Annotated in this window: 103 protein-coding genes, 3 tRNA genes and 2 pseudogenes; 56 read left to right on the top strand and 52 right to left on the bottom strand. The window is 72.0% G+C overall.

Translation table 11 applies throughout. From position 1 onward, the window contains the following. The first annotated feature begins 228 nt into the window (after positions 1-228). Positions 229-1,071 carry an amidohydrolase family protein gene (locus AB0G15_RS23150; RefSeq protein WP_362843163.1) on the top strand — a complete coding sequence of 281 codons (843 nt, stop codon included), beginning with the start codon at positions 229-231 and terminating at the stop codon, positions 1,069-1,071. A 74-nt stretch (positions 1,072-1,145) separates the two neighbouring features. Here the strand turns inward: AB0G15_RS23150 and AB0G15_RS23145 are convergent, their stop codons facing one another. Beyond that, entirely contained in the window at positions 1,146-1,754 is a 609-nt protein-coding gene (locus AB0G15_RS23145; protein WP_362843160.1) for a Clp protease N-terminal domain-containing protein, read from the bottom strand. A gap of 2 nt (positions 1,755-1,756) precedes the next feature. Then, positions 1,757-1,984, bottom strand: a complete 228-nt coding sequence (locus AB0G15_RS23140) for a helix-turn-helix domain-containing protein (RefSeq protein ID WP_362686394.1) — start codon at positions 1,982-1,984, stop codon at positions 1,757-1,759. A gap of 181 nt (positions 1,985-2,165) precedes the next feature. Between AB0G15_RS23140 and AB0G15_RS23135 the strand changes: the two genes are divergently transcribed. Continuing rightward, positions 2,166-2,528 carry a DUF2203 domain-containing protein gene (locus AB0G15_RS23135; protein ID WP_362843157.1) on the top strand — a complete coding sequence of 121 codons (363 nt, stop codon included), beginning with the start codon at positions 2,166-2,168 and terminating at the stop codon, positions 2,526-2,528. A gap of 32 nt (positions 2,529-2,560) precedes the next feature. On the opposite strand, the gene AB0G15_RS23130 is transcribed toward AB0G15_RS23135, so the two are convergent. Next, positions 2,561-2,977 (bottom strand): organic hydroperoxide resistance protein, encoded by a 417-nt coding sequence (locus AB0G15_RS23130; protein WP_362843154.1) that lies wholly within the window; start codon positions 2,975-2,977, stop codon positions 2,561-2,563. Positions 2,978-3,056: 79 nt separating this feature from the next. Between AB0G15_RS23130 and AB0G15_RS23125 the strand changes: the two genes are divergently transcribed. Further along, on the top strand, positions 3,057-3,488 hold the full coding sequence (locus AB0G15_RS23125) for a MarR family transcriptional regulator (RefSeq protein WP_362686403.1): 432 nt from the start codon (positions 3,057-3,059) through the stop codon (positions 3,486-3,488). Here the strand turns inward: AB0G15_RS23125 and AB0G15_RS23120 are convergent, their stop codons facing one another. Next, a complete protein-coding gene (locus AB0G15_RS23120; protein ID WP_362843152.1) occupies positions 3,489-4,484 on the bottom strand; it encodes a hypothetical protein in 996 nt (331 codons plus the stop codon). Positions 4,485-4,637: 153 nt separating this feature from the next. On the opposite strand from AB0G15_RS23120, the gene AB0G15_RS23115 reads away from it, so the two are divergent. From AB0G15_RS23115 to AB0G15_RS23090, 6 genes are all read left to right on the top strand, one after another. Continuing rightward, positions 4,638-5,846 (top strand): LLM class flavin-dependent oxidoreductase, encoded by a 1,209-nt coding sequence (locus tag AB0G15_RS23115; protein WP_362843150.1) that lies wholly within the window; start codon positions 4,638-4,640, stop codon positions 5,844-5,846. After that, complete coding sequence (locus AB0G15_RS23110; protein WP_362843147.1) at positions 5,843-7,168, top strand: NtaA/DmoA family FMN-dependent monooxygenase; 1,326 nt, start codon at positions 5,843-5,845, stop codon at positions 7,166-7,168. The genes AB0G15_RS23115 and AB0G15_RS23110 overlap by 4 nt, the downstream gene beginning before the upstream one ends. After that, the gene (locus AB0G15_RS23105; RefSeq protein WP_362843144.1) at positions 7,165-8,349 is read left to right on the top strand and encodes an LLM class flavin-dependent oxidoreductase; all 1,185 of its coding nucleotides are present in this window, start codon (positions 7,165-7,167) and stop codon (positions 8,347-8,349) included. The genes AB0G15_RS23110 and AB0G15_RS23105 overlap by 4 nt, the downstream gene beginning before the upstream one ends. Continuing rightward, on the top strand, positions 8,346-9,479 hold the full coding sequence (locus tag AB0G15_RS23100) for an MsnO8 family LLM class oxidoreductase (protein WP_362843141.1): 1,134 nt from the start codon (positions 8,346-8,348) through the stop codon (positions 9,477-9,479). Before AB0G15_RS23105 ends, AB0G15_RS23100 begins: the two co-directional genes overlap by 4 nt. Positions 9,480-9,747: 268 nt before the next feature. After that, complete coding sequence (locus AB0G15_RS23095) at positions 9,748-10,119, top strand: VOC family protein (RefSeq protein ID WP_362843138.1); 372 nt, start codon at positions 9,748-9,750, stop codon at positions 10,117-10,119. 88 nt (positions 10,120-10,207) lie between these two features. Continuing rightward, positions 10,208-10,579, top strand: a complete 372-nt coding sequence (locus AB0G15_RS23090) for a VOC family protein (RefSeq protein WP_362843135.1) — start codon at positions 10,208-10,210, stop codon at positions 10,577-10,579. Between the two features lie 54 nt (positions 10,580-10,633). Here the strand turns inward: AB0G15_RS23090 and AB0G15_RS23085 are convergent, their stop codons facing one another. Both AB0G15_RS23085 and AB0G15_RS23080 read right to left on the bottom strand, forming a co-directional pair. Beyond that, positions 10,634-11,713, bottom strand: coding sequence for a cation:proton antiporter (locus tag AB0G15_RS23085; protein WP_362686427.1), 1,080 nt, complete (start codon positions 11,711-11,713; stop codon positions 10,634-10,636). Between the two features lie 86 nt (positions 11,714-11,799). Beyond that, positions 11,800-12,282, bottom strand: a complete 483-nt coding sequence (locus AB0G15_RS23080) for a cation:proton antiporter regulatory subunit (RefSeq protein ID WP_362843132.1) — start codon at positions 12,280-12,282, stop codon at positions 11,800-11,802. Positions 12,283-12,449: 167 nt separating this feature from the next. Between AB0G15_RS23080 and AB0G15_RS23075 the strand changes: the two genes are divergently transcribed. The 4 genes from AB0G15_RS23075 to AB0G15_RS23060 are packed head-to-tail and all read left to right on the top strand — an operon-like array spanning position 12,450 to position 16,207. Beyond that, positions 12,450-13,280: an ABC transporter permease gene (locus tag AB0G15_RS23075; protein ID WP_362843129.1), complete on the top strand. Its 831-nt coding sequence runs from the start codon at positions 12,450-12,452 to the stop codon at positions 13,278-13,280. Then, complete coding sequence (locus tag AB0G15_RS23070; protein WP_362843126.1) at positions 13,253-14,074, top strand: ABC transporter ATP-binding protein; 822 nt, start codon at positions 13,253-13,255, stop codon at positions 14,072-14,074. The genes AB0G15_RS23075 and AB0G15_RS23070 overlap by 28 nt, the downstream gene beginning before the upstream one ends. Then, the gene (locus AB0G15_RS23065) at positions 14,071-15,069 is read left to right on the top strand and encodes an ABC transporter substrate-binding protein (protein WP_362843123.1); all 999 of its coding nucleotides are present in this window, start codon (positions 14,071-14,073) and stop codon (positions 15,067-15,069) included. Before AB0G15_RS23070 ends, AB0G15_RS23065 begins: the two co-directional genes overlap by 4 nt. A 28-nt stretch (positions 15,070-15,097) precedes the next feature. Further along, complete coding sequence (locus AB0G15_RS23060; protein WP_362843120.1) at positions 15,098-16,207, top strand: LLM class flavin-dependent oxidoreductase; 1,110 nt, start codon at positions 15,098-15,100, stop codon at positions 16,205-16,207. 33 nt (positions 16,208-16,240) lie between these two features. Here AB0G15_RS23060 and AB0G15_RS23055 read toward each other — a convergent pair whose 3' ends face one another. Beyond that, positions 16,241-18,676: a cation-transporting P-type ATPase gene (locus AB0G15_RS23055; RefSeq protein ID WP_362843117.1), complete on the bottom strand. Its 2,436-nt coding sequence runs from the start codon at positions 18,674-18,676 to the stop codon at positions 16,241-16,243. A 244-nt stretch (positions 18,677-18,920) separates the two neighbouring features. Here AB0G15_RS23055 and AB0G15_RS23050 point away from each other — a divergent pair, with 244 nt between their 5' ends. Next, on the top strand, positions 18,921-20,258 hold the full coding sequence (locus AB0G15_RS23050; protein ID WP_362843115.1) for a saccharopine dehydrogenase NADP-binding domain-containing protein: 1,338 nt from the start codon (positions 18,921-18,923) through the stop codon (positions 20,256-20,258). A gap of 18 nt (positions 20,259-20,276) precedes the next feature. On the opposite strand, the pseudogene AB0G15_RS23045 reads toward AB0G15_RS23050, so the two are convergent. Further along, a pseudogene (locus AB0G15_RS23045) lies at positions 20,277-20,414 on the bottom strand (aldo/keto reductase); the annotation flags it as partial. A gap of 148 nt (positions 20,415-20,562) precedes the next feature. Beyond that, positions 20,563-21,024, bottom strand: coding sequence for a VOC family protein (locus AB0G15_RS23040; protein WP_362843112.1), 462 nt, complete (start codon positions 21,022-21,024; stop codon positions 20,563-20,565). A 177-nt stretch (positions 21,025-21,201) separates the two neighbouring features. Here AB0G15_RS23040 and AB0G15_RS23035 point away from each other — a divergent pair, with 177 nt between their 5' ends. From AB0G15_RS23035 to AB0G15_RS23025, 3 genes are all read left to right on the top strand, one after another. After that, positions 21,202-22,197 (top strand): WYL domain-containing protein, encoded by a 996-nt coding sequence (locus tag AB0G15_RS23035; RefSeq protein WP_362843110.1) that lies wholly within the window; start codon positions 21,202-21,204, stop codon positions 22,195-22,197. A 168-nt stretch (positions 22,198-22,365) separates the two neighbouring features. Further along, a complete protein-coding gene (locus AB0G15_RS23030) occupies positions 22,366-22,920 on the top strand; it encodes a hypothetical protein (protein WP_362843107.1) in 555 nt (184 codons plus the stop codon). A 7-nt stretch (positions 22,921-22,927) separates the two neighbouring features. Beyond that, entirely contained in the window at positions 22,928-23,521 is a 594-nt protein-coding gene (locus AB0G15_RS23025) for a TetR/AcrR family transcriptional regulator (RefSeq protein ID WP_362843104.1), read from the top strand. 166 nt (positions 23,522-23,687) lie between these two features. Here AB0G15_RS23025 and AB0G15_RS23020 read toward each other — a convergent pair whose 3' ends face one another. Then, positions 23,688-24,638, bottom strand: a complete 951-nt coding sequence (locus AB0G15_RS23020) for a TetR/AcrR family transcriptional regulator (protein WP_362843102.1) — start codon at positions 24,636-24,638, stop codon at positions 23,688-23,690. 82 nt (positions 24,639-24,720) lie between these two features. On the opposite strand from AB0G15_RS23020, the gene AB0G15_RS23015 reads away from it, so the two are divergent. Further along, the gene (locus AB0G15_RS23015) at positions 24,721-26,436 is read left to right on the top strand and encodes a right-handed parallel beta-helix repeat-containing protein (RefSeq protein WP_362843100.1); all 1,716 of its coding nucleotides are present in this window, start codon (positions 24,721-24,723) and stop codon (positions 26,434-26,436) included. A 333-nt stretch (positions 26,437-26,769) separates the two neighbouring features. After that, positions 26,770-27,054, top strand: coding sequence for a DUF1540 domain-containing protein (locus AB0G15_RS23010; protein WP_362686516.1), 285 nt, complete (start codon positions 26,770-26,772; stop codon positions 27,052-27,054). Positions 27,055-27,205: 151 nt separating this feature from the next. Here AB0G15_RS23010 and AB0G15_RS23005 read toward each other — a convergent pair whose 3' ends face one another. The 4 genes from AB0G15_RS23005 to AB0G15_RS22990 form a co-directional block, all read right to left on the bottom strand. Next, positions 27,206-27,712, bottom strand: a complete 507-nt coding sequence (locus AB0G15_RS23005) for an FtsX-like permease family protein (protein ID WP_362843097.1) — start codon at positions 27,710-27,712, stop codon at positions 27,206-27,208. A 150-nt stretch (positions 27,713-27,862) separates the two neighbouring features. Next, on the bottom strand, positions 27,863-29,314 hold the full coding sequence (locus AB0G15_RS23000; protein WP_362843095.1) for an MFS transporter: 1,452 nt from the start codon (positions 29,312-29,314) through the stop codon (positions 27,863-27,865). Between the two features lie 302 nt (positions 29,315-29,616). Next, on the bottom strand, positions 29,617-31,224 hold the full coding sequence (locus AB0G15_RS22995) for a M4 family metallopeptidase (protein ID WP_362843092.1): 1,608 nt from the start codon (positions 31,222-31,224) through the stop codon (positions 29,617-29,619). Positions 31,225-31,464: 240 nt separating this feature from the next. Then, a complete protein-coding gene (locus AB0G15_RS22990) occupies positions 31,465-32,436 on the bottom strand; it encodes a DJ-1/PfpI family protein (RefSeq protein WP_362843090.1) in 972 nt (323 codons plus the stop codon). Positions 32,437-32,534: 98 nt separating this feature from the next. Here AB0G15_RS22990 and AB0G15_RS22985 point away from each other — a divergent pair, with 98 nt between their 5' ends. After that, positions 32,535-32,942: a hypothetical protein gene (locus AB0G15_RS22985; protein WP_362843088.1), complete on the top strand. Its 408-nt coding sequence runs from the start codon at positions 32,535-32,537 to the stop codon at positions 32,940-32,942. A gap of 232 nt (positions 32,943-33,174) precedes the next feature. Then, the gene (locus AB0G15_RS22980; RefSeq protein WP_362843085.1) at positions 33,175-33,660 is read left to right on the top strand and encodes a hypothetical protein; all 486 of its coding nucleotides are present in this window, start codon (positions 33,175-33,177) and stop codon (positions 33,658-33,660) included. A gap of 97 nt (positions 33,661-33,757) precedes the next feature. Here AB0G15_RS22980 and AB0G15_RS22975 read toward each other — a convergent pair whose 3' ends face one another. From AB0G15_RS22975 to AB0G15_RS22965, 3 genes are read right to left on the bottom strand one after another with little or no spacing between them, the layout of a single operon-like run. Beyond that, on the bottom strand, positions 33,758-34,306 hold the full coding sequence (locus AB0G15_RS22975) for a hypothetical protein (protein ID WP_362843083.1): 549 nt from the start codon (positions 34,304-34,306) through the stop codon (positions 33,758-33,760). A gap of 40 nt (positions 34,307-34,346) precedes the next feature. Beyond that, positions 34,347-35,312, bottom strand: a complete 966-nt coding sequence (locus AB0G15_RS22970) for an ankyrin repeat domain-containing protein (RefSeq protein WP_362843080.1) — start codon at positions 35,310-35,312, stop codon at positions 34,347-34,349. A gap of 2 nt (positions 35,313-35,314) precedes the next feature. Next, positions 35,315-36,019, bottom strand: a complete 705-nt coding sequence (locus AB0G15_RS22965; RefSeq protein WP_362843077.1) for an endonuclease V — start codon at positions 36,017-36,019, stop codon at positions 35,315-35,317. A 26-nt stretch (positions 36,020-36,045) separates the two neighbouring features. Between AB0G15_RS22965 and AB0G15_RS22960 the strand changes: the two genes are divergently transcribed. The 3 genes from AB0G15_RS22960 to AB0G15_RS22950 all read left to right on the top strand — a co-directional run bounded on the left by AB0G15_RS22960 (position 36,046) and on the right by AB0G15_RS22950 (position 38,624). Beyond that, a complete protein-coding gene (locus AB0G15_RS22960) occupies positions 36,046-36,813 on the top strand; it encodes an MOSC N-terminal beta barrel domain-containing protein (protein WP_362843075.1) in 768 nt (255 codons plus the stop codon). Between the two features lie 187 nt (positions 36,814-37,000). Then, the gene (locus AB0G15_RS22955; RefSeq protein WP_362843181.1) at positions 37,001-37,297 is read left to right on the top strand and encodes a thiamine-binding protein; all 297 of its coding nucleotides are present in this window, start codon (positions 37,001-37,003) and stop codon (positions 37,295-37,297) included. Between the two features lie 133 nt (positions 37,298-37,430). Then, complete coding sequence (locus AB0G15_RS22950) at positions 37,431-38,624, top strand: MBL fold metallo-hydrolase (protein ID WP_362843178.1); 1,194 nt, start codon at positions 37,431-37,433, stop codon at positions 38,622-38,624. Between the two features lie 73 nt (positions 38,625-38,697). Here the strand turns inward: AB0G15_RS22950 and AB0G15_RS22945 are convergent, their stop codons facing one another. The 3 genes from AB0G15_RS22945 to AB0G15_RS22935 form a co-directional block, all read right to left on the bottom strand. After that, entirely contained in the window at positions 38,698-39,462 is a 765-nt protein-coding gene (locus AB0G15_RS22945; RefSeq protein ID WP_362843072.1) for a nucleotidyltransferase domain-containing protein, read from the bottom strand. Then, positions 39,459-40,109 carry a nucleotidyltransferase domain-containing protein gene (locus AB0G15_RS22940; protein ID WP_362843069.1) on the bottom strand — a complete coding sequence of 217 codons (651 nt, stop codon included), beginning with the start codon at positions 40,107-40,109 and terminating at the stop codon, positions 39,459-39,461. The genes AB0G15_RS22945 and AB0G15_RS22940 overlap by 4 nt, the downstream gene beginning before the upstream one ends. A 70-nt stretch (positions 40,110-40,179) precedes the next feature. Next, positions 40,180-40,926, bottom strand: coding sequence for a pirin family protein (locus AB0G15_RS22935; RefSeq protein ID WP_362843067.1), 747 nt, complete (start codon positions 40,924-40,926; stop codon positions 40,180-40,182). A gap of 231 nt (positions 40,927-41,157) precedes the next feature. Between AB0G15_RS22935 and AB0G15_RS22930 the strand changes: the two genes are divergently transcribed. The 4 genes from AB0G15_RS22930 (at position 41,158) to AB0G15_RS22915 (ending at position 48,154) form a co-directional block, all read left to right on the top strand. Continuing rightward, on the top strand, positions 41,158-42,900 hold the full coding sequence (locus AB0G15_RS22930) for a cellulose synthase catalytic subunit (protein WP_362843064.1): 1,743 nt from the start codon (positions 41,158-41,160) through the stop codon (positions 42,898-42,900). Next, the gene (locus tag AB0G15_RS22925; RefSeq protein ID WP_362843062.1) at positions 42,897-45,035 is read left to right on the top strand and encodes a galactose oxidase-like domain-containing protein; all 2,139 of its coding nucleotides are present in this window, start codon (positions 42,897-42,899) and stop codon (positions 45,033-45,035) included. Before AB0G15_RS22930 ends, AB0G15_RS22925 begins: the two co-directional genes overlap by 4 nt. Further along, complete coding sequence (locus AB0G15_RS22920; RefSeq protein WP_362843059.1) at positions 45,032-46,051, top strand: glycoside hydrolase family 6 protein; 1,020 nt, start codon at positions 45,032-45,034, stop codon at positions 46,049-46,051. Before AB0G15_RS22925 ends, AB0G15_RS22920 begins: the two co-directional genes overlap by 4 nt. Before the next feature lie 102 nt (positions 46,052-46,153). Beyond that, positions 46,154-48,154: a Xaa-Pro dipeptidyl-peptidase gene (locus AB0G15_RS22915; RefSeq protein WP_362843057.1), complete on the top strand. Its 2,001-nt coding sequence runs from the start codon at positions 46,154-46,156 to the stop codon at positions 48,152-48,154. Between the two features lie 157 nt (positions 48,155-48,311). Here AB0G15_RS22915 and AB0G15_RS22910 read toward each other — a convergent pair whose 3' ends face one another. Together AB0G15_RS22910 and AB0G15_RS22905 are read right to left on the bottom strand one after the other, a co-directional pair. After that, positions 48,312-48,821, bottom strand: a complete 510-nt coding sequence (locus tag AB0G15_RS22910) for a DUF6461 domain-containing protein (protein ID WP_362843055.1) — start codon at positions 48,819-48,821, stop codon at positions 48,312-48,314. A 412-nt stretch (positions 48,822-49,233) separates the two neighbouring features. Further along, positions 49,234-49,821, bottom strand: coding sequence for a tyrosine-type recombinase/integrase (locus tag AB0G15_RS22905; protein WP_362843052.1), 588 nt, complete (start codon positions 49,819-49,821; stop codon positions 49,234-49,236). 37 nt (positions 49,822-49,858) lie between these two features. Between AB0G15_RS22905 and AB0G15_RS22900 the strand changes: the two genes are divergently transcribed. Continuing rightward, positions 49,859-50,014 carry a hypothetical protein gene (locus AB0G15_RS22900; RefSeq protein ID WP_362843049.1) on the top strand — a complete coding sequence of 52 codons (156 nt, stop codon included), beginning with the start codon at positions 49,859-49,861 and terminating at the stop codon, positions 50,012-50,014. 195 nt (positions 50,015-50,209) lie between these two features. Here AB0G15_RS22900 and AB0G15_RS22895 read toward each other — a convergent pair whose 3' ends face one another. Continuing rightward, a complete protein-coding gene (locus tag AB0G15_RS22895) occupies positions 50,210-50,788 on the bottom strand; it encodes a TetR/AcrR family transcriptional regulator (RefSeq protein ID WP_362843046.1) in 579 nt (192 codons plus the stop codon). Positions 50,789-50,903: 115 nt separating this feature from the next. On the opposite strand from AB0G15_RS22895, the gene AB0G15_RS22890 reads away from it, so the two are divergent. The 4 genes from AB0G15_RS22890 (at position 50,904) to AB0G15_RS22875 (ending at position 55,626) form a co-directional block, all read left to right on the top strand. Next, the gene (locus tag AB0G15_RS22890) at positions 50,904-51,983 is read left to right on the top strand and encodes a Gfo/Idh/MocA family oxidoreductase (protein ID WP_362843044.1); all 1,080 of its coding nucleotides are present in this window, start codon (positions 50,904-50,906) and stop codon (positions 51,981-51,983) included. A gap of 472 nt (positions 51,984-52,455) precedes the next feature. Further along, positions 52,456-54,513 carry a glycoside hydrolase family 44 protein gene (locus tag AB0G15_RS22885; protein ID WP_362843041.1) on the top strand — a complete coding sequence of 686 codons (2,058 nt, stop codon included), beginning with the start codon at positions 52,456-52,458 and terminating at the stop codon, positions 54,511-54,513. Positions 54,514-54,966: 453 nt separating this feature from the next. Next, entirely contained in the window at positions 54,967-55,206 is a 240-nt protein-coding gene (locus AB0G15_RS22880; RefSeq protein WP_344748988.1) for a hypothetical protein, read from the top strand. A gap of 180 nt (positions 55,207-55,386) precedes the next feature. Next, positions 55,387-55,626, top strand: coding sequence for a hypothetical protein (locus AB0G15_RS22875; protein ID WP_362843037.1), 240 nt, complete (start codon positions 55,387-55,389; stop codon positions 55,624-55,626). Positions 55,627-56,094: 468 nt separating this feature from the next. Here the strand turns inward: AB0G15_RS22875 and AB0G15_RS22870 are convergent, their stop codons facing one another. Together AB0G15_RS22870 and AB0G15_RS22865 are read right to left on the bottom strand one after the other, a co-directional pair. Further along, positions 56,095-56,502, bottom strand: coding sequence for a pentapeptide repeat-containing protein (locus AB0G15_RS22870; protein WP_362843175.1), 408 nt, complete (start codon positions 56,500-56,502; stop codon positions 56,095-56,097). A gap of 60 nt (positions 56,503-56,562) precedes the next feature. Then, the gene (locus AB0G15_RS22865; protein ID WP_362843034.1) at positions 56,563-57,033 is read right to left on the bottom strand and encodes a MarR family winged helix-turn-helix transcriptional regulator; all 471 of its coding nucleotides are present in this window, start codon (positions 57,031-57,033) and stop codon (positions 56,563-56,565) included. A gap of 150 nt (positions 57,034-57,183) precedes the next feature. Here AB0G15_RS22865 and AB0G15_RS22860 point away from each other — a divergent pair, with 150 nt between their 5' ends. From AB0G15_RS22860 to AB0G15_RS22850, 3 genes are read left to right on the top strand one after another with little or no spacing between them, the layout of a single operon-like run. Further along, positions 57,184-57,495, top strand: coding sequence for an NAD(P)-binding domain-containing protein (locus tag AB0G15_RS22860; RefSeq protein WP_362843031.1), 312 nt, complete (start codon positions 57,184-57,186; stop codon positions 57,493-57,495). 55 nt (positions 57,496-57,550) lie between these two features. Further along, on the top strand, positions 57,551-57,805 hold the full coding sequence (locus AB0G15_RS22855) for a hypothetical protein (RefSeq protein ID WP_362843028.1): 255 nt from the start codon (positions 57,551-57,553) through the stop codon (positions 57,803-57,805). Between the two features lie 52 nt (positions 57,806-57,857). Next, complete coding sequence (locus tag AB0G15_RS22850; protein WP_362843025.1) at positions 57,858-58,799, top strand: SDR family oxidoreductase; 942 nt, start codon at positions 57,858-57,860, stop codon at positions 58,797-58,799. A 212-nt stretch (positions 58,800-59,011) separates the two neighbouring features. Here the strand turns inward: AB0G15_RS22850 and AB0G15_RS22845 are convergent, their stop codons facing one another. Continuing rightward, complete coding sequence (locus AB0G15_RS22845; RefSeq protein ID WP_362843022.1) at positions 59,012-59,566, bottom strand: hypothetical protein; 555 nt, start codon at positions 59,564-59,566, stop codon at positions 59,012-59,014. A gap of 765 nt (positions 59,567-60,331) precedes the next feature. Here AB0G15_RS22845 and AB0G15_RS22840 point away from each other — a divergent pair. Further along, positions 60,332-60,589 carry an alpha/beta fold hydrolase gene (locus AB0G15_RS22840; RefSeq protein WP_362843172.1) on the top strand — a complete coding sequence of 86 codons (258 nt, stop codon included), beginning with the start codon at positions 60,332-60,334 and terminating at the stop codon, positions 60,587-60,589. Positions 60,590-60,687: 98 nt separating this feature from the next. Here AB0G15_RS22840 and AB0G15_RS22835 read toward each other — a convergent pair whose 3' ends face one another. Then, complete coding sequence (locus AB0G15_RS22835; RefSeq protein ID WP_362843019.1) at positions 60,688-61,506, bottom strand: hypothetical protein; 819 nt, start codon at positions 61,504-61,506, stop codon at positions 60,688-60,690. Between the two features lie 147 nt (positions 61,507-61,653). Beyond that, on the bottom strand, positions 61,654-61,812 hold the full coding sequence (locus AB0G15_RS22830) for a hypothetical protein (RefSeq protein WP_362843016.1): 159 nt from the start codon (positions 61,810-61,812) through the stop codon (positions 61,654-61,656). A gap of 3 nt (positions 61,813-61,815) precedes the next feature. Between AB0G15_RS22830 and AB0G15_RS22825 the strand changes: the two genes are divergently transcribed. Further along, on the top strand, positions 61,816-62,274 hold the full coding sequence (locus AB0G15_RS22825) for a putative dsRNA-binding protein (protein ID WP_362843014.1): 459 nt from the start codon (positions 61,816-61,818) through the stop codon (positions 62,272-62,274). A gap of 32 nt (positions 62,275-62,306) precedes the next feature. Here the strand turns inward: AB0G15_RS22825 and AB0G15_RS22820 are convergent, their stop codons facing one another. The 3 genes from AB0G15_RS22820 to AB0G15_RS22810 form a co-directional block, all read right to left on the bottom strand. Next, on the bottom strand, positions 62,307-62,492 hold the full coding sequence (locus AB0G15_RS22820; protein WP_362843011.1) for a hypothetical protein: 186 nt from the start codon (positions 62,490-62,492) through the stop codon (positions 62,307-62,309). Next, a complete protein-coding gene (locus AB0G15_RS22815; protein WP_362843008.1) occupies positions 62,455-62,853 on the bottom strand; it encodes a hypothetical protein in 399 nt (132 codons plus the stop codon). Before AB0G15_RS22815 ends, AB0G15_RS22820 begins: the two co-directional genes overlap by 38 nt. A gap of 319 nt (positions 62,854-63,172) precedes the next feature. Continuing rightward, complete coding sequence (locus AB0G15_RS22810; protein WP_362843005.1) at positions 63,173-64,633, bottom strand: arabinofuranosidase catalytic domain-containing protein; 1,461 nt, start codon at positions 64,631-64,633, stop codon at positions 63,173-63,175. A gap of 1,331 nt (positions 64,634-65,964) precedes the next feature. Here AB0G15_RS22810 and AB0G15_RS22805 point away from each other — a divergent pair. Beyond that, complete coding sequence (locus tag AB0G15_RS22805) at positions 65,965-66,987, top strand: cellulose binding domain-containing protein (protein WP_362843002.1); 1,023 nt, start codon at positions 65,965-65,967, stop codon at positions 66,985-66,987. 249 nt (positions 66,988-67,236) lie between these two features. Here AB0G15_RS22805 and AB0G15_RS22800 read toward each other — a convergent pair whose 3' ends face one another. Both AB0G15_RS22800 and AB0G15_RS22795 read right to left on the bottom strand, forming a co-directional pair. After that, entirely contained in the window at positions 67,237-68,742 is a 1,506-nt protein-coding gene (locus tag AB0G15_RS22800; protein WP_362843169.1) for an ISL3 family transposase, read from the bottom strand. A 241-nt stretch (positions 68,743-68,983) separates the two neighbouring features. Further along, on the bottom strand, positions 68,984-69,190 hold the full coding sequence (locus AB0G15_RS22795) for a hypothetical protein (protein WP_362842999.1): 207 nt from the start codon (positions 69,188-69,190) through the stop codon (positions 68,984-68,986). Positions 69,191-69,405: 215 nt separating this feature from the next. On the opposite strand from AB0G15_RS22795, the gene AB0G15_RS22790 reads away from it, so the two are divergent. Continuing rightward, positions 69,406-69,897, top strand: a complete 492-nt coding sequence (locus tag AB0G15_RS22790) for a GNAT family N-acetyltransferase (protein ID WP_362842996.1) — start codon at positions 69,406-69,408, stop codon at positions 69,895-69,897. 398 nt (positions 69,898-70,295) lie between these two features. Here the strand turns inward: AB0G15_RS22790 and AB0G15_RS22785 are convergent, their stop codons facing one another. Beyond that, the gene (locus AB0G15_RS22785; protein WP_362842993.1) at positions 70,296-71,804 is read right to left on the bottom strand and encodes a glycosyltransferase family 4 protein; all 1,509 of its coding nucleotides are present in this window, start codon (positions 71,802-71,804) and stop codon (positions 70,296-70,298) included. Between the two features lie 272 nt (positions 71,805-72,076). On the opposite strand from AB0G15_RS22785, the gene AB0G15_RS22780 reads away from it, so the two are divergent. Further along, positions 72,077-73,393 (top strand): FAD-binding oxidoreductase, encoded by a 1,317-nt coding sequence (locus AB0G15_RS22780; RefSeq protein ID WP_362842990.1) that lies wholly within the window; start codon positions 72,077-72,079, stop codon positions 73,391-73,393. Between the two features lie 114 nt (positions 73,394-73,507). Beyond that, positions 73,508-74,653, top strand: coding sequence for a helix-turn-helix domain-containing protein (locus AB0G15_RS22775; protein ID WP_362842987.1), 1,146 nt, complete (start codon positions 73,508-73,510; stop codon positions 74,651-74,653). 374 nt (positions 74,654-75,027) lie between these two features. Here the strand turns inward: AB0G15_RS22775 and AB0G15_RS22770 are convergent, their stop codons facing one another. The 7 genes from AB0G15_RS22770 to AB0G15_RS22740 form a co-directional block, all read right to left on the bottom strand. Beyond that, positions 75,028-77,001 (bottom strand): BTAD domain-containing putative transcriptional regulator, encoded by a 1,974-nt coding sequence (locus AB0G15_RS22770; protein ID WP_362842984.1) that lies wholly within the window; start codon positions 76,999-77,001, stop codon positions 75,028-75,030. 128 nt (positions 77,002-77,129) lie between these two features. Then, entirely contained in the window at positions 77,130-77,783 is a 654-nt protein-coding gene (locus tag AB0G15_RS22765) for a GAF domain-containing protein (RefSeq protein WP_362842982.1), read from the bottom strand. Further along, the gene (locus AB0G15_RS22760) at positions 77,767-78,594 is read right to left on the bottom strand and encodes a S8 family serine peptidase (protein ID WP_362842979.1); all 828 of its coding nucleotides are present in this window, start codon (positions 78,592-78,594) and stop codon (positions 77,767-77,769) included. The genes AB0G15_RS22765 and AB0G15_RS22760 overlap by 17 nt, the downstream gene beginning before the upstream one ends. Next, a complete protein-coding gene (locus AB0G15_RS22755; protein WP_362842976.1) occupies positions 78,591-81,599 on the bottom strand; it encodes an adenylate/guanylate cyclase domain-containing protein in 3,009 nt (1,002 codons plus the stop codon). The genes AB0G15_RS22760 and AB0G15_RS22755 overlap by 4 nt, the downstream gene beginning before the upstream one ends. A 12-nt stretch (positions 81,600-81,611) precedes the next feature. Further along, positions 81,612-81,800, bottom strand: a complete 189-nt coding sequence (locus AB0G15_RS22750) for an aroma-sacti cluster domain-containing protein (RefSeq protein ID WP_362691133.1) — start codon at positions 81,798-81,800, stop codon at positions 81,612-81,614. Then, complete coding sequence (locus AB0G15_RS22745) at positions 81,790-83,046, bottom strand: radical SAM protein (RefSeq protein WP_362843166.1); 1,257 nt, start codon at positions 83,044-83,046, stop codon at positions 81,790-81,792. The genes AB0G15_RS22750 and AB0G15_RS22745 overlap by 11 nt, the downstream gene beginning before the upstream one ends. Further along, positions 83,046-83,717 (bottom strand): iron-containing redox enzyme family protein, encoded by a 672-nt coding sequence (locus AB0G15_RS22740; RefSeq protein ID WP_362842973.1) that lies wholly within the window; start codon positions 83,715-83,717, stop codon positions 83,046-83,048. Before AB0G15_RS22740 ends, AB0G15_RS22745 begins: the two co-directional genes overlap by 1 nt. 192 nt (positions 83,718-83,909) lie before the next feature. Between AB0G15_RS22740 and AB0G15_RS22735 the strand changes: the two genes are divergently transcribed. The 3 genes from AB0G15_RS22735 (at position 83,910) to AB0G15_RS22725 (ending at position 88,697) form a co-directional block, all read left to right on the top strand. Beyond that, positions 83,910-84,863, top strand: a complete 954-nt coding sequence (locus AB0G15_RS22735; protein WP_362842970.1) for an ATP-binding cassette domain-containing protein — start codon at positions 83,910-83,912, stop codon at positions 84,861-84,863. Between the two features lie 97 nt (positions 84,864-84,960). Further along, positions 84,961-85,806, top strand: a complete 846-nt coding sequence (locus AB0G15_RS22730; RefSeq protein WP_362842967.1) for an ABC transporter permease — start codon at positions 84,961-84,963, stop codon at positions 85,804-85,806. Positions 85,807-85,808: 2 nt separating this feature from the next. After that, positions 85,809-88,697, top strand: a complete 2,889-nt coding sequence (locus AB0G15_RS22725; RefSeq protein WP_362842964.1) for a LuxR C-terminal-related transcriptional regulator — start codon at positions 85,809-85,811, stop codon at positions 88,695-88,697. Here AB0G15_RS22725 and AB0G15_RS22720 read toward each other — a convergent pair. Genes AB0G15_RS22720 through AB0G15_RS22690 form a run of 7 tightly spaced genes read right to left on the bottom strand, consistent with a single transcriptional unit; the run spans position 88,608 to position 96,184 of the window. Then, positions 88,608-90,437: a radical SAM protein gene (locus AB0G15_RS22720; RefSeq protein ID WP_362842962.1), complete on the bottom strand. Its 1,830-nt coding sequence runs from the start codon at positions 90,435-90,437 to the stop codon at positions 88,608-88,610. The genes AB0G15_RS22725 and AB0G15_RS22720 overlap by 90 nt on opposite strands. Further along, positions 90,434-91,747, bottom strand: a complete 1,314-nt coding sequence (locus tag AB0G15_RS22715) for a polysaccharide pyruvyl transferase family protein (protein ID WP_362842959.1) — start codon at positions 91,745-91,747, stop codon at positions 90,434-90,436. The genes AB0G15_RS22720 and AB0G15_RS22715 overlap by 4 nt, the downstream gene beginning before the upstream one ends. Positions 91,748-91,752: 5 nt before the next feature. Beyond that, the gene (locus tag AB0G15_RS22710; protein WP_362842956.1) at positions 91,753-92,664 is read right to left on the bottom strand and encodes a radical SAM protein; all 912 of its coding nucleotides are present in this window, start codon (positions 92,662-92,664) and stop codon (positions 91,753-91,755) included. Positions 92,665-92,671: 7 nt separating this feature from the next. Then, positions 92,672-93,922, bottom strand: a complete 1,251-nt coding sequence (locus AB0G15_RS22705; RefSeq protein ID WP_362842954.1) for a DUF6365 family protein — start codon at positions 93,920-93,922, stop codon at positions 92,672-92,674. Further along, a complete protein-coding gene (locus tag AB0G15_RS22700) occupies positions 93,919-94,806 on the bottom strand; it encodes a sugar phosphate nucleotidyltransferase (RefSeq protein ID WP_362842951.1) in 888 nt (295 codons plus the stop codon). Before AB0G15_RS22700 ends, AB0G15_RS22705 begins: the two co-directional genes overlap by 4 nt. Next, positions 94,803-95,924 carry a radical SAM protein gene (locus tag AB0G15_RS22695; protein ID WP_362842948.1) on the bottom strand — a complete coding sequence of 374 codons (1,122 nt, stop codon included), beginning with the start codon at positions 95,922-95,924 and terminating at the stop codon, positions 94,803-94,805. The genes AB0G15_RS22700 and AB0G15_RS22695 overlap by 4 nt, the downstream gene beginning before the upstream one ends. Positions 95,925-95,959: 35 nt before the next feature. Next, a complete protein-coding gene (locus AB0G15_RS22690; protein WP_362691166.1) occupies positions 95,960-96,184 on the bottom strand; it encodes a hypothetical protein in 225 nt (74 codons plus the stop codon). A gap of 301 nt (positions 96,185-96,485) precedes the next feature. Between AB0G15_RS22690 and AB0G15_RS22685 the strand changes: the two genes are divergently transcribed. Then, on the top strand, positions 96,486-97,592 hold the full coding sequence (locus AB0G15_RS22685; RefSeq protein ID WP_362842945.1) for a radical SAM protein: 1,107 nt from the start codon (positions 96,486-96,488) through the stop codon (positions 97,590-97,592). Here the strand turns inward: AB0G15_RS22685 and AB0G15_RS22680 are convergent. After that, entirely contained in the window at positions 97,569-98,540 is a 972-nt protein-coding gene (locus tag AB0G15_RS22680) for an alpha/beta hydrolase (RefSeq protein WP_362842942.1), read from the bottom strand. The two genes, AB0G15_RS22685 and AB0G15_RS22680, sit on opposite strands and share 24 nt — an antisense overlap. A 591-nt stretch (positions 98,541-99,131) precedes the next feature. Here AB0G15_RS22680 and AB0G15_RS22675 point away from each other — a divergent pair. From AB0G15_RS22675 to AB0G15_RS22665, 3 genes are all read left to right on the top strand, one after another. Then, positions 99,132-99,203: transfer RNA gene (locus tag AB0G15_RS22675), tRNA-Gly, on the top strand. Between the two features lie 120 nt (positions 99,204-99,323). Beyond that, positions 99,324-99,396: transfer RNA gene (locus tag AB0G15_RS22670), tRNA-Pro, on the top strand. Positions 99,397-99,529: 133 nt separating this feature from the next. Continuing rightward, positions 99,530-99,602 (top strand) — tRNA-Leu (locus AB0G15_RS22665). Between the two features lie 64 nt (positions 99,603-99,666). On the opposite strand, the gene AB0G15_RS22660 is transcribed toward AB0G15_RS22665, so the two are convergent. Next, positions 99,667-100,170, bottom strand: coding sequence for an NUDIX domain-containing protein (locus AB0G15_RS22660; RefSeq protein WP_362842939.1), 504 nt, complete (start codon positions 100,168-100,170; stop codon positions 99,667-99,669). 184 nt (positions 100,171-100,354) lie between these two features. Beyond that, entirely contained in the window at positions 100,355-100,645 is a 291-nt protein-coding gene (locus AB0G15_RS22655) for a hypothetical protein (RefSeq protein ID WP_362842937.1), read from the bottom strand. Positions 100,646-100,778: 133 nt separating this feature from the next. Here AB0G15_RS22655 and AB0G15_RS22650 point away from each other — a divergent pair, with 133 nt between their 5' ends. The 5 genes and pseudogenes from AB0G15_RS22650 to AB0G15_RS22630 all read left to right on the top strand — a co-directional run bounded on the left by AB0G15_RS22650 (position 100,779) and on the right by AB0G15_RS22630 (position 103,610). Continuing rightward, positions 100,779-101,549, top strand: a complete 771-nt coding sequence (locus tag AB0G15_RS22650; RefSeq protein ID WP_362842935.1) for an alpha/beta hydrolase — start codon at positions 100,779-100,781, stop codon at positions 101,547-101,549. Further along, positions 101,549-102,799 (top strand): SpoIIE family protein phosphatase, encoded by a 1,251-nt coding sequence (locus tag AB0G15_RS22645; protein ID WP_362842932.1) that lies wholly within the window; start codon positions 101,549-101,551, stop codon positions 102,797-102,799. The genes AB0G15_RS22650 and AB0G15_RS22645 overlap by 1 nt, the downstream gene beginning before the upstream one ends. Next, on the top strand, positions 102,796-103,260 hold the full coding sequence (locus AB0G15_RS22640; protein ID WP_362842929.1) for an STAS domain-containing protein: 465 nt from the start codon (positions 102,796-102,798) through the stop codon (positions 103,258-103,260). Before AB0G15_RS22645 ends, AB0G15_RS22640 begins: the two co-directional genes overlap by 4 nt. Beyond that, positions 103,253-103,417: pseudogene (locus AB0G15_RS22635) on the top strand (2-oxoglutarate and iron-dependent oxygenase domain-containing protein); the annotation flags it as partial. The gene AB0G15_RS22640 and the pseudogene AB0G15_RS22635, both read left to right, overlap by 8 nt. Positions 103,418-103,451: 34 nt before the next feature. Beyond that, positions 103,452-103,610: a hypothetical protein gene (locus AB0G15_RS22630; RefSeq protein ID WP_362843184.1), complete on the top strand. Its 159-nt coding sequence runs from the start codon at positions 103,452-103,454 to the stop codon at positions 103,608-103,610. A gap of 120 nt (positions 103,611-103,730) precedes the next feature. On the opposite strand, the gene AB0G15_RS22625 is transcribed toward AB0G15_RS22630, so the two are convergent. Further along, positions 103,731-105,014, bottom strand: coding sequence for an ROK family transcriptional regulator (locus tag AB0G15_RS22625; RefSeq protein ID WP_362842926.1), 1,284 nt, complete (start codon positions 105,012-105,014; stop codon positions 103,731-103,733). Positions 105,015-105,256: 242 nt separating this feature from the next. On the opposite strand from AB0G15_RS22625, the gene AB0G15_RS22620 reads away from it, so the two are divergent. Together AB0G15_RS22620 and AB0G15_RS22615 are read left to right on the top strand one after the other, a co-directional pair. Further along, positions 105,257-106,570, top strand: coding sequence for an ROK family transcriptional regulator (locus AB0G15_RS22620; protein ID WP_362842923.1), 1,314 nt, complete (start codon positions 105,257-105,259; stop codon positions 106,568-106,570). Between the two features lie 232 nt (positions 106,571-106,802). Continuing rightward, a partial coding sequence (locus AB0G15_RS22615; RefSeq protein ID WP_362842921.1) for an ATP-binding cassette domain-containing protein occupies positions 106,803-107,003 on the top strand: 201 nt, incomplete at its 3' end.

Below are 107,003 nucleotides of genomic sequence, written 5' to 3'. Positions count from 1 at the left end.
GGGGCCGGCGTGGCGCGGGCGGCCCCCGGGGGCGCTTCCGGGCCGGTGGCGGACACTCCCCGGGGAGCGTCCGCCACCGGCCCGTACGCGTGAGGGCGGGCGCACCGCCCGTACGGCCTCCGGCTCACCGGCCGGTCCCGGCAGGCCGGTGGCGTTGACACCCCTGCCGCCGCGCCCTAGTTTGTGCAGGCTCAGACGATCTATCGAGGAATCGAAGGGGAGCGGTGGATGGCCGTCATCGATGCCCACCAGCACTTCTGGAACCTGGAGACGGGCTCCTACTCCTGGCTGACGCCGGAGGCGGGACCGCTCTACCGCACCTTCACCCCCGAGGAGCTCATCCCGCAGCTCGCCGCCACCGGTGTGGAGCGGACCGTGCTGGTCCAGGCCGCCGACACCTACGCCGACACCGACGCGATGCTGGCGCAGGCGGACGCCCACGACTTCGTCGCCGCCGTGGTGGGATGGGTGCCGCTGAACCGGCCCGACGAGGCGGCCGGGGCGCTGGAGCGCTACCGCAGGCATCCGAGGTTCGCCGGGGTCAGGCATCTCATCCACGACGACCCCGACCCCGACTGGGTCGTCCAGGACACGGTGGTCGAGAGCCTGGGCCTGCTCGCCGCGGCGGGGCTCCCGTTCGACGTGGTCGCGGTGCTGCCCAGGCACCTGGAGCACGTGCCGTTCCTCGCCGAGCGCGTCCCCGGGCTGCGGCTGGTCATCGACCACCTGGCCAAGCCGCCGATCAGGGAGAAGGGCTGGGAGCCGTGGGCGTCGCTCATCGCCCGCGCCGCCGAGCATCCCAACGTGTACGGCAAGGTGTCCGGTCTCAACACCGCCGCCGACCCCGAGACCTGGACGGCCGAGGACCTCCGCCCCTACGTCGACCACGCGCTCGAGGTGTTCGGCCCCGAGCGGCTGATGTTCGGCAGCGACTGGCCGGTGGCAGTCCTCGCCGGTGACTACGCCAAGGTCTGGGAGGAGACCGGCGTGCTGCTGTCAGGTCTCGACGGGGCCGGCCGGGACGCCGTCCTCGGCGGCACCGCCGCGCGCTTCTACGGCATCGAGGTCTGACCTCGCCCGTCCTGGCCCCAGGCCGGTTCGCTCCGTCCTCGGGCCGGGCTCCGTCCTCGGGCCAGGCTCCTTCCTCAGGCCGGTTCGCGCAGGAATCCGATGCTCGCCGCGAGGCCGCGGAGGTCGACACCAAGGCCGCGCAGGATGGAGACCGAGGCGTTCGAGGAGTCGGCCAGCAGTCCCTTCAGCAGATCCTCGCCTGTCACCTCGGAGCCGGTACCGGCTCCGGTGCCGGAGGTGTGCAGGGCGACCTCGACGACCTTCCTCGCCCTGGCGGTGAGGAGCAGGTCACCGGCCGGCCCGCTGAGCGTCACGTTCAGCGGGCGCAGCCGTGAGCGCGTCAGCCGCCACGCCAGGGGATCCGTCCGCCGGGCCGGGAGGCGCCGCCTGATCTCGTCCAGGTCGACGCCGATGGCGGCCAGCAGCTCGCGGTCGCCCGCCCGGCCCCTCGCGGCCTCGCGGTTCCGGATCTCCGCGCCGACCGCCTCGGGGGTGACGGCCTCCGCACCGGCCACTCCCGGTGTGACGGCCTGCGGAGTGGCCGTGAAACCCGCCACCGGCCACGACTCGGCCAGGGCGAGCAGGAGCATGTCCTCGTCGAGCGTGGTGCGGCCGTGGTCGAGCGACAGCAGTCCGGCGCGGACCGTGGTCCGCCGGGCCTCGGGGGTGAATCTCGCGAACATCGTCAGCTCCCGCCCTCGGTGATTCGGTGTGCGTGCTTGCGGTGTGCCGTCTGCCGCCTGACTCCGAGCGCCGCGGCGATGACCTCCCAGGACGAACCCCGGTTCCTGGCCTCGATGACGTGCGCGGCCTCGAGCTCCTCCAGGAGCCTGCGCAGTGCCGCCACGGCCGCCAGCGCCACCACCGGATCCTCGCCGTCGACGGCCTCGGCGAACTCGCTCAGCGATCCCATGGTGTCAGCATAAGCTGACAGATCCAGTTCTGTCAGCATTTGCTGACAAGATTTCGGCGCCTCGCCGGCTAATGGGAGCTAACGGGGTATCTCGCCGAGCGCCCCGCCGGTAACCCTCGACGCTTCCTGGCGCTCCCGGTGCTTCGCAGCGTTCCGGGCGGGGACGCGCTAGCGTGCAGGGGTGGACAGGATCTTCACCGTCGAGGAGGCGCGGGCGCTCATGCCCGTGCTGCTGGAGCGGGCCGCCGCGTTCGTGGCGATGCGGGGTGACCTGGCCGAGCTCGCGTACGAGCTCCGCAGCACCGGCACCTCCGAGTCCGGCGGGCTGGCGGAGGCGAAGGCCTACGAGGCCAGGCTGGAGGAGATCCTCGGCTGGTTCGAGGAGCGGGGCATCGAGGTCAAGGGTGTCGCGCCTCTGCTGGTCGACTTCCCCTCGGTGCTCGACGGGGTGCGGGTGCGGCTGTGCTGGCTCGAAGGGGACCGCGAGCTGATGTGGTACCACCGGGACGAGCTCGGCTTCGCCGGCCGCAGGCCCCTTCCCTGACCGTTCCCTGACCGCGATCCCCGGGAGCCCGACTACTCGATCACGAGGTTGACCGGGATGTTGCCCCGGGTGGCGTTGGAGTAGGGGCAGACCTGGTGGGCGGCCTCCACGAGGGCGGTGCCGGCCTCGCCGTGCAACTCGTCGGGGAGCTCGACGCGCAGCGTCACGGAGAGCGCCAGGCCCTTGCCCTCCTGGACGAGGCCCACCTCGGCGGTCACCGAGGCCTCGGAGACGTCGGCCTTCTGCCTGCGGCCGATCAGCTGGAGCGCGCTGGCGAAGCAGGCGGCGTATCCGGCCGCGAACAGCTGCTCGGGATTGGTGCCCTCGCCGGAGCCGCCCATCTCCTTCGGCGGCGTGAGGGCCACGTCGAGGCGCTTGTCGGACGAGACCGCCCGTCCTTCCCTGCCGCCGGCGTTGGCGGTGGCGATGGCCGTGTAAAGCGTACTCATCTGGATCTCCTTCTCGATTGTGGGCAACTCAATTGTGTGCAATTTAGTTGGTAGCAGTCAAGGTCGGTACAATCGAGGCGTGAAGATCTCCGTCGACGACCTGGTCTGCTTCGACGTGCACGCGGCGTCTCGCGCGATGGACGCCGCCTATCGCAGGGTGCTGGCCGAGCTCGGCCTGACCTACCCGCAGTATCTGGTCATGATGGTGCTCTGGGAGCGCGAGCCGGTGACGGTCAAGGAACTCGGGGTCAGGCTGCGGCTCGACTCGGGCACCCTGTCGCCGCTGCTGAAGCGGCTGGAGGCGGCGAGCCTGGTGCGCCGCGAGCGCAGCGCCGACGACGAGCGTTCCGTGCTGGTGCGGCTCACGTCCAAGGGGTCCCAGCTGGAGGAGCGGGCGTGCGACGTCCCCGCCCAGATCTTCGGGGCGGCCGGTCTCGCCCCCGCCGAGGTCCTCGACCTGCAGCGCACCCTGCGCCGCGTCATCGCCTTCCTCGACGAGTCCGCGCGGTGATCAGGAGGTTCCGCTGAGGTGGACCTCCCGGGCCAGCTTCGTCGTCTGGGCGGTGGAGCGCTGCCAGGTGGTCCCCGCCGGGTGGGCGGTCAGCAGGACCACGATCCAGCGTTCCTTGGGCCCGACGAGCCCGGTGGTGTGCAGGACCGGACGCCCCAGGTCAGGCACCGGCCCGGCCTGGGCGGGCGCGACCTGCGCGGCGGTCGAGACCCGCGCGGTGAGCGGGACGTCGCCGCCGGACACGAGCCGGGACACGGACACGGACACGGGCGCGGTGGAGGTCGTGGGGCGGGTCGAGGGCGCGGAGGGGGTCGCGGTGGAGGTCGAGGGCGCGGTGGAGGACGCGGAGGGGGTCGCGGGGCGGCAGCGGGCCGGGGGCGTGGAGCCGTACCCCGACCAGCCCTGCTTGACCGCCCACGGCCCGCGCACCGCGCGGGGGATGCCGAAGTACTGGTCGAAGCCGTCGGAGCCGCACTGCCCCGACCTGCGCAGATGGCCCAGGATCAGGTCGCGGACCCTGGGGTCGGCCCGGTCGAGCAGATAGCGGTAGGTCTTGACGACGTCCATCGCGCTGAGCGAGGTGTAACCCCAGAAGCCCGGCTTGTCGGCCGGCGGGGGAACGGTGTCGGTGAGTCGCAGCCTGCGGGCCATCCGCTGGACGATCCCGCCCTGGCCGCCCCGGGTCCAAAAGGACGTCGCCGCGTCGTCGTCGCTGACCCGCAGCATGACCTTGAGCAGTGCCAGGTCCCGCGAGGGAACGCTCCTGCGCGACTCCAGATAGTCGATCGCGATGAGGATCTTCACCACCGACGCCGACCGGAACCTCCGATGCGCGTTGCGGTACTCGGTCACCTTCGCCGCCTGCCGGTCGAAGACCACGTACCCGGCTGTCACCCCCGCCGGGACGTGCGGCTTGCCGGGGGCCGCGGCCGAAGCCGGAGCCGTGGCCGCCATCAAGGGGAGAACCGTCGCGAGGACCACCAGAAAACGCGTCACGGGACGAATGCCTATCAGATGTCGGCGCCGACGTCAGGTGGACGTCCCCGCAGGGGGCTCCCCGTTCCGGAGGCGGCGGCTCGGCAGGCTGGCTCCCGCGATATAACCGACTAAACATGTAGAGATTAAGGGTTTTGGTGTTATCGTCGTCATGTGTCGGCAGTTCCCTTGCATCTCGCCGTCGCTCTCGACGGCGCCGGATGGCATCCCGCGGCCTGGCGTGACCCCGCCGCCTCCCCGAAAGCCCTGTTCACCGCCGCCTACTGGGCCGCCCTGGTGGCCGAGGCCGAGCACGGCCTCCTCGACTTCGTCACCATCGAGGACTCCCTCGCCCTGCAGACCACGCGCCTGGACGGCCACGACGGCCGCACCGACCAGGTGCGCGGACGTCTCGACGCCGCCCTCGTGGCCTCCAGGATCGCCCCGCTGACCAGCAGGGTCGGGCTGGTGCCCACGGTCACCACCACGCACACCGAGCCCTTCCACGTCGCGAGCTCCGTCGCCACCCTCGACCACGTCAGTTCCGGGCGGGCCGGATGGCGCGCCCAAATCTCCGGGCGCCACACCGAGGCCGCCCACTTCGGCCGCAGGGAGGTCCCCGAGTTGACGCCGGAGAGCCTCGGCGACATCGACAGGTCACCCCTGGTGCGGGAGCTGTTCGGCGACGCCGCCGACGCCGTGGAGGCGGTGCGGCGTCTGTGGGACAGCTGGGAGGACGACGCGGTCATCCGCGACGTGGCCACCGGCCGGTTCGTCGACCGCGACAGGCTCCACTACGTCGACTTCGAGGGTGAGCGCTTCACCGTCAAGGGGCCGTCCATCGTGCCGCGACCTCCCCAGGGGCAGCCGCTGGTCACCGCGCTGGCGCACGCCCGGCTGCCGTACGAGTTCGCCGCGCGCGGAGCCGACGTCGTCCACGTCACGCCGCACGACACCGAGCGGGCGCGGACCATCGTGGCGGAGGTGCGCGAGATCGAGGGCGAGGTGCGCGACCCGGACGCCGGAGAGCTGAAGATCTTCGCGGACCTCGTCGTGTTCCTGGGAGAGGACGGGGACGAGGCCCGCGAGCGCAGGGCCCGGCTCGACGAGCTCGACGGTGCCGCCCACACCTCCGACGCGGCCATCTTCACGGGCACGCCCGGCGAGCTCGCCGGCCTGCTCCTGGAGTGGCGCGCGGCCGGCCTGGAGGGCTTCAGGCTGCGGCCCGCGGTGCTGCCGACCGACCTGAACGCGATCACCCGCGGCCTGGTGCCCGAGCTGCAGGCTCGCGACGCCTTCCGCCGCGCGTACGAGGCGGACACGCTGCGCGGCCACCTCCGCCTGCCCCGACCCGCCGGCCGCTACGCAGGGAGCCGACGATGAAGCAGGTCATCCTCGCCGCCCACTTCCCGGGCGTGAACAACCACACGGTCTGGAGCGATCCCGCCTCGGGCAGTCAGATCGACTTCGCCTCGTTCACCCACCTGGCGCGGACCGCCGAGCGCGGGAGGTTCGACTTCTTCTTCCTCGCGGACGGGCAGCGGCTGCGCGAGCAGCGCGGGAAGATCCACGACCTCGACGTGGTCGGCCGCCCCGACTCGCTCACCGTGCTCTCCGGCCTCGCCGCGGTCACCGACCACCTGGGCCTGGCCGGGACGATCAACGCCACCTTCAACGAGCCGTACGAGCTCGCCCGCAAGCTCGCCACCCTCGACCACCTGTCCGGCGGCCGGGCCGGGTGGAACGTCGTCACCTCCTCCGACGCGTTCACCGGGGAGAACTTCCGGCGGGGCGGTTTCCTGGAGTACTCGCAGCGCTACGAGCGGGCCGAGGAGTTCGTGCGTACCGTCAACGAGCTCTGGGACTCGTGGGCCGCCGGCGATCTCGTCGCGGACCCGGCGGCGGGCACGTTCGCCAGGCCGGGCGCGGGGGAGTTCGCCCACCGGGGCACCCACTTCGACATCGGCGGCCACTTCACCGTGCCGCGCAGCCCGCAGGGCCGCCCGCTCACCATCCAGGCCGGGGACTCCGAGGGCGGCAGGGCCTTCGCCGCGGCCACCGCCGACGCCGTCTTCTCCCGGCACAGCAGGCTCCAGGAGGGGCAGGCCTTCTACCGCGACATCAAGTCGAGGCTGGCCGCGCACGGCCGGTCGCCCGACTCCCTGAAGATCCTGCCCGGTGTCACGTTCGCGCTCGGCGACACCGACGCCGAGGCCCAGGAGAACGCCGACCACATCCGCCGCCAGCAGGTGAGCCCGCAGACCGCGATCCTGCTGCTGGAGCAGCTGTGGAACCGGGACCTGTCGGCCTACGACCCCGAGGGGCCGCTGCCCGAGATCGACCCGGACGTCTCGGACGACTCGATCATCAAGGGCCGGACCCGGATGTCCCGCGACCCGCTCAGGACGGCGGCGGAGTGGCGGGCCCTGGCCGAGGCCAAGAAGCTCGGCATCCGCGACCTGATCATCGAGGTGACCGGCAGGCAGTCCTTCATCGGCTCGCCCGCACGCGTCGCCGAGGAGATCAACGAGTTCGTGCAGAGCGACGCCTCCGACGGCTTCATCCTGGTGCCGCACCTCACCCCCGGCGGCCTGGACGCCTTCGTCGACACGGTCGTACCGCTGCTGCAGGAGCGCGGCGTCTTGCGCGCCGAGTACGAGACCACCACGCTGCGGGGCCATCTGGGGCTGGAGAACGAACGATGAGATTTCTGGCCATCACCCTGATCGTCCACGGTCCCGATCCCATCACCGGCGAGCTCAAGTCGACCAACGCGCGCCTGCGCGAGGTCGTCGAGAACGCCGTGCTGGCCGAGGAGCTCGGCTTCGACGGCTTCGGCGTGGGGGAGCGGCACGAGCGCCCGTTCATCTCCTCGTCCCCGCCGGTCGTGCTCAGCCACATCGCGGCCAGGACGTCGGCGATCAGGCTGTTCACCGCGGTCACCACGCTGAGCCTGCTGGACCCCGTGCGGGCCTACGAGGACTACGCCACCCTCGACCACCTCTCCGGCGGACGCCTGGAACTCATCATCGGCAAGGGCAACGGCGCCGCGCAGGCCCAGCTGTTCCACGTGACCGGCGAGGACCAGTGGGAACGCAACCGGGAGGGCTACGAGCTGTTCCGCCGCCTGTGGCGGGAGGACAAGGTGACCTGGTCGGGGAGGTTCCGGCCGTCCCTGACCGACGCGGAGACCTGGCCGCGCCCGCTGCAGCGGCCCATCCGCGTCTGGCACGGCAGCGCCACCAGCAAGGAGTCGGTGGAGCTCGCCGCCCTGTACGGCGATCCGCTCTTCTCCGCCAACGTCAGCAACCCGGTCGAGCCGTACGAGGAACTGGTCCGCCACTACCGGGAACGCTGGGAGTTCCACGGCCACGACCCCGCCGACGCCCTGGTGGGCGCGGGCACCGCGGGCTACTACGCGACGAAGAACTCCCAGGACGCGATCGAGACCTACCGGCCGATCTTCAACGCCCGGCTGGAGCTGTTCAGGAAGGTCGGCGTGACCCCGGTCTTCCACACCCTGGAGGACGCCATCGAGCGCAGCTCGATCCTGGTCGGCAGCCCGCAGCAGATCATCGACAAGGTCCACCGCTACCACGAGCGGCTCGGGCACGAGGTCATGCACCTGCACGCCGACGCGGACGGCCTCACCGACAAGCAGCACCGGGCGGCCCTGGAACTCTTCCAGAGCGACATCGCCCCCGTGCTGCGCGCGGAGATCCCCAGCAGGCCGTTCCCCCGTCACGGGGACTCCGAGCACGGGAGGCCGGGCCCGGGACCGGACAGTACCCGGCACGAGGACACTCCGCACGAGGACTCGCGGCACGGTGACGCGCGGGACGGAGGCCCACCACATGAGGGTTCGCGGGACGGGGGGCGGCCGTGACCTCCCTGTCGATCCTCGACCTCGCCCCCATCCCCTCCGGCGGCACCCCGGGCGACGCGCTGCGCAACACGCTGGACCTGGCCCGGCGGGCCGAGGAGTTCGGCTATCGCCGCTACTGGGTGGCCGAGCACCACCTCGCGCACGGCGTCGCCAGTGCCGCCCCCGCCGTGCTCATCGCCCTGCTGGCCGCCGCGACCAGCACGATCAGGGTCGGCTCGGGAGCCGTCCAGGTCGGCCACCAGACCGCGCTGTCCGTGGTCGAGCAGTTCGGCCTCGTCGACGCGCTCTACCCGGGCCGCGTCGATCTCGGCCTGGGCCGCTCGGGCCGGCGCAAGGCGGAGTTCGCGGAGCTCGCCAAGAAGACCCCGCCCCCGCCGAAACCCGCCAGGATCGTCGACGGGCTGCTCATCCCGGAGGCCTTCTCCTTCGCCGCGCTCGCGAAGTCTCCGCTGTTCTCCCTGTACGGCGCGCTGCTGCAGCAGCCGGGCGCGGAGAGTCCCGACTTCGCCGACCAGGTCGACGAGATCGCGGCACTGCTGGCCGGGACCTACCGTTCCCCCGACGGGGTGGCCGCGCACGCCACACCGGGCGAGGGCGCGGATCTGCGGCTGTGGATCCTGGGCAGCAGCGGCGGGCAGAGCGCGCAGGTGGCGGGGGAGCGGGGACTGCCGTTCGCGGCGAACTACCACGTCAGCCCGTCCGGGGTGCTGGACGCCGCGGAGGCGTACCGGGCGGCGTTCAAGCCCTCGGAGGTCCTCGCCGAGCCCTACCTGATCGTCTCGGCCGACGTCGTCGTGGCGGAGGACGACGAGACGGCCAGGGAACTCGCCTCCCCGTACGGGCTCTGGGTCCGCAGCATCCGCACCGGCGCCGGGGCGATGCCGTTCCCGACACCGGCCGAGGCGGCGGCCCACGAGTGGACGCAGGAGGACCGCGCGCTGGTCGCCGACCGGCTGGCCACCCAGTTCGTCGGCTCCCCGCGGACCGTCACGGAGAGGTTGCGCGTGCTGCGCGACGTCACCGGCGCCGACGAGCTGCTCGTCACCACCATCACCCACGACCACGCCGACCGGGTCCGCTCCTACGAGCTGCTCGCCGCGGAATGGGAAGGAGACGCCGTCACAGGTTGAGCCCGCACCACCCACGCCCCCTCCGGCACCCGGCGGTCACCGCCGGGTGCCGGAGGTTTTTCCGTGAATCCGGTCGAGGGACGTCGAGAAAGCGTCGCGAGCTCCGACGTCCCCGGTGAGGCGCCCCGCGACGGGGTGTCCGAGATCCGTCAGCCGAAGAGAGTCCGTCACGGGACGACGATCCGTCAGCGGGGACAACCCGCCGGCGGGCGGGGATCCGTCACGGGAGGAGAACCGCGCCCCGCGGGGTGTGGGAAGGGACAATACTGTGAGAACCTCTGCCCTCGGCAGCATCCTGTTCGGCAGCGCCGACCCGGCCGGGCTGCACGCCTGGTACGTCGCCGCGCTGGAACCCGAGCACTCCGGAGACGGCTTCATCGACTTCGGCGGTGTCCGGGTGCTCTTCGAAGGCCGCGCCGACGTCGCCCCGGCGACCGCCGAACCAGGACGGGTGATCTTCAACTTCCACGTGGAGGATGCTCGCGCCACGGCCGCGCATCTCGACGGCCTGGGGGTGACCTGGCTGGTCGAGGTCGAGCGGCGCGACGCCGGGCTGTTCGGCACGCTGGTCGACCCGGACGGCAACTACATCCAGATCATCGAGCTCAGCCCGGAGTATCTCGCCGCCGCACGGCGATGACCCGCCGGGGAACGGCGAGAAGACGGCCCGTCCGGGGAACGACGGGGAAGAGGACCTGTCCGGGGAACGACGGGAAAGGGAGAAGCACATGTTCCGGCAGACCAAGGCGTTCAGCGGGTTCGCGGTGGACGACGTCGAGACGGCGAGGAAGTTCTACACCGAGACCCTGGGGCTGGAGGTGTCGGAGGAGAACGGCATGCTGACCCTGCACCTCGCCGGGGGCGGGAAGGTACTGGTCTACCCCAAGCACGGCCACGTCCCGGCCTCGTACACCATCCTCAACTTCCCGGTGGACGACATCGACGCCGCCGTCGACGGGCTGGTCGGGCGCGGGGTGGTCTTCGAGCGGTACGACGGCTTCCCGCAGGACGACAGGGGCGTCATGCGGGAGGAGGGACCTCCCATCGCGTGGTTCAAGGACCCCGCGGGCAACATCCTGTCCGTGCTCCAGGACGGATGACCGGCTGAGCGGCGGGATCCGCCCGCCCCGCAGGGACGGCGGGGCGGGCGGATCTCAGGCGCGCTTGGCGATGGCGGTGATGAAGGGCTGGACGAGCCGCGCGGCCAGCGGGCCGAACGCGGCGAGGATGAGGACGTACGCGGCGGCCAGCGGGCCCAGGTCGGGATGGACCCCGGCGGCCACCGCGAGGCCGGCGATCACGATGTTGAACTCGCCCCGGGGGATGAGCGCGATGCCGGCCCGCGCCTGCCCGGCCTTGGCGATGCCCGCCCGGCGGGCGGCGTAGGCGCCGGTGAGCAGCTTCGTGATCATGCTGATCAGGGCGAGCAGCGCGGCCAGCCCGGCGACCGGCAGGATCTTGGTCGGGTCGGTCTGCAGGCCGAAGAAGACGAAGAACACCGCGGCGAACAGGTCGCGGATCGGGGTGAGCAGCGCCTGGGCGTCCTCGGCCAGCTCGCCCGAGAGGGCGATGCCCACCAGGAAGGCGCCGACCGCGGCTGAGACCTGCAGCTGCTGGGCCACCCCGGCGACCAGCAGCGCGAGCCCGATGACCTTCAGCAGCAGCACCTCGGAGTTGGGGCTGGAGACGAACGCCTCGATGGCCTTGCCGTAGCGGAGCGCGACCAGCAGCACGACGCTGACCGCGGCCAGCGCGATCGCCACGGTGACCGCGCCGCCGGCGAAGCTCAGCCCGGCCAGCACCGCGGTGAGGACCGGCAGGTAGATCGCCATCGTGAGGTCCTCGAAGACCAGCAGCGACAGCACCACCGGTGTCTCGCGGTTACCGATCCACCCGAGGTCGGACAGGACCTTCGCGGTGATGCCGGAGGAGGTCGCGTACGTGACGCCGGCCATGGCGATGGCGGCCACCGGGCCCCAGCCCAGCAGCAGCGCGGCGATCGCGCCCGGCGCGGCGTTGAGCACCAGGTCGACGACGCCCGCGCGCGCGTTGCTCTTGAGGCTCGTCACGAGCTCGTCGGCGTTGTACTCCAGGCCGAGGGTGAGCAACAGCAGGATGACGCCCAGCTCGGCGCCGACCGCGATGAACTCCTCGCTGGTGGCGAGGGGCAGGATGCCGCCGGTGCCGAAGGCCAGGCCCGCGATGAGGTAGAGGGGGATGGGGGATATGCCCACTTTTAGGGCGAGTGCTCCTAGTATGCCGAGCCCGAGAAGGACAGCACCGAGCTCAAGGAAGAGAATCGCAGTGTGCACCCGGTGCCCTACCCGCCGGAAAGGATGTCGGAGACGGCGGATGTGCTCTCGGGGCTGCCCACCACGACCACCACGTCGCTCTCGGCCAGCCCGAAGTCGGGGGCGGGGCTGGCGAACACCTGGCCCTCGCGCACCACGGCCACGATGGAGGCGCCGGTGCGGGTGCGGACGCGCGCGTCACCCATCGGCCGGCCGGCGTACGGAGAGCCGGGCAGGATCGGCAGCTGCAGGCTGACCAGGCCCTCGACCTCGCGGTGCAGGGCGTTGAGGCGCTGAACGATGCGCGGGGCGCCGAGCAGCTCGGCGAGCGCGTCGGCCTCCTCGTCGTTCATCTTGACGGTCTCGCACGCGCGGTCGGGATCGTCGGGGTCGTATATCACCAGGTCGCGGCGACCGGTGCGGTGAGAGACGATCCCGATGCGCCTGCCCGACCGCGTCGTGAACTCGTGCCGCAGTCCTATACCGGGCAGTGCCGTCTGCTCGACCTCCACCGTGCCAGCTCCTCCGCGTGCGCGTTCACTTGTCCTTTGCCGAAAACCTACCAACCGGGGCCCTGCCGTGCGTAAGCCGGTAATACCCTGTATTTCCGATTGACTTTGTGGGTTATATGCCGGACGATGAGCGGGAACCCAGCCTCCCGCCGTGAATGAGGTCTTCCGTGTCCGCTCCCGCCGTCGACGCGGGGATGCGACAGCGGGCCGTGCCACCACGGTCACGCGTCCCGCTGTCCTCCTCCGCAGCCTGGCAGCGTTTCGTCAGCCCCCTGGTCATCGTCGTCGTATGGCAGATCGCCAGCGCCACCGGGCTCCTCCCGGAACGGCTCCTCGCCTCACCCCTGAAGATCCTCACCACCGCCGCCGGGCTCGTCCAGGAGGGCGTCCTGCCCGAGGCGATCGCCGTCTCGCTGCAGCGGGCCGCGATCGGCTTCGCCCTGGGCGCGGTCGCCGGAATCGGCCTCGCCCTGGTCGCCGGGCTCAGCCGGGTGGGCGAGAACGCCGTCGACCCGCCGCTGCAGATGCTGCGGGCGCTTCCGCTGTTCGGCCTGATCCCGCTGTTCATCCTCTGGTTCGGCATCGGGGAGATCCCCAAGGTGGCCCTGGTCGCCCTCGGCGTGCTCTTCCCGCTCTACCTCAACACCTTCTCCGGAATCCGCGGCGTCGACGGCAGGCTCGCCGAGGTGGCGCGGGTGCTGCGGCTGAGCCGCACGGAGACGGTCACCCAGATCGTCCTGCCGGGCGCGCTGGCCCAGACCCTCGTCGGCCTGCGGCAGAGCCTGGGCGTGGCCTGGCTGGCGCTGATCGTGGCCGAGCAGATCAACGCGGACGCCGGACTGGGATACATGATCAACAACGCCCGGGAGTTCCTGCGCACCGACGTGGTCGTCGTCGGCCTGATCGTCTACGCGATCCTCGGCCTGCTGACGGACGCGGTGGTGCGCCTGCTGGAGAGGAGGGCCCTGTCATGGCGGCAGAATTTCCTGTCACGCTGACCACGTCCCGTACCGAGGCCCCGGTCCGCACCGAGCCCCGATCCGCCACGAGAACCCGGCCCTCCGCGGAGGCCCCGTCCCGTACGGCGGCTCCGGTGGCGGCGGTCAGGGGGCTCACCCGGGCCTTCGGAGAGCGGCGGGTCCTCGACGGGATCGACCTGGAGATCGGCCGGGGCGAGTTCGTCGCCCTGCTCGGCCGGAGCGGCTCGGGCAAGTCCACCCTCCTGCGGGTGCTCGCGGGGCTCGACCCCGGCGCCGAGGGTGGGGTCGAGGTCGGCGGCACGGTCGCCGTGGCCTTCCAGGAACCCCGGCTCGTGCCGTGGAGGCGGGTCCTGGCCAACGTCGCCCTCGGCCTGCGCGCCCCCGACCCGCGCGCCGCCGCGCTGGCCGCGCTGGAGGAGGTCGGCCTCGGCGGGCTGCGCGACGCCTGGCCGCTCACCCTGTCGGGCGGCGAGGCCCAGCGGGTCTCCCTGGCCAGGGCACTGGTCCGCGAGCCCGGCCTGCTCCTGCTCGACGAGCCGTTCAGCGCCCTGGACGCGCTGACCCGCATCACCATCCACCGGCTCGTGCTCGACCTGTGGGCGAGGCACCGCCCCGGCATCCTGCTCGTCACCCACGACGTGGACGAGGCCATGCTGCTGGCCGACCGCGTCCTGGTGCTCGACGGGGGCGCCATCGCCCACGAGTCCGGGGTCGAGCTGCCCCGGCCCCGCCACCGCGACCACCCCGACCTCATCGCGCTGCGCTCCACCCTGCTCGACCGGCTGGGCGTCACCCCGGAGGGAACCGCATGAAACGTCGCATCACCACCCTGATCGCCGCGGCACTGCTCCTCACCGTCACCGCCGCCTGCGGGGCGAGGGAGGAACCACGCGTCCGCGCCGACGGCTCGGTCGACCTGTCCCAGGTGACGCTGCGCGTCGGCGACCAGAAGGGCACGGGCCTGCAGGCGCTGCTGACCGCGGCCGGCCAGCTCGACGACGTCGAGTACAAGGTGACCTGGTCCCAGTTCACCTCGGGGCCGCCGCTCCTGGAGGCCATCAACGCGGGCTCCCTGGACTTCGGCGCGGTGGGCAACTCCCCGCCGGTCTTCGCCGCCTCCGCCGGGGCGAAGATCGCCATCGTCGCGGTCTCGGAGAAGGGCCGCGGCGGCCAGGCCGTCGTCGTCCCGGCCGGCTCGTCCATCAAGACCCCGGCCGACCTGCGCGGCAGGCGCGTCGCCGTGGCCAAGGGCAGCTCCTCGAACTTCCACCTGCTGGCCGTGCTGAAGAAGGAGGGCCTGAGCTTCGGCGACATCCAGCCGCAGTATCTCCAGCCGCCGGACGCCCTGGCCGCGCTCTCCTCCGGCAAGATCGACGCCTGGGCCATCTGGGACCCCTACACCGCCCAGGCCCAGGCCCAGACCAAGGCGCGCATCCTGATCGACGGCGAGGACTACACCAACGGGTTCGAGTTCCAGATCACCGGCAGGGAGACCCTCGCCGACCCGGCCCGCACGGCGGCGCTGGGCGACTGGGTGACGCGGATCCGCAAGGCGCACCGGTGGGCCAACGACAACCAGGACGAGTGGACCAAGGTCTACTCCGAGCTCACCGGGCTCGACCCGGGCATCGTCGGCACGGCGATCAAGCGCAGCTCGTTCAAGGACCTCAAGCTCGCCGGTGACGTCGTCGAGCGCGAGCAGCTGGTGGCCGACGCCTTCAGCGAGGCCAGGCTCATCCCGGCACCCATCAAGATCGCCGACGTCGTCGACACCCGGTTCGACGCCATTCTGGAGAACCCCTCGTGACGCTCCCCCCGAGGTTCGGAGGCACCCGATGAAGTTCCACTGGTTCCTGCCCACCGCCGGTGACAGCCGGGTCCTCACCGGGGGCGGCCACGGCCTCGCCAGAGGGCACGGCCGCTCCGGGGCGGCGGCGTTCCGCGCGCCGGACATCGAATATCTCGCGCAGGTCGCCCGCTCCGCCGAGCAGCTCGGCTTCGAGGCGGTCCTCACCCCGACCGGCACCTGGTGCGAGGACGCCTGGCTGGTCACCGCCGCGCTGACCCGCGAGACCGAACGGCTGAAGTTTCTCGTCGCGTTCCGGCCGGGCTTCATGTCCCCGACACTGGCCGCGCAGATGGCCGCCACCTACCAGCGGCTCTCGCGCGGCAGGCTCCTGCTCAACGTGGTGACCGGCGGGGAGACCGCCGAGCAGGCCAGGTTCGGCGACCACCTGTCCAAGGACGAACGCTACGAACGCACCGACGAGTTCCTGTCGATCGTGCGCGGCGCCTGGAGCGGCACCCCGTACGACTTCGACGGCACGCACTACCGCGTCGACGGCGCGATGGTGTCCGAGACGCCCGATCCCGTGCCGGAGATCTACTTCGGCGGTTCCTCGCAGGCGGCGGGACCGGTCGCGGCCAGGCACGTGGACGTCTACCTCACCTGGGGCGAGCCCCCGGAGCAGGTGGCGAGGAAGATCGAGTGGGTTCGTGAGCTGGCCGAGGAGCAGGGGCGCAAGCTCCGCTTCGGCATCCGGCTGCACGTGATCACCCGCGACACCGAGCGCGACGCCTGGGCGGAGGCGGAGCGGTTGCTGGCCGCCATCGACCCGGCCGACATCGTCTCGGCCAGGAAGCTGCTGGGCCGCAGCGAGTCGGTCGGACAGAAGCGCATGCTGGAGCTGCACGAGGGCTTCGCCGGTGGCACCGCCCGCGACCTGGAGATCCACCCGAACCTCTGGGCCGGGGTCGGCCTCGTCAGGGGCGGCGCCGGGACCGCGCTGGTCGGCAGCCACTCCCAGGTCGCCGAGCGGATCGAGGAGTACGCCTCGCTCGGCATCGAGGAGTTCGTCCTGTCCGGCTACCCCCACCTGGAGGAGTCGTACTGGTTCGGCGAGAACGTGCTTCCCAGCCTCGCCGCCGCGCCCGCCCCGAGGTGAGGGTGGTCGTGGCGGCGAGCCGTCCGCCGGGCGTCAGCGGTGGAGCCTGAGCAGGTCGCACAGGAGCGGGGTGAGCAGGCCCGCGGCGAGGGCCATCGCCCAGCCGATCGGCGGCAGGGGAACCAGGACGAGCAGGGCGCCCAACGCGGGCACCAGGGTGACGAGCGCCTGTAGCGCGGCGGCGGCGATCACCGCGACGAGGACCGCGCGACCGCGCCACCAGCCCTTCTCGAAGGTCCGGCGGCGGGCCCTGGCGACGTAGGCCAGGGTCAGGCGGGCGAAGACCAGGGCGAGCACGGCCTGGGTGCGTACCTGCTCCTCGCTCCAGCCGAGCCGTCTGGCGACCTCCACGGTGGCGAAGACCAGCGCGCCGACGACCAGCGCCCTGGCGGCGATGCGGATGAGGACCGGCCGGGCGAGCAGGCCGTCGCGGCGGGGCCGCAGGGTCAGGGGGTCGCCCGAGGGGCGGTCGACACCGAGGGCGATGGCGGGGATGCCGTCGAGGACCAGGTTGATCCACAGGAGGTGGACCGGAAGCAGGGGAATGATCAGATCCGGCCAGACGAGCAGGCCGACGATGACGAGGAAGATCTCGGCCAGGTTTCCGGCGAGCAGGTAGCCGATCATGGAATGGACGTTGTGACGGAGCCGGCGGCCCTCGCGGATGCCGGTGACGATGGTGCCGAGCTCACCGTTGGTGACGACCACCGCGGCGGCCTCGCGGGCGACGTCGGTGCCCTCGTCCCCGGCCATGGCCACGCCCACGTCGGCGTGGCGCAGGGCGGGGGCGTCGTTGACACCGTCGCCGGTCATGGTGACGACCTCGCCGTGCTCGCGCAGGGCGTGGACCAGATCGAGCTTGGTGGCCGGGTCCACGCGGGCGATCACCCCGGCTTCGCGCAGCCGCAGCGCCCGGTCGGGGCCGCCCAGGGCAGCGCCGGTGATGACGGGATCGGGGTGGATGCCGACCTCCTCGGCGACGGCGCGGGCGGTGTCCGCGTGGTCGCCGGTGACCATGACCACCCGGATGCCCGCGCTCCGGCAGTCGGCCACGGCCTGACCGGCCGAGGGGCGGATCTCGTCGCGCAGCCCAAGCAGCCCGACCGGCCGCAGGCCGTCCGCGTCCAGGTCGGCGGTGTCCTTCTCGGCGACCGCCAGGACTCGCAGCCCTCGCCCGGTGAGCTCCGGCACGGCCCGCTCCAGCCGTTCGGTGTGCCCGCCGGGCAGGCAGCGGGCGAGCACCACTTCGGGTGCGCCCTTGACGGTCAGAAGCGGTCCGTCGGTGACGACGGCCATGGAGCGGGTCTCGGCGTCGAAGGGGTGGGCCGCCAGACGGGTCTCGGCCGGCGCGAGCCGTACCCCGTGGTGTTCCGCCGCGGTCGCGAGCGCCACGTCGACGCCGTCGCCCAGCCCGTCACGGGCGTCGTTGCAGCGCAGCACGGCCCGCCACAGGTCGGCTTCGGGAACCGTCACCTGGTCGACGACGGTGAGCTTTCCCGTGGTCAGCGTGCCGGTCTTGTCAGTGGCGATCACGGTGGTGGCGCCGAGCGCCTCGATCGCCGACAGGCGGCGGACGATGAGGCCGAGCCCGGCCATGCGCTGGGAGCCCAGCGCGCGTGCGGTGGTCACGGCGGCGGCCAGGCTCTCGGGCACGGCCGCGATGGCCAGCGCGACTCCGGCCAGGATGATGTCGAGCAGGGCCGCCTCGCCGCGGACCACCCGGGCGAGGCCCAGGGCGATCATCACCACCCCGGCGAGGATCGCGACGACGCCGATCTTGCGGGACACCTGGGCCAGCTCCACCTCCAGCGGGCCCTTGGTCCGGCCTTCGAGAGCGGCGGCGATACGGCCCATCTCGGTACGGGCACCGGTCCGTTCGACGAGTGCCAGGCCGGAGCCGCGCACCACGAGCGTGCCGGAGAACAGCTCGCCGTCACGGTCGCCCAGCATGACGTCCGGGCCGCAGGCCCCGGTGGCGCTCTTGCCGGCCGAGCGTGACTCGCCGGTGAGCGTCGCCTCGTCCAGGCCGAGCGAGCTGGCCTCGACCACCTTGGCGTCGGCCGGGACCCGATCTCCCGCGGCCACCTCGATGAGGTCACCGGGGACGACCTTCGCGGCCGGGATGCGGCTGGTGACCCCGTCGCGCCGGACCTTGGCCATCGGAGCGGTGAGCGTGCGCAGGGCGCGGACGGCCTGGTCGGCCCTGGCCTCCTGGCTGACGCCGATGACCACGTTCACCAGCAGGATGGCCAGGATCGCCGCCCCCTCGGGAATCTCCCGGAGGACCAGCAGGGTGACCAGACCGGCGATCGCCAGCAGGATCGAGAACGGGTCCGCCAGCTGCCGCACGGCGCGGCCGAGCAGGGTCGGCGAGGGAGGTTGCGGCAGTTCGTTCGCGCCGTGCGCGGCCAGCAGCTGTACGGCCTGCTTCTCGGTGAGCCCGGACGGGGCCTCCATGGCGGTGGTCATGTCTACAGCAGAACAGCCAAGGACCCGAAGGTCTCCGGGCGAAGGACACCTCGGGCGGGGACCTTGGTCCCCGCGCCGTGGGAGTGGGCCGGGGAGGAGCCCGGTTCGCCGCCCTCGTGCGTCGGGCCCGGAACCTGCGGCGCGACGTCTCATGCCTTCCTCGTGCGCGGGCGGCGACGCGATTGTCGCGCCACACCCGGTGGTCCGCCTTGCGCGCGGGCCCGGCGAGGAGGAGTCTCGGCCCATGCCTGACGACCGCCCGTACGACATCGTGCTGTTCGGCGCCACCGGGTTCACCGGAGCGCTCACCGCCGACTATCTCGCGCGCCACGCCGGTCCCTCCGTGCGCTGGGCCCTGGCCGGGCGCAACCGGGCCAGGCTCGAAGCGGTCAGGGAACGGATCGGCCTGCCCGAGCTGCCGCTGCTCCACGCCGACGCGACCGATCCCGCCTCCCTGGCGGAGATCGCGCGGCAGGCCAGGGTCGTCGCGACCACCGTGGGCCCCTTCCTCTCCTACGGCGAGCCGCTCGTGGCCGCCTGCGCCGACGCGGGCACCCACTACGCGGACATCACCGGCGAGTCCGAGTTCGTCGACCGCATGTTCATCCGCCACCACGAGCGGGCCAGGCGGACCGGGGCCAAGCTCGTGCACGCGTGCGGTTTCGACTCGATCCCGCACGACCTCGGCGCCTATTTCACCGTCAAGCATCTGCCCCGGGGAGTGCCGCTGGAGGTCAGCGGGTTCGTCAGGGCCTCCGGCAGCGCGTCGGGCGGTACGGTGCGCTCCGCCGTCATGGTGATCTCCCGCTTCCGGCAGGCGGCCGAGGCCGCGCGTCTCCGGCGCGAACTCGAAGGGCATCCCTGGGCGCGTCCCGCGACCGGGGCCACGGCGGGTTCCGCGCCCGAGGTCCCCGAGGTCACGACCGGGTCCGGGACCGGGGCCACGGCGGGTTCCGCGAGCGGGGTCACGGCCGAGACCGCTGCCGGTTCCGCGACCGGGGTCGCGGTGGGGGCCGCGGTCGGGGCCGTGGCGGCTTCCGAGGGCAGGAAGGCGCGCGGCGGGCCCGGGTCGCTCCGCTACGTCGGGGGCTGGGCCCTGCCGCTGCCCACGCTCGACCCGCGGGTCGTCGCCCGCTCGGCCCGCGCGCTGGAGCGCTACGGCCCCGACTTCACCTACCGCCACCACTACGCGGTCAGGCGACTGCCCGTCGCGCTGGGCCTCGCCGCGGGGGCGGGGGCGCTCGCCCTGCTGGCCCGGATCCCCCCGGCGCGTTCCCTGCTGCTGCGACGCTTCGCCCCCGGTGACGGTCCCGGCGCCGAGCAGCGGGCCAGGAGCTGGTTCAAGGTGACCTTCCTCGGCCAGGGGGGCGGGGCACGCGTCGTCACCGAGGTCGCGGGCGGAGACCCCGGTTACGGCGAGACCGCCAAGATGCTCGGCGAGTCGGCGCTCTGCCTGGCGACCGACGACCTGCCCGACGTCTCGGGCCAGGTCACCACCGCCGTGGCGATGGGCGACGCGCTCATCGACCGGCTCCGGCGGGCGGGCATCACGTTCACGGTGCTGAGCGACTCGCGGAAGTAGGCGCCGGCCGCGCAGCGCCTTGCCCGCGATCCGTTCGGTCTCGCCGTCACCGCCGTAGACGTCGGCGGTGCCGATGAAGTTGACGCCGGCGTCGAGGGACCGGTGGACGATGGTGACGCAGTCGTCGGGATCGGGGTTGCCGAACGGGCCGAACATCATGGTGCCGAGGCGGTAGGGACTGACCTCGACGCCGGTACGGCCGAGGGGGCGAGTGCGCATGATCTGTTTCTTCGGAAGGCGGAGGGCCGGGTGGTCCGGGGCGGCCCGGGAAGGCCGCCCCGGACCTGGGGGAGCGCGTCGGTGGTCAGCCGGCGTACGGGGCGGCGACGTCGAGGATCCAGGTGACGCCGAAGCGGTCGGTCAGCATCCCGAAGCCCGGGGCCCACTGCGACGGGCCGTACTTCTCGATGACGTCGGCGCCGTCGGCGAGCCTGTCCCACAGCGCGCCGACCTCCTCGACGGTTTCGCCGCGGACGGACACGAAGAACCGCTCGCCGGTCAGCGTCATGCCGTGCTCGCGAGTGGTGGCGGCGGGCGCGGCGGCGGACGGTGCCCGGCCGGGCACGTCGTAGGCCATGACGCTGAAGCCGCTGTCGGCCGTGACCTGGCCGAAGACGATCTTGTCGGCGTCGGGCAGGTCCTTCGGCATGCCGAGGTCGCCGTACGCGACGGTGGTGAGGTGGCCGCCGAACACGGTCTGGTAGAACTCCAGCGCCGCGCGGGCGTCACCGCGGAAGTTCAGGTGGGTGGTGGTGGAGATGGCCATGCTGGTGACTCCTCGGTGGTTTTCCGGGCGCGGTACGCCCGATATGGGGTGGTAGATCTCGTTTGCGAGAGTCAGGGGAAGAGGTTCGTCCGGGCCGCGTTGGCTGACCGGCTCGAGACGAAGATTCGCAGGGGTAGGTGACAGGGTGTGGCACCTACTGCGGGCAGAATCAGGTTCGTGCCGAAAACCTCTGCCCGGCTGCTGGCCCTGCTGTCGCTGCTGCAGACCCGCCGGGACTGGCCCGGCACGGTGCTGGCCGATCGCCTGGACGTCAGCCTGCGCACCGTGCGCCGCGACGTCGACCGGCTCCGCGAGCTCGGCTACCCCGTCGCCGCCGTCAAAGGCCCTGACGGCGGCTACCGGCTCGGCGCCGGCACCGAACTGCCCCCGCTGCTGTTCGACGACGAGCAGGCCGTCGCCCTCACCGTCGCCCTGCGGATCGCCGCCACCACCCCCGGCAACGGCCTCGCCGAACCCGCAGAACGGGCACTGAACACCATCCGGCAGGTCATGCCCTCCCGGCTCCGGCATCGCGTCGACGCGCTGCGCGTCACCGCCGTCGAACGACCCGTCACCCGGCCGGCCACCCCGGTCGACGGCGACGTGCTCCTGACCGTCAGCGCCGCCGTCCACGCCCGCGAGATCCTGCGCTTCGACTACGGTGCCGAGGCCGCGGGCGAACCCCCGCGCCGCGTCGAACCCCACCACGTCATCACCTTGGACGGACGCTGGTACCTCATCGCCTGGGACCTCGACCGCGACGACTGGCGCACCTTCCGCGCCGACCGGATCACCCCGCGCACTCCCAACGGGCCCCGGTTCACTCCACGCGTACTGCCCGGAGGAGACGCCGCCACCTTCGTCACCGGCACGTTCCGCGGCTCCGGCGGCGCCTCGGGCGACTGGCCCTGCCGGGGCACGGTGATCCTCGACCTGCCCGCCGCCACCGTGGCCCTCTACACCCGCGACGGGCTCGTCGAGGAGGCCGGCCCCCACCGCTGCCGGCTCACCCTCGGATCCTGGTCCTGGCCCAGCCTCGCCGCCGCGATCGCCCGCTACGACGCCGACATCGAGGTCATCGGCCCCGGCGAACTCGCCGACGCCTTCGAACACCTCGCCCGCCGATTCACCAGGACCGCGGCCGGCCACGGCATCACATCACCGGCGTCCTGAGCCGGCCCTCCGCTCCCGGACGTGTCCCCGGCCGTCAGGCACGGGAACGGCCGTGCGGCCCGTGCGCGCGGGCAGGCGAGGCGGCCGGCCGAAATCTTCGGGCTGCCCCGCCCGGCCGTTCCCGACCAGAGGTGAACCACCGGTGTGTACCAGTAGTACACTCCAGGCATGCGAGTCGTCGTCAAGACCGTGGGCACCGTCCTCGCCGCGATCCTCCTCGGCTACCCGCTCTGGGCACCGGAGTGGGGGCCGGGGATCCTGGGCGAGATCAGGGCACTGGGAACGCCCGGCGGGCCGATCGCCCTGGCCGTCTTCCTCGGCCTCGTCGCGCTGTACTGCCGGGCCCTCCAGCGGACGATGACGCTCGTACGGCCCGAGGCCAGGACCGCCTCTCCCGCGTCGGTCTGGTGGATGTTCGCGATTCCCTACAACTTCACCGAGGACTTCTTCATCGTGCGGGCCGTCTCCGCCTCGGTGGCCGCCTCGGCGACCACCTCGCCGACCGCCGGCGCGCGCGTGCCGGGCGGATTCATCCGGTGGTGGACGGCGCTCGGATACGGCTGGTGCGCTTTCCAGATCCTGTCGCTCCTCCCCGGAACGGCCGGATACGCCGGCGGAGCGATCGCCCTCCCGCTGTGGGCCGCACACTGGATCATGACGGGCCGGGTCAATCGCAGGCTCTCCGCCCGGCAGCCGGCCGCCCCGCTGACAGCAAGCCTTTAGGGAACCCGTGCCGCTTCCACGCTTCGACCGGCTGCCGGCTGACGCGCGAGCCTCCATCCTCACCGTCGCCCGCGCCCACTTCGCGCGCGACGGCAAGGACGCCGCGTCCTTCAACCAGATCATCGCCGAGGCCGGCATCTCCAAGACCTCCGCCTACCACTACTTCGACGGCAAGGACGACCTCTTCGGCGCCGTGGTCGCCGACGCCGGCACCCGGACGCTCACCGCCCTCGGCCCCTGGGCCGACGTGACGTCAGGGGACGAGCTGTGGGAGCAGGTGGCGGCGGGCACGGCGCGGCTGGTGGCACACCTGCGCGAGCACCCGGACGACCGGGCCGTACTCGCCCGGCAGCCCTACCTCGCCCGCGACGGCCGTTCCTGGATCCACAGGCTCGTCGCGAACGGCCTGCGCATCGGCCTGATCGATCCGTTCCCGAACGCCGAGCTGATCACCGTGGCGACGCTCGGCGTCTTCGACGCGCTCGACGCGTGGGCGCTCGACCACCCGGGCGAGCCCGGCGACTCCGTCGCGGGCACGCTCACCCTGTTCCTCGCCCGGCTCTGGAACGCCGTCCCCGAAGGCGAGGACTCCAGGGCGTAGACCGCGCCGGCCATGTGCCGATCGTGCACCGCGCAGGGACCGCCGGAGGCCGGTTTTCCTGGAGGCCGGTGACCTGTTTTCCTGGAGGGCGGTGACCTGCGCAGATCGGCTCACCTCGGGGCTGGGGGCACGTCCGGGGGAAGGACGTCCGGTCCGAGGCACCCGGTCACGGTGAGGGCCGATGGCGCCTGCGGTAGGCGCGTTGCCGGCAGGCCCGCGAGCAGTAGGCGCGGGGGCGGCCCGCCTCCGCCCGTTCCATGCTCGTTCCGCACATCACACATGAGGCATTTTCGTCACGCTTTATGTCACGCTCGCGGACCAGTGCCTCGATGCCGTCCAGTACGCGCCGCAGGCCGAACTCGAAGGAGTCCTCCGGCTCGTCGTAGCCGCCCGCCTCCCAGACGTGGGTCAGCGTGGGGTAGAGGTGGAGCTTCTCGTACAGGGAGTCCCTGGCGCCCCACCACTCCTCCTCGGAGACCCCGGTGTGCCGCTCGACCTTGGCGATCTCCGCGACCCTGGCCGCCTCGCTGTCCACGAACCGGCCGACGAGGCCCACCACGGCGACCATCTCGGAGGGTTTCAGGCCGGTCCCCGCCACGGTGCTGAGCGCGTACTCGAAGTGGGCGACGGAGTTCGGGCCCGGGACGTACCGGGTGCCGCGCACCCCGGCCAGCCAGGGGTGGCGGCGGCACAGGGCCCAGCCGCGACGCGCCCACCCCTCGAGCGCCTCGCGCCACCCGTGCGGCGTGCCCGCCGCCACGCCGCCGCCCGCCCCGCCCCTCGCGGCGTCGTCCGCCGCGTCCGTCACCGCGTCGTCCGCCCCGGTGCCTGCCGCGGTACCTGCGGCGGTGTCCGCCGTGACGTCGCCCGTCACGGCGTCGCACATCAGGTCGACGAGCTGCGCCTTGCCCGGTACGTGCCGGTACAGCGACATGCTGGTGAAGCCGAGCCGTTCGCCGACCCGGCGCATGGACAGCCCCTCGATCCCGTCGGCGTCGGCGATCTCGATGGCGGCGCGCACGATCGCGTCGACGCTCAGCCCCTGTCTCGGCGCGGCGTCCCGCGGCTCCCGCCACAGCAGCTCGACCGTCCGGTCCGGATCCTCCCCGTCGGCCACCCGTCCTCCTTCGGCTTGACGCTTGGCCTCGATATCTGTTTATGTTGTATATCATTGTTTACATCATAAACTGGGAGTGCTCTTGAGCGAGCTCTACGTGTCCCCCTCCGGTGACGACGCCTGGCCCGGCACCCGCGAACGCCCCTTCGCCACCCTCGCCCACGCCCGTGACCTGGCCCGCGGGGCGGGCGGCGTGGTCAACCTGCTGGCGGGCACCCACCGGCTCGCCGAAACCCTCCGGCTCACCGAGGCCGACTCCGGCGTGACCTACCGGGCCGTGGGCGAGGCCGTCGTCAGCGGCGGCCGGAGGATCACCGGCTGGCGGGAGCGGGACGGCGTCTGGCTGGCCGAGGTCGGCGACCTCGACACCCGCCAGCTCCACGTCGACGGCCGCAGGGCCGAGCGGGCCTCGATCGACGCCGTTCCCGGGAACGCCACCAGAACCGGCACGGGTTACGTCACGGACAGCACCGCCCCGCAGAGCTGGGGCAACCCCGGTGACGTCGAGTTCGTCCTGCGCGGCGTCTACCCGTGGACGGAGGCCCGCCTCGGCGTCGCCGCCGTCGAGGGTGACGGGCACTCGACCACCATCACCATGGCCCAGCCCGCCTTCGGCTGGGCGATCGAGCTCTACAACTCGGTGGTGCCCTGGGAGGGCGGCGGCGAGTCCTACGGTCCCGGTCTGCCGACCCGGGTGGAGAACGGCGCGGGCTTCCTGACCGAGCCGGGCACCTTCGTCCTCGACAGGTCCCGCCCCGGCCGTCACGTCCTGCGCTACCTGCCGCGCCCCGGCGAGGACCCCGGGCGGACGGAGGTCGTCGCGCCCGTGCTGGAGGAACTGGTCACGGTCACCGGCGCCCGCGACGTCGCCTTCCTGGGCATCACCTTCGCCGACGCCACCTGGACGCGGCCGAGCCGTCCCGAGGGCTTCCTGCACTACCACGGCACCGGTTACTACGACGGCGGCCCCATCGAGAAGGTGTCGTTCGCCGAGGGGGCGTGGGTGACGGTGCCCGGGGAGTCGCTGACGATCCCCGCGAACGTCGTGTTCGAGGGCACCGAGCGGGTCGCGATCGAAGGCTGCCGCTTCACCCGGCTGGGCGCAACGGCACTGCGGTTCTCCGGCGGCAGCGCCGAGGTCCTGGTGCGGGGCAACGTGTTCGAGGACGTCTGCGGCGGCGGGATCTCGATCGGCGAGAGCCGTGGCGTCACGGTCGAGAACAACTGGATCCACGACATCGGCCTGGAGTACTCCGGCTCGCCCGGCATCGCGGTGACCGCGAGCGAGGGCTCCACGGTCGCGCACAACCAGGTGAACGACGTCCCGCACTGCGGCATCGTGCTGGGCCCCGGCAAGGGCACCCGGGTCCTGCGCAACCTCACCTTCAACACCCTCAAGGTCCTCGCCGACGGCGGCGGCATCTACCTGTCGGGCCCGCAGGGCGACTCCCACGACAACGGCGCGACGATCCTCGGCAACGTCGTGCGCGACACGCTCACGCCGTACAACTTCGGGCTCTACACCGACTACGGCGCCGCCTGGGTCACCGTCGAGGGCAACGCCGTACAGCGCGCCGACAACACCGCCGTCCTGCGGGTCTGGCCGCCCCTGGAGAACGTCGTCCTCCGCGGCAACCTCTGGGACGCCGACCCGGTGGGCTGGGACGACCCGCCGGAGGGCGTCACCCTGGAGGGCAACGCGACGGTGGCCGACGAGGAGGACTTCGCGGCCCGTACGGCGGGCATCGCCGCGCGGGCGGGCCTGGAGCCCGGCTACGCCCACCTGCTCGGCCGCTGACCGCCGGACCCTCCGTCCTTGAAACCCGTCGCCGCGGGACGAACGCCCCGGTTCTCTTGGAGAAGCCTTGGGACCCGTATGAGCGTGAGGGCGACCGGCGCGCGGTAGGAGACGGGGTAGTCCCGGCGCCCGTACGCGGGCACGGGCCGCGTCACGTCCGGCCGCGACCATCGGCGGCCGTGACAGGGCGCGGCGCGAGGCGGGCCGACGTCCCGGACGCCAACCGGGACACGCCGGCGTCGCCACCGGGCGAGACCGGCAAACCAATGGGCGACAGGCCCCGGCGAGGCTCGCAGAGCCCGGGACCGGCCCGAGCCCTAGGAGAGTTCAGCCATGCAAATGCCCGCGGTCAACGAGTGCCAGGTCGAGGCGTGCGCCTACAACACGGCGCACACCTGCCACGCCCTGGCCATCACGGTCGGCAACAGCAGTCACGCGGAGTGCGAGACCTTCTTCAAGGTCGACACGAAGGGCGGTGACCCGTCCGCCACCGGTCACGTCGGCGCCTGCAAGATGTCCAAGTGCCAGCACAACGTCCAGTACGAGTGCCAGGCCTCCGGCATCGTCGTCGGCTACGCGCAGAACGACATCGACTGCCTCACGTACGCGCCCGCCTGACACCGGGTGACCCGGGTGACCCGGGTCAGGGCGTCACACCTTCGGGGAGCCGCGGGAGGCCGGCGACGGCCCCGGGCTCCGGGCCGTGCGGCCCCGGCGGAGGCGGTCGCTTCGCGCGGCCGCGGGACCACGACGGTCCAGGGCCTCGTAGTCAGGGCGGCCGCCGGCCGCCCTGACGTCTTGGAGGGTCCCGGTCAGCGCCCTGGAGATTCTCGGTCACGGGACGGCGGCCGCCGAGGCGGGCGGGCACAGCGGTGAGGGCCGCCACCACGAGCACGGTCGCCGGTACCAGGGCGAGAAGCTGCCAGGGCGAGGGAAGCGCGGCCCTGTGGCCGTCGCCGCCGGTGATCGCGTTTATCGTGGCGAACAGTGCGAGGCCTCCCGGGAAGACGCCCAGGACGGCGCCGGCGAACGCGGGCAGCGTCTGTGCGGCCGCCAGTGCCGCACTCACTTCGCGAGGGGTCGCGCCGAGGGCGCGCGCCAGCGCCGACGAGTGCCGGTTGTCGAGCACCGTCGCCCAGGTGATGACGATGGCGTTGACCGCCGCCAGGGAGAGCAGCGTGACCGTCCAGGCGAGGAGCACCTGGCGCAGCACCTCCACCTGAGCGTCGCCGTATCCGCCGGTGAGCGACTGGGTGTCGAGGAAGGCGTTGAGCACCAGCAGGACGTAGGTCCCGCTGACCGTGATCGCGATGCTGACCGCCCCCAGTACGACCCGTCGCGGCCGGCGGGCTCGGGCGCCACGGCTTCCCGGATTCAGGAGCGGGCGGGTGATCCGCCGGGTGGGGCAGGAGGGCCGGGCAGCCCCTCAGGACCGCGCCGCCCGGCGGGAGGCGACCACGTCGACGACGGCCACGACCAGCGCGACCAGCACGAAGGCGATGGTGACCAGCAGCGAGTGCCGGAACGCCGTCGCGTAGTCGCCGTGCGAGGAGGCGACCTCGGCGAAGAACACCGAGCCGATCGCCGCGATGCCCACGGCGGTGCCGATGCGCTGTCCCGTCTGGAGCACGCCCCCCGCGGAGCCCGCCCCGGCGACCGGCACCTCGGACAGGGTCAGCGTCTGGTTCGGGGAGATCACCAGGCCGCTGCCCAGGCCGGCGAGGAGCAGCGGCACCGCGACGGCCCAGGCCACGTGCGCGCCGGGGACCAGCCGCACGGCGAGCGCCGTGACGGCGAGGGAGACCGCGACCAGCACCAGCCCGGCCACCACCAGGGGGCGGCCCAGCCGGGTGACGATCCGGCCGCCGAACAGGGACGTCACGGCCGAACCCGCCGCGAACGGCGTGGTCGCCAGCCCCGCCTCCAGGGGCGAGTAGCCCAGGCCGTTCTGCAGGTACAGGGTGAGGACGAAGAAGATCGCGGTGAAGCCCGCGAAGTAGAGCGCCCCGACCAGGGCGCCGAGCGCGTACGAGCGCCTGCGGAACAGGGACAGGTCGACCACCGGCTGGTGGCGCCGCCCGTACCGGCGCTCCCAGGCCGCGAAGACGACGAGCACGACGAGCCCGCCGAGCAGGGACGGCCACCTCGCCGAGGCCTCCCACTCGTGCCCCTCGACGAGCGGCAGGAGCACCAGCACGACGCCGGCGGCGAGCAGCAGCACGCCCACCGGGTCCATGGACTCCCGCGGCCGCGACTCCTTCGCGGCGGGCCGGATGTAGCGGTACGCCAGGACCACGGCCAGGACGCCGATCGGCACGTTGACGTAGAAGACGAGGCGCCACCCGTCGGTGCCGCCGCCGAGGTTGATGAGCAACCCGCCGAGCAGCGGGCCGATCGCGGTCGAGATGCCGATCACGGTGCCCAGCATCCCGAACGCCCTGCCGCGCTCCGCCCCCCGGAAGAGCTGCTGGATCAGCCCGCTGACCTGCGGATTGATCACTCCGCCCGCCAGTCCCTGCACGAGTCTCGCGACGACCAGCAGGACCGGGTCCCCGGCGACCCCGGCCGCCGCGCTGGCGAGGGTGAACAGCACGACGCCGAAGACGAACGCGTTGCGCCGGCCGTACATGTCGCCGAACCGCCCGGCGGGGACCAGCACCAGCCCGAAGGTGAGCGCGTACCCCGACACCACCCACTGCAGGGCGCTCTGCGGGGCGTCCAGCCCGGCGCGGATGGCGGGCAGCGCGACGTTGACGATGCTGACGTCCAGCAGGGTCATGAAACCGGCGACGAGGCAGACGCTCAGCGCCTTCCAGCGGCGCGGATCCACCCCCTCCTGATCCTGGGTGGACGTCACCCCGCCCGGCCCGGTGCTCATCCGGCCGCGTGGGGGAGCGGTGCCCCGGCCCGTGATCGGCTGAGGATCGTCATGACCGCCCCGTTCCCCGTCTCCGGTCGACCTCTCCACGTTTCAGCAGCGCATACGTACCCTTTCCGACTTCCGAATCACTTCACGTGAGAAGTGCGGCGGGAGGCCCCATCGCCGCCCGCCGCACCGGTCCGTCCGGGCATGGCCTTACATCGACCGGTGAACTCTCCGGCCGGTGAATCCCCCGGCCAGTGAATCCCCCGGACGGCGGGGTCACCGTCGGCGCGGGAGGGCGCCCGGATCGCCCGGTGTCACGGGCACGACACCTCGCCGCTGGTGGCCGGGACGTTCACCGCGCTCCAGGCGGCCTTGACCGCGTTGACCTCGACGCAGCCGCTCGGGAAGAGCGACTTGGCGGCGGCCACGGTGGCCCTCCGCGCCTTCGCGTGCGTCCACGGGGTGGTCTTGGTGTTCAGGCCGGCCATGTAGATGCGGCCGGCCTTCTGGATGCCGATGCCCGCCAGGCTCGTCGGGCCCGAGCAGACGGAGCTGGACGGCTTGCCCACCGGGTTGGTGCCCTCGGAGAGCAGGTAGAACCAGTGGTTCTGCGGCCCGGCCGCCGCGTGCACCGGGGTGGAGGGGATGGAGGAGCTGTAGCAGTTCGGGTGACCCTTGGCCGAGGGGTTGTACATGTTGCGGATCTCGCCCGCGCCGGTCAGGTTGACCTCCTCGCCCACCAGGTAGTCCGGCGGGTCGAGGGTGGCGGGCTGGTTGGCGTAGTGCTCGGTCAGCGCGCCGAAGATGTCACCGGTCGACTCGTTCAGGCCGCCGGACTCGTTGCCGCTGCCCCCGCCGCCGCTGCCGGAGGTCTGGAAGATGGCGTGACCGTACTCGTGGCCCACCACGTCCATCGGGGTGGCCTGCCTGGTGTTCGCGCTGTTGCGCCCGAAGCTGGTGTAGCTGCCGTTCCAGTAGGCGTTGACGGCGCTCAGGCCGACCCGGGCGGGGTAGGCGCCGCCGGAGCCGTTGAACCCGTTGCGGCCCAGCCAGTTGCGGAGCATGTCCCATTCCTTCTGCGCCGCGTACAACGCGTCGACGCAGGCGGTCTCCAGGCTGGTGCCCGAGCCGTTGCCCCAGGAGTCGTCGCTCCCGGTGTAGGCGGCGCCGTTCTGCCCGCCGCAGCGCAGGCCGGGGCGGGTGGTGTCGGTCATCGAGTACGAGCTGCCCGAGCCCGAGGTCTGGATGGTCACCGGATTGCCGTTGTAGTAACCGTTGCCGGTCCCGGCGCGCACGTCGTCGTAGGATTCGACGATCGATCCGTCCAGGGCGTCCACGAAGACGTGCAGGACGCTGGGGGCCTCGGCGGTGGCGCCGTTGACGACCACCTCCCAGGCCAGCCTGGGCGTCTCGGTGGTCGCGTGCACCACCAGCCTGGGCGCGGCCACGCTCTCCACGACGGGCAGCTGCGCGCGGGCGGTGGCGGCCGCGGCCTCGGCGTCCACCTTGCTCGTGACGTCGATCGTGATCCTGGCCTGCTGGCCCGAGCTCACGGAACCGACGAGCTCTCCGGCCCGGTCGGTGGAGACGATCACGTCACCGCCGTGGACCGGCAGCCCGCGGTAGGTGCGCGTGTAGGTCAGGTACTGCAGGCCGTGGGCGCCGGCGATGTTCCCGGCCAGGGTGAACCTCTCGTTCTGTCCCTTGAGGACGGCCTCCGACCTGGCGGCGAGGGTCGCGTTGGCGGTGGTGACCGCGCGGCTGCGAGCCTCCGCGTCCGGCGGCGCGAACACCGGCGGCTCGGCGGACGTGGTACGGGCTGCGGCGCTGTCCGCCGGGGTGGCGGCGTTCACCGCCGTGGGGGTGGTCATGGCGGCGACGGCCAGTACGGCCACGGCGCCAAGCTTGACCTTCGGATTCACGCGGGGTGACTCCTCTCGGTGTCCCTTGGGGGGTAGGAGGGATGCAAGGAGCCCTAAGAGTCCGGGCTCCATAAAGTTGGCACCGGGAGAGGCGGTTGAGTACCTCGCAAAATTCCATAACGCCGTGATATGGGCCGGCGCAGGCCCTTGGGCGGCGCGCCGGCCTGCGCGGGAGCGTCGCACTCCGTCGCGGCCCGAGGAACCGCGACCCGAGGAACCGCGGCCCGCGTCGGGAACGCGTCAGGACCGTGTGGCGGACGTCGCCGTGGACCGGTATCGCGAGGGCGCGACCCCGTAGCGGCCGACGAACGCCTGGCGCAGGGCCTCGGCCGTCCCGAACCCGCAGCGGAGCGCCACGCCGGTCATCGGCAGGGAGGTCGAGGTCAGGAGGTGCGCGGCGGCCTCGGTGCGGGCCTGCCGCACGAACCGTCCCGGTGCCTGCCCGAGGTGTTCCAGGAACAGCCGGGTCAGATGCCGCTCGCTCACGCCCGCGCCGCGCGCCAGCGTGCCCGTGGTCAGGTCGGCGTCCAGGTGCCCGGTGACGTACTCGACGACCTTTCTGACCAGGCCGTTCTCGGGTGAGGGCGAGGCGGTGAACATGCTCATCTGCGCCTGGTTGCCGGGGCGCTGAAGGTAGGTCACCAGGGCGCGCGCCACTCGTCGCGCCAGCTCGGCGCCGTGATCCTCCTCGACGAGGGCGAGGGTGAGGTCCAGGGCGCTGGTGACCCCGGCCGCCGTGTAGGTGTTCCCGTCACGCACGAAGATCGGAGCGGGATCGACGGAGACCTCCGGGTGGCGGTCGGCGAGGACCTTCGCCGACCGCCAGTGGGTGGTGGCACGCCGCCCGTCGAGCAGGCCCGCGGCGGCCAGCACGGCGGCACCCGTGCACACCGACGCGACGCGGCGGCTCTCGCGCGCCAGGCGGCGGACGTGACCGAGGATCGACCGGTCGCCGGCCGCCGCCTCGTGCCCGATGCCTCCCGACACGACGAGCGTGTCGAGCGGCCCGATGACCCGTTCGAGCGCCTCCTGGGCCTGGAGCGTCAGGCCGGTGCCGCAGACGACGGGATTTCCCCCGGGGGTGGCCAGGCGCACGCGGTAGGCGGGAGCGGCACCCTGCAGGTTCGCGTTCTCCAGGGTCGTGGTCACGCAGGCGATGTCGAGCAGCTCCGCCGCGTCGTACCCGATGACGGCGACGCGGCGTTCGATCACGAGGCGACCCTATGCCAGAAAGGACAGGAGTCCCAGGTTTCCGGACATGTGCGACCGCGTTCCTTGGAGCGTGACCGGTACGGCGACACAGTCGGACCATGACACAGACAGCACCGCCCGCCCGCCGCCGGTGGGGCCGCTTCGCCTGGCACTATGCCGAGATGGTCATCGCGATGTTCGCCGGGATGTTCGTCCTCGGCATGCTCTGGTCCGCCGCCGGGCTCGGCTTCTCCCACGACCGGCAGCCCGAGCTCGCCTACCTGCTGATGGCGTTCGACATGTCCGTCGGCATGGCCGTCTGGATGCGCTACCGGGGCCACGGCTGGGCTCCCACCCTGGAGATGTGCGCCGCCATGTTCGTCCCCGTCGTGCCGCTCTTCCCGCTGCTCTGGCTGGGCCTCATCGACGGCGGGGCGCTCATGACGATCGCCCACGTGGCGATGTTCCCGCTGATGCTGGCCGCCATGTTCCGGCGCCTCGACGAGTACGCGGGCTGCGCTGCCTGAACTGTCTGAGCTGCCTGAGCTTCCTGAGGCCGGCGACCGCTCGGGTCGTGTTTCCCGCGGGGGCGGGAACAGGTTCCGGGCGCCCTCCCGGATCGTGGGCGGTTCCACGCAGGTGTCCGGCCGGGCAGAACCTTCCCGTACGGAATCCCGGGCGGGGGCGAGCCCGGCGCGGGTTTCCCCGAGCGGTCCTTCCGATGGAAAAGGCACCTGGAAGGCTTGCATACTTGCGGGCATGGAAACACACGTCACCGACGCGGTCGTGGGAGAGCTGACGCTCACGCTGGATCGAGACGCCGGCATCGTGCGCGTCGAGGGCGATGCGATTCCCACGGTCGTCGTGCGCCGATCGGCCGACGTCGTCGCGCGGCGGCACATTCCCATCGGCACCCGGGGCCCCGAACACCTGACCATGACCGTCGACGGCACCGAGGTCGCGCTGCGTCCCGCGCCGGGCCGCGTCACGCGCCACTCCTACCGGGCCGAGGTGGAACACGAGGGAATCACCTACACCCTGGTTCCCACCTCCGAGGTGTCCAGTGGCTTCTTCCGCGGTGAGCACGGTCTCGGGGAGTTCACCACGCTCGCCGACGGCGAGGTCAGGGCCGAGTGGGTCGCCTCGCCGAGCCCGGAGGAGGCCGCCATCGGTTACGCGCTCGCCGCCTGCTTCGGCAGCGGAGCGGAGCACGCCCTGCTGGTGATCCTCGGCATCTTCTCCTGAACCGGCGCCGGTCAGGCCGCGGCCTCTCCGGCAGGCGCCGAGACGAGCCTCTCCGGCAAGCGTGCCAAGACGACGGAGGGACCCGCCAGGTGGACGCTCAGCCGGTGGCGTGTTCCCAGTAGGGGTCGCGGTAGAGCATGACCGAGGTGCCGCGGAGCAGCTCGTCGGGGGCGGAGATCAGCACGAGCTCGCCCTGTGCCTCCAGGCCGCGCAGGACGTCGCGGACACGCGGGCCGACCGGCAGGCGGCCCACCGGCAGGTGGAGGGTCTCGCGGACCAGGTCGGCCACCTCGGAGAGCCGGAACGGCCCGGTGAGACCGGCGATCAGCCCGCGGACGATCTCAACGGTGATCACGGACTCGGCCTCGAGGTGGGCGAGTTGCCAGCTCAGCTGAGCCTTGCGCCGGCCGGTTCCGGCGCAGGCGGTGCACGGCTGGGAGAAGCCCGGCACGATGTCCTCGACGGTGGCGCCCAGGCAGGTGGTGCACTGGTCGGTCTCCGACGCGTGCGACTCCGCCGCCGCCCGGTCGGCCGGCCGCCTGCCGCACGTGCACAGATAGACCCGGAAGCCGCCGCGCACCACGGCGAGGTCGTCGGCGTCGTCCGGTATCTCTTCCCACAGCGCGGTGATCGTGTGCTTTCTCATCGTCGTGCGACTCTACCCATTCCGGACTCCTGCCGGCTCGTCACCGCAGCATGACCGGGACCAGCCTCATCGGAGCGCTCCACAGCCACTCCTCGGTGATGTAGGTGGAGGTCAGCAGCGTCATCAGGCCCAGGGTGCGTTCGGTCGCGGTGGAGGGGTGGGCGCCGCAGTCGCCGAAGCGGCACATCCACAGCTCGACCATGCTGTCGTCGGAGAGCTGCTCGTGGACCGAGGGCCGCCCCGCGGGAATCCCGTCCCGCCAGATGTCGACCGACGGGCTGGTGGACGGGAACGCCCCGGCCAGCACCCCGCCGCCCGAGGTGACCGCCCTGCCGACCCCGTCGCGCACCGGCAGGATGCCGCCGGACTGGAAGAGCACCACCCCGCCCCCCGGCGGGCTGGCCACGCGCAGCACCTCCACCGGGGAGGACTGCTCGGCACCCCACAGCTCACCGGTCTCCATCGGCGGGCACGCCTCCGGCGCGGCGCCCAGGCGGCGGATGACCTCGTCCTCGGCCACCTCGCCGACGAAGGCCACGCACAGCTCCTCGCTGTAGTCCTCGTACGAGAACATCATCGCGTCGACGGTGTCCTGGAGCTCGCGGAACCGGGGGCTCACGCTGGGAGCCCCCGGCAGGTGGGCGAACAGGCCGGCCATCTCGGTGAAGAGGGCCTGGGCGCCGGGGGAGCGGCCCGCGATGCACGGCCGCCAGGGGTCGGCGCCCGCGGCGAGCAGGATCCGTACGGCGTCGTCCCAGCCGTGGCGAACGGCCTCCCACAGCGGGGTGGCGCCGTCGGTGTCGACGGGATCGACCTCCGCGCCCGAGGCGAGCAGCAGCTCGATCACCTGCGTGGCGCCCTCCTGGGCGGCCTGGTGCAGAGGGGTCGTGCGCAGCCACGGCAGCCGCCGGCCGGGGTCGAACCCGTTCGCCAGCCGTTGGCGGATCTGCGCCAGGTTGGTGTCGCGCCACGCGTCGACGTCCTCGGCCCACTCGTCTTCGCCCACTTTTATCCCATCTTGTCGTGCTGAGCGGATCCAACCAGGTCCGTACGACAGTTCTCGGTCAGGAACCGTCGCGAGAGGCGGTCGGCGGTGCGGGTGGTCTCGGGAAGGCGGTAGCGGGGCGTCAGGTTCAGCACGTTGTCGCAGGCGGTGTCGAGGTCGACGCGGTGCCCGGTGGAGACGAAGACGGGCTTGACCCCGTCCCTGGTGCGCAGCACGCGGCCGACGACGTCGCCGTCCAGCGTCAGGGCGGTCCACGCGCCCCGCTCGGGCGCGGGCTCGGGGTAGGTGCCGACGAAGGCGGTCTTGCCGACCCCGATCGTGGGCAGTCCGGTGAGCACGCCGAGGTGGCAGGCCAGGCCGAAGCGGCGCGGGTGCGCCAGGCCGTATCCGTCGCAGACGACCAGGTCGGGGGGCGCGGACAGGCGATCGAGGGCGTCCAGCAGCGCGGGGACCTCGCGGAAGGCGAGCAGTCCTGGGACGTAGTCGAAGGTCACCCTCCCGGCCACGGCGACCTCTTCGACGATCTCCAGCGTCGTCCCGTCCAGGACGGTCACCGCCGCGGCCAGCCGGTCCCTGTCGTAGGCGACGTCCACTCCGGCGATCCTGGAGGGGTGGCGCGGTCCGGGGCCGGTCAGGTCGAGCAGTGCTCTGAGCTCGTCCTGGATGGCCTCGGCCTCCGTGACAGTGTGCGGCATTTGTACCTTCATTACTCCATGATCGCTACTTTTATAGTATGACGTCATATTTCGGTACTGTTCATCGGATTCTTCGGTGGCCGGTGAAGTCGCTGCGGGGCGAGGAGCTCCGGCAGGCGCGCTTCGACGATCGGGGACTGGCCGGCGACCGGGCCTACGCGCTCGTCGACGAGCGGGAGAACCACGCGGGCAGGGCGCTGACCGTGCGGCGGCGGGCGGAGATGCTGCACTGGCGCGCCGCCTACGGTTCTCCCGGGAGCGGCTCCTCCGCAAGCGGCTCCCCGCGGAACGGTGACGCGCCGGCGCCGACACTGACCGGACCGGACGGCGCCACGTGGGACTGGGACGCCCCCGGTCTGGCGGACGCGCTGGCGGAGTCGCTGGGCACGCCGCTGAGCCTGCGCGCCGCCGACGGGCAGCAGGACCGGGGCCCGACCGTGCTGGTCACCTTCGAGGCGTCCCTGGCCGCCCTGGGCGAGGAACTCGGCAGGCCGGTGGACCTGCTCAGGTTCCGGCCCAACCTGCACCTCGAGACCGACGCGCCCGCGTTCGACGAGGAGAACTGGACGCCCGGCACCACGGTCACCGCGGGAGAGACGGAACTCACCGTCACCGGCGACCACGCGGGACCCTGCATCAGGTGCGTCGTGCCCAGCTGGGACCCCGAGGGACGCGAGCGCTGGCCCGAGCTGCAGAGGTGGCTGATCGGCGAGCACGGGAACAAGTTCGGCGTGATCATGCGGGTCACCCGCGCCGGCACCGCCCGCCTCGGAGACCGCGCCACCGCCACCCCCGGTCCCCGCTGATCCCCGCCGCCGTTGCGCCCGGCGCCGCGTCCCCCGTCTCCGGTCCGCCCGCCTCCGCCTCGCCCGCCCGGGGCCGTCCGGTACGGCGCACCCGGCCCTCGCCCGGCCGGATTGCCCGCCGGTCCGGCCGGAAACTAGGGTACGTGGGGAGAGGTGCGGGAAGCCGGGGAAAGGGTGAGACATGTCGGTGCTCGTGGCGTTCAGCGTGACCCCGATCGGAGCGGGGGAGGACGTCGGCGAGCTCGTCTCCGAGGCCGTGCGCGTCGTCCGCGCCTCCGGCCTGCCCAACCGGACCGACGCCATGTTCACCACAATCGAGGGCGAGACCTGGGACGAGGTCATGACCGTCGTCAGGGACGCCGTCGCGGCGGTCGAGGCCCGCGCCGGGCGGGTCAGCCTCGTCCTCAAGGCGGACATCCGCGAGGGGGCGGGCGGGCGCCTGGAGACCAAGGTCGCCACCGTCGAGCGGCATCTCGCCCCGTAGTGCCCCCCGCGTCTGCCCCCCGCGTCCCCGCGTGCCGTCTCCGGGCGGCCTGTCCCGCCCAGAGCGTAATGGGAACACCAAGGGAGCCGGGATCGTTCTGCAGGAACGGGCGATTCTCAGGAGCGTGAGCCGCATGGCGGGCAGCAGGTCGATCGGGCGTCTCCTCGCGGGCGGGCTGGCGCTGGCCGCCGCAGGGTGGGCGTTGAAGGACATCCCCTCGGAACTCGGGGGCGAGGCCAAGGGGGAGCGGCTGGAGCGGATGCGCCGCTCGCCGCGCTTCCATGACGGCGTCTTCCGCAACTCCGCGCCCGGCGGCTTCGTGCCCTCCCCGCAGAGCGCCCGGGAGATCGCCTGGAACATGTTCCGCAACCGCGAGGAGCGCCGCCCGGCCGCCGCGATCCCCGTGGTGACCTCACCGTCCGGCGGGCCGTCCCCGGCGGGGCTGAGCGTCATCTGGTACGGCCACGCCACCGCGTTGCTGGAGATCGAGGGCCGCCGCGTGCTCGTCGACCCGATATGGAGCAGGCGCGCCTCGCCCTCCCAGCTGGTCGGCCCCAGGCGCCTGCACCCGGTGCCGGGGCCGCTGGCGGGCCTCCCGCCGCTGGACGCGATCGTGATCTCGCACGACCACTACGACCACCTCGACCGCGCGACGGTCCGCGGGCTCACCGCGCTGCAGACCGCCCCGTTCCTGGTGCCGCTGGGCATCGGCGCCCACCTGGAGCGGTGGGGCGTTCCCGCCTCCCGGATCGTCGAGCTCGACTGGGACGAGGAGGCGACCGTCGCGGGCCTGCGGTTCGTCGCCACCGCCGCCCGTCACTTCTCCGGTCGCACCTTCAACCGGAACGTCACCCTGTGGGGCTCATGGGTGATCGCGGCCGGAGAGAAGAAGGTCTTCTACGCGGGCGACTCCGGATACTTCGACGGTTACGCGGGGATCGGCGCCGCGCACGGCCCGTTCGACCTCACGCTCATGCCGATCGGCGCCTACAACGCCGCCTGGCCCGACATCCACATGGACCCCGAGGAGGCGGTCAACGCCCATCTCGACCTGGGCGGCAGGCTGCTTCTCCCGGTCCACTGGGCGACCTTCGCCCTCGCCACCCACCCCTGGGCCGAGCCGGTCGACCGGCTGTGGCGCGAGGCCAAGGCCCGCGACGTCCGCATCGCCGTTCCCCGCCCGGGCGAGCGCGTCGACACCGTCGACGTGCCCATGCTGGAGAGCTGGTGGGAGACGCTGCCCGGCGGCGAGACGTCCCGCCGGCCCTGGCGGGCGCCGGCGCCGGTGCCCGCCTCCCCGCCCCTGGGCTCCGACCCCAGGCTCTGACGCCCCGGCCTCGGGTCCTGACGAACCTCGGGGCCCGGGGTCGGCGGGGGCGTGACGGCCGCGGCGCGGGATCTCAGGTCCCGGCGGACCTCGTCGACAGGCGGGTCCGGACGACGAGGTCGTGCACCGCGTCCGCCGACGGCGCGACGCCGGGGAGCCCGGAGGAGTCCTGGGCCTCCTCCAGCCTCCTGGTCAGCCGGGTGACGTCGCCGGCCAGACGCTCCGGCGCCGGTGCGCCCGCCGGCGGCGGGCCGTGCTCGGCGGAGCGCTTGGCGGCGATCAGGTCGCCGAGGTACGGCGGGCCGCCGGAGAGCCGGGTGAGGTCGGCCTCCAGCTCCCCGGTGCGCATCAGGTGGATGCCGGTGAGCAGCACGCGGAAGGTGTAGAGCAGGGGCTTGAGCTCGCCGGAGCGTTCGAACAGCCGCCACTGGGCGCGGGCGAAACCCAGGTAGTGGTGGGCGTGGTGGCGGGTGACGCAGCCGGGGGCGACGGCGACCATCTCCTGGTGGACCGGCGAGGTGGCCACCACCAGCGGAGAGAGCAACTGCTCCAGCACGTAGCCGTTGCGGCGCAGCAGCAGGCGGCAGAACTTGGCCAGGTCGTGGGTGACCAGGTCCACCTCGACGCCGTCGCGGACCCAGGACCGGGTGAGGGTCTCCTTGCCCGTCCGCAGGCCGACGACCTCCTCCAGCGGCAGCAGGTGCGCGCCGCGCAGGTCGACGTCGGAGTCGGCAGAGGGGAAGCCGTACAGGTGCGCCCCGCTGACCGTGGCGAAGGCGGCCGGGTGCGCCTGCCCGGCGGGAATCTCGGCCAGCCAGGAGGGCAGGGTGACGGTCACAGCGCCGCCTCCCTGGTGCGCGCCAGGTATTCCTCCACGCGCCGCCGATCGGGCTCGGCGGGCAGTACGTTCGCACCGCCGAACCTCGCCGCCAGCTCCGAGCGCCAGCGGTCGACCTCGTCCCAGGGGAGTTCTCCCCGTCGTACGGCGAGCAACCGGTCGCGGTGGGCGTCCATCCGGACCAGGGGCTCGCCGTGGCGGGCCAGGTGCAGGCCGCTGAGCAGCAGGCGGATCATGTGCATGGCCTGCTTCCATCTGGGGCGCGCGGGGTCCAGGCGGCGGAACTGGGCGTCGGCGTATCCGGCGAAGGTCCGATTGGCGCGTTCGGACACGAAGGCGTCCCGAAGGGCGAGCAGTTCCTCGCCCGCCGCGGTGGCGTGCTCGACGATCGGCGACCACAGGCACTCCAGGACCGTCGGGTTGGCCTCCAGCGCGAGACCGCAGAACCGCTCGACCTCCCACGAGAACTGCTCGGGCAGCGGCCCGTCGACGTGGGTGGGCGGTTTGGCCAGCCGCCAGAACAGCCGGGTCGGCGCCACGAAGACCCCGCGCCGGTCGACGTCGGATCCCTCGATCTCCAGCCCGTATGCCCGCGAGCCGACCACCACCGACAGTATCGAGTGATCCGGGACGTACCGTACCTCCATCCGCACAGCCTGCCAGGTCCGGGTCCGGTACGGGTACGGGTTTTCGCGCCGGGGCCGCTCCGTCCCGCTGTCAGGCGGCGAGGGTCGCGTGCATCTCCCAGACCAGGATCTCGGCGGGGTCGGTCGCGGTGACGCGCTGGCCGCCGGTGGCGGTGAAGCGGACGGCGTCGCCCTCGGCGAGGTGCCCGGCCCCCTCCAGGTCGACGGTGCCGCGGGGGACGAACAGGTGCAGGAACGGCGCCTCGGGAAGGTGCACGCTCTGGCCCGGCTGGAGCCTGGCCACGTGCAGCGCGGCGTACCTGTTGTTGATGCGGATGGCGCTGCGGCCCGCGTCCCTGGCCATGCCCGAGGCGACCGGGACCAGGGCGCCGCCGAGCAGCTCGGCGTCGATCTCCAGCTGCTCGTAACCGGGGGTGAGCCCGCCCTCGTCGGGCACCACCCACATCTGGACGAAGTGCACCGGATCAGTATGCTGCTCACCCTGAAGGCGCCATGAGTCGTTCTTCTCCGAATGGAGGATGCCCGTCCCCGCGCTCATCCGCTGGGCCAGTCCCGGATAGATCACCCCGGAGTGGCCCTCGGAGTCCTGGTGGACGAGGGAGCCGCGCAGCACCCAGGTGACGATCTCCATGTCCCGGTGGGGGTGGGTGTCGAAGCCGGTGCCGGGCTTGACGATGTCGTCGTTGTTGACGAGCAGCACGCCGTGGTGGGTGTTGCCCGGGTCCTGGTGGCGGCCGAAGGAGAAGGAGTGCTTCGAGTCCAGCCATTGGATCTTGGTGGCGGGTCGTTCGGCGGCCCTTCGGATGTCGACGGTCATGCCTGGTGGTCCTCTCGTCTCGGTTGTTGAAACTTAAACTAGAGAGCCGGGTGAAATGTTCCGCACATCCCCGGGTTGGGGAGATCTTGCTTACTGATCCGAATATGATGTGTGACGATTTATCACCACGCGGGCCGGAGCTGACCTCGCCTTGACGAGGAGCGGCCTATGCGATCTACCTGGGGGAACAGTGCTGGGCTTGCTTTCGCGTGCTCCGAGGTCGCTTCGACGATGAGCGCCCCCGCCGACGCCGCGAAAATCGCTCCCTACGACTACGAGAGGTTCAGCAGGCTCGCCGGGCCCGTGACCGAACCGGAACCCGGGGTGCCCTACCGCGTGAGCTACCGCTCCCTGCTGGCCACCGAGCCACACCGGGTGCGGGCGGTGCTGCTGATGGTCGCGGCGCTTCTCGTGGAGTTCACCCTCATGGTCTGGCTGCTGCTGCCCGAGCACTGGACCGTCCGGCCCGACCCCTACGGCACGATCCCGTGGTACCTGCCGGTGGCCGACCGGATCATGCTCGTCGCGATCGCCCTGATCGAGGTCTTCCGGCTGGTCAGCGTGGTCTCCAACGTGCACGCCATGCTGGCGGCCAGGGACCCGGTCCCGGTCGCGCCCGAGCCCGGCACCCGGGTGGCCTTCATCACCACCTGCGTACCCGGCAAGGAGCCGCTGGAGATGGTCAGGGAGACCCTGGCCGCCGCACTGAAGATCCGCCACGACGGCGTGCTCGACGTCTGGCTGCTGGACGAGGGCGACGACCCCGACATCCACGAGCTCTGCGACTGGCTGGGCGCCCACCACTTCACCCGCAAGGGCGTGCCCGAGTGGAACCAGCCCAAGGGCGCCTTCCGGGCCAAGACCAAGCACGGCAACTACAACAGCTGGCTGGACGCGCACGGCGACGACTACGACTTCTTCGTCTCGGTCGACACCGACCACGTGCCGCTCCCGGAGTTCTGCGAGCGCATGCTCGGCTACTTCCGCGACCCGCGGGTGGCCTTCGTCGTCGGCCCCCAGGTCTACGGCAACTACGACGCCGGGGTCACCAAGGCCGCCGAGAGCCAGCAGTTCCTGTTCCACTCGCTGATCCAGCGCGCGGGCAACCTGTACGGCGCGCCGATGTTCGTCGGCACCAACAACGCCGTACGCATCCGCGCGCTCAAGCAGATCGGCGGCCTGTACGACTCGATCACCGAGGACATGGCCACCGGCATCGAGTTCCACCGCTCCCGCGACCCGGAGACCGGGCAGCGCTGGATGTCGGTCTACACCCCCGACGTGCTGGCCGTGGGGGAGGGGCCGTCGTCGTGGACCGACTTCTTCACCCAGCAGCTGCGCTGGAGCCGGGGCACCTACGAGACGCTGCTCACCCAGTTCTGGAGGGCCGCGCCGAAGCTCTCGCCGGGACGGTTCTTCAACTACACCCTGATGGTGACCTTCTACCCGATGTCCGCGCTCAACTGGCTGCTGGCCGGGCTCAGCGCCACCCTGTTCATGGCCGTCGGGGGCTCCGGCGTGACCGTGCCGATGGACGTGTGGCTCATGCTGTACGGCGACGCGGCGCTGCTGCAGGTCATGCTCTACACCTGGAACCGGCGGCACAACGTCAGCCCGCACGAGCCGGAGGGCTCCTCGGGGGTGGCCGGGATGGTCATGTCGGCGCTCTCGGCGCCCATCTACGTCACCTCGCTGATCGGCGCCGCGCTGCGCAGGCCCAGCAAGTTCGTGGTCACCCCCAAGGGCGACTCGGCCAGCCCCGACCAGGTCGCCACGTTCCGCATCCACCTGTGGTGGGCGGCGATCTTCGGCGGCGGCCTGCTGCTGACCATCTTCTGGACCGGCCACATCCACCTGGTCATGACCCTGTGGGGGATCCTCGCCCTGGTCATCTGCCTGGGACCGCTCACCACCTGGGCCTGGAACCTCCGGGCGCTCAAGGCGGCCCCGCGGGCGGTCGGTGACGGTTCGTGAGCCGCCTGCGCAAGCACCTGGTCGGGGCGGCGGTGGTGACCGCCGTCCTCGCGATCAACCTGCCCGCCGTCGCGGGCTTCGCCACCGAGAAGTGGCACGACTACAGCATCAACCGCGACGACTACAAGGCCACCCACGGCCACTGGACCTTCCTCGACGTCCCGGAGAAGTTCAAGGTCAACGCCATCCACGCCGCGCTGCTGCACACCGGCAAGGTGCTCATCGTCGCCGGTTCCGGCAACAACGCCGCCAACTTCGACAAGGGCACCTTCAAGACCGTGCTGTGGGACCCGGCGAAGCCGGGCAGGCCGGACGAGTTCAAGATGGTCGACACGCCCGTCGACTTCTTCTGCGCCGGGCACTCGGTGCTGCCCGACGGCAAGCTCCTCATCGCGGGCGGGACGGGCCGCTTCGAGGTGCTGAAGGCCAAGGTCAAGCGGGCCGCGGGCGCCCTCACCATCAAGAACGAGGATCCTGACGCCAAGCCCAGGGAGTTTCACCCCGGCACGCTGCTGACCGCTCCCAGCGGGCAGGTCTACCGCACCCTCGCCCATGTCAGCGTGCCGCCCGCGCGGAAGGTCGAGACCGGCGTGCCGGGGAAGGTGCGGATCCGGCCCAGCCAGACCAAGGTCTTCGCCGAGGCCGTCACCGAGGGCGCGGCGGGCCTGCTCACCGCGCCGGCCGGCTCCGTCAAGTACGAGATCCAGGGACTCAGGGGCCGGGAGAAGCGCGACCTGTACGCCATGGGCGGCAGCATGACGCTGGACAAGCAGGACTTCCAGGGCATCAGGGACGCCTACGAGTTCGATCCCGTCACCGAGCGCTACATCAAGGTCCAGGAGATGGCCGAGGGGCGCTGGTACCCGACCATGACGAACCTGCCGGACGGCAGGGTGATGACCGTCTCGGGGCTCGACGTCGTGGGGCAGATCACCAGGGACAACGAGATCTACAACCCTGAGACCAAGACCTGGCGGCCGGGACCCAAGCGGTTCTTCCCCACCTACCCCGCGCTGTTCCTGCTGGAGGACGACACCCTCTTCTTCTCCGGCATGAGCGCCGGGTACGGCCCCGGCCAGCTCGCGCTGCGTCCCCCCGGCATCTGGGACTACCGCCGCGACACCGACCGGCCGGTGAAGACCCCGGGCGGCGTCGGCGGCGTGGCACCCGACGAGATGGAGGCGTTCACCCCCGTACCCGGGCTGCCCGAGCCGGAGCTGAACGAGACCGGCGCCTCCGTGCTGCTGCCGCCCGCGCAGGACCAGCGGGTCATGGTGATGGGCGGAGGACCGGTCGGGGAACGCCAGCCGGGCCTGCCCAACGCCACCGCCAGGACCGCCATCGTCGACCTCACCGAGGCCAGCCCGCGCTACGTCAGGGGCCCCGACCTGTCCGACCCGGTGCGCTACCCGAACGCCGTGCTGCTGCCCGACGACACCGTGTTCTCCTTCAACGGCTCCAGCGACTACCGGGGGCGCGGCGCCAGCGACGTCCTGCGGGCGGAGGTCTACCGCCCGGAGAGCAACAGCTTCCACGAGGCCGCGGCGCCCGCCGTCGGCCGCAACTACCACGCCGAGGGTCTCCTGCTGCCCGACGGCCGGGTGCTCGGCATGGGCTCCGACCCGCTCTTCGGCGACAAGGCGGGCTCGCTCCCGGGCACCTTCGACCAGCGCATCGAGATCTACACGCCGACGTACCTGCACAACGGCGAGAAGGCGCCGGTGTTCACCGGCGGGCGCGAGAGCGTGTTCCTGGGCCGCAGGGCCGGGTTCCAGACCCCCGACGCCGCACGCATCCACCAGGTGCGGCTGATGCGCCCGAGCGCCGTCACCCACGTCACCGACGTGGAGCAGCGCTCGATCAGGCTGGACTTCACCCGGGTGAAGACCGGGATCATCGCCGAGATCCCCTCCAATCCGGCCCTGGTGCCCCCGGGGTGGTACATGCTGTTCGGGGTCACCGCGCGGGGAACACCGTCCCCGGCCCGCTGGGTCCACGTCCGGGGAGAGGCGGACACGTCTCCCTCGGCCTCCCGCGGCGTACGCCGTCCTTCCACCTACACCCCCACCCCCAGCCCTCCCATTTCCGCTCCCCAGGGCCAGGCCCGGGGTCCCCACGCCGGAGGTACTCGATGAACAGGTACGGCCTCGCAGCCGCGCTGGCTCTCACTCTCGCGACGGCGGCCTGCACCGGTGACCCCGCGCCGCCCGCCGGCCCGGGGAGCGCCGCCCCGGGGAGCAGCGCCCCGGGGAGCGCCGCCTCCAAGGACGCGAGCGGTTTCTACGTCGACCCCGACGGCGCCGCCGCCCAGGAGGTCCGCAAGCTCGAGGGGGAGGGCAGGACCGAGGAGGCCGGGCTGATCCGCAGGATCGCCGACCGGCCCAACGCGATCTGGATCGGCGACCAGGACCCGAGGGACAGGGTCGCCGACATCACCACCAGGGCCCAGCGGGCGGGCCGGATCCCGGTCCTGGTGGCGTACCACATCCCCAACCGCGACTGCGGGCAGTTCTCCGCGGGCGGCGCCGCCGGCGCGGAGGAGTACCGCTCCTGGATCGGCCGGTTCGCCGAGGGCATCGGCGACCGGCCCGCCCTGGTCGTCGTCGAGCCCGACGCGCTCGCCCACATCCTGGACAACTGCACCCAGGGCGGCCAGGCCGGCGAGCGCCTCGACCTGCTCCGCGGCGCGGTGGAGACGCTGAAGAAGCAGCCCGCCGCCAAGGTCTACGTCGACGCGGGGAACGCCGGCTGGATCAAGGACCCGGGAGAGTGGGCCGAGCCCATGCGCAGGGCCGGGGTGCCCCAGGCCGACGGCTTCGCCTTCAACGTCAGCAACTTCTTCACCGTCGAGGAGAGCGTCGCCGTCGCCGAACGGCTCTCGGACGGGGTCGACGGGGCCCACTACGTCATCGACACCTCCCGCAACGGCAACGGCCCCGTCCGCGACGCGCAGGGCGACGACGCCTGGTGCAACCCCAAGGGCCGCGCGCTCGGCGTGGAGCCGACCACCGAGACCGGCCACCAGCGGGTCGACGCCTTCCTGTGGATCAAGCGGCCCGGCGAGTCGGACGGCGAATGCCACCGGGGAGAGCCCCGCGCCGGCGACTGGTTCCCCGAATACGCGCTGGAACTCGCGCGTAACGCGAGATAGCCGCTTATTCGTTATATCTTCGATCTTGCAGGTCAAGATTGCTTCGCAGGAGATTGACCGGAGTTGTCAGTTTTTTCAGCGACCCTCTGGGAGCTTTCCTCGATGAACAGATGGAAGACGGTCATCGTCGCACTGGCGGTCACCCTGCCAAGCGGCGTCCTGCCGGCCGCCGCGCTTCCCGCCGGTGTGCTGCCCACCGGCGCGTTGCCCGCCGCCGCCGCGCGATCCGCGGCCCCCCCGATCGAGAACGGCGAGACCCAGCCGGTCTACTCGCGCGCCGACGCGCTCACCGAGACCGTGTTCGTCGAGGTCGCCGGGGTCGACAGCGACGCCGACGGCCGCCCCGACCGGGTCGCCGTCGACATCATGCGCCCCAAGGAGACCGCGTCGGGACTGAAGGTCCCGGTCGTCATGGAGGCCAGCCCCTACTACGCGGGCGGCAACGACGTGCCCAACCACGTCGTCGACCTCGACGGCTCCGACCCCGCGGGCATGGAGTACCGGCGCAACAAGTTCAACGACCTGCGCGACGAGATGTTCGGCGTCGACGGTTCCGACGTGAACCGCGCGGCGGCGCCGCCCTTCCGCGGCTACTACGACAACTACTTCGTGCCGCGCGGCTACGCGATCGCGCTGGTGGAGAACCTCGGCTCGGGACGGGCGACCGGCTGCCCCACGACCGGCCTGGACAACGAGACCGCGGGCCCCAAGGCCGCGATCGACTGGCTCAACGGCCGGGCCCGGGGATTCGACGCGGCGGGGAACGAGATCAGGGCCGACTGGTCCACCGGGAACGTCGGCATGATCGGCGTCTCCTACAACGGCACGCTGCCCAACGCCGTCGCCGCGACCGGGGTCGAGGGACTCAAGGCGATCGTGCCGATCGCGGCCATCTCCTCCTGGTACGACTACTACCGCGCCAACGGCGGCGTGCTGGCGCCCGGCGGCTACCAGGGTGAGGACGCCGACGTGCTCGCCCGCTACGTCCTGACCCGCGAGAACGCCGAGCAGACCTGCGGCGCGCTGATGGACCGGATCGAGAAGGACCAGGACCGGGTCACCGGCGACTACTCCGACTTCTGGGATCGGCGCAACTACCTCAACGACGTGCGCAAGGTCCGCGCCGCCGTCTTCCTGGTGCACGGCCTCAACGACTGGAACGTCAAGACCAAGCAGGCCGTCCAGTGGTGGGACGCCCTCGCGAAGCGGAACGTGCCCCGCAAGATCTGGCTCCACCAGGGCGCGCACTTCAACCCGTTCTCCTTCGCCGGGCGCAACGCCGAATGGCTGCGCCAGCTCCACCGCTGGTTCGACTTCCACCTGTACGGCCTGCGCAACGGCATCATGGACGAGCCGCAGGCCGACGTGGAGTCGGGCCCGGGACAGTGGGCCCAGCACGCCTCGTGGCCGCTGCCCGGCACCCGTGACGCGCGGCTCCACCTGGCCGCCGGCAAGGACGGCCGCAACGGCACCCTGGGCACCGACCGCCCCCGCGGGCGCCACACCGTCGAGTCCTTCGTCGACCAGAGCGCCCGCACCGCCGAGCAGCTCGCCGAGAACGCCGAGGCCACCGACCCCAACCGCCTCGCCTACCTGTCGGCTCCGCTGGCCCGCGACGCGCGCCTGTCCGGCACCCCCGAGGTCGAGGTGCGCGCCGCGTTCAAGGGCGGGCGCTCGCCGTACCTGACGGCGCTGCTCGTCGACTACGGCACCGACGCCCGCGCGTACGGCGACGTCGTCTACGGCGACAACCAGGTCTGCTACGGCCAGGGCGTGCCCGGCGACACCGGCTGCGCCCGGCTGGCCGAGCACGCCACGGTGACCGCCCCCTACAAGATCATCACAAGGGGCTGGCTCGACGTCCGCAACCGCGACTCCGCCTCCAAGACCGAGCTCCTGCGCGAGGGCCGCTTCTACGACTTCCGCTTCGACCTCCAGCCGAACGACTACGTCGTCAAGGCCGGCCACCGGATCGGCGTCGTGCTCGTCTCCACCGACCGCGACTTCACCCTGCGCCTGCCCCCGGGCACCGGCGTCTCGGTCGACCCGGGATCCAGCTCGGTCACCCTCCCGGTCGTCGGCGGGCGCTTCGCCCTTCGCTGACCCCCGCCCCCGGTCCCGTCCGGGAAGCGGATCCCTCCCGAAGGCGCGAGCCGCTCAGGACGGCGAGCCCTTCGGGAAGGCACGGACCCCCGGCCCCCGGCACCCGGCACCCTCCCGGGCCGGGGGTCCGTGTCGTGGCGCGCGAGGCCCCGCCGGATCAGTGGTGTTCGAACACGCAGTGGGCCGCCACGGTCTCGCTCGAACCGTCCGCCCGCACGCCGGTGATGCGCTCGGCCAGCTTCAGCGCGCCCGGCAGGTCCCCCTCGGCCTCCTCGCCCACCAGGCCGAGCTCGGTCCGCTCGGCGAGGTAGGTGCCGGAGGCGTCGTCGCCGGGGAACAGCCAGTCGAAGTCGAGGACCTCCCGCCCGTCGGCGTAGTGGACGAAGCTCGCGACCATGTTGACGTTGCGGAAGACGCTCGCCGTCACCGTCCCCGAGGAGAGCTTGACCAGGACCTCCGGCAGCGTCCCCGCGAAGCCGTTCCACTCGCTGAGGATCGTCCCGCCCCCGGCGGGGCGGGCGGAGACGAGACCCTCCTCGTGGTCTCCCTCGTCGTCGTCGCCGTCGAGCACCTCGACACCGAGACGGCCGAGAGCCTCGCGCGGGGTGAGATCGCGGACGAAGGTCACGCAGAACGCGTCGTCGTCGATCCAGTCGTAGTCGCTCACGGGGGGTTCCGATTCTCTTCGGCTGACAGATCGGGAAGATCATGGCACCGGGGACCGACAGAATCCGTCACCCCGCCCCCATCGTGATCTCGCGAAGGGACGATCCCCGCAGATCATGGGTACCGGTAAGAACGCTGTCATGAGCCCCAAACGGCGTTGATCTTGTTGTGACCTGCGTAGGTGACGCTGACCGGGCATGACACGCCCCCGCTTCATATCGACGAACTCGTCGAGCTCCCCGCGCCCGCGGGGATGGTCCCCCGCCCATCATGGCTGTGAACTGCGCGCTCTTGTGCTCCCCGCGCCCGCGGGGATGCTTCCTGTGGAGGTAGACCAGATGGTCGCCGAGGGTGGTGCCGATTCGGCAGCGTGATCATCGGTTCACCGCGGCGGCTCGCATCGTCTCGGTGAATCAGTAGCCGAGAGCGTGGCCGACCAGTTCGGCGACTTCGGTGGGTGAGGCGCGGAAGTAGCGGGCGGTGGTCTCGATGGAGGTATGGCCGAGGAGGGCTTGGATCTGTGCGTGGTCGGCGCCTGCTTCGCGGAGCCGGGTGGCGTAGGTGTGGCGGAGCCGGTGCGGCCGCAGGCCCGGCAGGCCGGCGTCCTTGTCGACCGCGCGCACCACGTCGGTGACGCCGTCGACCGACAGCCGTCCGCGCTGGCCGGCCCACAACCCATCGCCGACCACGTCCGCCATGGCAGGCCGCGCGGCCGGCAACTCGGCGCGCACCTGCAGCCAGGCGGTCAGCCGTTCGCGAGCCGGGACCGGCAGCGGGACGGTCCGCACCTCATCTCCCTTGCCGTGCAGGCGGGCGGTGCCGCTGCGCGCGGTGATCGGCACATCGCCGGCGCGCAGGCGCTGGCATTCCTCGGCGCGGTCTCCGGCACCGAGGAGCAGGGCGATGAGCGCGGCGTCACGGGGCCCTCGCCGGTCGGCGGCGCGGCGCACCGCGTTCTCCTGCGCCCGCGACAACGCCTCCGGAGCCCCAGGCTTGGGCACCCGAGCGCGCTTGACCCGCCAGCCGCAAGCTGGGTCCGTGTTCATACAGCAGCGTCACCGCGGCCAGCGCCTGGTTCACCGTCGCCGACGACGCGCCCGCGGCGAGCAGGTGCCGGCGCCAGGCGGTGACCGCGGCCTCGGCGCCGACCAGGTCGACGAACGCGTCCGCGTGCTCGGCCGCTCGTTCGAGTAGCCTCCATCAATCCCGGCGCGGTTCAAGGCGTGACTTCTCGTTCTGATGCGTCCGGGGCCCGGCGTTTCGAGGCTGATGTGGCAGTCGAACGGACGTCCTGCTGAGGGCGCCGGGTGGTCTGCCTTTGGGGGCTGATCGTTCTGTGTGCCTGGTAACGGGGCCTTGGGATGCGGCGCGGCGGTGGTCTGAGGGCTTTCAGTCCAGCAGGGCGCGCAGCGCCAGGTCCCCGATCTGCCGCAGCTCGTCGTGGCTGCGGCCGGCTGCCGCCTGGACGGCGATGCCGTCGGAGATGGTGTGGACGAGTGCGGCCAGGGCGGCCGGTTCGTAGTGGGAGGGCAGATCGGTGGCCTGCTCCAGCCGCCTGCGCAGCGCTGCCTCACCGGCCTTGCGCACCGCGATGGCGTCCTGGCGTACGGTGTGCGCGTCGGGCCCGCGGGCGTGCACGCTGTTGACGCACAGGCAGCCGTGGGGCGTGTTCTGGCCCGCGGTCAGGTCCACGGCTCCGTGGATCAGCTGCTCGATGACCTCGCGGCCGGTGGGCGCGTCCAGCGCGTCGGCAGTGTAGGCCCCGGGGCCGTCGAGGTAGCGGGCCAGGACCTTGGCGAACAGTTCTTCCTTGTTGCCGAAGGCGGCATAGAGGCTCGGCTTGTTGATGCCCATCGCGGTGGTCAGGTCGGTCAGTGAGGTGCCCTCGTAGCCGTGCCGCCAGAACACCTCCAGGGCGCGGTCGAGCGCGGTGTCTGCGTCGAACGAGCGTGGGCGTCCGCCGGGCATGCCGTCCTCCGTGCTGTCTCCCCGAGTTTTATACCTATCGGTACGTTATCTCTTGCGCCAGAACACCGCACCGCTCTAGTTTTATACCGCAAGGTACATAACTAAGGAGTGACGCATGATCCGAGTCGGAGTCGTCGGGGCCAGCGGTTGGGCGGACGGCTCGCACCTCCCCGCACTGGCCGCGCTTGAGGAGTTTGAGGTGACCGCGGTCGCGACCACCAATCAGGCCAGCGCGGACCGGGCGGCCGCCGCCCATGGCGTGCGGCACGCCTTCGCCGACGCAGGCGAGCTCGCGGCGCATCCCGAGGTCGACCTGGTCGTCGTCTCGGTGAAGGCCTCCGGGCATGCCGCTGTGATCAGGGCCGCGCTCAAGGCCGGCAAGCACGTCGTGTCCGAGTGGCCGCTGGGCGTCGATGTCGACGAAGCGAGCGAGCTGACCGAGGCCGCCACCGCCGCAGGCGTCGTCCACGCGGTCGTCCTTCAGGGGCACCACTCGCCGAGCGCCCGCTTCGCCGCCGACCTGCTGGCCGAAGGCCGGATCGGCACGCTCGAATCGGTGGCGCTGGTGGCGGAGGGCGCGCCCTGGGGCGGCAGTCAAATCTGGCCGAACCTGGTGTTCGGCCTCGACCCCTCAGAGGGAACCAACATCCTGACCATCATGGCCGGCCACTTCCTGGCCGCGCTCGAACGGGTCGCGGGCCCCTTGTGCGAGGTCTCTGCACGACTGCCCCGCACGCACGACCGCGTGCTGGTCGCCGGGACGGAGCGGGCTGTGCCCAACGCCACACCTAGCCACGTGCTGCTACACGGGCTGCTGACGAGCGGCGCCACCGCGTCCGTCGCCGTGCACGGCGGCAACGGACCCATCCAGGACGCGTTCCTGCTCAAGCTCGTCGGCAGCGACGGAACATTGACCGCCAGCCCGGCCCAGCGCGGGACGTTCATCCACTGGGGCGACTGGGACATCAGGATCGGAGGCGACGTCCTGACCGTGCCCGACACCTATCGCACTGTCCCCGCCGGCGTCCGGTCCGGCCCGCCGGCCAACATCGCGGCCCTCTACCAGGAGGTCGCCCGGGCCATCGCCGAAGACCGGCAGCCACACCCGAGTTTCGAGAGCGCCCTGCGCCACCACCGGCTCCTTGCCGCCATCGAACGGTCGGCGGTTGATGGAATCGCCCAGGAAATCTCGTAACCCACCAAGACCAGGCGTCCAAGGCACAGCCCACGGTCACCGTGACCACCGCGCGGACGGTTTTCAAGACTCGCGCGCCGCGACCTCGGCGCGGTCGGCGCGGTCGGCCGTCACACTCGGGGTCCCGGTAGTAATCGCGGAAAATCCAACGGATATGAGTCTGACCTGCACGGATGGGGCTTGGCCCGCCGTCCCGTGATCGTTTTTCTCAAGGAGTCTCCGCAGATCAACAGCAACATCGTTGGATTCGCGGCCGTTACTACCGAGACCCCAAGTAGGGGAACGGTCAGCCGCCGCCGCTGCACCGCCGTTACATCGCCGCCGACGTCCGCCTCACGCTCCCTCATGTCGTACCGCTCCGAAACTTTCACGCCCGGACGGCCACGATGGCGCTCGCGCACGGGCCGTCCTTGACGGGTGTGCGTTCCCCTCCCATCGTGGGAGCGCTCCCAGTCGATGGAAGGGGTACGACGTGCGTATCAGAGCACTGTTGATTAGCGTGGGCCTGCTGGCCGCCGCCACCGTTCAGGTCAGTGGCGGCGCCGCCCAGGCCGCGGCCGGTCCGGTGCTCAGCGTGGACGCGTCCGCCTCGCGTCACGCGATCAGCCCGTACGTGTACGGCATGAACTTCGCCGACGCGGCGCTGGCGCGGGATCTGCGGCTGCCGGTGCACCGGTGGGGCGGCAACGCCACCACCCGCTACGACTTCCGCAACGACACCAGCAACCGGGCCGCCGACTGGTACTTCGAGAACATCCCCAACGACAACACCGACCCCTCCACGCTGCCCGACGGGTCCGACAGCGACGAGTTCGTCGACCAGAACGTGGCCACCGGCGCCGACACGATCCTGACGCTGCCGCTGATCGGCTGGGCGCCCAAGGCGCGCGCCAAGGCGTGCGGGTTCAGCGTCGCCAAGTACGGGCCGCAGCAGTCGACCGACCCGTGGCAGCCCGACTGCGGCAACGGCAAGAAACCCGACGGCACCAACATCACCGGCAACGACCCGCACGACACCAGCGTCGAGATCACCCCCGCCTACGTCACCGACTGGATCACCCACCTGAAGTCCCGCTACGGCGCCGCGAACAGCGGCGGGGTGAGGTTCTACAACCTGGACAACGAGCCGGACCTGTGGTTCTCCACCCACCGCGACGTACGGCCGGAGGGGCTGGGCTACGACGAACTCCGCGATCGCACCTACGCCTACGGCGCGGCCGTCAAGGCCGCCGACCCCGGCGCCAAGACGCTCGGCCCGGTCGGCTGGGGCCTGAACTCCCTCATCTACTCCGGCCTGGACCAGGACGTGTGCGGGCGCACCGGCTGCTGGTCCAACCCGCCCGACAAGGCCGCGCACGGCGGCCAGGACCTGGGCGCCTGGTACCTGGATCAGATGAAGGCCTACGAGAGCGCGCACGGCACCCGCATCCTGGACTACTTCGACAACCACATCTACCCCCAGCAGAGCGGCGTCCTCGGCGACAACGTCGACGCCGCCACGCAGGCGCTGCGGCTGCGCAGCACCCGCCAGCTGTGGGATCCCACGTACGTGGACGAGAGCTGGATCAACACCCCGGTGCAGTTCATCCCCCGGATGAAGAACCTGGTCGCCCAGCACTACCCGGGCACCAAGGTGGCCATCACCGAGTACAACTGGGGCGCCTTCGGGCACATCAACGGCGCGCTGGCCCAGGCCGACGTGCTGGGCATCTTCGGCCGTGAGGGCCTGGACCTGGCCACGCTGTGGACGGCGCCGACGACCGCGCAGCCGGTCGCCTACGCGTTCCGCATGTTCCGCAACTACGACGGCGCCGGCGGCGCGTTCGGCGAGACGTCGGTCAAGGCCACCAGCGCCGACCAGGACAAACTCGCCGTGTACGCAGCCGAACGGGCCGCCGACCAGGCGCTGACCCTCGTCGTGGTGAACAAGAGCGGCGGCGAGCTGACCAGCGATGTGGCCCTGACCGGCCGGGCCGGCACCGCCCAGGTGTACCGCTACGGTGACGCCGACCTGACGACGATCCAGCACGGGGCGAACCTGACGGTGTCGGCGTCCGGCTTCACCGGCACGTTCCCGGCCAACTCGATCACCACGATCGTCGTCCCCAAGGGAACCACGACGTCCCCCTCGCCCTCGCCCTCGCCTTCGCCGAGCCCGTCCCCGAGCCCCTCCCCGAGCCCCAGCCCCAGCCCGTCCCCGAGTGCCTCGTGCACGGTCGCCTACACGATCGTCAACCAGTGGCAGGGCGGCTTCCAGGCCGGCGTGAAGATCGTCAACACCGGGGCGAGCGCCGTCAACGGCTGGCACCTGGACTGGACCTACGCCAACGGCCAGAAAGTCACCCAGTCCTGGAACGGCAGCTACAACCAGAGCGGCGCGAACGTGAGCGTCGTCAACGTGAACTGGAACGCGTCCCTGCCGGCCAAGGGCGGCAGCGCCGAGTTTGGCTTCCTCGCCTCCCGGACCGGGACGGCCAACGACGTGCCCGCCCAGTTCAAGCTCAACGGCGCGACCTGCGTGAAGGTATGAGAAACGGGACCGGCCCGCGCTCGGGTGAGCGCGGGCCGGTCCAGGTCTGGCGAGGTCAGGCCTTGAGGTTTCGGGAGGCACTCACGCGCGCATGCCTGAGGGCCCGCGCCGTCCTTGCGGCCGCCGACGATCTCGTGCGGCCGCAAGGACGGCGACCGCGATTCGTCGCCCACCGCGGCGGGCGCCGGCGAGCGACGAAACCCATGCCGGTCGCGTCACGGTGACCGCCCGTCGACCCGGCGCCCCGGGCAAGACCTCGCCCCTCCGGAAAACCACCGAAGGACTGACCACGACGGCGCGGTTCCTCGGTGACCCGTGCTGCGGCGCCGGCGGGTTCCGGTTTCGTCGTGGCCCCTTTCTCACGTATTCAGTTCCCACCCCCCGGGACGTCCTCGCGGACGTCCCGGGGGGTGGGAAGACGTCCCGGCCGGGCGGGAGTGGAGCGAGACCGATGTGTGCCTGGCGCGCGTCGACGGCCGCTGGCACCTGTACGGGCCCGACGGCGACCTGCACGTCCCGGAGTTCGGCCTGTTCGGCGACGGCATCGCGGCCCGCGACCAGGCCGGGGCACAGGAAGCGGCGGCCGCCGTCGTCACCGCCCTGACCGGGCGAGCGGTGACCGGCTGGGACCGCGACGCCTGGAGCCGCTCCATCTACGGCGAGTCGACCTGGTACGTCTGCCTGGCCGACTGAGCGGCGCCTGGCACGCCGGGGATAACGCGCCTCATCCCAAGTTCACGTCCCGGGTTTCCTCGTCGGGTGCGACTTGGCAGCGGCGGGGTGAGATCAATGTTCCAACCTCTGCTCAGGCTCATGGTGGTGCGTAAAGATGAGGCCCTCGCGTCGACTATGGCCAGGAGGTCTGATCGAATCATGGGCAAGATGATCAGAAGCACGTTGTGGTCGCGAGTGAGCCTGATTCTCGCGGTGATGTGCGCGGTGATTGCGGTGTACCTACTGGTCCTGATGTATCAGAACTGGGGCGGCGGTGCGCTGGTCCTCTCCCTGCTGCTCCTCAAGGCCGTGGTGGGGAGCCTTGCCCTTCTCCATGTTCGAGACCGTCTTCACGAGCTGAAAACCAAGGAGGCAGCGGAGGAGGGCCCGACCTCGTAAAGGTGGATGAGGGCGTGTGATTCGTCGCCCACCGCGGCGGGCGCCGGCGAGCGACGAAACCCCGCACCGGGTACGTCGCGGCCGCCGCCCGTCATGGCGCGTACGGGAAAGTTGAAACGACCCTGCACACCCTGCACGCGCACCCGGGCAGGGCCCCGACCCTCCGCAAAGTCACCGAAAAGCTGACCACAACGGCCAGGCCCCGGGAGCGGGACACCGCGTCGACGTCAGTGAGTTTCACCAGTTTCGCCAGGACTCTACGCGCGGGCGCGATCGGCCTGACGACGTCTTCCGTCTCGCCCCGGCCTGGGAGTGTGGTCGACGCTTGCCGACCGGACAGGCCAAGGGGGCGTGGCCGGGAAAGGTGAGGAAGCGGTGCCACCCTCTCCTGTTGCGTGCGGACTGGCCTTCGGGGAGGGTCGGTGCGGATTTTGGCGGTAGGAATGCAAGGAGGGGCCTTCCAGCAGCTCAGAGCATCCCGTGTCGCCCGTCATATCCCGGCGGAACCCGATCGATGGTGGGTCTAGTTTCCGAAGCACCGCAGGTAGTGAGCTCTACCGCTAATTTCCGTACCGATCCTCCCCGAAGGCCTCCTTTGGGGATTCGCCCTATCGGTTCCGAAGTCGTCTGCACGGATGCGCGAAGTGGTCTGCACGCTGCGGGCGTGCAGACCTCCGGTGAGCGCAGTCGTGCGAACCTCATGTTCGCGTGCGTCAGCGTCGCGTCGGTGAGATCCGCGCGGGTGGGCGTCGTCCAGCTCAGCCCCGCACCCGTGAGCCGCGCCTTCCAGGGGGCATCTCGCTGATCAAGCCAGGCGTTGAGCGGGTCGTAGCTGTGGGTCGTGCATCGCGAACGGCTGTGCCGGCGCCCGCGGATTCTGTAGGCAGCGGTCTGACACGCACGCAGTTCGTGAGCGATGAGGTCCGGGATCGGGTATCAGTGCTTGTGTTCCAGCGCCGCCAGCCGTTCGGCTACTTTGTCGCCGATGGTGACGAGCATCGCCATCTCTGTCGCAGTGAGATGATCGATGAGCACGTCGCGGACGTCGGCCACGTGCTGCGGAGCCGCGACCTTGATCAGGTCGCTGCCCCGGGGAGTGATGGCGACTACCGCCCCCCGTTGGTCGGCGAGGCACCGCTCGCGGGACACCAGGCCGCGATTTTGCATCCGGCCCAGGTGCTGCGACAGGCGGCTCTTTTCCCAGTGCAACAACTGGCCGAGTTCGAACGACCTCAGCCGGCCTTCGGGTGCTTCGGAGAGATGGGCCAGGACCTGGTAGTCGGCGCCGGACAGCCCGCACCGGTTGCGCAGCTGCCGCTCGATGAACTCCGACAGGCCGTCATGCATCTTCATCAAGCTGCGCCAGGCCTGCTGTTCTCGCTCGTCCAACCACCGCGGCTCGGTCACGCACGTCACTTTACCGTCTGGTTGACATGTTAACCAAGTGCCGCGTACGTTCTGGTTCACACGTTAACCAAATGGGTGCGTCGATGACACAGCCGTTGACAACGGCGGGTGGGCTTGTCGTCCTATCCAGCTCCAGGAAGCAGGCACCCCATGAGCAGTATCAGCATCATCGGCCTGGAGGGTATGGGCCGCGCCATTGGCGCCCGCGCGGTCGAGGGCGGCCACGCCGTCGAGGTCGTCGGTCGCGACGCGGCCAAGGCCAAGGACCTGGCCGCCGCGCTCGGCGGCGGCGCCACGGCCGGGACATTCGGCACCTCCCCAGCCGGCGACCTCGTCATCCTCGCCGTGCCGAACGCCAGCGCCGTGCCGGTCGTCGCCCAGTACGGGGACGCGCTAGCAGGCAAGGTCATCATCGACATCACCAACCCCATGAAAGCCGACGCCCGGGCTGACCACCCCTGACGGCACTTCCGCCGCGCAGGAGATCGCCAAGGCCGCCCCGGCGAGCGCGCACGTCGTGAAGGCGTTCAACACCGTCTTCGGCCACGTCCTGACCCCGGGGCGCCCATTGGACGTGCTCTTCGCCGGCGACGACGCGCGGGCCAAGGCAAGCGTGTCGGCGTTCATCGAGAGCCTCGGGTTGCGCCCCCTGGATGCCGGAGGCCTGGAGATGGCGCACTCGCTGGAAGGGACGGGCCTACTGATGATCAACCTGGCCCGCCACGGCGTGGGGGACTTCGACTTCGCCCTCGGCGTCAGCAACCTCAGCTGAGCACACCCGCACCACCAATTCTCGCGCCACCTCACTCATAAGGAACGGCAGAATGCGCGTTTTCGTCACTGGCGGGACCGGCCATTCCGGTTCGTACATCATCCCCGAGCTCATCGCCGCCGGGCACGAGGTCACCGGCCTGGCCCGGTCGGACACGGCTGCGGCGGCGCTGTCCGCGCTCGGCGCGAAGGTGCGTCGCGGCGACCTCGGGGATCTCGACGGGCTCAAGGAGGCGGCTGCGGACTCCGACGGCGTCATCCACGTCGCGCACCGGCAAGACCTGCTTTTCTCCGGCGGGGTCCACGCCGTGGCTGCCGCCGAGTTCCCGATCGTGCTCGCCTACGGCGAGGCACTGGCGGGAACCGGAAAGCCGCTGGTCGCGGCGGGGAGCATCGGCTCGCCCGGGCAGGGATTCCTGGGCCGGACGGCCACCGAGGAGGACCCGGCCCTTCCCGGTGGCGATGAGCACAAGGGCACCCTGCGGGCTCGTAACGTCGTGGAAACCGCCGTAGTCGGCCTCGCCGAGCAGGGCGTGCGGTCTTCGGTCGTGCGGATCGCCAACATCGCGCACAGCACGACCGATCGTGCCGGCTTCCTCCCGACGCTGATCGCGCTCGCGAAGGAGAAGGGCTTCATCGGCTACCCCGCAGACGGCGCGAACCTGTGGAACGCCGTGCACATCCGCGATGTCGCCTCCTTGTTCCGCCTGGCGCTGGAGAAGGGCCCGGCCGGCAAATACTGGCACGCGGTCGACGACGGGGGCATCCCGTTCCGGGAGATCGCCGAGGCCATCGGCAGCCGTCTGGGCCTGCCCGCCGTGAGCGTTCCCGTGGACGAACTGGTGCTGCCGGGATACTTCGGGTTCCTCGCGAACATCGTCACGCAGAGCTACCCGGCGTCCAACCTCGTCACCCGCCGAACCCTCGGCTGGGAACCCGCTCAGCCCGGCCTGCTCGCCGATCTGGACAACGGCCACTACTTCCCCGCCAGCTGATGGCAAGGACCCGAGCGGAGGGCCGTCACGCGGCGTGCAGACGCACGATCCGGTTCCGATGTTCCTCACGCCCCGAGTACGCCAGAAGGACACCGCGGGGCTGGGTGATGTACCGGATAAGGGATCGTTATCGCGTACATCGTCGACGTCATGATGCCGTTGACCAGTGGCGGCGTGAAGACGGCAGCCACGCGGCTCGGGCACGTTATCCGTTACATGCTCAGACAGGCCCGGCCGGACATGGTGGCGATGGCCTGCGGGGATGGGATGGCGCGGTGTGTTTCTGGCGTACTCCGGCCGCCCCTCATCCTCGCCGGGGCGCGGCCCTCCAGGAGCGGCTCCAGCAGGGCGCGGACCTGGGACAGGACCGGGGTGAGGTCGGTCTTCCTGCCCTTGCGCCGGAACAGGATGACGGTGTGTCCGGCGCCGGCGGCCACCGAGCCGACCGTAGGGGAGACCAGCTCGCCGGACCCGGACGGCGCACACGCTGAGCAGCGCCACGGCCGCGGAAGGGCCGGGCCGGGACTATTCCGCGGCGAGAAGGTCGTCCAGCTTGCGTCGCATCTGCGGTGAGGCCTCGCGGCTGTAGGCGACCCCCCGGGGACGAAGGTGTGCTCGCCGGGATGGCCGTGGAACAACAGGCACCCCTCGGGGTCGTCGATGGAGCCGTCATCGGCCAGACAGAGCCGCAGCTCGACCAGCTCCCGGACGCGGCCGGCCCAGCGCAGCCAGACGTTGCGGTTACCGAAGGACTGCGCCAGTGACACGTGCGATCCCGGGTGATCGGGCTGCAGCTCGCACTGGTAGACGGCGCCGCGGTCGTGTGCCGCCGTCTCGTCGGCCGACAGGCGGGCCCACTCGGCTGGTCCCGGCTCCCAGGACGGCCGACGACTCTCTCAGGAGTTCGGTGTAACTTTCATCAGCAGGAAGGTCGGGAGCCAGGACGGTGACCGCGAGGTGTGCGCCTACCGCCGGTACTTCCTTTATCCATCCCTGGCCCCGCCGGGGCCGCCGGGAGTCACCTACATCGAAGTCAGCCAGCTCGACCTTCCGCAACGAGGACCTCACCCACGCCCTGCGCCTCAGCCAGGCCGGCGTCCCGGTTGAATCCCACCTCCACCCCGACGTCCCGCACGAATTCGAAAACATGGCCTTCACCTTCAAGGTCACCCGGCACATCATCGCCGACCGCGTCCGCGCCCTCGCCTCCTTGCGACCACGCCGCCCATGGCGCACCTCTCATGATCAACTGAAAGTGGCGTCCTTATGGGGGTGCCGGTAAGGATCGCGCCACCAGCCCCAAACGAACAGAAACCTGCAGGTCAACGACTCTTATCGGGGAAAGGCAGCCGGTTCGATGGAGTGATGCGTCGCCAGATGCATGTCTTCTGATCTGGGAGAACGTTCTCGTTTGGGGCTGGTGGCGCGATTCTTACCGGCACCCCTAGTAACGGCCGCGAATCCAACGATGTTGCTGTTGATCTGCGGAGACTCCTTGAGAAAAACGATCACGGGACGGCGGGCCAAGCCCCATCCGTGCAGGTCAGACTCATATCCGTTGGATTTTCCGCGATCACTACCGAGACCCCCCGAAGGCGGCCTGGCACGACCTGCCGTCGTGGTTCGTGGTGGCCAAGCGGGACAACGCCATCCCTGCCGAAGCCCAGCGGTTCGCGGCCAAGCGGATGAAGGCCCGCGTGACCGAACTGGACGCCTCCCACGCCGCGGCCGTCTCACGGCCGGGCGAGGTCTTCACGGTGATCACCAAGGCGGCCGCTGCCGTTCGGTAAGCAGCTGTTCAGGCGGGTGCGTGCCGCGGAGCCGGCCCACTGTGGCCGCTGCTCCGCGGCATCAGCCGTGGTAACGCTCGAGTGCCCGGCTCACCCCGTCATGATCCTGATCCCGCGGATCCGGGCAGGAACGCGGTGGCTGCGCTGGACAGCAGCGGCCCGACAATCACCAGGCCCGTTTGCAGGTCGGTCATGAGATTGTGGTCGACCTCCAGGACCTGCTCCAGCTTCGCGCGTTCGTCGGCCCGACTGATCACCATCGCGGCGTCATCGGCGCCGCCAAGGGGCACCAGTTCGTCGCACAGACGGCTGGCGGCCTCGCGCAGCGCGGCCCGGGCCGGACCATACGTCAGGGCGACCAGCAGCGATCCAGCGCCGCCGAAAATCAGGACGACCCCTCGCGACGACAACGGGGCGGGAGAGGCGCCGAGCGCGAGCGTCGCCAGTGCCACGAGCAAGCCGACAGCGCCAAGCAGCCGCCGCAGCAGCCGCCGGAGGGCGATCAGTGCAGCCACCCGGGCGCCTGCTCCGCCATCCAGCACCCCGGCCGACCGGCGGATGCCCGACATCGTCGCCGTGACAGGAAGGGCGCCCACGCACGCGATCGCCGAGAGCCCCCAGCCCCGCCAGCCCGCGCGCGTGCTCGGAGACAGGAGCAGGGCAAGCACGACCAGCAGGAGGGCCAGCAGGAACAGGGCGCCGAGCGGGCGGACCACCTCCCGGACGCGTACGGAGCAAACGGCTGTCAGCTCTCTCCAACGCTGGACACCATGGGCGAACACAGCGCCGGAGGCGGCGCTGAGCGCCAAGGCGAGGCCCGCCCACACCTCCCACCCCGGAGCCGCCTTGTGAGCGGACGTGAGCACGATCACCAAGCCGAGTGCGAGCGCCGTCACGACGGCGACCGGTCGAAGCACGGGTTCCACCACCCCCGCCACGGGTCAGAGCCGGACGGTGATCGTGTCAGATGCCCCGGCCAGTGTCCATAGTGATGAGCAGGCGCGCCTGCCCCGCCGCGGCTGGCCTGTGGGACAGCACCGAGGACGGCTTCCTTGGGCGCCGTCTCACCCGGTCTCTCCGACCTCTGGTGCCCGGTGTGGCGCGACCCAGATGAGCGTGGCGCCGACCAGCGCGGGCAGGGCGAACAGGTAGAAGTTCACCTGCGAGGGAAGGCCCGCGCTGAGGGTGGCGCCGTCGAGGACCGGCCCGCCGATCGCGCCCACGCGATGGACCTGCCCACCGAAGACGACCGGCGCCGCGAACGTGCCCGCGTCGTCGACATCGCTCAAACGCTGCTGTCGGGCGGGCTGACGATCCGCCAGGCCGCCGAGAGTTTGAACGTGGAGACCTCCACGTTGAAGGCGTGGCTGAAGGAAGCCGGCATCCAGATCAGCCTGGCCGTGCCGGTGACGGCGGGCTCGTCGGGGTCGTCGGGCGGGGTGGGGTCGGGAGAGCGTCATCCGGTGAGCGTGTTGAACGAGCTGGCCCAGCAGGGCCGCATCGAGACGGTCACCTGGACGGTGGAATCGACCGGGCCATCGCACGCCCCGGCCTTCACCGCGGCCGCCGCCACCCGCCTGCTCGCCACGAACACGCCTGTGCGCGGTGAGGGGAGCGGGGCCAGCAAGGCGGCCGCGCGGTCGGCGGCCGCCGCCGCGTTGCTGGCCCGCCTTGATGCGGAGTGAGGATGCCGGCGGCGAACGCGGGCGGCTGGTGGTCAGAAGTCGTCGTCGAGCTGGCGGCGTAGCTGCTCGCGTACGTCGTCGGTGATGCCGGTCAGCCATTCCCAGCGGGTGACCCGGCGGACCTTTCCCCGGGCCAGGTCGTGGGCGAGCACGATGCGTGAGGCCAGCCCCATCTCGTGTTCAGCGACGACGTAGAGGTTGATCGCCTCCCACGCCACGTCGCTCCAGGAGGCGTTCTCGGCGATGTCGACGGCCGCGCGAAATGGTGGTGGCCACCAGGTACAGCACGAGCACGGCCGACACGAAGGTCAGCCAGATCGCGCCCGCCGCGACGGCGCCGGCCACGGCCACCCCCGCGCCCGCGGCGCACGCGACGGCGAGCATGGCCCACGGCCGACGCCGCCGGACGGCGATCGGAAAGCTCAGGACCGCCGCCACCGGCCAGGCCGACCACGCCGACCACGGCAGCGACGGTCCCGGCGGATCGACGATGGCGTATCTGATGAGCAGCGCCACGGCGACCGCCACCGCCGCGTCGGTGACGTCCCTTCCACCGCGCCGCCAGCCGGCCCATTCCATGATGGGACGGTATCGCCTCACCGGATCACGCGGCATCTGCCCACGGTCGGACATCCGCGTTCGTCCAGGGTCACACCGTCGGCCCGCACGGGCCGCACCGGGGTGCCACCCACCAGGTCGGGCCCCCGCGGCGAGGCGCGTGCCGCGTCTTCCGTGGACCGGCCGGCGGCGCCGCCGGCCGGTGCCGCGCCGACTCCTCGCCGACCTCCTCACCGGCGGAGACCCGGCCCCGGGGCCACGGCCCCGCCCGGGTGCCCGGACCTCCGCCGGTGAGGCGCCTCCCCCGTTCGTCCTCACGCGCCGAACCGGCCGGCCGGAGTCAGCTGCGCAGGCTCCAGCGCTGGTTGTTGCCGCCGTTGCAGGACCAGAGGATGAGCTTCGTGCCGTTGGCGGTGCCGGCGGCGTTGGCGTCCAGGCACTTGCCGGACTGCACGCCGGTGATGGTGCCGTTGGCGTTGACGTTCCACTGCTGGTTGGTGCCGCCGTTGCAGTCCCAGATGATCACCTGGGTGCCGTTGGCGGTGCCCTGGCCGAAGGCGTCCAGGCACTTGTTGCCGTACACCTGCAGCTGCTTGCCCGAGGTCTGCGTCCAGCGCTGGTTGGTGCCGCTGCCGCAGTCCCACAGCTGCGCCTGGGCCCCGTTGACGGTGCTGTTTCCGGTGACGTCGAGGCAGCGGTTGGACTGGGCGCCGACGATCTGGGAGCCCTGCGGCGGGTTGGTCCCCCCGGACGGGGCGTAGCCGGCGGCGGCGATGTTGGCCTGTACCGCGTTCTCGGTGGCCTCCGTCGGATACCCCGAGGTCAGCACGCCCTCGAAGAAGGTGCCGCGGCCCGAGACGCTGTTGTCGCCGCCGATGCCCAGCAGGATGGCGCCCTCCTTCTTCATCGGGTGGTAGCCGTTGGGGCGCCGCCCGTCGTAGTAGGTGGTCAGGCCGCCGGACTGGGCGTTGCCGCCGCGGATGGCCCAGTGGTTGGGCTCGCCCTTGACGATGGCGGTGACGAAGCGGTGGTTGATGGGCGCGATGTTGTTGTAGCCGGCGTTCACCCCCGAGAACAGGCCCCACTCCAGGTCGGCCATGATCCAGGGACCGGCCCCGGCGCCATAACCCCACTGCTTGTTGGCGCCGAAGTAGACGGTCTCCATGATGGCGCGCTCGTCGGCCTGGCCGTCGGTCTGGGCGTTGCCGTAGTCAAAACAGCACCACTGGTTGTAGTGCGTGCCGTCGACGACGGCGTAGATGCCCTCGGGCTGGTCGCCGGTCGCCACACCGTTGGTGTTGTTGTTGCGGTAACCGGTGCCGGGCTCGATGCGCACCCCGTAGGCCTTCTGGCCGCCGATGGTGATCGGGGCGGCCTTGGCGTCGGCGAGGTTGTCCCAGCCGCCGGGCCCGGGGCCGGGCCAGAAACCGGGCGGGGCCTGGGTGAGGCGGTTGTTGCGGCCGGACTGGTCGTACAAGATGGTGATCAAACAGCTGGTGTTGGCGCAGAAGGTGTCTTGGGTGGCGGCGTCGACGACGCCGCCGGCGCTGAGCACGCCGATGTCGCGGGTGGTGTTGTCGGAGGTGCGGCGCACCTGGTACAGCGGGCCGTTGTAGGCGCCGTACAGGGCGCGGGTGGTGCTGTGGGCGGCCACGCACGGCGTGCCGCCCGCGGCGTAGATGTCACACGGGCCGGTGGCGGCGGCCCGGGCGGCGCCGCCGGCGCCGACCAGGCAGGCGGCGGCGGCCACCACGCTCACACCGGCCGCCAACGCCCGTCTCAGGCTCCCGAAAAGCATCATGTCTTCTTCTTCCGGTCAGGAAATCACGATCGGACGACGCGGGCGCGGCAGGCCTGGCCAGAGGGGATGTTAGCGCTAACATCACTTCTCGCCCGATGCCGGTTCGCGGCTGACAGTATGGCTGGAGTCAATTCAACGAGAGTCCCGGCGTCAAGAGCGTGGATCCGATCCCCCGGACATCCGGGCGCCGTCGGCGCACCACCTGGGCTCTTGCCGGGACGCGTCCGCACCGCCGCGACGAGACGCCGTGAAACTTTCATCCTAGGCGTCCGCCGGGCGGTGAGCCGCGAGCGGAATACCCCGGTCGCGCACGGGCTCATCCGCGTCGCCGGCGGGCGGCGCGGCGAGGCTGCCAGCGGACCGGAGGGTAGTGCCAGTGCCCCCTCCGTCTCTCCGGCGAGTACGAGCTGGTGATCTAGACATAGGAGGCGTCCACGGACGACCGCAGCCGCCGTGCAGACGCGCGAGATCGTCCGTGGACGTGGACGATCTCGCAGCGGCAAGGGGATGGAGCGCGGTGTGTTTCCGGCGTACTCCGGCCGCCCCCGAATTAGACTGTCATGCTCGGAGATCTTGACCGAACTCTCCGCGTTTTCGGACCTCATCAACCGAACCGACGCGTGTTCTCGATGAAGGTCCTTCAGTCTGGCTGAACTCACGGCAGACGTGCCGTTAAGAAACGCGTCACCAGGCCCAAACGGGCGAGAAGACGCAGGTCTGCGGCTTGCATCTGAGAGTCACGGCGGTCTCTGTGAGTCGATGCCCTTACGGAAGACGCCTTGCTTGACCAGCGGAGATGTTGCCATTTGTGGCTGGTGACGCGTTTCTTAACGGCACCCCAAATTGCCGAATTGTTTTTATAGGGGTCAAGAGGCGGCGGCCCCTGCGGCCAGCCGGTCCGGGCTGCGCCCCTTCGGGTCGGTCCCGGCCGGCGCCGCCGGGCGCGCTCCCGCCGACCGGATCAGGCCGCCGCCCCACGCCCTGGAGCACGTTGCCGAAAGACTTCACAGGCTCTAGCACCCGGCCGGTCTCTAGCACCCGGCCCTGCTAGACCTAGTACTCCCGCTAGCGCCCCATCACGTGCTGACCTCCCTGAACGACGATGCACGACGTGATCGCGGCACTCGATTCTGACGCGCCCACCGCGGTGATCGGACGGGCGCGTGCCGCGACGGGTGAAACTTTCAGCGGCGACCTCATACTTCGCCGCCCGCCTGGTCGCAGTGTCGACACGGCGCGGCGTAGCCGTCTACCGTCTGCACACCGCATTGATCGGTGTGGGACGAGCCGACCGGCCGCCGCCCCCACCTCCCGGCCGTCAGGGAGCCACCATGCAACGGCGACTTGTCCGCACCGTCCTTGTGGCGCTCGCCGCCTTGGCCGGGCTCGTGGTCTCCACGCCCGCGCTGTCCGCGACGGCCCCCGTAAGGATCATGCCGCTCGGCGACACCACCCCACCGACGGTCCCGACCGGGCTGAGGACCACGGTCAGCTGCTCTCCCTACACGGTGACGCTGAGCTGGACCGCCTCCACCGACAACGTGGGCGTCGCCGGCTACGACGTCTACCGCGCGACCAACGGCGGCGCGTTCACCTCGGCCGGCACGACCACGACCACCTCCTTCACCCAGCCCATCACCGGGCTGTTGCAGTTCAAGGTGCGAGCACGCGACACGGCCGGCAACACCTCCGCCTTCACCGAGCCGGTCAGCATCGTGCCGCCGCCGTGCCCGACCCTGCCGCCGGACACGCAGGCGCCCACCACACCGGGTACGCCGACGGCGAGCGCCACCTGCGGCTCGGTGACGCTGAGCTGGACCGCGTCGACGGACAACGTGGGCGTCACCGGCTACGAGATCTGGCGCGCGTCCGGCACCACCGGCGGCACGTTCGTCTCCGTGGGCGCCTCGACGACCACGTCCTTCACGCAGTCCGGTGTGGGGATCTTCCGCTACCAGGTCCGGGCCCGTGACGCGGCCGGGAACACCTCTGCCTTCACCTCGCCGGTCACCGCCGCCGCCCCGGCCTGCCCGGAACCCCCACCGACCTGCACGGCGGTGTACAACCAGATCGGCAGCTGGTCCGGCGGATCTCAGGGAAAGGTGACCGTGACCAACACCGGCACCACCGGAACCACCGGGTGGACGGTGACACTCACCTTCCCCGACGGTCAGCGGATCACGCAGATCTGGGGCGCCCGCACCGACAGCACCGCCGGGCCGTACACGATCACCAACGAGAGCTACAACGGATCGCTGGCCCCCAGCGGGTCCACCACGTTCGGCTTCCTGGCCACCTCGAGCGGCACCGCCACCCCGCCCACCGCCACCTGCACCCCCACCCCGTCGAGCTGACCCGTCCTCCGTACGAGCCCCGGGGTCTGCCCAGAGCTGGATCTCCCGGCCTACCAATTGGTAACGGCAAGAATCTACGTTCTGTTCTATGAACTCAGCCCGGCTGAGCTGGGCGAACGTGCTCGTTTGGGCCTGGTGACACGATTCTTACCGACACGTCTGCCGTGAGTTCAGCCAGACTGAAGGACCTTCATGGGTCTGTCAATCAAACGGCTCTGTCCCGTAATCGGTGGTAGCGCTGGGTAATGGTCACGGGAGGAGGATGCGGTGGCGAAGGAGGTCGAATCCGGCGCGGCCGTGCATCTGTCTCATGATCCTTTTCGTGCGGGTGTTGACGCCCTCGGTCCGGCCGTTGTGGTGGGGCAGGGTGAGAGCGGCATCGACGGCTGCGCGGTCGAGCTCCATTCCGTTGGCGAAACCGTGCAGGTGAGGTAGGTCGGCAGCGCGTGCGGCGCTGATCCACGCGGTGAGCTGGGTGTCGTTTCCGACGGCAGGGGTGAGCAGTTCAGCGAAGGCGTGGACGAGGCGGGCGAGTGCGGCCAGCTCGGGGCATGCGGCGGTGAGATCCCGCAGCAGGTCAGCGTCCTTGTCGCATAGCCGGTTGGGGTCTGTGAGCAAGAGCCGGGTCAGATGGCGGGCCGTGATGACGGGCCGGTCGCCGTCGGCTCGGCCCTGGGTGAGGTAGCGGTAGAGGAGGTTGAGGTTGCCGGTGTAGCCGAGTTCCCTGATCTCATGAAACAGCCGCATCACCGGGACGGCCGGATCCTCAGCGCGGCGGGCGCGCAGGTGGTCGCGGTAGGGGTTGACGAGGGTCTGTCGGTAGCGCGGAGCACGGCGGGCCCTTTCGGGCTCGCTCCTGCGGGCGTAGCGTTTGACGGTGTTCAGGGACACGTCGAGTCGGCGGGCGCATTCCAGCAGGCCAACCCCATTGCCGAGGAGGTCGTGAACCTGATGCCGGCGCTCGCGGGTGGTTCGCTCGCGGACGCCCCCGGGACGGGGCGGGTCGACCGCCGCCCAGCAGGAGGTATGGGAGCAGACCTCGGCCAGGGTCGTGTCGCACACGTTGCGCCACAGGTGCCACCTGTCGCTGACCTGCACCGCGTCGGGCAGTGCCCGGCGGACGGCCTCACCATAGGCGAGGGAACCGTCCCGGCAGACGATCTCCACGCCGGGATGAGCACGCAGCCACACCTCCAGCGCCTCGGCGCCGCGACCGGGCAACACGTCGATCCGCGTCCCGGTCTCGGCGTCGATGAGGATCGTGGCGTACCGGTGGCGGCGTCTCAACGCGAAGTCATCGACGCCCAGCACCCGCGGCACTCCAACCGCGGGCAGCGGCAGCCGCCTGAGCAGCCGCAACGCGGTCGACCGCGCTACCTGCACGCCCAGGGCCCGGGACAACCCGACACTCGCCCTGCCCGCGAGCTCTCTGACCACCGCGCCCAACTGGTCGGCGAGTCGGTTCGTCCGGCGCTGGTAGCGCTCCAGCAGCCCGGGCACCTGCTCCCGGAACGTCCGCCGCGAGCAACTCCACACCGGGCAGGCCATCCGCCGCATCCGCACCGACACCACCACCCGCCGGCCGTCCACGGGAAGGTCTGTGACCATCCGGCCGCAAAACCCATGCACCCGGCCGGTCGGCGTCGCGCGCACCGGACACAGCACGGGATCGTCCCGAGTCCGCGCCACCACCCGAATCAGATCGCCCTCGTCCACCACACCCTCGATGACCAGGGCAGACAACCCCGAAAACACCACACCCGCAAGAGCGTCGATCTCCAGCACACTCCAGCCTGGCACCGGTGACGCACGACTACCACCGATTACGAGACAGAGCCGATTACGGGACAGAGCCGTTTTTTCTACAGTCCCCGCCGTAGGCGGACTGCCTTGACCCTGTAGAGATAGTTGTCGCGGTTCAAGATCGGAAACCGTTGGCCATCTCCCCACGGCCAGAGACCTCTAGCTTGCAGATCTGTTTTTCCCCAGGTCGGGACTAGAGACTCGCTCCTGCCATGCAGTCCTGGCGATCCTCGCGCCAATCACCGATCTCGAAAGAATGGTTGCCTGAACCGATGTTCTCCGGATACACGTTGGCGCCGTAGTAGGAGACCGTGAAGTGGCTGCGGCCGGAGACGTACGCGAACGGCAGGTCCGGTCCGTCGTCGCCGGGGTGGAAACCGTGCCCGGTGAGGCTCGGCACAGTTCGGGGAGACGGCGAGGCGCTCGGCAACACGCCGGTACCCTGTCCCCGCGCCTCGGTGTCGGATGTCCTGGTCTCCGTTGAGGACGCGGGTCACCCAATCCGGCCAGGCCTTCTCTTTCGGATCGCCCTCACGGGCGTGCGGTAGGTTGCCAGCCATGGCTGAACTCGGTCCCGTCGCCTGGCCGCCTGCCCCCATAAGGACTGAACGGCTCGTGCTCCGTGAGCCCGAGGCCCGGGACCGTGCGGCGCTCATCGAGCTGTTCACCTCGCCCGAGGTGGGCACCTACGTCGGTGGCCCTCGGCCGCGTGATGAGCTCGAACGTGCGTTGCCTGCCGTGCCCAGGCGGCGCCCTGGCCTTTTCGTGGTCGATCTCGACGGGGAGATGATCGGCATCGTCGAGATCGTCCGGCGCGACGCCGAGCGTCCGGGTCACGTCCGTCCGGATGGCGGTGAGGCCGAACTCGGCTACATGTTCCTGCCGGAGGCGTGGGGATACGGGTACGCCGCCGAGGCGTGCGCGGCGGCACTCGACTGGGTCACCGGCGCGCTTCCCGGCGAGCCGGTGGTGCTCAGCACCCAGACCGCCAACGATCGATCGATGCGCCTCGCGGCGAAGCTGGGGTTCACCGAGGTGGAGCGGTTCGAGGAGTACGGCGCCGAGCAGTGGTTCGGTGTGTGGTCCTCGGTCACGCCGTCAGGTTGAGCGCCGTCCGGTTGAGCTCGGACGAGGCGGCCACCCGCCTGCTCCGGGAAAACCGGGGCGCCCGCCCGCCCCAACTGGTATCCGCGTGACGGCGCCGCCGGCAGCGAGAACGGGTTCGTCCGCACCGGCGGCAGCCCGGAGCTCTACGGGGCGGAGGTGTCGGCCGCAGGGCCGGCGGGGACCGCCGTCGCCTTCCAACTCGGTACCTTCCACCGGGGCACGGCGCTGACCGCCGCGCGAGGCGCCCGTTACAGCATGCGTCTGAACTACCGGCCGGCCGGTGTCGAGTGGGGTCAGCGTCAAGCCTGGGCCGATCGCAGCCACGAGCCCGCCTGGTACCGATTCGTCGAGCGAGCCTCGCGACGCCGGCTCGAACTCTTCGGGTTCCCGCCGCCCGGTCACGCCTTCTGGACACCCGACACGCTCGCTGCCATGGCGCTTCGGTATCCGGGACTCGATCTGTCGCCCTGGCGCGAGACGATCTCGTCCCCGCCGGAGTCCGGCACCGCGGGCCTCGGCTCTCCCGTGGGAGCCGGTGCCCCGGATGCCGGTCCTGCCGCGGGAGCCGATGCGGCGGGTGCGGACTCTCCCGCGGGGGCCGGCACCGCGGGTTCGGGCTCTTCGGCGGAGGCCGGTACGGCGGGCGCCGGCTTGACATAGGTGCCGTCGCGGCGGGCCAGCAGCTCCTCCAGAAGGGCGTCCCACCTGGCGCCGACGGACTCCACGTCGTAGGTGGCGGCGGTCGCCAGAGCGCCCCGGGCCAGCCGGTGACGCAGCTCCTCGTCCTCGATGACGCGGATGAGGGCGGCGGCGAGGTTGGCGTTGGTACGCGGCTTGACCAGCAGCCCGTCGACCTCGTCGGCGATCATCTCCTTGGGGCCGTGCGGGCTGTTGAAGCTGACGATCGCCAGCCCCTTGGCCATCGCCTCCAGGATCGTCATGGGGAAGCCCTCGTGGCGGGAGCTGGGCACGAAGACCGATGCCCTCTCCAGCTCGGCGCCGACGTCGGCGGTGGGGCCCGGCAGCTCGACCCTGCCCCGCAGCCCCGCCTCGGCGACCTGGGCGCGCAGGTTGTCCTCCTGCGGCCCCGCGCCGAAGACGCGCAGGGTCCAGTCGGGATGGGCGGCGGCCACGGTCTCCCACGCGGTGATCAGCCGGTGGAAGCCCTTGAGCCTGGTCATGCGGCCGACGGCGACCACGACCTTGTTCTCCAGCCTGGAGATCTCGCCGTTCATGGGCGGCACGGCGTTGGGGATCCTTGCCAGCTTCCCGGGCTTGCGCCGCAGCGTCGCGCGGTAGTCGCGCATGTCGGCCCTGGTGAGGGTGACGAGCGCGTCGAGTTTGCGGTAGCGGCGCTTGATGAGCTCCTGCACCTCCTGCGGCTGTCCCCGCAGCGCCACGTGTTCCTGGCCGACGGTGATGACGCCCGGCGCGGCCAGCTGGGCCAGGGCCAGGTTGAGCCCGGGCCTGGTGGCGATGACGACGCCGGTGTCGACCGAGCGGATCCATCGGGCCAGCTGCAGGTCGGTCCACACGTTGAAGCGGTGGTAGGCGGCCTCCTGCGGCGGGATGAGCCTGCTCGGCATCCTCGAGAGCCGGCCGCGCAGGCCGGTCCGCGGGACCAGCCTGTCGTCGAGGAAGCGGAACCTCACCCTGGGATCGACGGGGAAGAAAGGCTCCTCCGCCTCCTTGAGGATGGAGACGATCTCCACGTCGTGCCCGGTCGGGGCCAGGTAACCGGCGAGGTTGAAGACCGTTCTGATGGTGCCGCCCATGCCGTACGCGTGCAGGATCAGGATCCTGATCCGGTGCGTGGACGGGGGTGGCGCGGTCCGTGCGCGCTTTCGGTTCCTGGCTTCGAACAGCCGGTAGACGACCTTCTTGCCCTTGCCCGCCAGTGCACGCACCTGTGAGGGGTCCCCTTCTCGCCTGCTTCCGGGCTCCGCGTCTGCCTGTCCCCGTGGCGCATCCCCCACTTTGACCCTATAGACGCTGAAACACGGGAGAAGGTGGCAAAAGATGGCCAAGTGCGAGCAGGTCCCAGGTCAGGTGCACGTCCGCCACGGCGCGGGATCGCGACATGACATCGCGGCGGAGGAGCCTTGCCAGGATCCCAGCTCGACCTCAGCTCGATCCCAGCCCGGTCGTCCGAGAGTGGGTACGGCGAAAGGGAGAGATCATGACGATCGGGAATGATTTGCGGCGCGCGGTCAGGGGGCCGGTGCTGGCGGCGGGCGACGAGGGGTTCGAGCGGGCCGGGCGGGCGTGGAACCTGGCGGTCGACCAGCCGGTGCTGGCGGTGGTCGAGGCGGAGGACGCCGACGACGTGGCCGCGCTGGTCACCTGGGCCCGCCTGGCCGGGCTGAGCGTGACCGCCCAGCCCCTGGGACACGGCGCGAGCGGCGACGTGGAAGGGGTGATCCTGCTGCGTACCGGGCGGCTGGGCGGGGTGGACGTACGGCCGGAACGGCGCACCGCGAGGGTCGGCGCGGGGGTGAGGTGGAACGAGGTGCTCGCCGCCGCCGGGCCGCACGGCCTGACCGGGCTGGCCGGCAGTTCCCCGGGGCCCAGCGTGGTGGGCTACACCCTGGGCGGGGGCCTGAGCTGGTTCGGCCGCCGCCACGGCTTCGCCGCCGACAGCGTGCGCGCCTTCGACGTGGTCGACGCCGACGGCGCGCGGACCACGGTCGACGCCGCGTCCGACGCCGAGCTGTTCTGGGCGCTGCGCGGCGGAGGAGGTGACTTCGCCCTGGTGACCGCCGTCGAGTTCGACCTGCATCCGGCACCGCACCTGTACGGGGGGCGCGTCCTGTGGCCCGCCGATAGAGCCCCGCGCGTGCTCCAGGCGTTCCGGGAGATCACCGCCGAGGCCCCCGAGGAGCTGAGCGTCTGGTTCGACCTGCTGCACTTCCCCGGAGTGGCGCCCACGGTCGCCGTGGACGTGACGTTCCTGGGCGAGACGGGGGAGGCCCAGGACCTGCTGCGCCGCCTGGACAAGATCGACGGGGTGGTCTCCGACAGCAGGGGCCCGCTGCCGGTGGCCGAGCTGGGCTCCATCTGCGCCGAGCCCCTCGCCCCCGGGGCCGGACGGAACCGGGGGGAACTGCTGACCGGCCTGGACGACGCGGTCGCGGCGACGCTGCTGGCCGAGCCGATCGAACCGCTGCTGAGCGTGCAGATCCGCCATCTCGGCGGCGCCCTGTCCCGCCCGGCCGAGGGCGGCGGAGCCTGCGGGCACCTGGCAGAGCCGTACCTGCTGGCCATGTTCGGCCTCACGCCCTCGCCCGAGGCCGCCGGTGCCGTGCGGAACCGCCAGGACGGGATCGCCGGCGCGCTGGTCCCGCGGACCAGCGGACGCAAGCCCTACACCTCGCTGAGCCCCGGCGAGCGGGCCGCGGCCGCGTTCCCCGGCGACGTGCTGGCCCGGCTGCGCGACGTCAAGCGCTCCCGCGACCCGCACGGCCTCATCCGCGCCAACTACCCGGTGCTACGCTGACGGGCCGTCCGGTCCACTGCCCGGTATGCCCTTTCTGGCGTCTCATGGCTGGTGTGAGCCGTCTGATGTGCGGTGTTCTGGCCGGGAGCGCGGGCGGCGACCTAGTGTGGAGCCGTGCAGGGACTACTGCTGCGGCTGTCGACGCTCGACTCCGACGCGGAGAGCGCCGTCCGCGTCATCGCCTACTTCGACGTGCTGGTGCGGAGCCACGCCGGCGTCCCGGTGCTGCTCCAGGCCACCGCGCGCCTGGCGCGGTGCCCGGTCGGGCTCGTCGACGCGGTCACCGGCAGGCGGACGCGGGTCGTTCCCGGCGGGGTGCCCGAGCCGTGCGAGGAGCCTTCCGGCCCGGTGCTCCACCGCCGGCTCGGCTCGGAGCTCGGCGCCGTGTGGATGGAACGCGAGGGGACGGCACACGGCCTCGACGAGATCGTCCTGGAGCGCTTCGCGGGCGCGGCGGAGGTCACCCTGGAGCGGGCCGCCGCCCAGGCCCGGGCCGGCACCGACCCCGCCCTGGTGGAGCTGGTCCTGTCGGCCGACGCCGGCGAGGCCGAGCGGGCACGCGCCCTGCGGCTGCTCGGTTTCGCCCCCGCCGCCCCTCTCCAGGTGCTCGCCGTGCTCGCCGACGACGACCGGGAGGGCCGCGACGGGGCCGCCGTGGCCGCCCGGCTGCGGGTCGCCGACCGCCACGTCCGCGCCGCCCGGCTGGGTGACACCGTGGCGCTGCTGGTCGGCCCGGCCATCGACGGGTCCGGCGAGCCGCCCGGGACACCGGACACCTGGCGCGTCGGCGTCGGGCCGCAGACGCGCGGAGCCGGGGCCGCCGAATCCTGGGCGGCGGCCCGCACCGCCCTGCGCTTCACCGGCCCGCACCCGGCGGACCGGGTGGTCGACTGGGCCGATCTCGGCGCGCTGGCCCTGTTCGCCACCCACGTGCCGGACGAGGAGATCGCCGCCCTGCCCGACGTGCGAGCCGTCGAGGAGCTCGCACGGCGGCCGTACGGCGCCGAGGCGCTGGAGGCGGTGCGCGCGCTGTGCGCCGAGGGCACGGTCCGCCGGGCCGCCGTCGCCGTGCACCTGCACCACAGCTCGCTGGCCGCGCGCATCGCGCGGGCGGAGGAGGTCCTCGGCTTCTCCCTCGCCGACTCCGCGGGCAGGCTCCGGGCTCACCTGGCCATGCGGCTGGTACGCCTGCGTCCCCCCGCCGGCGAAGCGGGGCCCGGCGCGGCGCGACCACCCTCCCGGCGGCGGCCCGGCGGCTGATCTCCGCCTCGGGGATCGTCGCGCCGAGGCCGTGGAAGGCCCCGGGCGGGCGGGGGCGGAGCCCGGTGGGGACGCCCGACCGCACCGGTCGATGATTCCGGGGCCGGAAAAGCGGGACGGGCGGAGCGAGCGAGATGGGCGGAGTGAGCAAGACGGGTGGAGTAAGCGAGACGGGGGGAGTGAGCGAGACGGGCAAAAGGAGTGCCGGAATTTTCGGTCCTGGAAAAACTCCATTTACCGGTTCTCCCGATCCTCCCGGCATTTCGGCTTCCCATGGAGTGGATCGCCGAGGCTCGGCCCGTTAAGGGAAATACGGAAAGACCTTTTAAGGGCCCTTTTTGTTTTGGTGCGCTTTTATCGAGTCCGGGAATCGGTCACCGGGCCTGGCCCGACCGGGTGCGGGCGCGCGCCCTGCGGAACCGCCTCTCGGCCGCCGTGCGCTGAGCCGCGGACTCCTCCCGTTCCAGCCGCTCCCGCGCGTACAGGCGCAACCAGTCGGCGATCAGGTAGACCGGAGAGGGCCGGGACTCCGCGGTGACGACGTGGGCCTCGACCAGTTTGTCGGCGACGCCCGCGGCGAGCCGGGCGTCGGAGCCGATCAGCGCCGCCAGGTCGTCGACGGTGAACTCGCCGGTCGGCAGCGCGCCCAGGCGCCGCAGCGAGGCCCACAGGTCGGGCCCGAGGTCGCGCTCGTAGGTGGCCGCGCACGCGCGCATCGACAGGTCGTCCACCGAGAGCTCGTCCAGCAGCGAGTGCTCGTCGGCGAGGCGGTCGGCGAACAGGGGGAGCAGGACGTGCCGGGAGGCGGCCAGCCGCGCTCCGGCGATGCGGACGGCGAGGGGCAGGCTGCCGCAGGTGCCGACCACGCTCAGGGCCGCCGCAGGGTCGGCGTCGACGCGCTCCGCGCCGGCGGTCCGCCGCAGCAGCTCCACGCCCTCCTCGGGGGTGAAGCCCTCCAGCGCCACGTGGTGCGCCGACTCCAGGGCGCTCAGCCGCCTCCTGCCGGTGATCAGCACCCCGTTGTCGCCGGTGCCGGGCAGCAGGGGCCGTATCTGCGCGGCGGTCGACGCCTCGTCGAGGATGAGCAGGATGCTGCGCTCCGCGAGCCAGGCCCGGCAGGCGGCGACCCGCTCGCCGGCCCGGCGCGGCGGGTCGCCGTCGAAGCCGCAGGTGCGCAGAATCTCGGCCAGCACGTCGGGAACCGAGCGCTCCCGGCCGCCCGCGGTACGCAGCCGCACGAAGAGCTGCCCGTCGGGGAAGCGCTCGCGGAGCAGGTGGGCGGCGTGCACCGCCAGCGCCGTCTTGCCCGTTCCCGCCGGACCGGAGATCACCACCGGCGGGCTGTGCCGGCGGGCGCGGAAGACGCCGAGGATGTCCTGGACGGTCTCGCGGCGGCCGGTGAAGTCGGCCAGGTCGCGGGGGAGCTGGCTGAGGTGGGCGATGACGTCATGGCCGTTGCCGGTCGAGGAGCGCGCCCTGAGCACGGCCGCGCCGTCGCGCCGCGGGCCGCCGAACAGCGTGGTGCCGAGGTGCTGCGGCCTGTCGGAGGACGGGCTGTCCAGGGACGGGGCGCCCGCGAGGATCGCCCGGTAGAGCCGTTCGAGGACCGGGCTGGGCTGCAACCCGAGGTCCCTGGCCAGCGTCTGGCGCATGTCCTCGTACTGCGCCAGGGCCTCCGACTGCCGCCCGCAGCGGAACAGCGCGATCATCTGCGTGCTGCGCAGCCGCTCCCTGAGCGGATGGCTGCGGACGTTCTCCTCCAGGGAGTCGATGATATGGGCGTGGTGTCCGAGGATGAGCTGCGCCTCCGCCCAGTCCTCGTAGACCGACATGCGCTCGCTGTGCAGCCGCGAGAGCTCGTCGCTGATCAGCGGCACCTGCGCCATGTCGGGCAGGGGGTCGCCCCGCCAGAGTTTCAGCGCCTCGTGCAGCAGGTCCACCGCCTTGGTGATCTCGCGGTCGCGCAGGTGCTGACGGCCCCTGCGCGCCAGGGTCTCATAGTCCAGGATGTCGAGGTGCTGCGGACCGAGCCGCAGCTGGTAGCCGGGGGGGCGGTAGGCCAACCGGTCGCGGTTGGCCGTCCCGAGCACGTTCTTGCGCAACGCGGACACGTAGACCTGGACGTTCTTCAGAGCGGTCCGGGGCGGCTCCTCGCTCCACGCCGCCGTGCTGAGCTGGTCCACCGGCACGATCCTGTTGGCGTGACAGAGCAGCAGGGACAGGAGCACGCGTTGCTTGAAGGGCCCGAGCGGAACCAGACTGCCGTTGCGGCGGGCCTCGAGAGGGCCGAGCACGGCGAAAGTGGTTTCTCCCGCCTCTGCCTCCTCGCGCACTGCGGTTGCACCCACGGCGGAATTCTCCATTGACTGGTCAGGCGACTTCGGAAGGATAATCGGGTTTCGTGAGGCGGCCTCATGGAATTGTCATGATATATGCGCTTTAGTATTAGTAAATGGGTGAATCCTGCCTGAATTGGTCAGCTCTGGTTGTCAACCAGGAGCTCGTGAAGCGAGCCGATCAGGCGCAGCCCGGCCTGCCGTCTTTCCGCGGTCCCGCCCGCCAGCGCGGAGACGATGGACACGAGGTCGCCGAACTCGGCCCCGGTGCCGTCCAGGACCCGCCGGGCGTAGCGGTTGCGCTGCACGATCCGCAGCGCCGCCGAGGCCTGCGAGGCGAAGAGCGTCAGCAGCGCCAGCTCGTCGATGCTCGCCCGCGCCTGCGGGTGGGGGTCCAGGACCTCCAGGACCCCCAGCGCCTCGTCGTCGTGGACGAGCGGCACCGCCATGAGCCCGCCCGGCACGTACGCGGTCGACTCGGCGATGTCGCGGGCGAACACGGTGCTCGCCGAGAGGTCGTCGACGATCAGCGCGTCCCTGGCGTTCAGCACCCACCCGGCGATGCCCCGCGTCGCGGGGAAGCGCCGCCCGACGAGCACCTGCTCGCCCTCGCCGGAGACCGCCTCGAAGACGAGGTCCCCGTGCTCCTCGCTCACCAGGAAGATCGAGCTGGCCTTGGCGCCGAAGATCACGCGCGCCGTGTCGACGATCGACTGGAGCAGGAGCCGGTGTTCCCTCTCCGAGCCGGCGACCGCGGCGGAGATGGCCGCGACCATCTCACCGTTCCCTGTCATCGGGCCTCCTCACGTTCTGAGCGGTCAGGTACATGACGGTCTTCACCTGGAAGGGCGTCAGCCCGGGGTGCTTGCTCAGGATCAGCGCGCACCGGGCCGCGACGTGGGGGGTCGCGAAGCTGTTCCCGGTGCACCGGGTGCTCCCGCCGCCGGGCCAGGCCACCTCCACGTCGGACCCGTGGGCGAAGAACTCCACGGGCGGGCGCGGGTTGTAGAGGATCAGGCCGGGATCGTCCTCGGCGTGGCTGCCCACGGAGATCACCGACGAGAACCGCCAGGGGAAGCTCTCCACCGGCAGGTTGTGCGCGGACGCCACGAGCACCGTCCGCCGGAAGTAGGCGAGATCGCCGAGCTCGCGCAGCGGCTCGGCCAGGTGTCTCCTGTTGGTCGACAGGCTCAGGCTCACCACGTCGAACTCCTGCTCGATGGCCCAGCGGAGCCCGGTGACCAGGGCGTCGCCCGTTCCCGAGAACCCCGCTCCCAGCACCTGGACGCTGTGCAGCTCGCACCCGGGCGCGATCGAGCGGATGATCCCGGCGCACGCCGTCCCGTGCCCGCAGCTGTCGGCGCCGTCGCTCTCCCGCACGACGGCCTTGCCGTCCGGGCCCGTCACCACGGCGTGGGTCGCGTGCACCGGGGCGAGCATCGGATGGTCGCGGTCGACCCCGCTGTCCACGACGCAGACCCGCACGCCGCGCCCGGTGGCGTCCTGCCACGCCCACTCCGGGGTGACGGTGGCGTTGCCCGCGGCGGACATGGTGATGTCGTCCTCGGCGCCGAGCCGCCACGTGAGGTCCGGGGGGGCGGTCATCGCCGCACCGCCGACGCCCAGCCCTTGCCGACCAGGTGTCCTTTGGCCGCGAACTCGGCCGCCGCGCCGCGCGCGGCCGCCCCGCTCTCCTCGTACGCCCCCAGGAGGGCGAGGGCGCGGGCGTTGCCGAGCAGGACGGTGGCGCGGCAGGTGGGGGAGTCGGTGCCGCGGGCCTCGCGCAGGGCCAGGTCCATGAGCTCGCGGGAGGGGTCCCCGGCCCCCCGGGCGGCGAGCACCTCGGCCCGGATCGCGTGCAGCTCGGCCGTGTTCATCGGCGCGTCGCCCGGCGAGCCCTCCAGAGCCGCGCCCGCCCACCGCTCGGCGCCGGCCAGGTCCCCCCGGCGCAGCAGCGTGCCGGCCAGATCGCGCGAGGCGGTGACCAGGAGCTGGGCGTCGCCGAGCGCCTCCGCCCTGGCACACGCCCGGAGCAGCAGGTCCCCGGCGACGTCCCAGCGCCCGGCCAGCGACTCGACGGCCGCGGAGAAGATCGGCATGAACGCGTCGGCGTACGCGTGCCGCAGGTCGGCGAAGGACCGCTCGGCCGCCGCGAGGGTGGTCCTGGCCTCGTCGAACTTCCCCCGCGTGGCCAGCAGGACCGCCAGCGGGCAGCGGACGACGGCACGCACGGTCCCGCGGTCCCTGCCGTGCGCGGCCAGCAGGTCGCGGCACCGGGAGATGGCCACGGGGGCCGGCTCGGGGCCGAGCCAGAGGGAGGCGGCCATGTTGCCCAGGATCGTCGCGCGTTCCAGCTCGGCGCCGGACCGCACGGCGTACCCCAGGGCGCGCTGCAGCATCCCCCTCGTCTCGGCGAACCTGCCGCGCCCCTGAGCCTCCTGGGCGACCATGGTCCAGGCCCTGGCCAGCCCCAGGTCGTCGCCGGCCGTCTCGAAGACCGGGATGGCCTGGCGCGCGACCTCGAAGGACCCCGCGGGGTCGAAGTGGCTCAGGTAGAGCGAGGCGTGCGCGGCCACCAGCGCGTCCGCGTCGCCCGTCGCGCGTTCCAGCACCTCGGTGAGCAGCAGCCGCCCCCGCTCGACGTCGCCCAGGGTGATCGCGGTCTCCGCGACCCGCCCGCTGATCTGCGGCCAGCCGGGATGGGCGGGCCCCAGCAGCTCCGCACCCCTGCTGAGCAGCTTCTCCGCCCTGGACAGGTCACTCCTGCGCAGCGCGAGGGTGCCCGCCCCCGACAGCCGGGCCGCGGCCGCGCCGCTCAGCCGCACGGTGTGGTCGTCGGGAGGGCCCAGATCGGCGCGGTGCCGGTAGGCCCGCTCCAGGTGTGTGCCGACGGCCTCGTCCCCGGCCTCTCCCACGGCCAGCCAGTCGGCGAACCTCTCGTGCAGCTCGGCCCGCCGGCGCTTGGCCATGCCGCCGTACACGACCTCCTGGATGAGGCCGCTGGCGAACCGGAACGTCGCCTCCGTGCGGTGCTCGACGAAGGACTTGCGCCCGAGCTCCTCCAGCAGCTCGCCCGGCTCGTCGGCTCCCGAGACGGCCCTCAGTTCCTCGACGCTGAACTCCCTGCCGACCACGGTGGCGCACTCCAGCATCGCCCTGGCGTCGGGCCCGAGCCTGTCGACGCGGGCCGCGATGAGCGCGTGCACGGTCAGGGGCAGGCCGTGCGGCTCCCCGCCGTCGCCGAGCATGGCCACGAGCTGCTCCAGGTACAGGGGATTGCCCTCGGCGCGTTCGGCGATCCGCTCCAGCAGGGCGCCGTCGTGCGCCGTCACCTCGGCCAGCCCGGAGACCAGGAGCCGGGAGTCGGCCGGCCCGAGCCGGGGCAGGGCCAGCCGGGAGGCGGGCTGCCAGTCCGGCACGCGGTCGAACAGGTCGGAGCGGGCCACGCACAGCACCATCATCGCGGTGTCGCGCAGCTCCTCGGCGAGGTCGCCGAGCATGTCGAAGACCGGGCCGTCCGCCCACTGCACGTCGTCCAGCACGATCAGCACGTACGTGGAGCGCCCCAGGCTCTCCAGGACGCTGCGCAGAGCCCAGGAGGTCTCCTGCTGGGAGGGATTGGGAGTGCCGTCCTTCAGGAGGCCGTCGCGGAGCACGGCCAGGGCCTCGGGGTCGGGCGTGCCCACCGTCACCAGCTCGCGCACCGCGTCGGCCACCCCGAGCAGCGTGCCTCCCGCGCCGTACGGGCGGCAGCGGCCGGAACCGACGAGGACGCCCCGCTGCCCCGCGCGCTCGGCCCACAGCCGCGCCAGCCGGGTCTTCCCCACCCCGGCCTCGCCGTGCAGGGTCACGACGCGGCAGTGGCGCCGGTTGATGATCCCGTCGAGGATGCCGTCCAGCTCGTGCAGCGGCTCCCGCCTGTCGACGAACGGGATGTCGAACCGCCGGATCACCGCCGGGTCGTCGGAGCGCATCGAGTCCAGCCGCCAGGCGGTGACCGGGTGCCGCTTGCCGCGCAGCACCAGGGGCCCGACCGCGACGCCCACCGCGGAGGGGCCGACCAGGCGCCACGTCTCGGGTCCCAGCAGGATCTCCCCCGGCCCGGCGAGCTGCTGGAGCCGGGCGGTGGCGTTCACCGTCTCGCCCGCGACGAGCGCCTGCTCGCCGTGGCCGGGACCCGAGGTGACGACCTCGCCGGTGTTGACGCCGATGCGGGCCCTGAGCCGGATCCCCAGGTCGCGTTCGAGGTCGTCGTTGAGACGTTCGAGCGCCGCCTGCATGTCCACCGCCGCCCGGGCGGCGCGCAGCGCGTCGTCCTCGTGCAGCTCCGGGACGCCGAAGACGGCCATGACGGCGTCGCCGATGAACTTCTCCACGGTGCCGCCGTGCCAGGCGAGCTGGTCGCGCATGAGCGTGAAGTAGCGGATCAGGACCGCGCGGAGCGACTCGGGGTCCAGGAGCTCGCTCAGCGCGGTGGACTCGGCCAGGTCGCAGAAGACCACCGTGACGATCTTGCGCGCCTCCGCCGACGGCGCGATGAGGCGCGTGCCGCACGATGGGCAGAACCGGGGCCGCCCCGGGGTCTCGGCCAGGCAGGAAGGGCATCGCATGATCGTCCCCGATCAGAACAGGAGTCCGCCGACGATGTGGGCCTCGACCTCGGGGGCGCTGTCCCTCAGCCGCTCGTGGATGGAGGCCAGGAGGGCGACCTCGGCCTCGCTCAGCGCGAGGACGACCTCGCGCTGCTCAGGGCTGACGAGGGTGAGGTCGATCCCCGCGCGGGCCAGTTCTCGAACAGGGTCAAAGGTCATGGTCCCTCTCAGGGTGGCCGAGTGACACGAGGTCGTCGTAGGGAGGACATCCGTACCGCCTGGCGAACCCCGTGCCGCCGCCGGCCAGCTGCAGGTCGCGGACCTGCCGCTCCACGAAGGCGGAGGCGGGCGTCGGCGCGGGGGGCGGCACGTCCAGCTTCCGGCAGGTCTCGCAGTACCCCCGCCCAGGCGGGGCGCCGGCCAGCCAGAGCGGGCCGTACGTTCTCAGGGCGCGCAGCACACCGGACTCCAGGCAGCGCCGCCTGACCGTGCCCCAGTCGTCGGTGCCCGCGTGTCCCAGGCGCAGGTGACCGGGGACGGGACGGTGGTCGACGACGTCCTGGTTGCAGCACGCGGTGATCGTCCCGTCGAACCCGACGGTCGGCCAGGCGGCCATCGCGCACGGCAGCGCGCTCCCGGCGGCTCCGGCTCCGGCTCCGGCGGGCGGGCCGGAGCCGGAGATCGTCACCGCTCCGGCGGCCCCGGCGGGCGGGCCGGCTTCTGGCGGGCCGGCTTCGGAGGCCGTCACCGCTCCGGCGGCCCCGGCGGGCGCTGCGCGCGAGGCGGTCCCGGCCGGCGTGCCGGGCACGGCCTCGCCCCCCGTCGCGGCGGGGAGCGAGGGCGGCGAGGGTATGGCGAGCGCGGCGGTACGGGCCCGGCCGACGGGCCCCACCCGGCCCACCAGCATCGGCACCCGGTCGCCGAACTCCCGCCGGATCGCCGCGGTGACGTCGCGCAGGTAGGGATCGCCCGGCCCGGTCCCCGTGACGTGGAAGCTGAGGTCCTTGCCCCGCGCCAGCAGCGCCCGCATGACCGCGAAGACGCTCTCCCGGGGCACCTCCTCCTCGTGGAAGGCGTCCAGGCTGGCGGAGAAGTGGTCGGCCGCGCCGATCGCCGCGTCGATCGCGGGAGGGATCCGGACCGCCTCGCCGGCGGCGGGGGGTACCCGGGGGGCGAAGAACATGCCCGACAGGATCATCGTGCGGGCACCGCCGCGGGCGGCGGTCTCGGCCAGCGAACGGGCCAGGCGGGGCCGGAGCAGCGGCTCGCCCCCGGTGAGCATGACCAGCCGGGGCCCGTCCCCCGGCGCGAACGTCCCGGCGAAGCGCTGGAAGATCTCCCCGGGGTGTTCCTCGGAGGCGGGCAGCGAGCCGGTGGAGCAGTGGCGGCAGCGCAGCGGGCACCGCCGCGTGATCGCCATGAGCACCGCGGCGGCGGGTACGGGGCGCAGCGCCAGGATGTCCATCAGGTGCACGAGAGCACCTCGGCGGGCTCGCCGGCCAGCTCGCGCAGCAGCTCGGCCGCCGCGCGCACGGTGTGCAGGGCGCTGGTCCCGACGGCGTCCTGCCGCTCCCGCACCGCCGGCAGGCCGTCGAGCATCCGGTCGAGGTCCTCACGGTGCCCGGGGTCCAGCGCGGCGTGCCGCCACAGCGTGCGGAACGCCGCCCGCGGGTGTCCCGTGCTCCGCTCGAGGTGTTCCAGCAGCGCGGGGGAGGGGGCCTCGCCCTCGAGCACCGCGATGTACCCCAGCAGGGCGACGGGGTGGTGGTGCAGCACCCAGTAGTACTGGGCCCCGACGAGCCCGGCCACCGACGGGGGCGGCGTGCCGCGCAGCGCGTCCTCCGCGGAGGGGTCGATCAGCGCCAGGTCCTCCAGCAGCCAGTCGTCGTGGCCGACCTCCTCCTCCGCGTGCCGGTCCAGGTATCCGGCCAGCTCCGTCTCGCCCAGCTCCGCGGACCTGGCCGCCGCGACCCGCAGCAGCGGCACCGACGCCCTGATGACCATGTGCATCGCGCACAGGTAGTCGCGGTAGCGCCGTCGCGGGTCGGGAGCCCGCCACAGCGAGTTCCCCGCGCTGCGGAGCGCGTGGCCGGTCAGGTCGATCTTCGCCCGCAAGGTGATGCTGGGGGGTGTCATCGGGCTCCCGTCGTCTGAACGAAGTGTCGGCTCGGCCGGTTGGGAAACGGTTGGAACCCGGTATGGAACTGCCTGATACCCATCCCGGACAGGGGTGGCGCGACGTCTCAAACCGGATTCCAACCATCGTCAAGGCGTGCCTTAACCGGGCGCTCCCACACTGGGCGCCACGTGCCGAAGAGGGAGCCGGACATGGCGGACGTCGCGGTCGAGACCAGCGAACTGCGCAAGACCTACGTGAGCTCGTCCAGGGTGACCGAGGCGGTGGCCGGACTCACCCTGCGGGTGCGAAGGGGCGAGCTGTTCGGCCTTCTCGGGCCCAACGGGGCGGGAAAGACGACGACGATCGGGATGCTCACCACCAGGATCGCCCCGACGGGCGGCGCGGCCAGGGTGGCGGGCGCGGACGTGGTGCGCGACCCCATCGCGGTCAAGCGCTGCATCGGTGTCGTGGCCCAGTACAACAACCTCGACCGGCAGCTCACCGCGGGCGAGAACCTGGAGTTCCGCGGCCGCTACGCCGGGCTGCCCGCGCGGGAGGCCAGGCGGCGGGCGGCCGAACTGCTGGAGCGGTTCGGCCTGGGCTCCCGCGCCGGGTCCAAGGTCACCGAGATGTCGGGCGGCCAGGCGCAGCGCATCATGATCGCGCGGGCGCTGATGCACCGGCCGGACATCCTCTTCCTCGACGAGCCCACCTCGGGCCTGGACCCCCAGACCCGGGTGAACCTCTGGGACATCCTGCGGGAGATCCGCGACGGGGGACAGACGGTCGTCCTGTCGACCCACTACATGGAGGAGGCCGAGGAGCTCTGCGACAGGGTCGCGATCGTCGACCACGGGGCGGTCCTGGCCTGCGGGACGCTCTCCGAGCTCAAGGCGTCCACCGGCCTGCGGACCGTGCTGACCCTGACCTACGACGGCGACCCGGAGAAGATCGTCGCGCAGGCCGGGCGGCTGGCGGGCGTCACGGGCGCCGAGGTCGCCGACGACCGGCTGCGCGTCTTCACCCCGGCCCCGGAGGGCGTCCTGGCCCTCCTGGTGAGCATGGGCCAGGACGCCGGGCTGGCGCTGGCCGACGTCCGGGTCGTCCGGCCCAGCCTCGAAACCGTGTTCCTCGCCCTGACCGGGCGGGAGTACCGGGATTGACCGCCGCCTCGCGGAGGACCTTCCGAACCACGTGGCCACCGCGCCGCGGTTCCGCCCCGGGGCCAAGGCCCGGGGTCTCCACGTTCAAGGAGATTCGATGACGGCATCGACCATCGCGCCCCCGGCCGCGTCACGCCACTACGCGCGCACCTTCGGCGCGCTGCTCGCCCGCGACCTGCGGGTGCTGCGGCGGGACCTGCGCTCCTTCATGGCCCGAACCGTGGTACAGCCCGTCCTGTTCATCTTCGTCTTCGCCGTGGTCCTGCCGCGGATCGGGTACGGGGCGGGCCAGGGGCTCTCCGCGGACGGGCGCGCGGAGACGTTCGCCACGATCCTCGTCCCCGGCCTGGTCGCCTCGGGCATCGTGCTGCAGGGCATCTTCGCCGTGACGACCCCGCTGGTCATGGAGCTCTCGTACACCAAGGAGATCGACGACAGGGCGCTGGCCCCGATCCCCGTCTGGGTCGTCGGCGTCGAGAAGATCGTCGCGGGCGCGATCCAGGGGGTGATCGCGGCGGTGGTCGTCTTCCTCGCGGTGCTCTTCGTGCACGCGCCGGGCGAGGCCCCGAACATCGACTTCGGGCGCTGGCCGCTGCTGGTCGCGGTCCTGGTGCTGTCGTCCCTCCTCACGGCCTGCATCGGCCTGCTCATCGGCACGCTGCTCCCGCCCCAGCAGCTCAGCACCCTGTTCGCGATCTTCATCGTCCCGCTCATGATGCTCGGCTGCGTGTACTACCCCTGGGCGGCCCTGGAGGCGATCCCGTGGCTGCAGGCGGCCGTCCTGGCGAACCCGCTCGTCTACGTGAGCGAGGCGCTGCGCGGCGCGCTGAGTCCCGCCGTCCCGCACATGCCCGAGGCGGTCACGCTGGCCGTCCTCATCGTGGGAACGCTCGTCACGGGCGCGCTGTCGCTGCGGTCGTTCTCCCGGCGTCTGGTGGCCTAGCGGTGGGCGGCGACCTGCCCCGGGACTGGTCCGGCGACCTCGTCGGCCGCGACGCCGAACTCGCCGGCCTGCGCGACCTGCTCGGTTCGGCGCGGCTGGTCACGCTCACCGGCGCTCCGGGGGTCGGCAAGACCCGGATGGCACACGCGTACACCCGCGCCTGGGCCGACGCCTATCCGGGCGGCATCTGGTTCCGCGACCTGGCCGCCGGTTTCGACGGCCCCGCCGCCACCGCCCCCGTTCCCCCCGGCCCCGCGGGCGGTCCCGTAAGGGGCGGTCCCGGATGGCCCGGCCTCGCGGATCTCGGCGTCGTCCCCGGCGAGGGACCCTCGCTGCTCGTGCTCGACACCTGCGAGCGCGTCGCCGACCGGTGCGCCGTGATCGTCCCGGAGCTGCTCGGTACCCACCCGGGGCTCGGCGTGCTGGCCACGAGCAGGGAGCCGCTGGGCGTCCCCGGCGAGGTGACCTGCCGCCTCGCCCCGCTGGACGCGGTGCCGTCCGCCCGCCTGTTCGCCGAGCGCGCCGCCGCGCAGGGGCGGCCCGCCACCCCGGAGACCGCGGACGCGGTGCGGGAGATCTGCCGCCGCCTCGACGGCCTGCCGCTGGCCGTCGAGCTGGCCGCGGCCCGCTCCGTCATGCTGTCGCCGGCGCAGATCGCCGAGCGGCTCGACGACCCGCTCCGGCTGCTGGCCGGAGGGAACCGCACCGCCCATCCCAGGCAGAGGTCGCTGGAGGCGGCGATCGGCTGGAGCCACGAGATGCTGCCCGGCGGCGAGCGGCTGCTGCTGCGCAGGCTCGCGGTGTTCGAGGACGGGTTCGTCATCGACGATGTGGAGGGGGTCTGCGCGGGCGCGGGCATCGGGCCGGACGCCGTCGTCGACCTGCTGGCCATGCTCGTGTCCAGGTCCCTCGTCGAGTGCGACACCGGTGGCGCCGTGACCCGCTACCGGCTGCTGCGGGTCGTGCGCGCCTACGCCCGGCAGGAACTGCGTGCCGGAGACGAGACCGAGATGGTGCGGGCGCGCCACGCCGAGTACTACGCGGCACTGGCCGAGCGGGCGGCGGAGGCGCTCGCCACGGGCGCCGCCGCGCCGCACCTGGAACGCGTCGAGGCCGCCTACGCCAACATGCGGGCGGTGCTGCGCTGGTGCACCTCCGAAGGACCGACGACGGTCGGGGCGCGGCTGGCGAGCGCGCTGGAGACGTACTGGATCCTGCGGGGCCGCCCGCGCGAGGGGCGCGGCTGGATCGCCTCGCTGGTCTCCGGCGGCGGCGTGGTCCGCGCGGAGGTGCTGGCCGCCGCGGAGCTGAGCGGCGCGGTGCTCTCCTGCGCCCTGGGCGAGTACGCCGACGCCACGGACGCCTGCCGCCGGGCGCTGGCCATGTTCCGCGAGCTGGGGGACGAGGCCGGGCAGACGCGGGCGCTGGCGGTGCTGGCGGGCCTGCGGACGATGGGCGAGCCCGCGTCGGCGGGCCGTACCCTCACCGAGCTCGCCGCCCGGGGCACGGCCCCGATGGGCCACGCGTGGAGCGGCGTGCCCCTCTTCCTGCTCGGCCGCGCCCTTCTCGCCTCCGGCGACCTCGCCGGGGCCCGCGCGGCCCTGGAACGGTGCGTCGCCGTCGGCCGCAGGCGCGGCTCGGAACTGAACCTGGAGATGGGCCTGCTCGCCCTGGCGCAGGTGGCCGTCTACCAGGGCGCGTACGCGGAGGCGGAGAGCGCGCTCGGCCAGAGTCTGGCCGCCGCCGACCGGATGGGCGACGTCTGGGGGAGGGCCGCGGTGCTCAGGGGGCTGGGGGAGGTGGCCGCCTGCCGCGGCCACTACGGACCGGCCAGGGAGCGGCTCGCCGAGGCGGTCCGCATCGCCCGCTCCGCGGACTCACCGCCGCTGCTCGGGGACTGCCTCGACACGCTCGGCAGGACGCTGCTCGACGTCGGCGAGTACGAGGCGGCGCGGGAGGTGTTCTCGGAGGTCGTCGAGGTGGGCGAGCGGACCGCCGCCCGGCTGGCGGCCATGGGGCTGGCCGGGCTGGGCACCGCGATCCTGGGCTCCGGCGGTGCCTCCGCGGCCTCCGCGGCCCTCACCTTCGCCGAGGAGGCCATGGCGCGCGCCCGGGAGACCGACGACCGTCCGCTCGCCTGGCGGTGCCTGTTCACCCTCGGCAGCGTCACCCGGCGCGACGATCCGTCCCGTGCCGCCTCCGCGCACCACGCGGCGCTGCGGACCGGAGCCGCCATGGGGCTGCGGGCCCAGACGGCCGACTCGCTGGAGGCCATGGCCGGGCTCGCGGCCGGGCACCGCCGCCACGAGCACGCCGCCAGGCTGTTCGGCGCGGCCCAGTCGCTGCGCGACCGGCTGGGGCTGTCGCGGCCCCCGGCGGTGGCGCCGCAGCACGAGGCGGACCTGGCCGGGGTGCGGGCCGCGCTGGGCGCCGGCGGGTTCGCCGCCCTGTGGGAGGAAGGCGCCGGGCTGGACGTCGGCCAGGCCGTCACCTACGCGGGGCGGGGCCGGGGACCGCGGAGGGAGGGGGTCGGCTGGGCTGCCCTGACCAGGGCCGAGCGCCAGGTGGCCCTGCTGGCGTCCGGCGGGATGACCAACCGCGAGATCGGCGCGAAGCTGTTCGTGTCGCCCCGCACGGTGCAGGCCCAGCTGTCCAGCGTGTTCGCCAAGCTGGGCCTGTCCTCGCGCAGGGATCTGGCCCGCGAGTACGACTCGCGGGCCAGATCCCTGCGCGGCCGGGACGCCGGCTGGAACCCCGGCCAAGACCCCGGCCGGGACACCGACTGGGATCCCGGCCAAGACTCAATCCTCCCCGCGAAGCGTGACGACCCCGGTGGCGTGCAGGATCCTGAAGGCGGAGTCACACACCTCACGGGTCAGCTCGGTGGCTGAGCCCGCCCGCGTCTTGTCCCGCCACTCGCCGACCGTGATCCCCGGGGCCGCCGCCTCGAAGGCCGCAAGCAGCGGCCCGCCCAGCGGGTAGCCCACGGCGCCGCCCCGGGGGAACAGGTAGCCCTGCCGCTCGCGGGCCAGCGCGTCGAAGGTCAGCGTGAAGTCGCGCAGCAGCAGGTGGACGGGGTGGTCCGCCCAGTGGACGGCGTCCGGCGTGACGCCCTCGACGAGCGCGTCGTCGGTGAGCCCCGGCGGGTCCTGCGCGGTCGTCGCCCGCTGGGCGCGGACCGCGGCGTCCCAGGCGAGCCCGTCGAGCAGCAGGCTCCTCACCTCGGGCGGCAGGCCCGCCTCCTCGACGCGCGGCACAGGGTCGGCACCCGAGCCCAGGTCGAGGCGCTCGGCCCAGGCCACGACGTCGCAGTCCGGGACCGCGATGAGGCAGCGCAGCAGCGTGGGCGCGGCGTCCTGCAGCGCCTCGACCCGCCCGGCGAAGACCATCGCCCGCTGGTAGTCCTCGGCGCTGAAACCACGCGACCGGACGACGAGCGGCGGCTGGAAGTCGAGGAACTCGATCCCGTACTGCTCCGCGTACTCGAAGAAGTCGGTCCCGGGGAAGGCCATCAACGGGGCGAAGTGCACCTTCTCCACGCCGCTCTCGTAGGCGAACCGTACGCTGTCGCGAACCTTGTCCGCGTTGTCGCCCGGCATGCCGATGATGATGTCCGCGGCCAGGGCATGGTTGTGGTGGCGGCGGATGAGGGAGGCGGCCTGGGCGAACCGCCCCCGGTCGAACCTGCGGGCCGCCAGCTGCAGGGTGTCGGCGTCCGACGACTGGATGCCGAGGGTGATCACACGGCACCCGGCGCGGTTCATCGCCCGCACGTAGTCGAGGTCGACGTGCTTGACGTCCGGGTAGACGTCCACCACCGTCCCCCGGTTGTGCTCGGCGACGATCTCGAAGATCTCCATGGCCCGGTGCCGTGAGATGCCCAGGTGCGCGTCGCACATCCGCAGGTAGGGGATGCCGGCGTCCAGCAGGTAGGCCAGCTCGCGCTCGATCCGCTCCATGGGGAACGCGCGGAGCTTGGGAGCGCTGTAGAGACAGAACTTGCACTTCTGCCGGCACCCCCGGCCCGTCTCGTACGCCAGGACCGCGTCGGGCCTGCGCCGCAGGATCGGCTCCAGGGGGAGCCTGCCGGCGGTGAAGACCAGCGGCAGCGCGCCCAGGTCGACGTCGGGCGGGTCGTCGTTGTGCACGGGCTCGCCGCCGTCCCGCCGGGTGACGCCCGCCACCGCGCCCAGGTCGCCGTCCCGCGCCAGGGTCTCCAGCAGCTGCGGGTACGCCTCCTCGGCCTCGCCGCGCAGCACCAGGTCCAGCCACGGGTACTCGCTCAGCAGGTGGGCGGCCATCCGCCGGGAGTTGGCCTGGGCGCCGCCCCAGACGACGCGGCAGTCCGGCAGGTGCCGCTTGACGATGCGCCCCATCCGGGTGAACTCGTCGTGGTTCCACACGAACGCGGAGAAGGAGATCACGTCCGGCCGGTAGTCGAACAGCCGCGCCATGAACGCGTTGTAGTGCCCCAGATAGTCCTCGGCCAGGCTGCCCACGTCCTCGTGGAACCAGACCCGGTGCTCGACCTCCGACGGGGAGACCCGGTCGGCCACGGCCGCCCGGATCAGCTCCACCCCCAGCGAGAACCCGTCGTCGTTGGAGTAGACGAGTACGGCCTTCAGGGTCATGACGATCTCCCCAGTGTCACTCTCGGCCGGGCGGAGCGCAGCCCCTCGGCGAGCCGGTCGAAGGCTGCCGTCGCCCGCGCGTGCGTGTCCCGGTAGGCGTCCGCCTCGATCGGGTCGTCGTCCAGCGCGCGCTCCACGACCCCGAGGAGGTCCTCGCTGGGATGCGTGCCGCGGTGCGTCCAGTAGCGGTGCGCCATGCCCAGCCCGGCGGTGAGCTCGTGCAGCTTGCTCGTACCGTTGCGGCGGCTCCAGAAGGGGTCGACCGCTACGAACGGGGTCGCGCCGCGCAGCGCGAGGATCGCGCTGTGGTAGCGGGAGACGAGGACGAGGTCGCAGCGGGCGAAGGCCTCGGCGAGTTCGCCGGCCCCGGTGGACGCGCCGGACACGCCGCCGCCGTCGGAGACGCCGGGGAGGCGGAGCTCCCGGACGCGGGCGCGCGGCACCGCCCGGGCGAACCTGGCGCCGGCCTCCTCGTCGCCGTAGATGTTGGGCACCGTGATGAACTCGATGTCGGCGAAGGCGGCCAGCTCGATCAGGGTGAGGCCCAGCTCCGTCACGAATCCCAGAGACGCGGCGCGCTCCCCGGGTTCCGACGCCTCGGCCATGACCTGCTCCGGCGGCACGCACAATGCCGGGTCGGCCGCGCCGCGCGCGGCGAGATCGCGGCCGACGAGGTGGGTGACCAGCTGAGAGGTCACCCCCGGGGCGCCGACGGCGACGCCGATCAGCGGACGGCGGCGCCGCCCGGTTCCGCCGCCCCGGGCGCCCCGGGCGGCCCGGGGCTCCAGCGGCTCCAGGGCGAAGGCCGGGTCGGGGACGACCGCCGTGCCCGGCACGCCGGTCGCGTCGTCCATCCGCCGGGCGGCGGCCTCGCCGCGCACGGTCAGGTGGTCGATCCGCTCCCGGACCGCCCCCAGGTAGCCGCGCCAGTCGTCACGCGCGGGCGCCGGGGTGCCGTCCTGCAGGCCCACGCCGTGCCAGGCGACCCACACGCCGGGATCGAACGCCCCCGGGTCGGGTCCCAGGCAGAACACCTGCATGATCGGGTGCCGGAACGGCGGGCCGCTCCACAGGCCGCCCGCCATCACGACGGCGTCGAACGAGCCCGCGCCGGGCCAGCGCCCGTCCCGGTCCACCCGGAGCGGCGCGGGGCCGGCCCCGGTGCCGGCCCCGGTGCTCCACGGGCAGAAGTGCCGGAAGGTGGCGTCCGGCAGGCGGCGTGACAGCTGGGCCTCGGTCACCGCCGCCAGCAGCCGGTCGCCGACGTTGGGCAGGCTGCCGCCCGCCCAGATCGCGATTCGCCGGGACACCCCGCTCACCCGCCGATGGGGGACGGCCGGCGCAGACCGAACTCTTCCCAGCCGCGGCGCTCGGCGTACTCGTTGTAGACGCCGCCGCACTGCGCCCGCAGCGGGCAGCCGTCGCAGGGCGGCCCGTACGAGCGCATCTCGTCGTCCATGAACGCGTCGTAGTCGTCCACGACGCTGCCCTGGTACATCATCCGGATCGAGCGCGTCCCGTCCTCGATGGCCAGCTCCTCGTGCGGCGCGACCACGCACAGCGGGAAGCCCTCCAGCGTCAGCCGCGCCGGCGACGCGAGCATCATCTCGATCACCGGCAGCAGGTGCGTCCGGGTCTCGGCGACCGTGGGCGCCTGCATGTCCAGGGCGAAGAAGCCGCTGCCCACCGGGTGCAGGTTGGAGATGTTGACGTGGTCGACCCCCAGGTCGACGCAGAGCCGGCAGATGTCCATCAACCGGCCCATGTTGAGCCGGGTGATGACGGTGTTGGTCCGCACCGCGACGCCCGACCGCTTGGCGTTGCGGATGCCCTCGATCGTCTCGTCGAACCCGCCCGGCGTCTGCGTCAGGCAGTCCTGGACGACCGCGGTGGAGCCGTGCAGCGAGACCACGAACAGCTCGACCCCGTTGTCGGCGAGGCGCTGGGTGAACTCCGGGTCCCTCAGCCGCCGCGCGTTGGTCTGGATCTCCACGCGCGGGTACTCCAGCAGCCTGATCGTGCGCAGCAGGTCGAACAGGCGGGGGTGGATCGTCGGCTCCCCGCCGTGCAGGTTCACCGACGCGTAGCCCTGGCCGGAGTTCTCGACGAGGAAGCGGATCAGGTCCTCATACACCACGCTGTCGGACTTCGCCAGCGGCGACCCCACGACGCAGAAGCCGCACTTCTCGTTGCACAGGTCGGTCACGTGCATGCTCAGCTGTTTCATGTCCACCTCACACCAGGCCCAGGCGGCTCGCCGCCGAGGCGAAGACCTCGGGGGTGCCGGGATGATCGGTCAGCTTCTCCAGGTACGCGGCCCGCTCGCGCGCCAGATCGTCCTGGACCCCGCGGTCGTACAGCACCCCGTGCAGCGCCGACAGCACGGCGGGCTCGTCGAGCAGCTCGGCGTGGGCGAACGTCGACGTGTAGGGATTGTTCGCCAGGATGGGGTCGAGGAAGCTGTGGAACCCCAGCGGCCACATCCGGAACGGATACATGGGCAGGGTCCGCGACAGCCACGACCGCACGTCCTCCGACAGGCCGCCCAGCTCCGCCTCCACCCGGTCGATATCCGGTTTGTCCGGTACGTCGAACCTGTTGGTCAGCACCAGCCCGGGGATGTCGGACAGCACCGCCCTGGCCAGGGTGGTGGCGGGCAGGTTGAGCGTCAGGACCAGGTCGACCGAGCCCAGCAGCACGTTGAACCGGTGCGGAGAGCACGCAGGGATGACGTGCGCGCGGTCGGCCAGCCCCGCCAGCACCTGCGGCACGCTGCCCACGAACACGAAGCGGGCACTGGGCGGCAGCTGCCGCAGGTAGTGCACCATCAGCTCGGGGACCTGGTCGGCCAGCCGGTCGCCGTTCTCGTCGGAGTACTTGTCCTGCTGCCACCCGGCCACCGCGAGCAGCACCATCCGGTCCTCCTGCGCCATGCCGAACGTCTCGCGCAGGTGGTGGCGGGTGCGGCGGCTGACCCGCTCGTTGCCCTCCCACAGCCGGAACGGGTACGCGCCGGGCTCCGGTTCGAGGTGGCAGATCGGGGCCGGGCGCAGGTGGGCGGGCATGTCCATGATCTTCCGGCTGACGCCCATCGACTTGCCGTGGAAGACGTCCACCGCGAAGTCGGTGCCGGCCCACTCCCAGATGTCGATCGGCATGATCGGCAGGCCGTACCGCTCGATGAACCACGGGTCGACGCCGTAGCGCTTGGGGAACACGCCGCAGTAGGTGAAGTAGTCGGACAGGATGATCGCGTCCGGGCGGAACTCGCGGACCGTCTCGTCCACCAGCAGCGTCGCGAACGCGCGCATCGAGTTGTCGAGCACCAGGTACGGGAACCCGCTGCCGCGCAGCAGCCTCTCCGACATGGGCTCGACGATGAAGAAGCACTCGATCCCGGCCGGCTTGAGCTGGCGGGCCAGCGACATGCCGATGAGCGTCTCGCCGTACCCGGCGCTGCTCATCGCGAAGAACAGGAGTCTCACGGGCTCACCGCCAGAAGTGAGGGGCCCTCCAGGGACCGGCGGACGCCGAACGGCGTGCCGACGTCCTGGAACGTGCCGCCGGGGAACTCGGCCGCCCGGACCCGCAGGCCGCCCCGGACCGCCAGGTCGAAGTAGTGGCCGAGCACCGGCTCACCCGCGGGACCGCCCGCGGTGCCGCTCACCGGGCCGTTCACTGTGCCGCTCGCGGTGTCGATCACCGGGCCGTTCGCAGTGCCGTTCAACGTGCCGTTCACAGTGCCGATCACCGGGCCCCGGCCGATGTCCCGGAGCAGCTCCTCGTGCAGGAGCCTCGCGAAGGCGTCCCCCCAGACAGCCGCGCCCCAGGTGTTCATGACGGGCGGGTCGGCGGGCTTGTCGAAGACCCGGTGCACGCGGTCCCCGCGCACGACCACCGGGCCCAGCCGGTGCGCGTCGGGCGTGGGGAAGACCGCGAGCGCGAGGTCCGCGCCCGTCCGCTCGTAGACGTCGACCAGCCGCGACAGCGCGTCGGACGGGGTGAAGATCGTGTCGGGCATGACGAACACGACGTCGCGTCCCCGGGTCCACCCGTGGGCCAGGTCGAGCGCGCAGGCCAGGCCGCGCGCCTCCTCCTGGAAGAGGTAGGCGACGTCGACGCCGAGGTGGCGCCCGTCCCCGATGTAGGAGACGACCTCCAGCTTCCAGGGGGCCACCACCAGGATCGCGCTGGCGACCCCCGCCCCCGCCAGCGACTCCAGCGCGTACTCCGCGACGGGACGCAGCCGGGCGCCGCCCTCGGCGGGCTCGTACACGATGGGCAGCAGTTCCTTGGGGTAGCGGAGCGGGGCCATCCGGGTGCCCCGGCCGGCGGCGGGTACGAGTCCGACGAGGTTCGTGCTCGTCACATGCCACTCCTTACTGGTTGGGGAGCGTCGATCAGCGGCAGGGGGACACCGACCACGGACACGGGAGCGCCGGGCGCGGGCTGGGCGGGGCCCGCCGGGACGCCGGGCGCGGGCCGCCGAGGCTCCGGCGCCCGCTCGCCGAACCGGACCAGCCGCACGGCGTCGATCAGCTCGCGCTGGAACGGGTCGGCGGCGATCTCGCGCAGCCTGGCCCGCCCGTCGAGCGAGCGGAGCAGCTTGTAGCAGAGGTCGCAGCCGTTGGTGAAGTTCGTCCCCTTGAACAGCTTGCGCACCGCGGGGGAGGACGCGACCATCCGTGCCACGCCCTGCGGCCCGTACACGCGCAGGAACTGGTACTCGTAGTTGTGGTCGGCGTCGTCGAGGATCTCCCGGAACGACTTCTCATGCAGGTTGCCCATGAAGTAGGCCAGGTCCGACAGCGTGACGTAGGCCCCGGCCTTGCCGATGTGGCAGGCCGACAGGTCGCCGTTCGGATTGATCAGCGGGGTCTCCAGATAGCAGGAGGCCGAGAAGTTCTCCGGGTCGGGGGGGACGCCCACCTGGTGGGCCGTCTTGATGAACGGCGTGGGGATCACCCGGTCCACGTGCACTCGCACCCGGTCCTCGAAGCGCCGGTACAGGCTCCGGATCTGCTCCTCCTCGTGGTCCTCCGCGATGGTGATGCACAGGCTGATCTCCGGGATCTCCCGGGCGATGGCCCCTTCGATCACGTTGACCACGTGCTGGGTGGGCACGCGTTCCTGGTGGTAGACGTCGGTGCTGAGGAACAGCCGGGTCAGGCCGGGCAACTGCCCGAGGATCTTGTCCACCGCGGCGGGCGAGCGTCCCCAGAAGCTGCTGGTGAACACCGAGATCCGCGGCGCGCCGGGATGGCCGGCGGCGGCCCCGACCCCGGACTTGAGCATCCGGAACCGTTGGAAGGGCTCGCCGCCGGTGAAGATGATCTCCGGGATGCCGCTGTCGCACGCCTGTGCCACCCAGCGCCCGATGTCGTCCGCGGTCGGCTGGCGGTCCCGCGTGGAGCCGGTGAAACCGCAGTGCCGGCAGCCTACGGTGCAGATCTCGGTGACGCTGACCAGTATCGAGTTGAAGTGCACGACACCCCCTGGAGAGCTAGTAGTGGCCGCGCGGTTTAGTAGTAGCCACCACCACCGGGCTCCTTGACGGGAACCGTGTGCGCCTGGACGGCGGGCTGGAGCAGGCCGGCACCGGCCAGCTCCTTGATCTGGTCGATCTGGTCGGCGCCGAGGCTGTACTCGGTGGCGACCGACTCGGGGTTGCTGAGCAGCTGCTCGGCGAACGCCGGGTCGGATGCGGCGCGCTGCACGAGATCGCGGACGCGTGGAGACTCGCTCATTGATCCCTCCCATGGGACGGGGTTTCGTGGGCCGGTCGGGCTTCCCACGTGATCAAGTTACGAATCCGGCGCTCCCCGAACCACCGCCTGGCAGGCGTATTCCGGGCCGGGCGGGAGACGGAGGGACCGGTGCCGGACGGCCGATCGCCGCGCCCCCGCGGACAGGACGGCGCGGGCCTCGGCCTACGCGTACGGCCGACCGGCCTAGATTTCCGCGGGGACGGCGTAAGCGGCCGCGCGGGGTGGCCCGTCCGTTCCGCCGGGCGGCCGCCGCGCGGCGCGGGCGGCGTACCGTCGGGGCATGCTCAGGCTCGGCGAGATCGACGCCCTGCGGCGGCAACGCGGCAGGTCGGCGCTGCTCCTCATCACCGACCGCTGCCCCGTCGGCTGCGCCCACTGCTCGGTCGACTCCCGCACCGACGGCCCGCGCATCACCGACCACGCCCTCTTCGAGGAGATGGTCGAGGGGCTCTGCGCGGACGAGGACCTGCGGGTCGTCGGCGTCTCCGGCGGGGAGCCGTTCACGGAGCGGCGCGGGCTCACCTACGCCGCCCGGAGGATCCACGAGTCGGGCAAGGCGCTCGTCCCCTACACCAGCGGTCACTGGGGGGCCGGGGGAGATCCCCCCGGATGGATCCGGTCCGTCCTGGGCATGTCGGCCTGCGTCGTCCTGGGCGTCGACGCCCACCACACGAGCCCGCGCGCCGCCGTGGCCGCCGCGGCCCGGGCCGTCGCGGACGCGGGCGCGTGGCTCGTGGCCCAGGTGCTGGACGACCCCGCCCAGATCGAGGACGCGCGCGATCTCCTCGAGGGCGCGCTGGGGGCCGGATGGCCCGACCGGGCCGAGATCCACCCGGTCGCGCCCCTGCCGTACGGCCGCGCCCGGGGCCTGTTCCCCGCTCCCCGCCGCGTGACCGGCGAGCGGCTGGGCCGATGCGCGATCGCGCACACCCCGACGGTCCGCTACGACGGGCGGATCTCGGCCTGCTGTGACGAGAACGTCATCATGGGGGCCGGGCCCCCGGACCTGCATCGCCTGGCCGGCGACCGCGAGGGGGTGCGCCGTGCGCTCGCCGACCTCGTCGCCGACCCGTTCCTCGCGGTGCTGGGCTCACTGGGCACCGGAGCGCTGACCGCGCTGCCTCGCTACCGTGACCTCGCCCGCCGGGAGTTCTCCGGCATCTGCGGGATCTGCCGGCACATGCTGAGGCGCGCCGGCGGCGAGCGCGACCCGCTCCTGCGCGCGCTGGCGCTGATCCCGCCGCCCGGCCCTCCGGAGGCCGCGCCCGCGGGGTCCCCGGAGGCATCCCCCGGCACCCCGCCCGCCGGGGAGGTACGGGTCGTGCCCCCAGGGCCGCCGGGACCGCGGCGGGAGGGCGGGCCGTCAGCCGAACAGGGCCCTGCGTAGCGCGACCACCCGCTCGGCGGCGGCACGGCGGCTGATCTCCGCCTCGGGGACCATCGCGTCGAAGCCGTGGAAGGCCCCCGGGTGGAGGTGGAACTCGGTGGAGACGCCCGCCCGCACCAGCCGCAGGGCGTAGTCGAAGCACTCGTCCCTGAAGACCTCCAGCTCGCCGACGTCGATGTACGCCGGGGGCAGGCCCGACAGGTCGGACGCCCTGGCCGGGGCCGCGTACGGGGAGACGTCGTCGCCGCCCGCCCGCTCGCCCAGCAGCGCCTTCCAGCCCAGCAGGTTCGCCGCCCGGTTCCACACGATCGCCTCGACGAACTCGTGGCTGGAGGGGGAGGTGTTGCGGTCGTCCAGCATCGGGCAGATCAGGAGCTGGAACACCAGGGCCGGGCCGCCGCGGTCGCGCGCGAGCAACACGGTTCCCGCGGCGAGACCGCCTCCCGCGCTGATCCCGCTCACCGCGATGCGCTCGGGGTCGATGCCCAGCTCGGCGGCGTTCTTGGCGGTCCACACCAGGCCCGCGTAGCAGTCTTCGACCGGCGCCGGGTCCGGGTGCTCCGGCGCGAGGCGATAGTCGACCGAGACGATCACGCATCCCAGCTCGGCGACGTACTCGTTGAGGCGCGCGTCCTCCATCTCGACGTCGCCCATGACCATCCCGCCGCCGTGGATCCAGTACAGGCCGGGGACGGCACCCTCCTGCCCGGCCGGGCGGTAGATCCGCAGCCGGATGTCGGGATCGCCGTCGGGGCCCGGGACCATCCTGTCCTCGATCGTGACCCGCTCGTCCGGGGCGAGCGGGGCCATCGCCGCACGCGCCGCGTCCATCTGGACCCGGAGGCCGGGCAGGTCCTCCGGCCGCAGGGCGCCGAGGTCCATGGCGGGCAGGGGGTTCGCCTCGAGGACGGCGGCCAGCCCGGGATCGATATTGGGATGAAATGCCATGTCACTCACCTAATCAGAAGAAGAGAGGGGCCGGTTCGCGCGATCGGCTCCTTCCCCCGATCATCCGTGAGCCCGCACCCCCTCACAACCGCAAGGTGGCCGCGATGGTGGACCCGCCGCCCGCCAACCGGCGGGTCCGCGGGCGAGGGCCGGTGAATTCCCCTCGGTCGCGAGAAACGCCGCCGACGGAAAAGGCGGATAAAACCATTGGCGCCGGAGGCCGCCTTTGCCCTTCAATGGAGAAAGGTCGGAGCACCCGCTCCGCACTCCGGAGAGGAACGACGGTGAATTACGGCGCATCACCGGTGTGGCAGGGAGGGCTTGAGCCGTTCCCGCTGCCCGGCGGCAGTGCTCTGGCCCCAGGACGGCCAGGTGGATGACCCTCGCGAGGGAAACCGCCGAGCCGCCAGAGACACCGGTCCAGGCGGCTTCTTCATTTCCGGCACCGGATGACACCGCTTTGACCACCGCGGGCGGGATCCCCTTTCCCGCTTTCGATAAATCCACAGTGCAGCACGTTGAACGCGAATTCGTTCACGCACTCTCCCCGGAGGGTGCGAAAGGATTCACCCGGGAGACTCCCGGAGAAACGCCGCAGAGGCCGAATCGGTAAGGCAGCCGGCTTCCACCCGGCAGGACGGGGTTCGAATCCCCGCTGCGGCTCTGCCCTCGCGGGAACGGGGCATGGGACTGGGACTCGGCGACGGGAGTGGCGACCCCCGCCCGGTCGGCAGGACCGCGGCGCGTCCGGTACGGCCCACGCCAGCCGGGCCGGACGCGTGACGGGGCGTAGCTCAGCAGGAAGAGCATCCGGCCAGGGACCGGAAGGCCGCAGGTTCGAGTCCTGCCGTTCCGACGACACGAGCAGTGCGGGAAACGAGCGACACGAGCAGCACGGCGAGACGAGCATGACGAGAGAGAGGAGAGCAGCACGCCGGCAGGAGCAGTACGGCGACACCGTGACACCGGCGTGCCGCGAGGCACGCCCGGCCGCTCTGGCCCAACGGCAGAGGCACCAGGTTCAGGACCTGGGTGATCAGGGTTCGAATCCCTGGGGCGGCACGCGAGACGGTGACGGGCGGGTGCCCGATTACTCGGGCACCCGCCCGTCACCGCCGGCCCGGCGCTACTCGTGGTGGGGCCAGGGGAGCAGGACGGGCTCGGCGGGGAGGTCTCCGGCCAGGAAACCGGCCAGCAGGGTCCCCAGGCCGAGGGGAAAGACCGCCTCGCGGGTGGTCAGGAGGTCGTGCCGGGTCCACCAGCGGTGCGCCGAGATCACCGAGCGCTCCAGCTCCTCCTGTCCCGAGACGTCGACGGTGTGTTCGCCGACGCGCAGGAAGAAGAACGAGTCGACCGCGGCGACCCGGATGTCGCCGAACCAGGTGAGGCCGGAGGAACGGGCCACGACGGACCCCAGGTGTTCTTCCGCGACCTCCAGTCCCGTCTCCTCGCGCAGTTCGCGGACCGCCGCGGCGACCAGCGTCTCACCGTCGTCCACTCCTCCGCCCGGCGTGATCCAGTAGTGCTCGACGGGCCACCGGGCGGGTGCGGGATAGCGGAACAGCAGGAGGCGCTCCTCGGCGTCGACCAGCAGGATCCGGGCGGTGGAACGTGAGATGGGGGCGGTCACGTCCCCGATCGTAGAAGGGATCGCTCAGCCCTGCCCCGCTCCGCCCCGCCTTCTCCCGCCCCCGCCTCGTCCCGCCCCCACCTCGCGGTGCGGCTTCTCGCACACTCGTCCTCGGCGGGAGTTCGGCCCTTCGCGCCCGTCCTCAAGGAGAGCGCGCCCGTCCTCGGGGAGGACGCGTCCGTCCTCAGGGAGAAAGGCGACGCGAGGTGTCCGCGACCAGCTGGAGCACGACCGGCGCGAGGTCAGGCCGTGCGCGCAGCATGTCCTCCAGGCGTACTCGCCAGGCCGCGGTCTCGGCCGGCCAGGCCTCCTCGCGTTGCAGGCGTAGCCGCGTCTCGGAAAGTCTCGTCTGGTGCGTGGCGCCGAGGGAGCGCCCGAGCATGTCGCTGAGCCACCAGTAGACGTTGCCGTCGGCGGCGTTGACGAAGGTGCGCGCGCCCTCCCAGGCCACGCGCGGATGGTGAACGACGTCCATGGCCGGACCGTACGCCCGGTCCCGCCGTCCCACAAGGAGCCGGTGCGAGAGAGCGCCCGGCCGGATTCTCCGGCGGGGTCGCAGCAGGTGGAAAGATGGGCCAATGGGTGCAAAGAGCAGAAACAACGTAGTCATGGTCGGCAGGGAAGACGGACCGCTGCTGATGCTCGCGCACGGGTTCGGCTGCGACCAGAACATGTGGCGCCTGGTGGTGCCCGCGCTGGCCGAGAGGTTTCGCCTGGTGCTGTTCGACCACGTCGGGATGGGCCGGTCGGACCTGTCGGCCTGGCAGGCCGAGCGGTACGCGACCCTGGACGGCTACGCCGACGACGTACTGCGGATCTGCCGGGAGCTGGACCTCCAGCAGGTGATCTTCGTCGGGCACTCGGTCAGCGCCATGATCGGGGTGCTGGCCGCGGTACGCGAGCCCGACCGGTTCGCCAAGCTGGTCCTGCTCACCCCCTCGCCGCGCTACCTCGACGACGGCGACTACCGGGGCGGGTTCAGCGAGGCCGACATCGAGGAGCTGCTGGAATCTCTCGACAGCAACTATCTGGGCTGGTCGGCGGCGATGGCACCGGTGATCATGGGCAACCCCGACCGTCCCGAACTGGGCGAGGAGCTGGCCAACAGCTTCTGCCGCACCGACCCGCGGATCGCGTCCGTCTTCGCGCGCGCCACGTTCCTGTCCGACAACCGCGCGGACCTGGCCAAGGTGGAGGTGCCGACGCTGGTGCTCGAATGCGCCAGCGACGTCATCGCCCCCCGGGAGGTGGGCGCGTTCGTGCGCGACCAGATTCCCGGAAGCCGGCTGGTCACCCTGGACGCCGTCGGGCACTGCCCGCAACTGAGCGCCCCGCAGGCCACCGCCCAGGCGATCGCCTCCTTCGCGGCCGACCGGTGATGTCGGGCACCGGGGCCGTTCCCGGACCGACCGATTCCGGTAACCACAGCATCCCGCGGGCACTGTTCAACGCGCTGCTGGAGGACAGCGCCGAGGATCTGTACGAGAACGCGCCGTGCGGTTACCTGTCCACCCTCCTGGACGGCCAGATCGCCAAAATCAACACCACGCTGCTGACCTGGCTCGGTTACACCCGCGACCAGCTGGTGGGCCGGCGCAGCTTCAGCGACCTGCTCACCGTCGGCGGCAAGCTGTACCACGAGACGCACTTCGCGCCCCTGCTGCGCATGCAGGGCGAGCTCGGCGGGGTCGCCCTGGACCTGCGGGCGGCCGACGGCACCCGGCTGCCGGTGCTGGTCACCTCGGTTCTCAAGACCGGCACCGACGGCGAGCCCCTGCTGATCCGCACCACCGTCTTCGACGCCCGCGACCGCCGTGCCTACGAACGCGAGCTGCTGCGCGCCCGCCAGGAGGCCGAACGCGAGCGCGAGCGCCTCAAGCGCCTGGTGACCACCCTGCAGCGCAGCCTGCTGCCCGCGGTCCTCCCGGTGGTGCCCGGGCTGGAGGCCGCCGCGCATTACCACATCGCCTCCGCCGACCAGGTCGGCGGCGACTTCTACGACCTGTTCCCCCTCGGCGACGGCCGCTGGGGTGTCTTCCTGGGCGACGTGTGCGGGAAGGGAGCCGGAGCCGCGGCGCTGACCTCCCTGACCCGCTACACCCTGCGCGCGGCGGCCGTCTACGACCCCGACCCCGTCGAGGTGCTGGCCACCCTGAACACCGTGCTGCGCCAGGAGTACACCGGCGACGACCTGCGCTACTGCACCGTCGTCTTCGGCCTGTTCACCCCGGACGGCGATGGCTTCGCCCTCACCCTCGCCAGCGGCGGTCACCCCGCCGCCCTGCTGATGCGCGCCGGCGGCGGGGCCGAGTACCGGCCCACCCCCGGCGGCCTGCTCGTCGGCGTCCTGCCCGACGCACGCTTCGCGGCCACCACCACCCGGCTCGCGCCCGGCGACACCCTGTTGCTCTACACCGACGGCCTGACCGAGGCCCGCCTCGACGCCGAGGGCAACCGCCACAGCGAGGAGGCCCTGCGGGCCTTCGCCGCGGCCCTCGCCCCCACCACCGCGACCGGCGCCATCGCCGCGGTGAAGGAGTTGCTGGCCTCCTTCGGCGACGGCCTGGACGACGACACCGCCGTCCTGGCCCTCGGCGTTCCCGCCCCGGCCGGCGAGAAGGCGCGATGAGCGAGCTGAGGGTCGCCACCCGAGACACCGGCACCGGCCCGGTGCTCGAGGTGGCCGGCGAGCTCGACTTCCGCACCGCGTCCCGGCTGCGCGAGGCGCTCCGGAGCGTCGCCCCGCTGCCGGGCCAGCGGCTCGTCATCGATCTGGCCGGTCTCACCGCGTGCGACTCCAGCGGCATCACCGTCCTGCTCGTCGCCCGCAACCGTGCCCTGGAGGCCCGCGCCGGCATCGTGCTGGCCGCCGTCCCCGATCGCCTGGCCCGCGTCTTCCGCATCGTGGGCCTGGACCAGGTCTTCGCCGTCTCCCACCCCGCGGGAACGGATGTCCCGGACCCCCGCGCCCGCGCGGACCCCGACGCCGCCGACCCCGACTCCACCGGCCTCGATCCTGCCGCCGCTGACGACGCCGCAGCAGACGCCGCAGCAGACGCCACAGCCTCGCGGCGACGGACCGATGGGTGACGATGGGTGGGTGGAGCGGCTACCGGTGATCGATGTCAGCGCCCTGGTGCGGGGCGGGTCCCACGCGGAACGCGAGCGGGTCGCCCGCGAGATCGAGCGGGCCTGCCGCGACACCGGGTTCTTCTACGTCTCCGGCCACGGGGTGCCGCCCTCGCTGCTCGAGCGCCTCGACCCCCGCCTGGGACGCGGAGGTGCCCCCGCTGCCCTCGCGGGAGGCCGCCGGCGGCGGCCGTGCCCGCTGGGACGGCCAGGACCTGCGCGCCTTCACCGGAACCTACGGTGAGTATCTGCTGGCCAAGGTCTCCAAGGTCTCCAAGGTCTTCCAGCGGCTGCGGGAGGACGTGCTCTGACCTGCTCCGAAGGAGACATGCTCTGAGGGGGACCTGCTCCGAAGAGGAGCGCTCTGAGAAGGGGAACGCTCCCAAGGGGACCGCTCTGAAAAGGGGACCGCTTCGAGAGGGCCGCGAGCCTCAGGCTCCGGAGGGCTGCGGCGCCGGCTTCATGATCGCGGTGGGGTCGTTGACGATCTGGTTGATCACCACGTTCGCGGCGCCCCGGGAGGCCGCGCCGAAGCCGTGGTCGGAGGCGACGAAACGGCAGCGGGCCGCGGGGCCCGCGACGACCAGGCGCTCCAGCTCCGCCTGCGCGAAGGGGAGCATCCAGCCGGCCAGGGTGGCGAAGTAACCACCCACGACGATCACGCGCGGGTTGAAGAGGTTGACCAGTATCGAGCCGCCGAGCCCGAGCCAGCGGCCGACCTCGGCGACCGCGACCAGCGTCTGCCTGTCGCCGGCGGCGAGGTCGCGGGCGATCTCGGCCACCCGCTCCTCGGGATCGGGCACCGGGCCGGAGCCGAGGCCGTACGCCCGCTCGGGGGTCGCCATGCGCACCAGCGCGGCCAGGCCGACCTTGGTCTCCCAGCAGCCGAAGCGTCCGCAGCCGCAGCGCCCGCCACTCGGGTCGACCGGCAGGTGCCCGACCTCGCCGGAGAAACCGTCCGCCCCGCGCAGGAGCCCGCCGTCCACGATGATGCCGCCGCCCACGCCGACCTCGCCGGTGAGGTAGACCATGTCGGCCGTACCGGCCGCCACCCCGGAGGTGTATTCGGCGAGGGCGGCCAGGTTCGCGTCGTTGTCGACCGTCACCGGCACGCGCAGCGGGCCGAGGGCGGAGGACAGCCGGGCGGCCAGCGGCACGTCGTGCCAGTCGAGGTTGGGGGCGAAGGCCACCACCCCGTGGTCGACGTCGACCAGGCCGGGGACCGCCACCCCGATGCCCGCCGGGGCTGCCCCGGCACGCGTCATCTCCTCGACGGCGTCGCGGGCCGTGAGGCCGAGTTCGCGGAGCGAGCGGCTGGGGCCGCTGCCGGCCGCGTCGAAGCCCAGGCGGCGGTCGACCAGGACGTTGCCTCCGAGGTCGACGCCGTGCACGGCGATGTAGTCGACGTTGAGCTCCAGCCCGAGGGCGCCGATGTGCGCGCCGTGCAACGCCACCGCCCGCCGGGGGCGGCCGACCGCGCCCGCGTGGTCGACGCCCACCTCCTGGACCAGCCGCCGGTCGAGGAGCTCGACCATCAGGTTGGAGACGGTGGCCCGGTGCAGGCCGGTGGCCTCCGCGATGTCGGAGCGGGAGGTGGACCCGTGCTCGCGCAGGTGGCGCAGGACCAGGGAGAGGTTCGTCCGGCGGAGCGAGGCGTGACCCGCGGCCTGGGGCGTGCCGCCCACCGTGCGGGCCTGGTGCTGCTCCTGGATCACGCGGCCACCTGGCTTTTATTTGTCTCGGATAGAAATTAATTGGATTTGTAACACAGAGATGTCCCGTCGCGCACTACGGACCCGATAACAACTCGATATCTGTCGTTCGTGTGACGTAATCGAGCAAACGGGCAGTCGTGTTACGAAAACGTTACGTAGATCGAAACGTTTCGGACCTTGCGCCCCTGTCCGAACTGAGCCTTTAATTCGGCCAGTCATGCAAATTAATTGAGGGGAGTGGCGTGCACCGTAGCTGGACCGGCAGTCGCAACGGCGGTTCGACGAGCTCGAACAGGTCGGCCGGCACCCCCGCCGACCAGGCCACGGTGCGCCGGTCCAACCTGTCCCTGGTGCTGCGTCACGTCAGCGAGTACGGCCCGCGCTCCAGGTCGGTCGTCGCCATGGAGACCGGCCTGAACAAGACCACGGTCACCAGCCTCGTCAGCGAGCTGCAGGCCCGCGGCCTCCTCAAGGAGATCGGGCCGCAGCACGCGGGCGCCGTCGGCCGTCCCGGGCTCGCCCTCGCCCTGGACGGGGCCGGCGTCGGCGCCCTCGGCCTCGAGGTCAACGCCGACTACATCGCCGCCTTCGCCACCGACCTGGGCGGCCGGGTGCTGATCGACCGGCGGGTGAGCTTCGACGCCATGGGCTGCGACTCCGAGCGCTCCCTGACGGAGCTGGCCCGGGTGATAGGGGAGGCGATGGCCGAGCTCGACCTCCTGGAGGTCAGGATCGCCGGGATCACCGTGGCCGTCCCCGGTCTCGTCGACACCGCCACCGGCACCGTGGACGTCGCCCCCAACCTCGGCTGGTACGGCGTCCCCGTGGCGGAGTGGCTGGTCCGCGCCGGAGTGCCCCCGAACGTGCCGATCAGCGTGGACAACGACGCCAACCTGGCGGCCCTCGCCGAGTACACCTCCGGGGTGGCGGCCGGTACGGCCGATCTCGTCTACCTCACCGGCGAGGTGGGCATCGGCGGCGGCGTGATCTCGGGCGGGCACCTGCTGAGCGGCGCCGACGGCTTCGCCGGCGAGGTGGGCCACGTCATGGTCGACCCCTCGGGCGAGCGCTGCGGCTGCGGCCGGATCGGCTGCTGGGAGACGAAGGTCGGCCTGGCGGCGCTGGTCAGGATGGCCACCCCCGACCACGCCTACGGCATGCACGACGGGGTGATGCGCGACCCGGAGGAGCGGCTGGCCGAGATCGAGCTGCGCTGGGCCGCGGGCGATCCCCGGGTCGACCTGGCCATCGGAGAGGTGGGCCGCTGGCTCGGGCGGGGCTCGGCCACGCTGGTCAACCTCTTCAACCCGCGCGTCATCGTCATCGGCGGCTACTTCGCCAAGCTCGCCGACCGGCTCATCCCGGTCGCGCAGGCGGAGCTGAAGCGGCTGGGCGTGGAGGGATCCGTCGCCCGCTGCGAGTTCGTCGCCTCCGATCTCGGTTTCGGCGCCGCCTCGCGCGGCGCCGCCGGGATCGTCACGGAGAGGGTGCTCTCCAACCCCACCGCCATCGATGTCCGCCTGGCGGCACCGGCACCCGAGAAGGAGCGCGAATGAGACGCCGTACCTCGTGAGAACCCGGTACCGCCCCCCAAGCATCCCGTCCGTCCGACCGGAAAACCGGATTCGTGACGCCGTCGTTCACGCCGACCTCGGCGGCGCCACGCTGGTGCTGTCCGGCCCGGCCGGACGGGCGGGATCCCTTTTGGGAGCTAAGTCCCTTTTGTCATAGAAGTTCGCAGCGAAATCCCCATCGAGATTCTGTCGTGAAGATCCACGGAGGCCCCCCATGCCGGAGCCGTCAACCGACTCGGCACCCCTCCTCGTGATGCGAGGGATCGTCAAGCAGTTCCCCGGAGTGCGCGCCCTCGACGGCGTCGACCTGGAGGTCCGCGCCGGAGAGGTGCACTGTCTGCTCGGCCAGAACGGTGCCGGGAAGTCCACCCTGATCAAGACCCTGGCGGGCGCTCACCAGCCCGACGAGGGGACG

The sequence above is a fragment of the Streptosporangium sp. NPDC023825 genome, from assembly GCF_040639575.1.
GTDB lineage: Bacteria > Actinomycetota > Actinomycetes > Streptosporangiales > Streptosporangiaceae > Streptosporangium.
Note: the sequence above shows the minus strand (reverse complement) of the source record. Positions and strands in the feature narration are given on the sequence as shown.

Bases quoted from the DNA above. Each gene is read 5' to 3' on its own strand.
- AB0G15_RS22710 (WP_362842956.1), bottom strand. From the start codon at position 92,664: ATGAAACAGCTGAGCATGCACGTGACCGACCTGTGCAACGAGAAGTGC.
- AB0G15_RS22765 (WP_362842982.1), bottom strand. From the start codon at position 77,783: ATGACAGGGAACGGTGAGATGGTCGCGGCCATCTCCGCCGCGGTCGCC.
- AB0G15_RS23070 (WP_362843126.1), top strand. From the start codon at position 13,253: ATGGCGGCAGAATTTCCTGTCACGCTGACCACGTCCCGTACCGAGGCC.
- AB0G15_RS22980 (WP_362843085.1), top strand. From the start codon at position 33,175: ATGGAAACACACGTCACCGACGCGGTCGTGGGAGAGCTGACGCTCACG.
- AB0G15_RS22950 (WP_362843178.1), top strand. From the start codon at position 37,431: ATGGCGGGCAGCAGGTCGATCGGGCGTCTCCTCGCGGGCGGGCTGGCG.
- AB0G15_RS22895 (WP_362843046.1), bottom strand. From the start codon at position 50,788: ATGCCCGGCGGACGCCCACGCTCGTTCGACGCAGACACCGCGCTCGAC.
- AB0G15_RS22735 (WP_362842970.1), top strand. From the start codon at position 83,910: ATGGCGGACGTCGCGGTCGAGACCAGCGAACTGCGCAAGACCTACGTG.
- AB0G15_RS22690 (WP_362691166.1), bottom strand. From the start codon at position 96,184: ATGAGCGAGTCTCCACGCGTCCGCGATCTCGTGCAGCGCGCCGCATCC.
- AB0G15_RS22650 (WP_362842935.1), top strand. From the start codon at position 100,779: ATGGTCGGCAGGGAAGACGGACCGCTGCTGATGCTCGCGCACGGGTTC.
- AB0G15_RS22920 (WP_362843059.1), top strand. From the start codon at position 45,032: ATGAACAGGTACGGCCTCGCAGCCGCGCTGGCTCTCACTCTCGCGACG.
- AB0G15_RS22890 (WP_362843044.1), top strand. From the start codon at position 50,904: ATGATCCGAGTCGGAGTCGTCGGGGCCAGCGGTTGGGCGGACGGCTCG.
- AB0G15_RS22685 (WP_362842945.1), top strand. From the start codon at position 96,486: ATGCTCAGGCTCGGCGAGATCGACGCCCTGCGGCGGCAACGCGGCAGG.
- AB0G15_RS22810 (WP_362843005.1), bottom strand. From the start codon at position 64,633: ATGATGCTTTTCGGGAGCCTGAGACGGGCGTTGGCGGCCGGTGTGAGC.
- AB0G15_RS22960 (WP_362843075.1), top strand. From the start codon at position 36,046: ATGACGTCATATTTCGGTACTGTTCATCGGATTCTTCGGTGGCCGGTG.
- AB0G15_RS22875 (WP_362843037.1), top strand. From the start codon at position 55,387: ATGGGCAAGATGATCAGAAGCACGTTGTGGTCGCGAGTGAGCCTGATT.
- AB0G15_RS22740 (WP_362842973.1), bottom strand. From the start codon at position 83,717: ATGACACCCCCCAGCATCACCTTGCGGGCGAAGATCGACCTGACCGGC.
- AB0G15_RS22975 (WP_362843083.1), bottom strand. From the start codon at position 34,306: ATGAGAAAGCACACGATCACCGCGCTGTGGGAAGAGATACCGGACGAC.
- AB0G15_RS22640 (WP_362842929.1), top strand. From the start codon at position 102,796: ATGAGCGAGCTGAGGGTCGCCACCCGAGACACCGGCACCGGCCCGGTG.
- AB0G15_RS22985 (WP_362843088.1), top strand. From the start codon at position 32,535: ATGACACAGACAGCACCGCCCGCCCGCCGCCGGTGGGGCCGCTTCGCC.
- AB0G15_RS22825 (WP_362843014.1), top strand. From the start codon at position 61,816: ATGGACCTGCCCACCGAAGACGACCGGCGCCGCGAACGTGCCCGCGTC.
- AB0G15_RS23105 (WP_362843144.1), top strand. From the start codon at position 7,165: ATGAGATTTCTGGCCATCACCCTGATCGTCCACGGTCCCGATCCCATC.
- AB0G15_RS23065 (WP_362843123.1), top strand. From the start codon at position 14,071: ATGAAACGTCGCATCACCACCCTGATCGCCGCGGCACTGCTCCTCACC.
- AB0G15_RS23030 (WP_362843107.1), top strand. From the start codon at position 22,366: ATGCGAGTCGTCGTCAAGACCGTGGGCACCGTCCTCGCCGCGATCCTC.
- AB0G15_RS22930 (WP_362843064.1), top strand. From the start codon at position 41,158: ATGAGCGCCCCCGCCGACGCCGCGAAAATCGCTCCCTACGACTACGAG.
- AB0G15_RS22815 (WP_362843008.1), bottom strand. From the start codon at position 62,853: ATGGAATGGGCCGGCTGGCGGCGCGGTGGAAGGGACGTCACCGACGCG.
- AB0G15_RS22680 (WP_362842942.1), bottom strand. From the start codon at position 98,540: ATGGCATTTCATCCCAATATCGATCCCGGGCTGGCCGCCGTCCTCGAG.
- AB0G15_RS22965 (WP_362843077.1), bottom strand. From the start codon at position 36,019: ATGAAGGTACAAATGCCGCACACTGTCACGGAGGCCGAGGCCATCCAG.
- AB0G15_RS22750 (WP_362691133.1), bottom strand. From the start codon at position 81,800: ATGACCTTTGACCCTGTTCGAGAACTGGCCCGCGCGGGGATCGACCTC.
- AB0G15_RS22755 (WP_362842976.1), bottom strand. From the start codon at position 81,599: ATGCGATGCCCTTCCTGCCTGGCCGAGACCCCGGGGCGGCCCCGGTTC.
- AB0G15_RS22720 (WP_362842962.1), bottom strand. From the start codon at position 90,437: ATGACCCTGAAGGCCGTACTCGTCTACTCCAACGACGACGGGTTCTCG.
- AB0G15_RS23130 (WP_362843154.1), bottom strand. From the start codon at position 2,977: ATGAGTACGCTTTACACGGCCATCGCCACCGCCAACGCCGGCGGCAGG.
- AB0G15_RS22745 (WP_362843166.1), bottom strand. From the start codon at position 83,046: ATGGACATCCTGGCGCTGCGCCCCGTACCCGCCGCCGCGGTGCTCATG.
- AB0G15_RS22780 (WP_362842990.1), top strand. From the start codon at position 72,077: ATGACGATCGGGAATGATTTGCGGCGCGCGGTCAGGGGGCCGGTGCTG.
- AB0G15_RS22860 (WP_362843031.1), top strand. From the start codon at position 57,184: ATGAGCAGTATCAGCATCATCGGCCTGGAGGGTATGGGCCGCGCCATT.
- AB0G15_RS22850 (WP_362843025.1), top strand. From the start codon at position 57,858: ATGCGCGTTTTCGTCACTGGCGGGACCGGCCATTCCGGTTCGTACATC.
- AB0G15_RS22940 (WP_362843069.1), bottom strand. From the start codon at position 40,109: ATGGAGGTACGGTACGTCCCGGATCACTCGATACTGTCGGTGGTGGTC.
- AB0G15_RS23055 (WP_362843117.1), bottom strand. From the start codon at position 18,676: ATGACCACCGCCATGGAGGCCCCGTCCGGGCTCACCGAGAAGCAGGCC.
- AB0G15_RS22760 (WP_362842979.1), bottom strand. From the start codon at position 78,594: ATGACCGCCCCCCCGGACCTCACGTGGCGGCTCGGCGCCGAGGACGAC.
- AB0G15_RS23010 (WP_362686516.1), top strand. From the start codon at position 26,770: ATGCAAATGCCCGCGGTCAACGAGTGCCAGGTCGAGGCGTGCGCCTAC.
- AB0G15_RS22935 (WP_362843067.1), bottom strand. From the start codon at position 40,926: ATGACCGTCGACATCCGAAGGGCCGCCGAACGACCCGCCACCAAGATC.
- AB0G15_RS23140 (WP_362686394.1), bottom strand. From the start codon at position 1,984: ATGGGATCGCTGAGCGAGTTCGCCGAGGCCGTCGACGGCGAGGATCCG.
- AB0G15_RS23145 (WP_362843160.1), bottom strand. From the start codon at position 1,754: ATGTTCGCGAGATTCACCCCCGAGGCCCGGCGGACCACGGTCCGCGCC.
- AB0G15_RS23090 (WP_362843135.1), top strand. From the start codon at position 10,208: ATGTTCCGGCAGACCAAGGCGTTCAGCGGGTTCGCGGTGGACGACGTC.
- AB0G15_RS23050 (WP_362843115.1), top strand. From the start codon at position 18,921: ATGCCTGACGACCGCCCGTACGACATCGTGCTGTTCGGCGCCACCGGG.
- AB0G15_RS23110 (WP_362843147.1), top strand. From the start codon at position 5,843: ATGAAGCAGGTCATCCTCGCCGCCCACTTCCCGGGCGTGAACAACCAC.
- AB0G15_RS22915 (WP_362843057.1), top strand. From the start codon at position 46,154: ATGAACAGATGGAAGACGGTCATCGTCGCACTGGCGGTCACCCTGCCA.
- AB0G15_RS22655 (WP_362842937.1), bottom strand. From the start codon at position 100,645: ATGGACGTCGTTCACCATCCGCGCGTGGCCTGGGAGGGCGCGCGCACC.
- AB0G15_RS22645 (WP_362842932.1), top strand. From the start codon at position 101,549: ATGTCGGGCACCGGGGCCGTTCCCGGACCGACCGATTCCGGTAACCAC.
- AB0G15_RS23000 (WP_362843095.1), bottom strand. From the start codon at position 29,314: ATGAGCACCGGGCCGGGCGGGGTGACGTCCACCCAGGATCAGGAGGGG.
- AB0G15_RS22805 (WP_362843002.1), top strand. From the start codon at position 65,965: ATGCAACGGCGACTTGTCCGCACCGTCCTTGTGGCGCTCGCCGCCTTG.
- AB0G15_RS23060 (WP_362843120.1), top strand. From the start codon at position 15,098: ATGAAGTTCCACTGGTTCCTGCCCACCGCCGGTGACAGCCGGGTCCTC.
- AB0G15_RS23150 (WP_362843163.1), top strand. From the start codon at position 229: ATGGCCGTCATCGATGCCCACCAGCACTTCTGGAACCTGGAGACGGGC.
- AB0G15_RS22730 (WP_362842967.1), top strand. From the start codon at position 84,961: ATGACGGCATCGACCATCGCGCCCCCGGCCGCGTCACGCCACTACGCG.
- AB0G15_RS23040 (WP_362843112.1), bottom strand. From the start codon at position 21,024: ATGGCCATCTCCACCACCACCCACCTGAACTTCCGCGGTGACGCCCGC.